Source organism: Pseudomonas sp. MYb13 (assembly GCF_002980075.1).
Taxonomy (GTDB): Bacteria; Pseudomonadota; Gammaproteobacteria; order Pseudomonadales; family Pseudomonadaceae; genus Aquipseudomonas; species Aquipseudomonas lurida.
In genome coordinates, this window is sequence record NZ_PCQI01000002.1 from 1 (window position 1) to 113,654 (window position 113,654).

Genomic DNA, 113,654 nt, shown 5'->3' on the forward strand with positions numbered 1-113,654 from the left:
GCCCCCTTACCGCCCCGCAACATGGCCGCCACCTGCATAAACCCAATAACAACAGGTCTAACACCATGAGCATTTTTCACCCGCGCCGGCTGCTGCTGGCAACCGCTGTCGCCAGTCTTGCCTTGCCCGCCGTCGCCGAAGAACACGGCTTTCTGGAAGACGCCAGCGCCAACCTCAACCTGCGCAATTTCTTCTTCAACCGCAATTACACCAACCCTACCAAGACCCAGGGTGGTGCGCAGGAGTGGACGCAGAGTTTCATCCTCGATGCCAAGTCCGGCTTCACCCAGGGAACCGTGGGGTTCGGCATGGATGTGCTGGGGATGTACGCGTTGAAGCTGGATGGCGGGCGCGGCACCGGCGGCACCCAACTGTTGCCGTTGGACCGTGATGGCCGCCCTGCGGATGAGTTCGGACGTTTGGGAGTGGCGTTCAAGGCGCGCATGTCCAAGACCGAAGTGAAGGTCGGCGAATGGATGCCCGTGCTGCCGATCCTGCGCTCGGACGATGGCCGCTCCCTGCCACAAACCCTGCGCGGCGGGCAGGTCACCTCGAAGGAAATCGACGGGCTGACCCTCTATGCCGGACAATTTCGCGCCAACAGCCCGCGTGACGACAGCAGCATGACTGACATGTCGATGTTCGGTAAAACCGCGTTCACCTCCGACCGCTTTAACTTTCAGGGCGGCGAGTACGCGTTCAACGACAAACGCACCCAGATCGGCCTGTGGAACGCCCAGCTCAAGGACATCTACAGCCAGCAGTTCGTCAACCTGATCCACAGCCAGCCCATCGGCGATTGGACCCTGGGCGCCAACCTCGGCTTCTTCTACGGCAAGGACGACGGCAGCGCCCGCGCCGGTGACCTGGACAACAAGACCTGGTCCGGCCTCTTCTCCGCCCGCTATGGCGGCAACACTTTCTACGTGGGGCTGCAAAAGCTCACCGGCAACAGCGCCTGGATGCGCGTCAACGGTACCAGCGGCGGTACCCTGGCCAACGACAGCTACAACAGCAGCTACGACAACGCCGAGGAAAAGTCCTGGCAAGTGCGCCACGACTATAACTTCGCCGCCCTCGGCGTGCCCGGCCTGACCCTGATGAACCGCTATATCAGCGGCAGCAACGTGCATACCGGCACCATTACCGACGGCAAGGAATGGGGCCGCGAAAGCGAACTGGGCTATACCGTGCAGAGCGGCAGCCTGAAAAACCTCACGGTAAGGCTGCGTAATTCCAGCATGCGCCGCGACTACAGCAACAACGAGTTCGACGAGAACCGGTTGATCGTCAGTTACCCGATAAGCCTGCTGTAAACCAACGGCAGACTTGCTGTATGGTGCGCGCCTGCCGCTGCTGATCCACCCAGCAGCGGCCTCCTATTCGAGCTCGCGCACACCATGAAATCCTTCGCCATCGCATCCGCCGTGCTTGCCCTGGCCTTGAGCCTCGGCGGCTGCATCGGTGCCCCCATCGCCCTGACCCCGCAGACCGAACAACGCCTGCAAACCCAGGCACCCATTCGCTTCCTGCTGACCTTCGACGATGGCCCCAGTGCGTCGGGCTACAACAACCCAAGCCGTTCAGTGATGGCTGACCTGGCGAGCAACCCCGTGCTGCCGGGGATCAAGGCGGTGTTCTTCCTGCAAACCGAAGCCGCGCGTTCCGGCGGCAGTTCACGGGGTCGCAAGACCATGCAGCGCGAGTACGCGGCCGGTCATATCCTGGCCTTCCACACCGCCACCGGCTTTCATACCAACCACCGCTGGCTCAATGACGCCGAACTGGAACGTACCCTCACCTTGGGCGCCGCCGACCTGGCCGCGATCACCGGTAGCCCGCCCGTGCTGGTTCGCCCGCCGTTCTGGAACTACGATCGCCGTACCTTCGCCGCTTACCAGCGCCACGGCATGCACGTGTTGCTGACGGATCTGAGTGCCAATGACGGCAAGATCTGGGGCTTCAACGGCAGCCCACGCCGGCGCGCCAATCTGTATCGACAGCTGTCGGTGGTGCGCGAGCACATCGCTTTGGGGGAGTTGCCGACGGTGGACGGCGTCATACCCGTGGTGGTGACTTTCCACGACATCAACCGCTACACCGCGCGGCATATGCAAGAGTATTTGCAGATCCTGTTGGACAGCGCCCGGATCAACGGCGTGAAGACTGCCGCCGAACCGTTCTACACCGACACGGCCCAGCTTCAGCGCGCGGCGCTGGCACGTACGGTCAAGGATGTGAGTGAGCCGGTGCACCTGCCGGGCGTGTGGAACTGGGTGTGGGACGCCGACTCCCACTGACGCCTGTGCACCTGTGAAGATCTATTGTGGGAGCGGGCTTGCCCGCCCCACATTTTTAGCTGCACTTCAATTCAGTCGTGCTGGCGCGACTCGACGCCCAGTTCATCCCACACCGATTCGGCCAGGTGAAACGTCGCATTCGCGGCTGGAATCCCACAGTAAATCGCGCTCTGCATCAGCACCTCCTTGATCTCCGCGCGGGTCACGCCATTGCTGGCAGCAGCGCGCAGATGCAGCTTGAGTTCTTCGCTGCGGTTCATGCCGATCAACATGGCGATGGTGATCAGGCTGCGCGTGTGCCGAGGCAGGCCTGGGCGGGTCCAGATGTCACCCCAGGCGTGGCGGGTGATCATCTCCTGGAACTCGCTGTTGAACTCGGTCAGGGCATTGAGGCTGCGGTCGACATGGGCGTCGCCCAGCACTTCGCGACGCACTTGCAGGCCTTCGGCGTAACGTTGTTTCTCATCCACAAAAAACTCCTTGATTTACCTGGCCAGCAGAAATGCCAGTACACGCTCACTGAACGCCGCGCCAGCCTGCACATTGGACAGGTGGGCCGCATAGAACTCGGCGTATTCGGCGCCCTGCACGTGGTTCTGGATAAAGTGGCTGCCGGCGGGCGGGGTGACCGCATCTTCGGTGCCGGCAATCACCAGGGTCGGTAATTTGATCGAGGCCAACTGGTCCCGGAAATCCGCGTCACGCACCGCCGCGCAGTTGGCGGCGTAGCCCTCGGGCGAAGTCGCCGCGAGCATGTCGGTAATCTGCTTGGCCTGGTGCGGGTTGGCAGCGGCGAAATCGGCGGTGAACCAGCGCGCAATCGATGCATCGCGCAGGGCGACCATCGCATCGGCCCCGTCGCGCAGCACCATCTCGATGCGCGGGTTCCACACCTCGGGCGTGCCGATTTTGGCGGCGGTGTTGCACACCACCAGGCGCTGCAGACGCTCGCCGGCGTTGATGCCCAGCCATTGGCCGATCAGGCCGCCCATGGACAAGCCGCAAAAATGCGCGCGTTGAATATCCAGCGCATCCAGCAACGCGATCACATCGCGACCCAGTTGCTCAATGCTGTAGGGCCCTGCGGTAACCAGGGACTTGCCATGGCCACGGGTGTCAAAGCGCAGCACGCGAAAATGCTTGGTGAAGGCCGGGATCTGGATGTCCCACATATGCAGGTCGGTGCCCAGGGAATTGGACAGCACCAGCACTGGCGCATCCACAGGTCCGTCCAATTGGTAATGCAGTTCGCCCTCGGCGAGTTGTACAAATGCCACGGTGGTCTCCTCAAGCAAAGTGTTCGGCGACAGCGCGGGTCACCCAGGTGTGCGCCTGGCCCAGGTAATGGGCCGGGTCGAGCAGGCGGTCCAATTCGGCCGCTGACAGCTCAGCGGTGATGTGCGGTTCATCTGCCAGTACCGCACGTAAATGCCTCCCCTCGGCGACAGCGCGTTTGCAGCATTGCTCCAGCAGGTGGTGCGCAGTTTCGCGCCCCAGCCGTTGGGCAAGCACAATGCTCACGGCTTCGGCCAGCACCAGGCCTTGGGTCAGGTCGAGGTTTTGCGTCATCCGCAGCGGGTCGACTTCCAGGCCTTCACTCACCAGCAAGGCCTGCTGCAACGCGCCGGACACCAAGCGGCAAATCTCAGGCAGGGTTTCCCATTCGGCATGCCACAGGCCCAGGCTGCGCTCGTGCTCCTGGGGCATGGCGCTGAACATTGTCGCCACCAGGCCCGGCACACGGGTGGCCGTGCTGATCAGCACCGCCGCGCCCACCGGGTTGCGTTTGTGCGGCATGGTGGAAGAACCGCCCTTGCCGGGTGCCGAAGGCTCGAAGACTTCCGCCGCTTCGGTCTGCATCAACAGGCTGATATCGCGACCCAGCTTGCCCAGGCTGCCGGCGATCAATCCGAGCACGCTGGCAAACTCCACCAAACGATCACGTTGGGTGTGCCAGGGTTGCTCAGGCAGGTTCAGTTGCAACTGCGCTGCCAACGCCTCGGCCACGGGCATGGCCTGCTCGCCAAGCGCTGCCAGGGTGCCGGAGGCGCCGCCAAATTGCAGCACCAGCAGGCGCGGTTTCAGTTCGACCAGACGCTGGCGACTGCGGGTTACCGCCCCCAGCCAACCGGCAATTTTCATCCCCAGGGTGACTGGCGTTGCGTGCTGCAACCAGGTCCGCCCGGCCAGGGGCACACCGGCGTAGCGTTGAGCCTGGGCGGCCAGAATGTCGCCCAGGCGCGCCAGGTCCGCTTCGATCAACCCCACTGCGCGCCGCAGTTGCAGCACCAGGCCGGTGTCCATTACATCCTGGCTGGTCGCCCCCAGGTGTACATAGCGTTCGGCCCCGGCGTCCTCACTGGCAATCAACTTGCCCAGCGCTTTCACCAACGGAATCGCCGAATTCCCCGCCGTGGCGATCGCCACGCCCAGGGCATCCACGTCGTACAGCGACGCCAGGCACGCCTGGGCGATCGGTGCGACCGCCGCCTGGGGAATCAGCCCCACTTGAGCCTGGGCCCGGGCCAAGCCCGCTTCAAAATCCAGCATGCCCTGCAAGCGCCCCTTGTCGCAAAACACTTCGGCCATGCTGTCCGCCGTGAAGTAAGCGTCGAACAATTGATTGCTCGTGCGCAGTGTCATAACGCGTCCCTTACAAATCGTGGTGCAAGTACGCCGCCTGTTTCGGCAGGCGCAAGCTGAACAGGAAGGCCACCGCCATCATGGCGGTGACATACCAATAGAAGGTGTTTTCCATGCCCATGGACTTCAGGCCCAGGGCCACGTATTCCGCCGAACCACCGAAGATCGCGTTGGCCACCGCATAGGCCAGGCCCACGCCCAGGGCGCGCACTTGTGGCGGGAACATTTCGGCCTTCACCAGGCCGCTGATCGAGGTGTAGAAACTGACGATGGCCAGCGCCAGGGTGATCAACACGAAGGCCACGAACGGGCTGCTGACGGTTTTCAGGCTCAGCAGGATCGGCACCGTGCACAGAGTGCCCAATGCGCCGAACCACAGCATCGAGTTACGGCGGCCGATCTTGTCGGCCAGCATGCCGAACAGCGGCTGCATGCACATGTAGAGGAACAGCGCGCCGGTCATGATGTAGCTGGCGGTCTTGGCGTGCATACCGGCAGTGTTCACCAGGTACTTCTGCATGTAGGTGGTAAAGGTGTAGAAGATCAACGAGCCGCCGGCGGTGTAGCCGAGCACGGTGATAAACGCGGCCTTGTGGTCACGGAACAGCGCGGCGATGCTGCCGGCGTCCTTGTCCTGGCGGGTTTCCTTGCTGGTGGTTTCTTTCAGGGTGCGACGCAGCAGCAGGGAGATCACCGCCGCGACGGCGCCGATCACGAACGGAATCCGCCAGCCCCAGGCACGCAGTTCCTCTTCGGTGAGCAGCTGTTGCAGGATCACCACCACCAGTACCGCCAGCAGTTGCCCGCCGATCAGGGTCACGTACTGGAACGACGCGAAGAAGCCGCGCTGCCCCTTGAGTGCGACTTCACTCATGTAGGTCGCGGTGGTGCCGTATTCGCCACCCACCGACAAGCCCTGGAACAACCGCGCGACCAGCAGCAACGCCGGGGCCCAGGCGCCGATGTCCTTGTAGGTCGGAAGGAAGGCAATGACCAGGGAGCCGGCGCACATCATCAGCACCGAGATCATCATCGAATTCTTGCGCCCGTGCTTATCGGCCACCCGGCCAAACAGCCAGCCGCCGATGGGACGCATCAGGAAACCGGCAGCGAACACGCCGGCGGTGTTGAGCAGTTGGACCGTGGGGTCATCCGACGGAAAAAACGCGGGTGCAAAGTAGATGGCGCAGAAGGCATAGACATAGAAGTCGAACCATTCGACCAGGTTGCCGGAGGATGCCCCGACGATCGCAAAAATCCGTTTGCTGCGTTCTTCTCCGGTGTAGTGACTTGTCGTAGTTGTTGTCATGTTTTTGCACTCAGTGGGAACGGTTATAGCCTAGACATACTTTGCAACAACCATGTTCCGCAAGCAGACTTTTGGATGTGTGTTGCTTTAGAGGGCCCTATCGCAGGCCAGCCGGCGCCCACATTTTGCGGGTACACACCTTCAAATGTGAGCGCCGGCTGGCCTGCGATGGGCCCTACAGCCATCTCAGTAGTCGAAGAACACCGTCTCCTCATCCGTGCCCTGCAAAATCACATTCCACTGATACACCCCCGCCGCATCCTGCTTCGCAATCAGGGTGCGACGACGCTCCGTGGGCACACATGCCAGCAACGGGTCATCCCCATTCAGTACCTCGCCGTCGAAATAAATCCGCGTCAGCAAGTGCTTCACCAACCCACGGGCAAAGACCAGCACCACCAGGTGCGGCGCCTGGGTCGTGCCCTTCAGGCCCGGAACGGCGCCCGGCTTGATGGTGGTAAAGCGAAAACGCCCTTCGGCATCCACCGGCACCCGGCCGAAACCTTCGAAGTTCGGGTCTAGCGCTTTGTCCTGTTCATCTTCCGGATGGTCGTACTTGCCGGCCGCGTTGGCTTGCCAGACTTCAAGCATGGCGTCGTTGACGACATCGCCGTTGCCATCCACCACTTGCCCACTGATCGCCACGCGCTCGCCAAGAGTGGCGGCCACGGTCAGGTCTTCGCGGTTCAGCCAGGTCAGGCCGATGTGGTAATACGGCCCGACGGTGTGGGACGTGGTCGCGTTGAGTGTCATCTCATTTCTCCATCGGCGTGGCGTCGCGGCCGCGCAGGACGATGTCCCAGCGGTAGCCGAGGGCATAGGAAGGAATGGTCTTTTCCAGGTCGAAGCTGGCGATCAGGCGTTCCTTGGCGTGGGTATCCGGTACGCAGTTGTAGATCGGGTCGTATTCCAGCAGCGGGTCGCCTGGGAAATACATTTGCGTAACAAGGCGCGTCAGCACGCTCGGGCCGAACAGCGAAAAATGGATATGCGCCGGGCGCCACGCGTTGTGGTGGTTGCCCCACGGGTAGGCACCGGGCTTGATGGTCTGGAATTGGTACCAGCCATCGGCGTCGGTGACGGTGCGCCCGGTGCCGGTGAAGTTCGGGTCCAGTGGTGCGTCGTGCAGGTCGCGCTTGTGGTTGTAGCGGCCAGCGGCGTTGGCCTGCCAGATTTCCACAAGAATGCCCGGCACCGGCAAGCCGTTTTCGTCCAGCACACGCCCATGAATAATGATGCGCTCGCCCTGAGGCTCGCCTTCATGCTGGGCGGTGAGGTCGTTGTCCTTCTCATTGACCCGCTCGGCGCCGATGGTCGGGCCGGTGATTTCCGACAAGGAATGGGGCAGGAACACCAAGGGCTGCGACGGCGAACGCAGGTTCGTCGACTGGTAGGCCGGGTGCAGGTAATCAGGTTGAGTGCCCGCTTGCGGGCGCCGGTATCCGGGCTTGTCACTCATGGAGCAATCCTCTCTTATTAGACACGTTCAATCGCCAGGGCCAAGCCTTGGCCGACGCCCACGCACATGGTCGCCAGGCCTTTGCTGCCACCGGTTTTCTCTAACTGGTGCAGGGCCGTCAATACCAGCCGCGCACCGCTCATCCCCAGTGGATGGCCAAGGGCGATGGCGCCTCCGTTCGGGTTGACCTGGGGCGCGTCGTCGGCGATGCCGAGTTCACGCAGTACGGCCAGGCCTTGGCTGGCGAAGGCTTCGTTAAGCTCGATGACGTCAAAGTCAGTGACCGCCAAGCCAAGACGTTCCACCAGTTTGCGCACTGCCGGCACCGGGCCGATGCCCATCACACGCGGTGCGACACCGGCGCTGGCCATACCCAATACGCGGGCGCGGGCGGTGAGGCCGTGTTTCTTGACGGCATCGGCGCAAGCCAGGATCAGCGCCGCCGCACCGTCATTCACACCCGAAGCGTTGCCGGCGGTGACGGTCTTGTCGGCACCGTTGACTGGCTTGAGCTTGGCCAGGGCTTCCAGGGTGGTGTCGGCCCGTGGGTGTTCATCGTGTTCGACGACGGTCTCGCCTTTTTTATGCGCGACCCGTACCGGCACGATTTCTTCCGCGAAAAAACCGGCGGCCTGGGCAGCGGCGGCGCGTTGCTGGCTGCGCAGGGCAAAGGCGTCCTGATCGGCGCGGGACACCTTGTAGTCGTCGGCGACGTTGTCAGCGGTCTGCGGCATGGCATCCACGCCGTACTGCGCCTGCATCAACGGGTTGATAAAACGCCAGCCGATGGTGGTGTCTTCCAGCTTCAGGTTGCGTGAGAAGGCCGCATCGGCCTTGCCCATCACGAACGGCGCACGGGACATTGACTCGACACCACCGGCAATCGCCAGCTCCATTTCGCCGCTGGCAATGGCGCGAAAAGCGGTGCCGACCGCGTCCATGCCCGAGGCGCACAAGCGGTTGAGGGTCACCCCCGGAATGCTGTCCGGCAGGCCCGCCAGCAACAACGCCATGCGCGCGACGTTGCGGTTGTCTTCGCCGGCCTGGTTGGCGCAGCCGAGGAACACTTCATCGATTGCACTCCAGTCCACCGACGGGTTGCGTTCGATCAGCGCCTTGATCGGCAGCGCTGCCAGATCATCGGCGCGCACGGTAGACAGGCCACCACCGAAACGGCCGATGGGGGTACGAATGGCATCGCAGATAAATACTTCGCGCATCAGGCTTCTCCCGGCGCTTGGCCATGGGCGGCCGCGGTGCGCGCTTCAAGGTCGCGCAGGGCGGTCAGCTCGAGCTCAGTCGGCTCGGCGGTGGTGTCGACCTGGTCGGCAAAACGAATCGCCCAACCGGTGGCTGCCACCACTTGCTCACGAGTGACGCCAGGGTGCAGCGCGGTGACCACGAACTCATGGGTGCCCTCTTCCGGCTCCATGATGCACAGGTCGGTAATAATCCCTACAGGCCCCGCGCCCGGCAGGCCCAGGCGTTTACGCGAGTCGCCGCCTTCGCCGTGGCCGACCGAGGTGATGAAGTCCAGTTTGTCGACAAACGAACGCGCCGATTGCTTGAGGATGATCAGCACGCTCTTGGCTGAACCGGCGATCTCCGGCGCGCCGCCGGCACCCGGCAGGCGCACTTTGGGCTGGTGATAGTCACCCACTACCGTGGTGTTGATGTTGCCGAATCGGTCGACCTGGGCGGCGCCGAGAAAGCCGACGTCAATGCGTCCGCCCTGCAGCCAATAGCGAAAGATCTCACCGGTTGGCACCACGGTGTCAGCGGTTTCCGCCAGCTCACCGTCACCGATGGACAACGGCAATACGGAAGGCTTGGCGCCAATCGGGCCAGACTCGTAGATCAACACCACGTCCGGCGAAGAGGTCAGGCGCGCCAGGTTGGCCGCCTTGGACGGCAGGCCGATGCCGACGAAGCAGACGGAGCCGTTCTTGAGGCGGCGCGCAGCGGCGACGGTCATCATTTCATTGGTCGAGTAAGCCATTACTTGGCCTCCTGCGCGGTGGCCAGCTTGGCCTGGAATTCAGTGAAATCGGCAGTGCCGTGGATGTATTCGTTGATCCAGGCGGTAAAGGTCGCACGGTCACGGGCGATCGGGTCCCACGCCTGGTAGAAGCGGTTGTCGCGTTCGTTATAGCCGTGGGCGTAGGACGGGTGCGCACCACCGGGCACATGGCACACCGCAGTCAGCGCCCAGGTCGGCAGCACGCAGCTGTTCATGGGCGCATTGAGGTCGTCGACGATCTCTTCGACCGTGACGATGCAGCGCTTGGCCGCCAGGGCCGCTTCCTTCTGCACGCCGAGGATGCCCCAGAGCAACACGTTGCCTTTGCGGTCAGCCTTTTGCGCATGGATCACGGTGACATCCGGTCGCACCGACGGCACCGCCGCCAGCACCTCACCAGTGAACGGGCAAGTCACGGTCTTGATCAGCGGGTTGACCTTGGGCAAGTCGGAACCGGCGTAGGCACGCAGCACCGCGAACGGCAATCCGGATGCACCGGCAACGTAGGCATTAGCCAGGTCAGCGTGGCTGTGCTCTTCAATGTCGAGCGGTTGCGGCCATTGCTTCTCGACCGCGTCGCGCAGGCGATGCAGGGAGCCCACACCCGGGTTGCCGCCCCAGGAGAAAATCAGCTTGCGGGCGCAGCCGGCACCGATCAACTGGTCGTAGATCAGGTCAGGCGTCATACGCACCAGCGTCAGGTCTTTCTTGCCCTGACGAATGATTTCATGACCTGCTGCCGTAGGGATCAGATGGGTGAAGCCTTCCAGAGCGACGGTGTCACCGTCGTTCACAAATTGCTTCACCGCGTCACGCAGCGCGAGGATTTCAGCCATGGGGTTCGGGCTCCCGGAGTGGATCGAAAAAGGCGCTGAGGTGGCGCCGAAGTGCTTGAAGATTAAGCCGGGGAAAGGGGCCAAACAATCCGATAATCGACTCAGTGTTCGATTATCGAACGAATTGTTGCCTAGCTAATCGTTTGGACAAACGGGGTTCAATGTGGGCGCTGGCGTGCCTGCGACGGCATCGCACAGGCTCATCGGCAGACCGATTCGCCTGCCTCGCAGGCTGGCCTGCTCCCACAGGAGAAGTGGCCATCCTCAGGTGGCGTCGGCGTGGCTGACCATGCCTTTGATGACAACCGCAGCCGTTGCCAACGCCGCTGGGATCACCAAGGCGGTGAGCACCTGCTCGAAGTTCCACCCCAACCCCAGCAAGGTCGCGCCCATCCACGCACCGAGGATCGCGCCGAAACGACCAATACCCAGCATCCACGACACGCCGGTGGCGCGACCCTGGGTCGGGTAGAAGCGTGCAGCCAGGGAGGGCATCGCCGATTGCGCACCGTTGACGCACATCCCGGCGATCAGCACCAAGGTCGCCAGCAGGGTGATGTTGCCCAGGCTCTGCCCCACCGCGTAGGCAAACACCCCGGCGAGCAGGTAGAACGTGCCGATGACCTTATGGGGATTGAAGCGATCCATTGCCCAACCCACGCCCACCGCGCTCAACACGCCACCAAACTGGAACAGCGCGCCGATAAACGCAGCCTGTTCCATGCTGGCGCCGCTGTCGCGCATCAGGGTTGGCAACCAACTGGTAAGCAGGTACACGATCACCAGGCCCATGAAGTAGGTGAGCCAGAGCAGCAAGGTGCCGGCGCTGTAGGTGCCGGAGAAGATCACCGCAAACACGTTGCGAGCCTTGACGGTTTTTTGCTCGGGCACGCTGAAACTGCTGGCCTGTGCAACGATAGAGGGCTCGATGGGTGACAGGGTCTTGCGCACCTTGTCGGTCCCCCGGTTGCGCACCACCAGGTAGCGCGCCGACTCCGGCAGCCAGACCAGCAATACCACCGCCAGGATCAACGGCAGGATGCCGCCGATCAGCAGCAGGCTATGCCACCCGAACGCCGGGATGAGTTTGGCCGAGATAAACCCGCCACCGGCCATGCCCAGGTTGAAGCCGCAGAACATGCTGGTCACTAGCAGCGACTTGTGGCGTTCCGGGGTGTACTCGGACAGCAGCGTAGTGGCATTGGGCATGCCGGCACCCAGCCCCAGCCCGGTGAGAAAGCGCAGCACCAGCAACTGATCGACATTGCTGCTGTAGGCCGAAGCCAGGCTGAATGCGCCAAACACCAGCACCGCCCCCACCAGCACCACTTTGCGACCGAAACGATCCGCCAGCGGGCCGGAGCCCAGTGCGCCAAACACCATGCCGATCAACGCGGCGCTCATCACCGGGCCGAGGCTGGCGCGGTCGATGCCCCAATCCTGGGACAGCGCAGGCGCGATGAAGCCCATGGCCGCAGTGTCGAGCCCATCAAGGAAAACAATCAGGAAACACAGGATCACCACGCGCCACTGATAACGTGACAGTGGCTGGGTGTTGATGAAGGACTGGACGTCCAACGCAGTACCGACAGAGGGCTGATTCATTGTTTTTATTTCCACACCGATGGCGGGCTGACGACCTGGGGTCGTCGTTATTATTGGGCGGCGCTAACAGCGCTGCCGCACATTAATAAGCCAGGGGAAACACCGTCAATTGATCAAGCCGGGATCTGTGCGGTCACCGAACAGCTTAGGCAAACAGCTGTGCACTCAACTCGCGGCTGGCACTGAGCATGCTTGGCAGGAAACGTTGCTCCAGCTCGCTGCGACTGACCCGGCCCGCGTGGGTGCTGACGTTCAGGGCGGCCAATACCTGGCCCGAGGCGTCATAGACCGGCACGGCAATGGAGCGCAGCCCCTGCTCCAGCTCCTGGTCGACGATGCACCAGCCCTGCTGACGCACCTGTTGCAGGCATTCGAACAGCGCTTCGGGCGTCGTGAGGGTGCGGCTGGTCTTGGTTTGCAGCTCGGCGTGGTCGAGATAATCCTGCAACGAGGCGTCATCCAGCGCTGCGAGCAAAATGCGGCCCATGGAGGTGCAATAAGCCGGCAGTCTGCCGCCCACCGACAGGTCCACGGAGATCAGGCGCTGCGTGGTGGCCGAACGGGCGATGTAGAGAATGTCGTCGCCTTCAAGGGTGGCCATGTTGCAGGCTTCGTGGAGCTGCTCGCTCATGCGATCCAGATAAGGCTGGGCCGACACCGCCAGCGGCGTGGACGACAGATAGGCGTGGCCCAGGGTCAGGACTTTGGGCAATAGCGAATAGGTTCGCCCGTCGGTGGTGGCATAGCCGAGCTTGATCAGGGTGTGCAAGCAACGGCGCACGGCGGCACGGGGGATTTCCGTACGGTGGCTGATCTGGGCGATGGTGAGGTGGCGCTTGCGTTCCTGGAACGCCTGCACCACGGCCAGGCCACGGGCCAGGGAGGTCATGAAGTCTGGATCACCGGTAAACGCCTGGATACGCTTGGCCGGAGAGGCAACGATCGGCGGCGCCACTGACGCGAAAGAGTTGCGCAATTGATCGTTCATGTCGTGATCCTTTCTCTTATTGTCGACCGCAAGGGAGGTTTTGGCTGCTATTACAAGCTGCGTCAGCCGAGATGCACAAGGCAGGGCCAACAACATTGTGCGATTATCGGACGATCATTCGATTATCGCAATTTCCCGTCACCCTGCCATGAGCGGCCCGCCGGCGGTAGGAAAATGAAGGGCGGTTAATAACGTTTGAAGTTGGATTAAATGTAGGGCGCCAGTCATTTGCGCATTTACCGATACGCACGTGTAACAAAACGCTCACACAAGTTGACGGTTTTTAACTTTATGCTGATAGTGTTATTCAAATGCGCCGCTATAATGCACGCTGTGCACAGGTCTGCCCGGTTTCATTATCGGGAGCGGAGCTCGCCAGCTGCTGCACACGCGGTGCATGGTTGATTGCAACTACCGGCCTCGAATGACTGCACTCACTAAGTGACGCCCCTTCCCTATTCTGAAGTTGAACGTTTACACGCATCAACTTGGAATCCCGCGAGGGCGCATTCCGGCATCACGCTGCAACGTATTGACTCTCAACTCAATTAGGTAACGATGTGACGAAAGATGAACTGCGCGCGGAACTTGAGCGCCAGGAGCAACGTTACAAGGACGTTTACGGCGGGGAAGTCACCACCTACGCCGCCCAGCCCGAACCTGAACGCAAACCATGGCGCAAAAGAGCCAGCCTGCTCGACCAGGCGTTTGCCCAGGAAATCCAAAAGATTGAGCAGGAACTCAAAACCGAAGAGCCATAAGCGATTCGGTTTGAACCTCAAGGTTGGCCTCGGCTGCTGGCACATAGCTAGCAGCCGACTAGCCTGCATCCCACCACGTTACGTAAAATTTCATACAAATGTTTCAGGGATGACGTTTTTGTGACAATCCTCCCTCATGGCCCCCCTGCGCCATATAAATCAAAGACTTGCCAAAGCCCCGAAAACCCTGGGATGCACGCCTTTTGCCCTGTTTTTTTCAGGGAAGATTGTTACCGATGAGCAGCTAGTGCATCGATTACCGAGGTTTTCTGGCATAATCGCGCCCCCTTACGACCGGGTCAGAAAACCTTCATGATCGATTTATTCAGCGGACTGGATGCTTGGGTTCTCGTGAGCCTATTGCTCGCCCTGGCCTTTGTCCTCGCCTTCGAGTTCATCAATGGCTTTCATGACACCGCTAACGCGGTGGCCACAGTCATCTATACCAAAGCCATGCCGCCGCACCTGGCCGTGTTCTTCTCCGGGGTGTTCAACTTCCTCGGCGTGTTGCTCGGTGGTGTCGGTGTCGCCTACGCCATCGTGCACTTGCTGCCGGTGGAGTTGCTGATCAATGTGAATACCGGCCATGGCTTGGCGATGGTTTTCTCGTTATTGGCGGCGGCAATCACCTGGAACCTGGGCACCTGGTACTTCGGTATCCCCGCGTCCAGCTCCCACACCCTGATCGGTTCGATCCTCGGTGTCGGCCTGGCCAATGCCCTGATCAATGACATCCCCCTGGCTGACGGTGTGAACTGGCAGAAAGCGGTGGATATCGGTGCCTCCCTGGTGTTTTCGCCGATGGCCGGTTTCCTGGTCGCAGCCCTGGTGCTGATCGGCCTGAAATGGTGGCGACCGCTGTCCAAGATGCACAAGACCCCGGACCAGCGCCGCAAGCTCGATGACAAGAAGCACCCGCCGTTCTGGAACCGCCTGGTCCTGGTGATCTCCGCCATGGCCGTGAGTTTCGTGCACGGTTCCAATGACGGCCAGAAAGGCATTGGCCTGATTATGCTGGTGTTGATCGGTATCGTGCCGGCGCAGTTCGTACTCGACCTGGGCAGCACCACTTACCAGATCGAACGTACCCGCGACGCTACCGTGCACTTGAGCCAGTTCTACCAGCGTAATAACGCCACGCTCGGCGAGTTCCTGGCCTTGGGCAAAAGCGTGAAGAACGACCTGCCGGGCAAGTTCCAGTGCAACCCACAGCAGACCGAGCCGACCATCAACGCGCTGGTCGACACCTTGAAGGGCGTGTCCGACTATCACTCGCTGAGCGCTGACCAGCGCATTGAAGTGCGTCGCTATTTGCTCTGCCTGGATGACACCGCGAAGAAAGTCGGCAAGCTGCCCGGCCTGGATGCCCGTGAGAAGTCCGACCTCGACAAGCTGCGCAAAGACCTGACCGCCACCACTGAATACGCACCGTTCTGGGTCATCCTCGCCGTTGCTCTGGCCTTGGGCCTGGGCACCATGGTGGGCTGGAAGCGCGTGGTACTGACCATCGGCGAGAAGATCGGCAAGCAGGGCATGACCTATGCCCAGGGCATGTCGGCGCAGATCACCACCGCGACCATGATTGGTTTTGCCAATATCTTCGCGCTGCCGGTGTCCACCACCCACGTACTGTCGTCGGGCGTGGCCGGCACCATGGTCGCGAACAAAAGCGGCCTGCAAGGTGGCACCGTGAAAACCATCCTGATGGCCTGGGTACTGACCCTGCCAGCCACCGTCGCCCTGTCGGCCGGTTTGTTCTGGTTGGCCTCCAAGGCGCTGGGCAGCTGATAACCCAGCTGCAATAAAAAAGGTGCGATCCGCAAGGGTCGCACCTTTTTTTATTGCCAGATGCCAAACCCATCGTGCCCACAGCGGCCCCTCATTGACCAAATTACAGGCAAAAAAAAGGGCGACCGAAGTCGCCCAAAATGCCTTGCGTGCTCATGTACCTGGAAAACCCTATGGTTTTTTTCGCTTGTTCGCGTCTTTCCAGATAAAAATTCCAAACCCTACAAAAAACATCACCATGAGGCTTACAGTCAGCACTCCGGCAAACACCACATTATCGATGAACATGACCGGCCTCCTGCACTTGCCCTGTTGCGATAGGGCTAAGTTAATGGAGAAGGCGGAATGGAAAATTGACGGGGATCAATGTCGCCCGCAACGGGGCGTAAAGAAAGGCAATAACTGACCTGCATCAATGGATGCAGGCTGTTTCAACGCTTTTTCGGTTTGTTCTTCGGTTTTTTCTTAACTTTACCCAATGGCATTGCCTGTTCAAAGGCCTGGCGCACTTCATTCAGGCGCTTGTCATTGAGGTCATGCACGCGCTTGGCACGTTCGGCATTCAGGTCAATCAGCTTGTCGTCTTCACTCATGGCTTGGCTTACGTCGTGGAGGGAATGGCTCAATAATGCGGCCTCCCCCGCCCAACGGCAAATCAGCCGGCGACAAAAGGCAGGTCATCGCACAAAATCGGTACTTTATCGAACCGGAGATGCACCCAGGTGGCACTGCACAAGGACCTTCCGCCGTTGCTGGCCCTGCGCGCCTTCGAAGCCGTGGCGCGGCACTTGAGTTTTATCAAGGCGGCGACCGAGTTGTCGGTAACCCAGAGTGCCCTCAGCCATCAGGTGCAGAAACTTGAGCAGCATCTGGGGAAACCGCTGTTTATCCGACGCACCCGCGCCATCGATCTGACCACCGACGGCCAGCAGTACTACGACGAGATCCGCCCGGCTCTCGACGCCATCGCCGCCGCCACCCGCGCCCAGAAAACATCGCCCAGCACCACCGTGCTACGCGTCGGCCTGCTGGCATCCTTCGCCACGCTGTGGCTGGCACCGCGTCTGGCCGGGTTTCTCAACCGCTATCCGCATATTCAAGTGGAGTTGCTGCCGTCGATTCAATTAGCCAACGTCGCTGGCGCGGAGGTAGACCTGGCCATTCGCTATGGCAAGGGCGACTGGCCCGATGTGCAGGCCACACGATTGATGCCGGAAGTCATCTCGCCGGTGTGCAGCCCAACATTCAAGGCAATGCATGACAGCCCCCTGCTGATGGCCACTTCGCACCGCCCCTTTGAGTGGACCGATTGGTCCGAGCACTTCCAGGTCGACCTCGCCCATCATCCCCGCGTGCTGCTGCACGACTACAACATCGTGGTCGAAGCGGCCGTGGCCGGCCAAGGCATCGCCATGGGCCGTCATCGCCTGATCGAGCGCCGGCTTCAGGACGGCAGCCTGGTGGAAGCCTTCGACTGTCCACCCTATCGCAGTGACATCGGCTACTGGCTCATCGCCCCCCAAGGCGCAACCAGCGACGCCGCCGCGTGTTTCAGCCAGTGGTTGAAGGAAGCCTGCGCCGACGCGTGAGTTTTTTCGATACGTTGCGTGAGATCTATCCGTTTGTCGCTCATCGACGCAACCCACATGCTCAAGCCTCCCGAACACAGAGGATTGATCATGAGCGACTCCATCCGCCAACGCGTGCAAGCCCTGGGCCTCACACTGCCCACGCCCAGCCAGCCGATCGCCAACTACATCAACCACGTCGCGAGCCAGCACCACCTGTTCGTTTCCGGGCAGATTCCCCTGTTGGACGGCAAACCGGCCTACGTAGGTCGGTTGGGTGAGTCCGTCAGCGATGACGAAGGCGCACACGCGGCAGAGCTCGCGGCCCTCGGCCTGCTGGGGCAGTTGAGCGATGCCTTGGGTGACGACCTGTCGCGCCTGGAGCGCACCGTGCGCCTGGGGGTTTTTATCGCCAGCAGCGGTGATTTCAAACAACAGAGCGTGGTTGCCAACGGCGCCTCCAACCTGCTGGTCAACGCCCTCGGCGAAAAAGGCCGGCACGTGCGGACTGCCATAGGCGTTTCCAGCCTGCCCGCCGGCGTGGCAGTGGAGGTGGACGCGATTTTCGAGCTGCGCCCGTGAGCCCGCTCGACGTGCAGCACCTGCGGGATGAAACGCCTGGTTGTCAGTCCGGCATCGTGCACTTCAACCATGCCGGCGCCTCCCTGCCCAGCCAGGCGACCCTCGACGCGATCATCGAGCAACTGCAACGGGAAGCCCGTGACGGCCCGATGGAAGCCGGCGAGCATGGCGCGGTGCTGGCGGAAAAAGCCCGCCGTGCTGCCGCGCAACTGCTCAACGCCCCCGCCTCATCAATCGCATTTGCCAGCAGTGGCTCGACCGCCTGGAGCATGGCATTCCAGGCCTTGGGGCCTTGGCAGCCGGGCGATCGCATTCTGGTCGGCCGCCATGAATGGGGCGGCAACCTGGCCAGCATGGAACTGGCGGTGCAAGCGGGGGCGCGGGTGGAAGTCATCCCTTGCGACGACAGCGGTGCAGCCTGCCCGCTCGCGCTGCAGGCGATGATCGATGCCAGGGTGAAGTTGATCGACCTGACCTGGCTGCCGGCCAACGGCGGCCTGATCAACCCCGCCCAGGCTATCGGTGAAGTCGCCAGGCGTCATGCCATCCCCTACTTCATCGACGCCGGCCAAGCCGTCGGCCAGGTGCCGGTGGATGTGCAAGCACTGCACTGCGATGTGCTCAAGTCGGCCGGACGCAAGCACCTGCGCGGGCCACGTGGCACAGCACTATTGTATGTGCGGGGGGATTTCCTCGAGCGGTTGAGCCCCGCTCAGCGTGATGTGTTTTCAGCGCCCTGGACCGACCAGGGTTTCGACCTGCGCAACGACGCACGGCGTTTTGAAACCAGCGAGACATCCTTTGCCTTGCTGGCGGGGCTGGGCAATGCGTTGCAGGAAATGAATCGGCTGGGCATCGAGCGCGTCTGGGAGAGGGTTTCGCGCACCAGTGAGCGAATCCGCGAGGCATTGCGGGGGATGGCGGGCGTTACCCTGCATGACCTCGGCACTCGCCAATCCGGCTTGATCGCCTTCAACCTGGCCGGCTGGGATGCATTCGAACTCAAGCGACGACTGGGGTTGAAGCGCATCAACATCGGTGCCAATGGCGTCGCCTACACACCGCTGGACATGCAGGCGCGGGGCCTTGAAAGCGTGGCGCGGGTCTCTGTCAGCCCACTCAATAACGACCATGATATCGAGTTGCTGCTAGCGGCCCTGCGGGAACTGCGCGACTAGACTTCGACGTCCACCCACAGGCCCTGGCGCGGCGCGTCTTCAATCAGTGGCACGACTGGCACGGTGTTGTCGGCGTTGAGCAGGTCCCCCGGAATGGCCAGGTGCTGCTCCGGGTCTTCATCGGCTTCACGCCGACGTTTCTGTTGCTCCTGCTGCCGGCGCTGTTCTTCGCGCAACAAAAAGGTCGACTGCTCGGCATCGCCCTTTTTCAAGTCGATGGTGCTTTCGTTGGACCCCGGCTGAACGGGTACCACGGGCGGGATATCCGGCTTCTGGCGCACCGGATCGAGTTGTGACGTGACCGGCACAACGCTGACGGGCAGCATGGGTGGCAGCATAATGATTACTCTCCTGATCAACAGGCTTTCGGCGGGTTGCAGGGCGACTTGAGCACAGGCTCGCCAAGCTGTGACCCAGTCGACACTCGCAAGTGCCCGCCACCCGTCGATTCAACGTCCGATGCGCCTGCCAAGGGCGTAGTTTTTCTCAGAGTCCTTGGGCGTGGGGGCTTGTTCCGTTAAGATAGTCGGCTTTTTCACGGCGGGAGTCAGGCAGCATGGCGCAGCAGTATCAACCGGGGCAACGCTGGATTAGTGACAGCGAAGCAGAGCTGGGGTTAGGCACCGTTCTGGCACAGGACGGCCGCTTGTTGACCGTGCTCTATCCGGCCACTGGCGACACCCGCCAGTATGCGCTACGGAATGCGCCCCTCACTCGCGTGAGGTTTTCGCCGGGCGACTCCATCACCCATTTCGAAGGCTGGAAAATGACCGTGCAGGAAGTCGACGACGTCGACGGCCTGCTGGTGTACCACGGCCTCAATGGGCAAAACGAGCAGGTCACCCTGCCGGAAACCCAACTGTCCAATTTCATCCAGTTCCGCCTGGCCAGCGACCGCCTGTTTGCCGGGCAGATCGACCCGCTGGCCTGGTTCTCGTTGCGCTACCACACCCTGGAACACACCAGCCGCCAGTTGCAGTCGGCGCTGTGGGGCCTGGGTGGCGTGCGTGCGCAACCGATCGCGCACCAATTGCACATCGCCCGTGAAGTCGCTGACCGTATTGCGCCACGGGTACTGCTGGCCGACGAAGTGGGCCTGGGCAAGACCATCGAAGCGGGCTTGGTGATCCATCGCCAACTGCTGTCGGGCCGCGCCAACCGTGTGTTGATCCTGGTCCCGGAAAACCTGCAGCACCAATGGCTGGTGGAGATGCGCCGCCGTTTCAACCTCCAGGTTGCGCTGTTCGACGAAGAACGCTTTATCGAAAGCGATGCCACCAACCCGTTCGAAGACACCCAATTGGCCCTGGTGGCCCTGGAGTGGCTGGTGGACGACGAGAAGGCCCAGGACGCGCTGTTCGCTGCCGGCTGGGACCTGTTGGTGGTCGACGAAGCCCACCACCTGGTGTGGCACGAAGACAAAGTCAGCCCGGAGTACGCGCTGGTCGAACAGCTCGCCGAGGTCATTCCTGGCGTGCTGCTGCTCACCGCCACCCCGGAACAGCTGGGCCAGGACAGCCACTTCGCGCGCCTGCGCCTGCTCGACCCGAACCGTTTCCACGACCTGAAGGCCTTCCGCGCCGAAAGCGAAAACTACCGCCCGGTCGCCGAAGCGGTGCAGGAGCTGCTGGACAAGGGTCGCCTGTCACCTGCGGCGCACAAGACCATCCAGGGTTTCCTCGGTAACGAAGGTGAAGCGTTGCTCACCGCCGTCAACGATGGCGACACCGAAGCCAGCGCACGCCTGGTGCGCGAGTTGCTCGACCGCCACGGCACCGGCCGCGTGCTGTTTCGCAACACCCGCGCCGCCGTGCAAGGCTTCCCCGAGCGCAAGCTGCACGCCTACCCCCTGCCGAACCCGGACGAATACCTGGAGTTGCCGCTGGGCGAACACGCCGAGCTGTACCCGGAAGTCAGTTTCCAGTCGCAGCCGGACGTCGAGGACGACAACCGCTGGTGGCGCTTCGACCCACGGGTCGAGTGGCTGATCGACCAACTCAAAATGCTCAAGCGCACCAAGGTCCTGGTGATCTGCGCCCACGCCGAAACCGCCATGGACCTGGAAGACGCCCTGCGCGTGCGCTCCGGCATCCCGGCCACGGTGTTCCACGAGGGCATGAACATCCTCGAGCGTGACCGTGCCGCCGCCTACTTCGCCGATGAAGAGTTTGGCGCCCAGGTGCTGATCTGCTCGGAAATCGGCAGTGAAGGCCGCAACTTCCAGTTCTCCCACCACCTGGTGCTGTTCGACCTGCCGTCCCACCCGGACTTGCTGGAACAGCGGATCGGCCGTCTGGACCGGATCGGCCAGAAGCACGTGATCGAACTGCACGTGCCGTACCTGGAAACCAGCCCGCAAGAGCGCCTCTTCCAGTGGTACCACGAAGCGCTGAACGCCTTCCTCAATACCTGCCCAACCGGCAACGCCTTGCAGCACCAGTTCGGCCCACGCCTGCTGCCGCTGCTGGAAAACGCCGACGACGGCGAATGGCAAGCCCTGATCGACGAGGCCCGTGCCGAGCGCGAGCGCCTGGAAGAAGAGCTGCATACCGGGCGCGACCGCTTGCTCGAACTCAACTCCGGCGGCGCGGGTGAAGGCGATGCGCTGGTGGAAGACATCCTTGAGCAAGACGACCAGTTCGCCCTGCCGATCTATATGGAAACCCTGTTCGACGCGTTCGGCATCGACAGCGAAGACCATTCGGAAAACGCGCTGATCCTCAAGCCCAGCGAAAAAATGCTCGACGCCAGCTTCCCCCTGGGTGACGACGAAGGTGTGACCATCACCTACGACCGTAACCAGGCGCTGTCGCGTGAAGACATGCAGTTCATCACCTGGGAACACCCGATGGTGCAAGGCGGCATGGACCTGGTGTTGTCGGGTTCGATGGGCAACACCGCCGTGGCGCTGATCAAGAACAAGGCACTCAAGCCGGGCACCGTGTTGCTGGAACTGCTCTACGTCAGTGAAGTGGTTGCGCCGCGCTCGCTGCAGCTGGGCCGTTACCTGCCGCCGGCCGCACTGCGCTGCCTGCTGGATGCCAATGGCAACGACCTGTCCAGCCGCGTGTCGTTCGAAACCCTCAACGACCAGCTGGAAAGCGTGCCACGCGCCAGCGCCAACAAGTTCATCCAGGCCCAGCGCGACCAGCTGACGCCGCGGATCAACGCGGGGGAAGAGAAGATCACCCCGCGCCACGCCGAACGCGTGGCCGAGGCCAAGCGCCGCCTGGCAGCGGACACCGACGAAGAGCTGGCGCGCCTGACTGCATTGCAAGCGGTCAACCCGACCGTGCGTGACAGCGAGCTGGTTGCCCTGCGCACCCAACGCGAGCAGGGCCTGGCCATGCTGGATAAGGCGGCGCTGCGACTGGAAGCGATTCGGGTGTTGGTCGCGGGTTGATCACCTCCCTGCCCGGTTAAAAAAGGCCCGCGCAATGCGGGCCTTTTTTATTTGCCTTGAGGGCCTCATCGCGGGCAAGCCCGGCGCCCACAGTTGAAATGCATGCCCCTGTGGGAGCTGGCTTGCCTGCAATAGGTTCGCCTCGGTTTCAAGCCGTAGCCGCAGCAGCCGGCACCTCAACCACCCCCAACCCATCCTTCATCCGCTTGGCATCGCGCACAAAACTGCGCGACGCCTGGAACAGGAACAGCATGGTCAGGAACAACGCCACCGGAATCAGGTACATGGCGTCATGCAACCCAACCGCCTTGTAGGCCTCGGTCATCTGCTCGGCCCCCGCCGCATACATCGCCGAGTGGGCGAAATGATCGGACAAGCCGCCCACCACGATCGGCCCCATGCCACCGCCCAGCAAGTACAAGCCGGCGAAGAACAGTGCCATGGCCGTGGCCCGCAGACGTGGCTCGACCACATCCTGGATCGCCGTGTACACGCAGGTGTAGAAGTTATAGGCGAACAACCAGCCCACACTGAACAGCGCCACGAACACACCGATCTCGATGCGCCCGGCGTGCAATGCCCAGGCAGTGGTCACGGTGGAAATGATCAGGCTGAACGCCGCGAACAACAGCCGGCCATTGGCGACGCGTTGATGGATCTTGTCGGCGATCCAGCCACCGAGGGTCAGGCCGACCAGGCCAGTGATGCCGACGATGACACCGGTGGCGACGGCCGCCTCTTGCAGCGGCATCAGGAAGTAACGCTGCAACATCGGCACCAGGAACGAGTTACAGGCATAGGTGGCGAAGTTGAAACACAGCCCGGCCAGCACCAGCCACAAGAAAGTCGGCACTGCCAGCACGCGCCGGATCGGGCGGTCGACGCGCTCCTGGGAGACTTGCACGGATTCCGCTGCGCCGCGCTTGGGTTCCTTGATAGCGAACATGAACACCGCCAGGATCAGCCCCGGCACCGCCGCGATAAAGAACGGTGCGCGCCAACTGTCGAACGCCTTGACCATCCAGCCGATGGTGAAGAACGCCAGCAACAACCCCAACGGCAGGCCCAGCATGAAAATCCCCATGGCGCGCGCGCGACGGTGCGCCGGGAACAGGTCGCCAATCAGCGAGTTGGCGGCCGGCGCATAGCTGGCTTCGCCAATGCCGATGCCCATGCGCACCAGCAAAAACGTCCAGAAACTGCCGACCATGCCGTTTACCGCCGTCAGACCGCTCCAGGCGAACAAGCCCCAGCCCATCAGTTTGCTGCGCGAGCCGGTATCGGCCAGGCGCCCCAGGGGCAGGCCGGCAATGGCGTAGACGATGGTAAAGGCAGTGCCGATGATGCCGAGCTGAAAGTCGCTCAGGTGCCATTCCATGCGGATTGGCTCGATGATAATCGCCGGGATGGTGCGATCGAAGAAGTTGAACAGATTGGCGAGGAACAGCAGGAACAGAATGCGCCAGGCATTCGCCGCTTGGGTCGAGTTCTGCATGGGTCCGTCTCTTTTATTGTTATGAGAGCTGCGATGCCCGATGCATCCTGCCCGGTACCTGCAACATAGTCAGGCAGGCGACGCTTGTCTGTAATGATTCGTAAAGCTGATAGGGCATGATTTCACCCGGCAGCACGGGACTTTGCCGACAAAAATATAAGTGCGCGCCCCCCTTCCCAACGGCCATGGCACGGATAGAATGGCGAGCCTTCCGTAGCATCCCCCCTTACTTTTTCTTATCGATGACGCCCATGTCCGAAGCCAGTCCGTGTCTGAATTGCGGTGCCTGCTGTTCACACTTTCGTGTGTCTTTCTTCTGGGGTGAGTGCGCCTCGTCGGGGGGCACGGTGCCCGATGACCTGGTGGTGCAGATCAACCCTACCCGCGTGGCAATGATCGGCACCGACCAGAAACCCGCGCGCTGCTGCAGCCTTGAGGGTGAGGTGGGCAAAGGCACGCGCTGCACAATCTACGAGCAGCGCTCGAGCGTGTGCCGTGAATTCGAGTCTTCGTGGTACCAGGGCGTACAGAATGTCGATTGCGATGCAGCACGTGCAGCATTTGGCCTGGCGCCGCTGGAACCACCGTTCGAGCTGGACCTGCCCATCAGCGCTTAGCATCAAACGCTATGGGCGGCATGCCAAAATCATAGAGAAGCAAAGTGCCATTACCGCTTGCGAATTCTCCCGCGCTTCTATACTGGACATCATAGGTCATCGCCTAGGGCTGTGACGTGACGCTATGACGGGACATGCTATGGAATGGCTAGGTCTGCACTTTTTTACCGAGCTTCCAGAGAGCGGGCACTTATTACTCAACTGCAGTCATAACCCCTTTCTGGTGCTGCTGGCCTACCTGGTCGCGTGCGCGGCAGGTTTCGGCACGCTGGACATGGCCGAACGTGTCGGCCATGTCGAGGACCCTACCGCGCGTCGCCACTGGCGCTGGCTCGGCGCCGGGTGCCTGGCGGGCGGGATCTGGTCCACTCACTTCATCAGCATGCTGGCGTTCCAGGCGCCTATTGCGATTCACTACGACCTGTTGATGACGTTCGCATCACTGCTCATTGCCTTGGTCGCTTCGCTGTTCGCAATGCAAACCTTGAGTCATTCGAACCTGCGGTTTCACCAATATTTGCTTGCGTCCATTTGGATGGGGATCGGCATCGCCCTGATGCACTACGTGGGCATGTCGGCCATGCGTTCCCAGGCGCAGATGTATTTCGAATCAGGATTGTTCCTGGCGTCGGTGGGCATCGCCATGGGTGCCAGCCTGGCCGCGTTACTGCTGTCGAGTTATTTGCGCGCCGGCACCGGCGTGTTCCACCAGTTGCTCAAATACGCCGCCAGCCTGGTCCTGGGCGCGGGGATCCTGACCATGCACTTTACCGGCATGGCCGCCATGCAATTAATTGTCCCCACCGGCGCTGACCTCTCGTTACCGTTGAATAACAACCCCATTCAACTCGGCTTGTCAGTGGCGGCGATCACGCTCCTGGTCATCGGCAGCAGCATCAGCGCCGCCCTGGCCGACAAGAAACTCCAGCACAAGGAACGCGACCTGCGCCGTGTCAACGCCTTGCTCAGCGAACTCGACCAGGCGCGTGCTTCCCTGCAACAGGTGGCCCATTACGACGCCCTCACCAGCCTGCTTAATCGCCGTGGCTTCAACCAGATATTCGCTGAAAAACTCGCCGAAAAAACCGCCTCTAATAGGATGATGGCGGTTATCTTCCTCGATATCGACCATTTCAAACGTATCAACGACAGCCTCGGGCATGACGCTGGCGACCAGTTGCTCACCGCCTTGGCCGGGCATATAAAAGGTTCGGTACGCAGCCATGCGGATGTGGTTGCACGGTTTGGCGGCGACGAGTTCTGCATCCTGATCAGCATCCATCACCGCGACGAAGCCCGTCACTTGGCCCAACGCATCATGCAGCAAATGAAAGAACCGATCGAACTGGCCGGCCGGCGCATGGTGATGACCACCAGTATCGGTATCAGCCTGTTTCCCGATGACGGCGTGACCTGCGAAGAGCTGCTGAAAACCGCCGACCTGGCGCTGTACCAGTCCAAGGACACGGGGCGTAACAGCCTGAATTTCTTCAGCTCCAACCTGAAAACCCGCGCCTTCCTCGAACTGCAACTGGAAGAAGAACTGCGCGGCGCCCTGCGCGCGCGCAACCAACTGGTGCTGTTCTACCAACCGATCTTTGACATGAAACAGGGCAAGGTCACACGGCTGGAGGCTCTGGTGCGCTGGCAACACCCTCAGCATGGGTTGCTGGCACCCGACCGGTTTATCGGCATCGCCGAGAGCAACGGGCTGATTGCCGAACTGGACCACTGGGTGCTACGCCAAGCCTGCCATGACCTGAGCCTGCTGTCTGACCGTGGCTACACCGGGCTGACCATGTCGGTGAACTGCTCGGCCCTGAACCTGGCCCGTGACGAGTTGGCGGATGAAATTGAAGACGCCCTGCGCTTCAGCGGAATCGGCGCCAACCGCCTGGAACTGGAAGTCACCGAAAATGCGCTGATGGGCAATATCAGCAGCACCCTGGCCCTGTTGCGCCAAATCCGCGCGCTGGGTGTATCACTGGCCATCGACGACTTTGGCACCGGCTATTCGTCCCTGGCCTACCTGAAACGCCTGCCCCTGAATACCTTGAAGATCGACCGCTCGTTTATCCAGGACATCCCCAAGTCCACCGCCGATATCGAGATTGTCCAGGCGGTTATCGGCATGGCCCATACCCTGCACCTCGAAGTCGTCACCGAAGGCGTGGAAACCCAGGCCCAGTTCGAGCTGCTGCTCAAGCATGGCTGTGATTTCGTCCAGGGTTACCTGTTGAGCCCGGCGGTGCCGTTCAGCGACATCATCGGTGTGATCCAGGGTATCGGCATGCGCAACCCACTCGACTCGCATAGCCCGACGGGCAACAAGGACAGCAGCTCGCCGAAAAAGCCGTCCCCAAGCCTAGGGGGCTCCACGTCGATCGTCAGGCCAATTCGCTGACGCCGAATCTTTGGCATTTCGCCATCATTTGCCTAAAGAACGCCGACGAACGGCCGATTCATCAGAGTCCGGCCAGGTTTTGCCCCGAAAACACTGGGGTTCAACCCACTCGTCCAGGACAAGGACGCACTGTAAAGTCGCGAACTCCCATTCCGTGATGGCCACTTGATACCCTTCAGCCATCCGCCCAGGCACATGGCGCACAATGACTTCTAAAAATAATTCTGCCACCGTGGTATCCGACGTGTTGCTCCCAACTCCTGCGGACAAGCCCTCAGGTTCAAAGTCATTGAGCACGCCTCGCCCGCTGGCCACCCAGCAATACCTTTACTTCACCGAAACCAATACCGACCGCATCCTCGACAACCTCGACGGCCTGCGCGACATGGTGTTCCCGCGCCCGCCTCACCTGGAAGGTGACAGCGATCCGCGCAACGAGCAGGAATTTCCCTCGGTGTGCTTGATCGGCCTGGGCCGCTGCGGTTCGAACATCGCGCTGGACGTAGCAGAGTTGGTGTACAACGCCCGCAAGTTCTACTTGAACGAATTCAGCAACGAAGACAAGTCTCAGGACAAAGGCTACAGCCCCGCCCAGTGGCTCCGTAACAACCTGCGCCTGGGCAGCGGCAAGGCCAGCAAACCGGTGTTCCTGGTAGAGCCGCTGGTAATGCTCGGTGACTTGGACAAGGACATTGCCGGGCGCATCCGTTTCTCGCGCAAAGGCGAGAAAAGTGGCTTCCTGCGCGACTACAGCAAGATGAAAATCATGGACCTGTCGGAAGTCCATGCCGGTGGCGCCGGTAACGCGCCAATCCTCGGCCAGTACCTGGCCAAGATCATCCTCAACAAAGACACCCAGCGCTTTTCCAGCCCCGACTGGAAGATGATCCATTCGTACCTGATCGACTCGTGTGGCATCAAGGCCAACCAGTCGCGCCTCTACTTCTCGATCTTCAGCGCTGGCGGCGGCACCGGTTCGGGCATGGCCTCGGAATTCGGCCTGGCCCAGCAGCATTCGTACATGAACAAGACGTTCGATACCAAGCCAGCCGACGAGCACGACAGCAAGAGCGGACACGCCTTTGTGTTCGAGCCGATCTTCACCAGCGGCATTTGCGTGTTGCCGAATATCTCCGACCACCGCAGCGAAATGTCCGAGGCACTGCACATCAATGCCGGACGACTGCTGTGCAAATACCTCTCGGAAGAATGGGATTTCTCGTACAACTTCGCCAATGAAGACAGCAGCGAAGCCAGTGTGAAGGGCCGCATCCGGCCGTGGAACGCGATGATGCTGATCTCCAACGACATCATGCGTTATGCCGAAGAAAGCGATGACGGCAACATCCAGAACATTGACGTCAATGCCATGGAAAAACACGCCAACCAGTACATCTCGCAGCAGATCTTCAACATCCTCACCGCCCAGGCCGTGACCACCGACTACGACCAGAACTACTTCCGTCGCGCCGGTATCGACATCGGCGAAACCATCCGCCTGGACGCCAACGACCTGTTCATGAGCCTGGCCGGCCCGGTGGCGATTGCCTACGCAGAATCGGTGGTCCCGGAAACGCCGGCACCGTCGAACGACAAATTCAAGGTGTTCGAGAAAGAACCACAGCGCCTGAACATCGATGACCTGTTCTTCCGCTCCATCGACCTGCCGCACTTCAACAAGGTCACCCAGGCCATCGAAGGCATCAGCCTGTTGCCGATCGAATCCAAGCGCTACAAGGCCTCCCTGGAGCAGTACAAGAACTCCGGCTACGACGCGGCCGCACTGCATGACCTGCACTTCTTCAAGAACTGCTCGTCGGTGGTGTCCATCGTGTCGTTGCCCAAGGACTACAAACTGTCCTACATGGACCTGAACCGACTCAAGACCCACCTCAACAGCCTGTTTCCCAACACCACCCTCAAGCGCTACGCGCTGGTGATCGGCGCCTCGGCCAACCTGTCGTTGACCACCCTGATCGCGAAGAGCCCGTGCCTGTCGGATGACTTCCTCACATTGATCGTGGCGTTTATCAAACGTTGCTTTGCACGCAACCCTTACCGCTTTGACGACACCCTGGACAACTCGATCCTGGACTTCATCATCCACGAGGACTTCGACGAAGACCGTATCGACGAACTGCTCAACGAGTTCGAGAACCCGGCAAAGATCCTCGATACCAACTGGTACGCGATCAAGCCGATGTATGAAAAGAAGTACCGCGAATTGATCAACGACAAAGAGAAGTTCGTGTCGATCAATGACATTCGCCTGTCACGGGACTGCGTGAAGAAGGCGATCAAGTACCTGCGCGAGATTTACCGTCACCGGATCGGCAAGACCAAGGTCATCTCGTTGAATAACCATACTGGCAAGACAGCCTGACCGAGTTGCGCCCTTCGCAGGCACGCGAGCGCCCACAGGTGGAATGCATTTCAACTGTGGGCACGGGCTTGCCTGCGATGACGGCCTGGATTGCCCCGAAAACGGATAGCCTTGCCACATCCCGAAACAATCCCACAAGCATTTGACCGCCCGCCAAACTGTTCCCATGACGTGCGCGTCACCCTCGTCTGTGACCTTTCTCTACGGCAAGATGCCATCACCGCTTCCGCAGTTACCCCGCTACACACTTGCGACGGCAAAAAATGCGCACCTTTTTCGTGCAGCGCTTTCCTACGCCGCCCTTTCCTGGATCAGAATCCACGGCGATACCACCACCGCCCACAGGCTCGGATCACGCGCCACCAGGTCCAATGCCCGCGTCGCAGACACCTCGCCCAGGGTCCCCGCGGCCAGCCAGGCAGCGACTTTGTCGCGGTTGTCCTCGGCCATTCCCTCGGCGGCCTCGATCAAATCCAGACCGGCGTCGACCCACAATAGGGCACCCTTGGCAAAGAACGGCTCAAGCTCCTTCCAGGAAATTTCGGCGGTTTCACCGAGCAGCTTGGCATAGAGGGTGCTAGGTTCTTGCGTCATGGGAGTTCACCTTGGGAAAAAATCGGCGCAATCATAGCGTCACGCCTCAAGCAGAAAAACCCAGTTGCAAATGAGTTACCGATAGAAAGTGTCAGGAAAGCCAAGGATTGCCCGAAACTCTGGCATCACCCCGCCGCAATTCTGTCTTTTTCTTTCATTTAAGCGACATACCCGGGTTTTGCCCCCAGCAGCCAGCTTTTCAAGCGATCAACCGGCGCTCTACACTGTACCGGTACAGTTGCCAGGGCACTGCCGGGGGGATATCCGAGATATCTGATCCGGTTCTGCAGCTCACAAGGCCGCTAGAACTATAAAAAATACAACAGTAAGAGTGGAGCACTATGAATAAGGCTACTAAGCAGATTTCCAAACTGTTTGCCGCTATGGTCCTGGCTGGGGTTGCCGGCCATTCGTTCGCAGCCGACACCATCAAGATCGGCATCGCCGGGCCCAAGACCGGTCCAGTGACGCAATACGGTGACATGCAATTCATGGGTGCCAAGCAAGCCATCGCCGATATCAACGCCAAGGGCGGTGTTGATGTTGATGGCAAGAAATTGCTGCTTGAAGCCAAGGAATACGACGACGCTTGCGATCCTAAACAAGCCGTTGCCGTCGCCAACAAAGTGGTCAACGACGGCGTCAAGTTCGTGGTCGGCCACCTGTGCTCCAGCTCCACTCAGCCAGCCTCCGACATTTATGAAGACGAAGGCGTGATCATGATTACCCCGGCTGCCACCAGCCCGGAAATCACCGCACGTGGCTACAAGCTGATCTTCCGTACCATCGGCCTGGACAGCGCCCAAGGCCCAGCAGCCGGCAACTACATCGCCGACCACGTGAAGCCTAAAATCGTTGCCGTCCTGCACGACAAACAGCAATACGGTGAAGGCATCGCCACCGCCGTCAAACAGACCCTCGAGAAAAAAGGCACCAAGGTTGCCGTATTCGAAGGCCTGAACGCCGGCGACAAAGACTTCTCCTCGATCATCCAGAAACTCAAGCAAGCCAACGTCGACTTCGTCTACTACGGCGGCTACCACCCTGAGCTGGGCCTGATCCTGCGCCAAGCCAAGGAAAAAGGCCTGAACGCCAAGTTCATGGGTCCAGAGGGCGTCGGCAACGACTCCATCTCGCAAATCGCCCAGGGCGCTTCCGAAGGCCTGCTGGTGACCCTGCCTAAATCCTTCGACACTGACCCGGCCAACAAAGCCATCGTTGAAGAGTTCGCCAAGAACAAGCAGGACCCAACCGGTCCGTTCGTGTTCCCAGCCTACTCGGCCATCGAAGTGATCGCTGGCGGTATTACCGCTGCGAAGACCGAAGACACCGCGAAAGTGGCAGCCGCCATCCACGCGGGTACCTTCAAGACCCCTACCGGCGAACTGAGCTTCGACGCCAAGGGCGACCTGAAGGACTTCAAATTCGTGGTCTACGAATGGCACTTCGGTAAACCAAAAACCGAAGTTTCCCCTCAGTAAGCCAGGCGTTACTGGTCAACAAGCCCACTGTGAGAGCAGTGGGCTTTGTTTTACGAGGTTTATGGGCCTGACACCCGCGATCCGGGCGCTGGCTCACCTGAAAATCTTAAAACCGTCACCAGCGGTTCGCTGGCAAACGCTTTGTGCAAATGTGCTCACAGAACACAGCACGGGGCCGGAACATGACTCCACCAGTGAAATGCGTATCGGGTTTTTAGGAGCGCTGTAATGCCTGAGATCTATCATTTTTTCCAACAGCTGGTTAATGGCCTGACCATTGGCAGCACCTATGCCTTGATAGCCATTGGCTACACAATGGTTTACGGCATCATTGGAATGATCAACTTCGCCCATGGCGAGGTGTACATGATTGGTTCCTACGTGGCCTTTATCGCCCTTGCCGGGCTGGCCATGATGGGTATCCACTCTCTGCCGCTGTTGATGACCGCTGCGTTCCTCGCATCGATCGTCGTGACCAGTGCCTATGGCTACAGTATCGAGCGGGTTGCCTACCGTCCCTTGCGTGGCAGCAACCGTCTGATCCCGCTGATTTCCGCTATCGGCATGTCGATTTTCCTGCAGAACACCGTATTGCTGTCCCAGGATTCCAAGGATAAATCCATCCCTAACCTGATCCCGGGGAGCTTCTCCTTCGGCCCGGGTGGCGCGGAAGAAGTCCTGATTTCCTACATGCAGATTCTGGTTTTCGTCGTCACCCTGGTGGCGATGCTCGGCCTGACCCTGTTCATCTCCCGATCCCGCCTGGGGCGCGCCTGCCGCGCCTGCGCCGAAGACATCAAGATGGCCAACCTGTTGGGCATCAACACCAACAACATCATCGCCCTGACCTTCGTGATCGGCGCCGCACTGGCGGCCGTCGCCGCGGTGCTGCTGAGCATGCAGTACGGCGTGATCAACCCCAACGCCGGTTTCCTGGTAGGCCTCAAGGCCTTTACCGCGGCGGTATTGGGCGGCATCGGCAGTATCCCGGGCGCCATGCTCGGCGGCCTGGTGCTGGGTGTGGCCGAGGCCTTTGGTGCCGATATCTTCGGTGACCAATACAAGGACGTCGTGGCGTTCGGCCTGTTGGTTCTGGTGCTGTTGTTCCGTCCGACCGGCATCCTGGGCCGTCCGGAGGTTGAGAAAGTATGAGCAGATATCTTAAATCGGCGTTTTTCAGCGCCCTGCTGGTCTGGGCCGTGGCCTTTCCGGTACTCGGCCTCAAGCTGAGCATTGTCGGCATTAACCTTGAAGTGCATGGCACCGGTCCCGTGACCCTGACCATCATCGCGCTGTGCTCGGTGCTGATGTTCCTGCGCGTGCTGTTCACCCAGCAGGTCGGTGCCCTGTTCAAGAGCAACCGTGGCCCGTTGGTGTCGCCCAAGGTCAGCCAATTCCTGACCCTGCCACGTACACAGCGCTACATCATCATTGCCCTGATCATCGCCGCACTGATCTGGCCGTTCTTCGGCTCGCGCGGCGCGGTCGACATCGCCACCCTGATCCTGATCTACGTGTTGCTGGGCCTGGGCCTGAACATCGTGGTGGGCCTGGCCGGCCTGCTCGACCTGGGTTATGTGGGCTTCTACGCCGTGGGTGCCTACACCTACGCGCTGCTCTCGCATTACCTGGGCTGGAGCTTCTGGATCTGCCTGCCGCTGGCGGGTATGGCGGCGGCCACGTTCGGCTTCCTGCTGGGCTTCCCGGTGCTGCGCTTGCGCGGTGACTACCTGGCGATCGTGACCCTGGGCTTCGGTGAAATCATCCGGTTGTTCCTGCGTAACCTCACCGACATCACCGGTGGCCCCAACGGTATCAGTAGCATCCCCAAGCCAACGTTCTTCGGACTGTCGTTCGACCGCACCGCCGCTGAAGGCATGCAGACTTTCCACGAGTACTTCGGGATCGACTACAACCCGGTGAGCAAAGTGGTGTTCCTGTACCTGGTGGCGCTGTTGCTGGCACTGGCGGCACTGTTCGTGATCAATCGTCTGCTACGCATGCCGATCGGTCGCGCGTGGGAAGCGCTGCGCGAAGATGAAATCGCCTGCCGCGCGCTGGGCCTGAACCCGACCATCATCAAGCTCTCCGCCTTTACCCTGGGTGCTGCGTTCGCCGGTTTCGCCGGCAGCTTCTTCGCTGCCCGCCAAGGCCTGGTGACCCCCGAGTCGTTCACCTTCATCGAGTCGGCAATCATCCTCGCCATCGTGGTACTGGGTGGCATGGGCTCGCAACTGGGCGTAATCCTGGCCGCGATCGTGATGATCCTGCTGCCGGAAATGATGCGTGAGTTCAGCGAATACCGCATGTTGATGTTCGGCGCCATGATGGTGCTGATGATGATCTGGCGCCCGCAAGGCCTGCTGCCCATGCAACGTCCACACATGGAGCTGCGCAAATGAGCCGCGAGATCCTGAAAGTCGAAAACCTGAGCATGCGCTTCGGCGGCCTGCTGGCGGTCAATGGCGTGGCCCTGACCGTGAAAGAGAAACAAGTCGTGGCACTGATCGGCCCCAACGGCGCCGGCAAAACCACGGTGTTCAACTGCCTCACCGGTTTCTACAAGCCGAGCGGTGGCAGCATCCTGCTGGACGGCCAGCCGATCCAGGGCCTGGCCGGTCACGAAATCGCCCGCAAGGGCGTAGTACGGACCTTCCAGAACGTGCGGTTGTTCAAGGACATGACGGCGGTCGAGAACCTGTTGATCGCCCAGCACCGTCACTTGAACACCAACTTCTTCGCCGGCCTGTTCAAGACCCCCGCGTTCCGCAAGAGCGAGCGCGAGGCGATGGAATATGCGGAGTACTGGCTGGACAAGGTCAACCTCACCGAGTTTGCCAACCGCCCTGCCGGCACCCTGGCCTATGGTCAGCAACGTCGCCTGGAAATCGCCCGCTGCATGATGACTCGCCCGCGCATCCTCATGCTCGACGAACCGGCCGCTGGCCTGAACCCCAAGGAAACCGAAGACCTCAAGGCGCTGATCAGCGTGTTGCGTGAGGAAAACAACGCCACGGTGCTGTTGATCGAACACGACATGAAACTGGTCATGAGCATTTCCGACCACATCGTGGTGATCAACCAGGGCACGCCCTTGGCCGACGGGACACCGGAGCAGATCCGCGATAATCCTGAAGTGATCAAAGCCTATTTGGGGGAAGCGTAAAATGCTGCAATTCGAAAACGTTTCCACTTTCTACGGCAAGATCCAGGCCCTGCACAGCGTCAACGTGGAAGTGCGCCAAGGCGAGATCGTCACGCTGATCGGCGCCAACGGTGCCGGCAAGTCGACCTTGCTGATGACCCTGTGCGGGTCGCCGCAAGCCCACAGCGGCAGCATCCGCTACATGGGTGAAGAACTGGTGGGCCAGCAGTCGTCGCAGATCATGCGCAAGAGCATTGCAGTGGTGCCGGAAGGTCGTCGCGTGTTCTCGCGCCTGACCGTGGAAGAGAACCTGGCCATGGGCGGTTTCTTCACCGACAAGGGCGACTACCAAGAGCAGATGGACAAGGTGCTGCACCTGTTCCCGAGGCTCAAGGAACGCTTCAGCCAACGCGGCGGCACCATGTCCGGCGGTGAGCAGCAAATGCTCGCCATCGGCCGTGCGCTGATGAGCAAGCCCAAGCTGTTGCTGCTGGACGAACCTTCACTGGGCCTGGCGCCGATCATCATCCAGCAGATCTTCGACATCATCGAACAACTGCGCAAGGACGGTGTGACGGTGTTCCTGGTGGAACAGAATGCCAACCAGGCCTTGAAGATCGCTGACCGCGCCTATGTGCTGGAAAACGGCCGGGTGGTGATGCAAGGGACTGGCGAGCAGTTGCTGACCGATCCTAAGGTGCGCGAGGCGTACCTGGGCGGTTAAGAGAAGGTTGCTGTAGGAACCGGATCAAACAGGTGGGAGCGGCTTGTGTGGAAGCTGGCTTGCCCGCGATAGCATCACCTCGGTGCAACTGAAAAACCGAGGTGCCGCTATCGCGGGCAAGCCACGCTCCCACACCAGCCCGCTCCCACGTTTGCTTTGTGTGACGCTTGAATCGTAAAAAACCTGAAATTATTTTCGACGGGCTTGTAACGGATTCCGTCGTGCTGTCTCTAGTGGTACAAGCAGGCACTCAAGCCCGCCAACTCAACCCACTGCTGGAGATACACCATGACCACCAAACTGTCCGCCGCTAGCCTCGTCCTGGCCCTCGGTTCCGCCTTGAGCCTGTCCGCCCTGACCACCACCGCCCACGCTGCCGACGATATGCAGAAATGCTTTGGCGTCGCCGAAGCCGGCAAGAACGATTGTGCCGCAGGCGCCGGCACGTCCTGCGCCGGCACCTCGAAAACCAAGGACCAGGCCAACGCCTGGAAACTGGTCCCTGCCGGCACTTGCCTCAAGACCCCAAGCTCCACCTCGCCGACCGGTTTCGGCCAGGAAGCTGCCTTCACCGCCAAATCCTGATCCCTCGCAAAACCTGAGTACTGATGATGACTCCTTCATCCCTGCACGCCGTCTCCCAGGCTCAGGTGCCCGGCCTCCCACGCCGGGCCGGGCTGGGGCTCAAGCATGAGCACTTCGTTGAAGTGCTCGAGACCTCACCCGATATCGGTTTTTTCGAAGTGCACGCCGAAAACTACATGGTGGCCGGCGGCCCGTTTCATCATTACCTGGGGTTGATCCGCGCGCAGTACCCGCTGTCATTGCACGGTGTGGGCCTGTCCATCGGCGGCGAAGGCCCGCTGAACCCGGAGCACCTGGCGCGGCTGGCCACGCTGATCGAACGTTATCAACCCCACTCTTTTTCCGAACACCTCGCCTGGTCGAGCCACGGCCCGGTGTTCCTCAATGACCTGCTGCCGCTGGCCTACGACAACGCCACCCTGCAACGGGTGTGCGAACACGTTGACCAGGTACAGAGCAGCCTCAAGCGGACGATGCTGCTGGAGAACCCGTCAACCTACCTGCAATTCCAACGCTCGACCCTGGACGAAACGGACTTCATCAGTGAAGTCATCCGACGTACCGGCTGTGGCTTGCTGCTGGACGTCAACAACGTCTACGTTTCCTGCATCAATCACCAGCGCAATCCGCTTTCTTACCTTGAGGCCTTGCCGTTGCACGCCGTCGGTGAGATTCACCTGGCCGGTTTTGCTGAAGACACTGACAGCCTCGGCGATCGCTTGCTGATCGACGACCACGGCGCGCCGATCGATAACGCCGTGTGGCAGTTGTACGAAAAAGTACTGGCTCAAGTCGGCCCGATGCCAACGCTGATCGAGCGGGACAACCAGGTGCCGGCCTTCAGCGTGCTGCTGGCCGAGGCTCAACAGGCCCAATGGCATCTGGCGCAGGTGAGTCCATGAGCCTTCATGATGATTTTTCCGCGGCCTTGCTGGCACCGCACCAGCCCTGCCCCGATGGCCTGTTCAGTAGCAATGGCGCCGACCCGGCCAGCCGTTTCTCGGTGCATCGCAACACGGTGCACAGCTCATTGATCAACGCGTTGGCAACGGCTTATCCGGTTACGCTGCAATTGGTGGGCGAAGCGTTTTTTCGCGCCATGGCCAGCCTCTATGTCCAGGCGCACCCGCCCACCAGCCCGTTGATGAGTGAGTACGGCGACACGCTCGCCGAGTTCATCCACGGCTTCGAACCCGCGCAAAGCGTGCCGTACCTGGCCGATGTTGCCCGGTTGGAGCGCTTGCGAGTCCGCGCCTATCACGCGGCCGACTGCCAGGCATTGGATCAGCAGACCGTGCTCCAGACGCTACAGGGTCAGGCAAACCTGGGAACCCTGCGCCTGCAACTGCACCCGTCGCTGGCCACGCTGAATTCGCCTTATGCGGTGGTGGCGGTATGGGCAGCGCACCAGACCGAGGGCGGCCTTGCCACGCTGAATCCCTGGCATGCCCAGGGCGCGCTGGTGGTGCGCCAAGGGCTTGAGGTCAAGGTGTTTGCCATCGACCCCGGCTCAGTGGCCTTCATCAACAGCCTGGGCCGCGGCAATGCATTGGAAAAAGCCGTGGAGCATGCGCTGGACGCGTCAGCCGAGTTTGACCTGCACCAATGCCTGACGCTGCTGATCGCCCACAACGCCCTCACTCATTTGCACCTAGAACAAAAGGTATCGCCATGAACACCCGCCCCTCGTGCCTGATCAAGCGGCTCATCGCACTTTTCGAGCAAATCCCCTACAGCCTGATTGCCTGTCTCGCGCGCTTCTCCATTGCCGCGGTGTTCTGGAAGTCCGGGCAAACCAAAGTCGAAGGCTTTGCCATCGACTTCATCAACGGCACCTTCCAACTCGGTGAACCGAAGCTGGCCGCCTCGACATTGCCGCTGTTTCGCAGCGAATACCACGTGCCGTTGTTATCGCCGGAAGTGGCAGCGCCGATGGCCGCGTTTGCCGAACACTTTTTCCCGGTGCTGATCCTTGTAGGCTTCGCTACGCGTTTTTCGGCCTTGGCCCTGATCGGGATGACGCTGGTGATCCAGTTGTTCGTCTACCCGGATGCCTACCCGACCCATGGCACCTGGATCGCGCTGCTGTTGTTGCTGGTGGCCAAAGGGCCGGGACGCCTGTCGATCGATCACCTGATCGCCCGCCGCTACGCCTAAAGCCGGTCCAGCGCCTCGCCGCTGAGCTTGAACCAATCCACCAGGTAATCGGCCAATACCTGGGTGCGACGCGGCAAACCGCCCTGATACGGGTGCACCAAGTACATCGGCATGCTCCGCGTCTGATAATCGCGAAGGAGCCAGCGCAATCGACCGTCAGCCAATTCCGTCGGCAATACGTAGGACGGCAGGCGCGCGATACCGGCGCCGACCAACGCGGCCTTTTTCAACAGGTTGTAGTGGTTGGAGGCAAAGGTGCCGCTGACCCGCACCCGCAGGAGTTCGTGCTGCTGGTGGTACAGCCATTCCTCACGGCCACTGTAGTGGCTGTTGAGCAAACAGGTATGGCCGGCCAACTCCGCAGGTGTCTGTGGTTCGCCATGTTGCTCAAGGTAGGCCGGGCTCGCGCAGGTCATCTCATGCCAGGCCAGCAGGGGCTTGGCGACCAGGCGCTCGTTTTCGGTCGCGCCCGAGCGTACTCCCAGGTCAAAGCCATCCCGCGCCAGGTCGCGGTAGTTGTTGTTGAGCTCGAGTTCGATCTGCACCTGCGGGTATTGCTTGGAGAACTCCAGCAGCAAGCCGTCGAAGAAGGTTTCGCCCAACGACACCGGAACCGTCATGCGTACCGGCCCCGCCAGATCATCCTTGAGCCGGGCCAGTGCCTGGCGGGCACGGTCCACTTGCAGTACCAAGGCCTGGGCCTGGGGCAATAGCGCCGCGCCGGCGGCGGTGAGGCTGAGCTTGCGGGTAGTGCGGTGCAGCAATACCACTGAAAACTGCGCTTCCAACTGGCTGATGCGCTTGGACAACTGCCCTTTGCTGCAGCCCAACTGCTCGGCCGCCAGGGTAAAGCTGCCGGCCTCAATGAGCACGGCGAAGGCTGCCAGATCATCCATCTCACTCATGGATTGTTTCCATTTGAAAACCAAAGGTTGCCTATTAGCGCGTTTATCCACCCAAAAAGCCACTCTAGACTGAACCCTCACTTACCCCCTGGAGGAACAGCACCATGAAAATCCTATTGATTGGCGCCAGCGGTACCATCGGCTCGGCAGTCAAGGCGCAACTCGCTCAGCGTCACGAAGTGATCAGCATCGGCCGCAGCGGCGGCGACTTCCAGGTGGATATCAGCGACAGCGCTTCGATCCGCACGCTGTTCGAACAAACCGGCAACTTCGACGCGCTGATCTGCGCAGCGGGCAGCGTCAACTTCGTGGCCCTGCCGGAAATGAGCGAAGCCGACTTCGAACTCGGCCTGCGTAACAAGCTGATGGGCCAGGTCAACCTGCTGCTGATCGGCCGCGACTACGCCAACGATGGCGCTTCGTTCACCTTCACCAGCGGCATTCTTAACCGCGACCCGATCCGCACCGGCGCCTCGGCTGCGCTGGTCAACGGCGCCATTGACGCCTTTGTCAAAGCGGCGGCAATCGAATTGCCGCGCGGTTTGCGCGTCAACGCTGTCAGCCCGACCGTCCTGGTGGAAGCCATGGACAGCTATGCGCCTTACTTCCGTGGCTACAAACCGGCTCCAGGCGCCGACGTAGCGCTGGCCTACGCGAAGAGCGTGGAAGGCTTGCAAACCGGTCAGACCTTTATCGTTGGCTGAACAGGTTCGGCTGTCAGAATTGCCTGAAGCTGGCGAGCGGGGTTGTGATGCAGCGCAGGCCTGCGTAACGTGGCGGCACTTGTCTGGAGACCGATAATGCGCGCCGCCCATACCCTTGCTCTGTTTGCCTTGTTCCCCCTGTTCGCCGCCTGCCAGATGTTCGACCGCGAGCCGGCCAAGCCCTCTCTCGCCGGGCTGACCCGCATGCAGGGCGAACTCACGGCGGTCGGCGGCAAACTGCTGTTCCAGCCGTGCAACGACAAGCGCAACTACGTGGTCAACGACACCGGTGGCACCAGCATCCTGCAGGAGGCGGCCTCCCTGGCCGGCCAGCAGGGTGCACTGTTTGCCGACCTGCGCGGCCAGTTCTCCGGCGTGGCTAAAGGCACCCAGGGCAGCGTGGACCTGCAACAACTCTATCGCGTCGAGCGCTCGACCTCGGCCTGCAACGACCCGGACTTCAAGCGCATGATCCTGCGCGCCAACGGCCACAAGCCGGCCTGGGCGATGAACGTCACGGCCAAGGGCATGGTGCTGGAACGCGAAGGCCAGCCCCCCCTGGCGGTGCCGTATGTGGAAGAGCAAATCGGTGACGGGCGCTTCAACCTGATGACCGAAGCCAACAACCAGCACGTCGAACTGTGGGTCGCCCCGCAGCGTTGCGTCGACCCGGTCAGCGGCAGCCTGCAGCACATGACCGCCGAGTTGCGCGTCAATGGCCAGGTGCAACGGGGTTGCGCAGCATTTGGCGGTTCGCGCGACGACTGACGCCATCCTGCGTTGTTTTAACATGACGGGAAACGGCCATTGGGGCTTATAATCGCCGGTTTGCAAAACAGCCGGCCTCTCTGCCCGCCGCCTACCGGATCCCGTCATGTTACGAATCACCGAACTCAAGCTGCCCATCGACCATCCCGAAGAAGACCTGCGGCCTGCCATCGTGCAGCGCCTGGGCATCGCCAGTGATGACCTGCTCGATTTCACCCTGTTCAAACGCAGCTACGATGCGCGCAAGAAATCCTCGGAGCTGTGCTTCATCTACACCATCGACTTGAACGTCAAGGGTGAAGCCGCCCTGCTGCTCAAGTTCGCCGATGACCGCAACGTCAACCCGGCGCCGGATGTCAGCTATAAAGTCGTAGGCCAGGCGCCGCAAGACCTGACAGAACGCCCGATCGTGGTCGGCTTTGGCCCGTGCGGGATCTTCGCAGGGCTGCTGCTCGCGCAAATGGGCTTCAAGCCGATCATCCTCGAGCGCGGCAAGGAAGTGCGCCAGCGCACCAAGGACACGTGGGGCCTGTGGCGAAAAAACGTGCTCAACCCCGAGTCCAACGTGCAGTTCGGTGAAGGCGGTGCCGGGACCTTTTCCGACGGCAAGCTGTACAGCCAGATCAAGGATCCGAAATTCCACGGCCGCAAAGTCCTGCACGAGTTCGTCAAGGCCGGCGCGCCGGAAGAAATCCTCTACGTCAGCAAACCGCACATCGGCACCTTCCGCCTGACCGGCGTGGTGGAAAACATGCGCGAACAGATCATCGCCCTGGGCGGTGAAGTGCGCTTCGAGCAACGGGTAACCGACGTGCTGATCGAAGACGGCCAGTTGAACGGTGTGGTCGTCAACGATGGCGAGCAGATCCTCTCTAAACACGTGATCCTGGCCCTGGGCCACAGCGCCCGCGACACCTTCCGCATGCTCCACGGGCGCGGCGTATACATGGAGGCCAAGCCATTCTCCGTGGGTTTCCGTATCGAGCACCCGCAATCGCTGATCGACGCCGCGCGCCTGGGCAAATACGCAGGGCACCCGAAACTCGGCGCCGCCGACTACAAGCTGGTGCACCACGCCAAGAACGGCCGCTCGGTCTACAGCTTCTGCATGTGCCCAGGCGGCACCGTGGTCGCGGCGACGTCCGAGCCAAACCGCGTGGTCACCAACGGCATGAGCCAATACTCACGCAACGAGCGCAACGCCAACTCCGGCATCGTGGTCGGCATCACGCCTGAGGTGGACTACCCAGGCGGCCCGCTGGCGGGTATCGAGTTGCAGGAACGCCTGGAGTCCCACGCCTACATCCTAGGCGGCAGCAATTACGAGGCGCCTGCGCAGTTGGTGGGTGATTTCATCGCTGGCAAGCCGTCCACGGCGATCGGCAGTGTAGAACCGTCCTACAAGCCCGGCGTATCCCTGGGTGACTTGGCCCTGGCCTTGCCGGACTTCGCCATTGAAGCGATCCGTGAAGCACTGCCGGCCTTCGAGAAGCAGATCAAGGGCTATTCGCTGCACGACGCGGTACTGACCGGTATCGAGACACGCACCTCATCGCCGCTGCGGATTACCCGCAACGAGTCGATGCAGAGCTTGAATGTGAAAGGCTTGTTCCCCGCCGGTGAAGGCGCAGGTTACGCGGGCGGGATTCTGTCCGCGGGTGTGGATGGGATTCGGATTGCCGAGGCGTTGGCGCGGGATATGTTGGGCCTGCCAACCTGACACAGCGCAGTCTGGAATGGGGGAGCGGGCTTGCTCGCGAAAGCGCTGGCTCAGTCGATGAATCTGTTGACTGACACTCAGCGTTCGCGAGCAAGCCCGCTCCCACATTGGGTACTACGTGTTGTAGTCAGATGTTTGCGCGCAAGACGGTGTCCGGCAACGGCTCACCCCCTTCGACACTGGCGGCAACGGCCGCGATCAGCCCGTCCAATTCATAGCCCTGGGCCTTGAGCCACGCCTGATCGTAATAGGTTGTGACGTAGCGCTCGCCTCCATCACACAAGATCGCCACGATCGAGCCCGACTCCCCCGCCGCTTTCATCTGCTGCGCCGCCACCAGGGCGCCAATCAGGTTGGTCCCGCTGGAGCCACCGACCCGTCGCCCCAGCCGCTGGGCCAGATAATGCATGGCCGCCAGCGAGAGCGCATCCGGCACCTTGACCATCGCATCAATCACCCTCGGCAAAAACGACGCCTCGACCCGTGGCCGGCCAATGCCTTCGATGCGCGAACCGCAGTCCAGGCGCAAGCTCGCATCGCCACTCTGATAGAAGTCAAAGAACACCGAACGCTCGGCATCGGCACACAACACGCGGGTGCAATGCTGACGGTAACGCACGTAACGACCAAGGGTCGCGGTGGTGCCGCCAGTGCCGGGGCTGGAGATCAACCAGCTCGGTTCGGGATGCTGCTCGAAGCGCATCTGCTGGAAGATCGATTCGGCAATGTTGTTGTTCGCCCGCCAATCGGTGGCGCGCTCGGCGTAAGTGAACTGGTCCATGAAGTGACCGCCGCTTTCTCGCGCCAGGCGTTCGGATTCGGCGTAGATCTGCGTCGGGTCCTGTACCAGGTGGCTCTTGCCCCCGTAGAAGGCGATCTGCGCGATTTTTTCCTGCGAAGTGGTGGCCGGCATCACCGCAACAAATGGCAGGCCAAGCAGACGTGCAAAGTAGGCTTCGGAAATCGCCGTCGAACCGCTGGACGCTTCGATCACCGGCGCGCCCGGCTTAAGCCAGCCGTTGCACAGTGCGTACAGGAACAGCGAACGGGCGAGCCGGTGCTTGAGGCTGCCGGTGGGGTGGCTGGACTCATCCTTGAAGTACAACTCGATACCCGGCAAACCCGGCAGCGGCAAGGGGATCAGATGCGTGTCGGCGCTGCGCTGGAAGTCTGCTTCAATGATACGAATGGCTTCGCGGGCCCAGGGACGGTGGTCGCTCATGGAGGGTTTCTCTGCAAGGTCTAAGCCCTGATTTTAGGGGGTTTCCTACACGCTACACAGATACAGTACCGACTCAATCGGACACACAATTGCTAGGCTTGGGTGCAACGCGATACCTAACGGTTGCTTATAACAAATAAGAATATAACTTTTGTTTTAACAACTAACGGTACGGGTTAGGGTACGCACCTATTGAACCTGGATTGGAGAGCATCCCTTGCCTCTGCGTAGCACTTTCACCCGTTTCTTCCAGCTGGAAGCCGCCAGCGGTCTGTTGTTGATCGCGGCTGCCGCACTGGCGTTGATCATCAACAATTCACCGCTGTCGCACCTGTACAGCGCGTTTCTCGATGTACCGGTCGTGGCGCAGATAGGCGCGTTGAAAATCGCCAAGCCTGCCCTGCTGTGGATCAATGATGGCCTGATGGCCCTGTTCTTCCTGCTGATCGGCCTTGAGGTCAAGCGCGAGTTGCTCGACGGTCATCTGTCCAAGCCCTCGCAAGTGGTACTGCCGGGTGCGGCAGCCATTGGCGGCATGGTGGTGCCGGCGCTGATCTACTGGGCGATCAACAAGGACTACCCCGCCGCGCTTTCTGGCTGGGCGATCCCGATGGCCACCGACATTGCCTTCGCCCTGGGCGTGCTGGCCTTGCTGGGCAAGCGCGTGCCGGTGTCGCTGAAACTGTTCCTGATGACCCTGGCAATCATTGACGACCTGGGGGCGATCATCGTGATCGCCGTGTTCTATTCCTCCGACCTGTCCGGTGCTGCCCTCGCAGGCGCGGGTGCCTGCCTGGTTGCCTTGATCGCGATGAACCGCCTGGGCGTGATCAAGCTCGGGCCCTACCTGATCGTCGGGCTGATCCTGTGGGTGTGCGTACTCAAGAGCGGCGTCCATGCCACCCTCGCCGGTGTGACATTGGCATTCTGCATCCCGCTGCGCACCAAGAACGCCGAGCCATCACCGTTGCTTACGCTGGAACATGCCCTGCACCCATGGGTGGCCTACGGCATCCTGCCGCTGTTCGCCTTCGCCAACGCCGGTGTGTCCCTGACCGGCGTCAGCCTGGAAAGCTTCACTCACCACGTGCCTATGGGCATCGCCGCCGGCTTGTTGATAGGCAAGACCGTCGGCGTGTTCGGCCTTACCTGGCTGGCCATCAAGACCGGCCTTGCGGCCCTGCCTGGTGGCGCGAACTGGGGCCAGGTGTTTGGCGTGGCGATCCTGTGCGGCATCGGCTTCACCATGAGCCTGTTTGTCGGTTCCCTGGCGTTCGTACCGGGTGCCAGTGAGTTTGCGGGTGAGGACCGGATGGGAATCCTGACGGGGTCGATACTCGCGGCGTGCATCGGTTATGCGGTGACGGCGATGGCGAGTCGTAAGAAAATCTGACCTTATTTGCAGGCGCCGGCCATTTCAAGCCGGCGTCTGATTTCCCCGTTCACCCAGCATATCTCCCCTTCTCAGACGCCCCCTACATCCCCCTTCCTGGCTTGGCCTAACGTCGTCTTCCGGCTTTTATACCGGACGCCGTTATGCAACATGCCAGGAGGGCACAATGGCAAATAAAAAGGACGTATACCCAGTTTGGCGATGTTAAGGGAATGGCACCGGTGGATACCGACGTCTGGCGCCTGTGAATCACTGGAACACGATGAAGCAGTACGCTATCTAGCAACATCAGATGTCAGCGGAGGCTTGATCTCAATTGGGCTTGATGACACGAATGGCGAGTGGGCAGAACATACCTGTCTCCAATTGATCGAACGCCCTGAAGCTCAACCCCTTCGGATTCTGTCACCGCGTCCTATGAGTATGCGAGCCGAGCGTAAAATCAGGTCCGCAATAAAAACCGCCCGACTAAGGCGTTTTTTATGGCCTGCGTTTTTGTATGTAACCGCCCGCAACCGGCTAGACGCCCGCCCCTGAAACCAAAAACCCCAACCGGTCACCCGGTTGGGGTTTTGTGTTTACAACGCTGGCGTTTAGCGAGTAACGCGGCTGGTACCATCCACGGTCATGATGCGTACGCGGTCGCCGATGCGGAAGATCTCATTCTCCTGCACGGCCTGCACGTAGGCACGCATGCTGCCGTCGTCTTCGCGCACGGTGATTTCAACACCCTGTGTACGGGTCAGGCCTTCTTCGGTGGCCGAACCCAGCAGGCCGCCAGCGACGGCGCCGATCACAGCGGTCACGATGCTGCCACGGCCGCCGCCAATGGCGCTGCCACCAACGCCACCGATGACTGCACCAGCAGCGCCGCCAATAGGGGTCTTGGTACCTTCGATTTTCACCGGACGCAGGGATTCGATGGTACCCATGCGCACGGTCTGCACACGACGCGCTTCGTCACGGGAGTACGAGTCGCCGGTCAGACTCGAGGCGCAGCCACCCAACAGCAACGACAGGGTGGTAAAGCAGGCAACCAGTAAAACGGACTTACGCATAGCATCAACTCCAAAGGACAGGTGTTCATTAAACGCTGCGGCTTGACGCCTGTCACGGCAAGCCCGGCAGAAAATTGCTTTCATTCAGCCTTAGTACAGACTGCCCGCACCAGAAAACTCGACGAACGGTAGCACTTCTCTTGTAGCCAGGACCTTCATGGATTACTTCATCATTGTAGTCACAACCCTTGCCGGCCTGTATTTCCACGCCTGGTTATACGTGCGCATCAGGCGCTGGATGGATCGTGACTTGGCGTTGTCCCTGGCAGGCGATGATCAACACAAGCGCGCCTTCATGCTCAACGCGTTGGAGCGGGCTGGCACGTTGAAAATCAAACGATCCGATTTGCCGCATTGGTTGACGCGTGCGGCGCAGCAGTACACGCCCGAAGTCTCTTCAATAGAGACTTCGGGGTGACGGACAACATTCAGGCGAAGTGACGAAAGGTGCAGCTCAAGGTGCCAGACGCTCGCGCGTCCACTGGGCGTCTTGCAGGCGATAGTTCAGGCGGTCATGCAGGCGGCTGGCGCGGCCTTGCCAGAACTCGATACGCTCGGGCAGCAGGCGGTAGCCCCCCCAATGCTCCGGGCAGTCGGGTTGGGTATCGCTGAAGCGTTGCTCGGTGGCCTTGAGCAGTTCCTGCAACTCTTCGCGGTCACGAATGACTTGGCTTTGCGCAGAGGCCCAGGCACCGAGGCGGCTGCCGAGCGGGCGGACCTGGAAGTAAGCGTCCGATTCCTCAGGCGTGACCTTGACCACCCGTCCCTCGATGCGCACCTGGCGCTCCAGGGTCGGCCAGAAGAACGTCATGGCCGCGAAGGGTCGCGCCGCAAGCTGTTGGCCCTTGGCACTCTGATAATTGGTGAAGAAGGTAAAGCCCTGCGCGTCCAGGCCCTTGAGCAACAGGATGCGGCAATGTGGCCGCCCCTCCTGGTCGACCGTGGCCAAAGTCATGGCATTGGCCTCCACCGGTGGCTGCTCGGTTTTCACCGCGTCAGCAAACCACTGGTGGAACAAGGCAAACGGTTCGCCCGGGGCCTGGGCCTCGCTCAAACCATCCCGTGTGTAGTCACGGCGCATATCGGCCAGTGCCTGGGTCATGCGGCTTTATCCTTCTGGTTCAGCGGATCAGTTTTTTGCCTGGTCGTTGGCTGGTGCAGCAGCCTTGGCTTTGGCTGGCGCCGGCTTTTTCGCAGCGGGCTTGGCCGGGGCTTTTTTAGCCGCTGGCTTGGCAGCAGCTTTTTTCGCGGCTGGCGCCTTTTTAGCCGGCGCCTTGGCGGCCGGGGCCGGGGCCGGAACGTTCTGCACCGCTACCATTTCAGCGGCGGGCGGGGTCTTGCCCGATTGATACTTGCTCAGCAGTGCCAACATGGTGGTGCGCTGGGTGAACATGATTTCCATACGACGGTTCAGGGCACGGCCCTGGTTGCTGTCGTTGGCCGCACGAGGCATCAGGTCGCCCATGCCGCGCAGCATCAGGCGGTCCTGCTTCAAACCGCTGAGACTGAAGATCGAGGCGATGGATTGCGCGCGCTCCTTGGTCAACGCCTGGCTGGCTGGGGCGGTGCCAGTGGCATCGACGTGGCCCAGTACCAGTACGGCGGTCTTAGGGTCGGCTTCAACGGCCTTGGCCACACGGGTGAATGGACCGAGGGTGACCGGCAGCAACATCGCCGGGCGTTTCGGGTTGTAGGAGCCGTCGACCGGAGCAATCACAACAAGCACGTTGTCACGACGCTCAAGTTGCAGGTTGCTGTCCTTGATGGCGGCGCGCAGGCGTGGCTCGTAGTCGTCGAGCCAAGCCTGGGTGATTTTCGGATCAGGCATCGGCACGTTGGTCACGTCGACCTTGGCCAATGGCTTGGGTTTGCTTTCGAACGGCCACCACCAGTGGGTTTCGGTGTCGCTTTTCGCAACCGCTGGCGCTGGCGCTGGCTCCGCAGCCTTGAGGTCGGCTTTCAGGTCGGCCTTGGCATCGGCAGCCTTCTCGTCGGCGGTCTTGGAGGAGAATGGCCACCAGCTGGAGCCGGTGTCAGCCTTGGCGGCTGGAGCCGGAGCAGCAGCTGCAGCTACCGGCGCGGCAGGCTTGGCGCCGGCAGCCGGTTTGGCAGCCGGTTTGGCATCCGGCTTGGCATCGGTTTGGGTCACTGCGTCCTTGGTCGCGGCCTTATCAGATCCAAATGACCACCAATGCCCGCCCTCGGCATCATTTTGTGGAGTTTGTGCGCAGCCAGTAATAGTGAGGCATAGCGCCAGTGCCAAGGACTTGTTCGATAACATGAGATATCCACAAAATGAGAAAAGAAACGGGGGTCTGGGTGACCCGTTAAACAGACGCTTACAGAACATTAAAGTTACATCATTTCGTTCAGCGCCTTCTTATAGTTGCCTTTGTAACAAAAAAACGTGAAACAGCAAGGGGTTTACAGACAACCGGCCAATATTCCGACCAACTTCTGTGCCCGTGGGTCCATAAGTACATAAGGCCCCAATGTATTAGTCACGAAACCAAATGCTACATCATGCTCAGGGTCGGCAAACCCCACCGAGCCGCCGGCACCGGGATGCCCGAAAGCACGCGGGCCAAGGCCAAAGGTAGCGTTGGGCACCTGCGGCTGGTCCAACATGCAGCCCAGGCCAAAACGGGTTTGCGTCAATAATGTTTTATCCGGCCCGATACTGTGTTCGCGGGTCAATTGTTCAAGCATGTCGGCTTCGAGCAAACTACCGTCCAACAACCCGCTATAAAAACCCGCCAGGCTGCGCGCATTACCGTGACCATTTGCCGCTGGCTGCTGCATACGGCGCCATTCAGGTTTATTAGTGCTGGTCAGAATTGACGGTGGGTTGGCAAATGCACGCGTCGTCATGGCCGCCGGTTCACGCATCATTACTTGCAGTAAACGTTGTGCGGCTTCGTCGCCCATAGTGCCTTTGCTGCGCGCTATATGCGCGACGCGATAAAACTCTTCATCCGCCAGGCCGACATGAAAGTCCAGCCCCAATGGCCGTGCGACCCGCGCCACGATGGACTCTCCCGGCCCGCGCCCATCGGCGCGACGCAGCAATTCACCGACCAGCCAACCATAAGTGATCGCCTCGTAGCCATGGCCTTGGCCCGGCGTCCACCACGGGGCTTCGGCCGCCAGGGTATCGACCATCAGTTGCCAGTCGTAGAGGGCCTCGGTGGGCAGCATCTCGCGGATCGCCGGCAACCCGGCCTGGTGGCAGAGCAACTGGCGCAGCGTGATGGTTTCTTTCCCGGCTGCGGCAAATTCCGGCCAGTAGCGGGCGACCGGTGCATCGAGTTCTAATTTGCCTTCGGCCACCAGTTGCAGGGCCGCGACGGCGGTGAAGGTCTTGGTGCAGGAGAACAGATTGACGATGGTGTCGCTGTGCCAAGCCTCGGCACCGTCCTTGTCGGCGGTACCGGCCCACACGTCGACGACGGTTTCACCGCCGATCTGGATGCAGAGCCCGGCACCACGCTCCTGAGGGTCATCGAACAATGCGGCGAAGGCTTCACGTACCGCTTCGAACTGGAGTTCGTAATGACCCTGAATCTGCACCTGAGCGCCCTCGAAAACATCAAAAAAGTGGCCGACATTGTTCCAGCCCTGATGGGTTTTGTGAACCCGTCAGCACTCAATCAATGACCATTCCCAGAGTGGCCACCCGCATGCCCGGCGCCCTGCCCCGGGCCTTTACCCTCATGCCCGTCCCTGCCCCCTTCGCTTTCACGCACGCTGCCTGCCGCCTTGGCCTTTTCAGCTTCCTTGCCCAGTTGCTCGACCGCCGCCAGGTTGCTTTTGCGCACGCTTTCGACAAACCCCTGGAACGGTACGTCGGTGACGCCCACCAGCCCAAAGTGACCATTCTCACCGTCCAGCAAACGCCCGGTCACCGGCTGGTCCAGGTACTGGAACCAGTGCACGCCGACAATCGACGGCTCGGTCATGGCCTGCTTGAGGAAATTACCGTAGGCCGCGCCGCGGTCTTCTTCCTTGGCCAACTGCGTCACGCCCCCCCAGAACGGCCCGCGGTCAGCCGAGCCGAAGTTGAATTCGGTGATCAGCACCGGTTTGTCCAGCGCACGCAAAGCGGCGAAGTCGTAACCGTCCTGGGGTTTGAGGGTGTACATGTTAAAGCTCAACACATCGCAGTACTGGGCGCAGGAGGCCACGGCTTCCGGCGTGCTGACCGCATAGCGCCCGCCCAGCAGCAGTTGGTTGGGCGCGTGCCATTTAAGCGAGTCGGAGAGGGTCTTGAAATAGGCATCCGCGAAGGTCTTCTGGAAGTATTTGAAATCAGCTTCGATTTCAGGGTGCTCGGGGCTCGGCATCGGCGGTTCGAAACCCGGGTCTTCCATCAGCTCCCAGCCCTTCAATTCGATGCCCCAAGCTTTCGACAGGCCTTCCTCGTTGCGGTACTTGTCGCGCAGCTGCTTGAGGAAGGCGCGCTTGGCCGGCACATCGGTGGTCATCCTCAACGTGCCGTATGCCAACGCGTAGCGGGATTTAGGCTCATCGCCGGGGCCGGCCCAAGCCAGTTCGTTGTCGGCAAAGAAGCCGATCAACCACGGGTCATCCCGATGATCGCGGGCAGCAATGGCCACGGCACGCTCGGTGGCCATGGCGAAGCGCGGGTCAAACGGGTCGGGCATGCCGCCCCACCAGTCGGTGCCGGTGCTGATGCTGGCGTAGTCGCCGACAATCGACAATGGCAGGGTGTATGGCACTCGGTCGGCGTTGGCCAGGGCTTCGTCACTCCAGTTGCCGACGGTATTGAAACCCCAGGCTTGCAGGCGGTCCAGAGTGTGGGTGACCCAGCGTTTCTGGTCGAAGCCCTCACCACCGTACGTGCGTTGCAGGTTGGCGCCGTAAAAGTCATACCAGCGTCCGGCAGCAAAGCTGCGCCCTTCGCCGGCACCGTTGCCGGTGCGGTTGTCGCTGCTGCCGTAGTACTTGTCGAAGGGTTCGCCGCCCTTGGGCAGCGCTGCGAACATCCACTCGCGGCCGGCCACATAAGTCTGGGTGTTGTCCGGGGCCACGGTATTGACGCCCAGGGAGTAGAACGGGTGCCCCTCCGGCGTCACCAGGTACCAGCGCCCGTCGCGCTTCTCGGTGCGGAAAAACCCGCTGGCGTGGAAGGCAGGGCCTTTGTTCCAGCCACCGTACTGGTCCAGCGCGGATTTATCCCGCGTGGCCAGCCAGCCCTGGAGTTGCTGTTGTTCCTTGGCAGCGGCGGCCTTGAGCTGCTCGTCGCTGCTGACTTTTTCCGGCCAGCGCGCTCGGGTGGATTGACCGTAGGCATCCACCAGTTCGCTGTAGGCGGCCTTCAGCACCGGTTCGCTGTCCTGCACGCCAAAGCGCTCCAGCAGGATGCTTTGCGCAGCGTTGGGCTTGATCATCGACAGGGTCACCGAGACCACCTGGCTGCGGTCGACCTCACCCGCGCTGCTGGCGAGCAATACGCGCTGGCCGTCCACGGTGATCGGCATCGGCGGGCCGGCCTTCATGCCCTGGCTCAGCGGCGAGTTGGCCTGCAGCGGCACCAGCAGGGTCTGGGCCGGACCGGCGGGTAGATCGACGCGGCTGACCAAGGTACGCCCATCACTGCTCTGCACCTTGACGTAAAGCGTGAGCGCCCAGTCCATTGCACTCTGGATGCGCAAGCTCATGGCCCCCGATTGAGACCAGTCCCAGGCACCGGTTTGCGGGCTGAGTACCAGGCTCGGTTCGGCAGCCGGGTTGAAGGTAATGCGGCGCAACACCTCGCCTTCGGGCGTTTGTTCGGCGTTGTATTGCGGCAGGCTGGCGTCCTGGGTCGCCACCTTGACCACATCGGCAGGCCGAACGAAGTTGAACAAGGTCTGTTGCCCGGCGGGCGCGGCCATCAACGGCGCGGCGAACAGCAAGGCAAAAAGGGCGGGCAGCGTGCGAATCATACGAACAAGGTTCTCCCAGACGGCCGATGAATGGCCTGATGACATAATTGAGATAGACCACGAAGTGGGCGCATTCGCCCACGGTGGCTTAAGAAATTTCGCGCCTGAACGGCGGTAAGGCATTGAGGATAGCCTTGCCGTAGCGCTGGGTGACCAAACGGCGGTCGAGCAAGGTGATGGTGCCCCGGTCCTCTTCGGTACGCAGCAAGCGACCGCAGGCCTGGACCAGCTTCAGGGAAGCATCCGGCACCGAGATCTCCATGAACGGGTTACCGCCGCGCGCCTCGATCCACTCGGCCAAGGCCGCCTCGACCGGATCGTCCGGCACCGAGAACGGAATCTTGGCGATCACCACGTGCTCGCAATAGGCGCCGGGCAAGTCCACACCTTCGGCAAAGCTCGCCAGGCCGAACAGTACGCTGGAATCGCCGCCATCCACGCGCGCCTTGTGTTTGTTCAAGGTTTCCTGCTTGGACAGGTTGCCCTGGATAAACACCTGCTTGCGCCAGTCACGGTCGAGGCCGTCGAACACGTCCTGCATCTGCTTGCGTGACGAGAACAGCACCAACGTGCCGCGCGAGCCTTCTACCAGGTCCGGCAGGTCACGGATGATCGCGGCCGTGTGGGCGGCTGCATCCCGAGGGTCAGCCTTGAGGTCAGGCACCCGCAGCACACCCGCGTCGGCGTGATGGAACGGGCTCGGCACCACTGCCGTGACGGCCTTTTTCGGCAGGCCGGCGCGCATGCGGAACCGATCGAAGGTGCCCAGGGCGGTCAATGTCGCCGAGGTCACCAGGCAGCCGTAGGCGACGTTCCACAGGTTGCGGCGCAGCATTTCTGCGGCAAGGATCGGGCTGGCGTTGACCTCGATATCGAACAGCGCACCGCTTTCCGACAGGGTCAGCCAGCGTGCCATCGGCGGGTTGTCTTCCGGGTCTTCGACGGTGAAGGCGGTCCACAACTCCCAGTTGCCCTGGGAACGCGACAACAGGCTGCCAAACAGCGGGTACCATTCCTCGGCCTGGTTGCTGGCGATACCAATGTTGACCTCGCCATCCATGCCCTCCTTGAGCAGATCGGTGAGGCGGGTGAACAGGTCGGTCAGGCGCGAAAAGCCTTTCTTCAGTTCGATGCCCATTTCACGCATATGTTCTGGGATCAACCCGCCGACGAAACGGTGACGTGGCCGCTCGCGGCCCTCGACATCTTCGCCGGGCTTGAAGTCGGCCACCTGCTCGCAGGCGCTGAACATGAATTGCTGCTGGGTCTTGATCTCCCGTGCCAGCTCCGGCACTTGTTCGATCAGCTTGCCCAGGTCACCGGGCAGCGGATGCTGGGCCAACAACTTGGTGAGGTTCTTCGCGGTGGTTTCCAGCCAGTCGGCGGTGGAGCGCAGGCGCGTGTAGTGGGCAAAGTGGCCGATGGCCTTGTCCGGCAGGTGATGACCTTCGTCGAACACGTAGAGGGTGTCGCGGGGGTCAGGCAATACCGCACCGCCGCCCAGGGCCAGGTCGGCCAGGACCATGTCGTGGTTGGTGACGATCACATCGACCTTGCCCATGCCTTCGCGGGCCTTGTAGAAGGCGCACTGGCCGAAGTTGGGGCAATGGCGGTTGGTGCACTGGCTGTGATCGGTGGTCAAGCGCGCCCAGTCGGCGTCTTCCAGGGCGGTAGGCCAGCTGTCGCGGTCACCGTCCCATTTATTGCCGGCCAGCTTCTCGATCATGCTGGTGAACAGCTTCTGGCTGGCCTCATCGACCTCGATCTTGAAGCCTTCTTCTTCGAACAGTTGGGCAGTCGCGGTTTGCGCGTGACCTTCCTGAAGCAGTACATCGAGCTTGGACAGGCACATGTAGCGCCCACGGCCCTTGGCCAGGGCGAAGGTGAAGTTCAGGCCGCTGTTGCGCATCAGGTCAGGCAAGTCTTTGTAGACAATCTGCTCCTGCAGGGCGACCGTGGCGGTGGCGATCACCAGGCGCTTGCCGGCGGCCTTGGCGGTGGGGATCGCGGCCAGGCTGTAGGCCACGGTCTTGCCGGTACCGGTGCCGGCCTCGACGGCCACGACCGCGGGCTCACCCTCGCGGCGGCCTTCGTCGTCGGTGTCGATATCCCCGAGGACCTTGGCCACTTCGGCGATCATCAGGCGTTGGCCGTAGCGCGGTTTCAAGCTCTTGGCTTCGAGAAAACGCGAATAGGCGCCCTGGATCGTGGTTTTGAGTTCAGTGCTGATCATGGATAGTCGGGCGCAAAAAACGCTGGATAAATTTTCAGTGGTTCGGATCGGCCGCTATCATACCCCGCTAATTAATCCCGCGCAGAACGGAGTACCACAATGACCGCGTTTAGCCTCGCTTACACCCTGCATGTAGTGGCCGCCCTGATTTGGGTCGGCGGTATGTTTTTCGCCTGGATGATCCTGCGCCCCGCCGCTGTGGCGGCACTTGAAGGCCCCGCCCGGCTCACGCTATGGACGAATGTGTTTCAACGTTTTTTCGTATGGGTGTGGGTGGCGGTGGCCGTTTTGCCGATAAGCGGCATTGGCCTGCTGCAATTGCGCTTCAACGGGTTTGAGACGGCGCCGCGTTATGTGCAGGTGATGATGGGTTTGTATCTGGTGATGACGGCGCTGTTTATCCGCATCCAGGCGTTGAAGTTCCCGGAGCTGCGCAAGGCGGTGGCGGCGCAGGATTGGCCAGCAGGGGCTGCGGTTCTGGGGCAGATTCGCAGGTTGGTGGGGATCAATCTGATCGTGGGGCTGGTGGTGGTGTCGATTGCTTCGGCGCGGCCGATGTTTTGATTACAGTCGCACGTTTCGAGCTTCAAGCTACAAGCCTTTGACTTGCAGCGTGAAGCTCGCGGCTCGAAACCGCGGCTTTTTAGAGCCGCTGGATAGTTACGGTACCCGCAGGACCAGCCGGCCCCGGCTGCCCTTCCAACCCTGGGCGGCCTTTTTCGCCACCGTCGGCGCGGTACACCAGGCAACCCTTCGATTGTCCGCCTTTACCAGGCTTGCCCGCCGTGCCCGCCAAACCGCCGGCACCACCCTCCACCCAGACTTTGATCTGCTGAGCCGGGAAGTCCTGCGGCAACTCGATCCGCACCTGTGCACCTGACGCGCCGGGCAAGCCATCGCCGCCGTTATCGCCATTGGCGCCGCGACCGGCCGCGCCCCAGGTGCAACCCGGATCCTCGCCGTTGGCGCCATCCAGCCCGGCATAGCCTTGGGCGCCGGCGCCGCCACGGGCGTCCACCGACAGTTCTTCCGCTGCCAGCGAGTTGATGCGCAAGGTCAGGTCGCGTCCGGCCTTGGCCGGTTTTTCGTGGGTGCCGGGAGCGCCGCGCGAGGTGATTTGACTGCCGTGGTCCAACTGCGCGTGACGCACCTGCAATTGCAACGCGGTGCTGCCGGGCACGATGGCGATACGGGCGTCACGGCCCAGATGCAGCTCATCCACGGTGACCTGGCTGATGGTTGCCGGAATCAGCAAGGTGCCGTAGTCCGCCACGTCCAGGCGCTCCAGTTGCAACACGCTGGTGCTGCTGGGCAGGCGCATCAGCGAATTGGTTTCAACACTGACGCTCTGGGCCAGGGCAACGGGGCTGACCAACAGGGCCAACAGTAAAACCTTACGCATCATGGAGCTCCCCTGAATGCCTTCAAAAAGTAGGTCTAGTTTTTCTTTGGACGCACAGTAACGACTTCCACAGGCGCTTTGCCAGTGAAGGATCAAAAAAGTTAATAAAGGGGGAGGATTGGCAGCAATGCCCCTGTGGTTCTCCCACAGGGGCAAGGGCCCTCAGCGGTTGATCTGGATTTCTGTACGGCGGTTCAAGGCACGGCCATCAGCGGTTTTGTTGTCGGCCACGGGATGGCTTTCGCCCGCACCGGTCACAGACACAAAGCTGCTGCGCGGCACGCCGGCGCCGATCAGGTAATCGGTGACCGAATGGGCGCGTTTTTCCGAGAGCCTCTGATTGTAGGCGTCTTTGCCAACGCTGTCGGTGTGGCCACTGACCCGCAGCTGGGCGGTCGGTGCTTCCTGTTTCAAGCGAGTGGCGATGGTATCGAGCTTGGTTTTATCTGCGGCCGTCAACTGGGCCGAATCGAACTGGAAGTGCACATCGCGGATCACGATGGTCTCCTCCTTGACCACCACGACCTCCTCTACCACGGCCGCAGGCGGTGCGGGTGGGCAGCCATTGGCATCGACCTGCACACCTTTGGGCGTGCCAGGGCACTTGTCGCGGCTGTCCGGCACGCCATCGCCATCCTCGTCGCCATCGCCGTTCACCCAGCAATAGGCACCGGCCATGCCGCCGACCAGCAACGCGCCATAGCCTGCATAGGCCGAGCTTTCAGTGGCACCGATCGCCGCACCCGTCACACCGCCAAGCGCGGCGCAGGTGGGCCAATCGGTTTTTTGCAAGCCTGCGCAACCTGTCAATACTCCGGTTAGCAGAACCAAGGGTAGAGCTGTCCGCATGATGCTCATCTGATTTCTCCTGAGGGGATCGGCGGGGGCCGACGGGTGGAGTAAAGACGGCTCTTTTCATCTGCGCCACTTCGCCGCGCCCCTGTATTCATTGAGGATCGCCGCGCTTACCGGACATTTCACGGCCACCCGCTCTAGGCCCGCACGCTCAGCCGCGCTAGTCTCTACGGTCCTGATGTGAGGATCTCTGATGACTGCCGGTATTTCTGCCCGTACACCCCAGCAAGCCCTGGCCGCCTTGCTCGACTTGCACCAGCCCAAACGCCTGTTGCTGTTGGGCGCCAGCCAGTTCCCGGCGCTGGAGGCTTTTCAAGCGGCGCACCCCGACACCCAGGTCGCCCTCGCGCCACCTGGCCCGCTGCCGGCGGAGTTGGCGGCGCAGCGTTTCGACCTGGCACTGGCAGTCGACTGCCTGGAGCATCTGTCAAAACCGCAAGGACTGACCCTGCTTGGCGGCATCCGCAACCTCAACGCCAGCCGTATCGCGGTGCTGGTGGACCTGGGCGCCTGCGGCTGGAAGGACACCGATTTCTTCTCCCTGGCCCTGCAGGCCGGCGAGCGTTTCCAGCGTGACGAGCAGGTTCTGACGCTGTTTACCTACGATCTGCTTGACTATAAACAGGTGCCGGACTGGCTCAACGCCCGCTTCTGGGCCAATCCGGAAAACTTCGGAAAGTATTGGTGGTAACCCGATGAGTACATCCATTTGCCCCTGCGGCAGTGGCAACCTGCTGGATGCCTGCTGCGGTCATTATCACGCCGGGCATCCGGCTCCCTGCGCCACCGCATTAATGCGCTCGCGCTACAGCGCCTACGTACTGGGGCTGGTGGACTACCTGGTCGCCACCACCCTGCCCGCCCAACAGGCCGGCCTGGACCGTAACGCCATTGCCGCCTGGAGTGCGCAGAGCACCTGGCTGGGTCTTGAGGTGGAAGCCTCCGAGGTGTTCGGCGGCCAGCCGGAACACGCGTTCGTGACCTTCACCGCGCGCTGGCATGACAGCACGGGTGAACATAGCCACCGTGAGCAGTCCTCTTTCGTACAGAATGACGGACGCTGGTACTTCATCGACCCGACGGTGGAAGTGAAGGCCGGGCGCAATGATGCGTGCCTGTGCGGCAGTGGGCAGAAATTCAAGAAGTGTTGTTCCAGCTACCTCTAACCACCACAGGACTCACGCCATGCTCCGGATGTACAGCTTGATGCTGGCGTTAACCCTTGGCCTCACCGGTTGCGCGTCGTGGTTCGAAGACGATTCGCCGCCGCCTCACGTCTCACTGGTGAAAGTCGAAGTGGTGCGCGCCAAGCTGCTGGAGCAGAAGTTCAAGCTGTACTTTCGCGTTGACAACCGCGACGACGCCGACCTGACCGTGCGCGGCCTGATCTACAAGGTCACCCTGGGCACCTTCGTGCTGACCGAGGGCGAGTCCGACGAATGGCTGACCGTACCGCCACGCAGCCATAAGTTTTTCCGGGTCTCGGTGCGCACCAACCTTTGGCCGCAGATCCGTGATGTGGTGCAGATGTTGAAAAAACCCGACCGGCCCGTGCCTTATCGCCTGGAAGGTGAGCTGAAAACCGGATTATTCATCGGTTATGACGTGCAGGTGAATCACAATGGCGAGATAATCCCCGGCGATTTTATTCCGGAGCGACATCGATGACTCAGCAACCCCATGTCCATGGTCCTGACTGCAACCACGATCACGATCATCACGATCACGACCACGGCCATGTCCACGGCCCGAACTGCGGCCACGCCCACCAGGAGCCGGTGCGCAACGCCTTGAAGGATGTTGGCCGCAACGACCCTTGCCCATGCGGCAGCGAGAAGAAATTCAAGAAGTGCCACGGGGCTTGATGCCCTGAGCCCCTAGGCGCCGGCTTGCCGGCGCCTACCGGTGGTTTGCCCAGGTGCAGGTGTGCATCGAGCGATGCTCGCAGCGGTTGGTGCAGGTGTGGGTGGACAACGCAGTTCAAGCGCAGTGGCAAGCTTCCAGCCGCAAGGTAGAGCGCTTGTAACTTACCGCTTGATACTTGTAGCGTGTACCTTCCCAATCCACAGCGTTGGAGCACTCGATGATTGACCTGTATTACTGGACGACCCCCAACGGTCACAAAGTATCGCTGTTCCTGGAAGAAGCCGGCCTGCCCTATAAGGTGCACCCGATCAATATCGGCCAGGGCGAACAGTTCAAGCCTGACTTCCTGAAGATCGCTCCCAACAACCGCATTCCGGCCATCGTCGATCAACACCCGGCCGACGGCGGCGCGCCGATTTCGCTGTTTGAATCCGGCGCCATCCTGTTGTACCTCGCGGAAAAAACTGGCCAGTTCATTCCAAAAGACCTGCGCGGTCGCCAGGAAGCGCTGCAATGGCTGTTCTGGCAAATGGGCGGCCTTGGCCCCATGGCCGGCCAGAATCACCACTTCAGCCAGTTCGCGCCGGAGAAAATCCCTTACGCGATCAAGCGCTACGTGGATGAAACCGCTCGCCTTTACGGGGTGCTCGACCGACGCCTGGCGGACCGTGCGTTCGTGGCGGGTGAGGACTACAGCATTGCCGACATGGCGATCTACCCATGGATTGTTTCCCACAAGTGGCAGAGCCAGCGCCTGGAAGACTTCCCACATGTGCATCGTTGGTTCAACAGCATCAAGGAGCGGCCGGCAACCGTCCGGGCGTATGAACTGGTGCAGAAAGTGAACCCGCCAAAGCCCTGAGTTGCAGTCGTACTCGCTCAACATGTGGGCGCGGGCTTGCTCGCCCCCACTTTGATTTGCGCAAGACTCAAGATCTGACGCTTGACCCAAACTCCTGCTTGCGTCGTTTCGCCGCGCTCACTAACGTAGCGCCTTTACTGACGCTACCCCCCGCAGGAGCTTTGCCATGGCCTCGCCAGCCCTCTCACATTTTATTCCCCGGTTCGGCGTTGCCGCGGCAGTGGCCAGTGCATTAAGCCTGGCCGGTTGCCAGCTCCAGAGCACCCAGGACACCCTGCCCCCTGTCGCCGGCGTACAGCCGATCAAAGGCTTGGCGCAGAACGTATCGGTACGCCGCAATGCCCAGGGCATGCCGCTGATCGAAAGCAACACCTTCCATGACGCGCTGTTCAGCCTTGGTTACGTGCACGCCAGCGACCGCATTACCCAAATGGTCACCCTGCGCCTGCTGGCCCAGGGTCGCCTGGCGGAGATGTCCGGCCCCGAGGTGCTGGACGTCGACCGGTTCATGCGTGCGGTCAACCTGAAGAAAAGCGCCGGCGAGCTCTACAACGCGTCGTCACCGCGCCTCAAGCGCTTCTTTGAAGTGTATGCCCGCGGCGTCAACGCCTACCTGTTCCGCTACCGCGACAAGCTGCCGCCAGACCTGGCCCAGGCCGGCTACAAGCCCGAATACTGGAAGCCGGAGGATTCGGCGCTGCTGTTCTGCCTGCTCAACTTCAGCGAGTCGGCAAACCTGCAGGAAGAAATTTCGTCGCTGGTGCTGGCGCAGAAAATCGGTGTCGACAAACTCGCCTGGCTGACCCCAAGCGCTCCGGATGAGGCGATCCCGCTGGCCGAGGCCGAGAAACTCAAGGGCGTGAACCTGGGCCAGGTGACCGGTCTCGCCGGGTTGGACGCGGTCGGCCAGCAACTGAGCAGCCTCAACTCGCTGGCAGTGACGACATCCAGTAACTGGGCGATCGGTCCGCAACGCAGCCGCAGCGGCAAAAGCTTGCTGGCAAGCGACCTCGCCGCCCAGCCGCAAGCGCCATCCCCCTGGAGCTACGTGCAGATCCGCGCGCCGAAGTACCAGGCCGTGGGCGCATCGATTGCCGGTTTGCCGACCCTGTTGTCCGGCTTCAACGGCAAAGTCGCGTGGAGCATGAGCACGGTCAAGGGCGACACCCAGGACCTGTTCCTGGAAAAGGTCAAACGCCAGGGCAGCGCGTTGTACTACGAGAACAACGGCAAATGGCTACCGGCGGGCGTGCGCAATGAAACCTTCTTCGTCAAAGGCCAGCGCTCGATTCGCGAGGTGGTGTACGAGACCCGCCACGGCGCCCTGCTCAACAGCAGCCAGGCGCTGACCACGGGCCTCGGCCTGGCCTTGCAAACCGCCGACTTCAAGGACGACAAGAGCCTTGATGCGTTCTTCGACCTGTCCCGCGCGCAAAACGCCGGCAAGGCCTCGGACGCGACGCGGGAAATCCGCGCCATCGCACTGAACATGGTCTTCGCCGACGCCAGCAACATTGGCTGGCAGGTCACCGGCCGCTTCCCCAACCGCCGCGAAGGCGAAGGCCTGCTGCCGTCGCCCGGCTGGGACACGCGCTTCGACTGGGATGGTTACGCCGACGCCATGCTGCACCCCTACGACCAGGACCCGGCCCAAGGTTGGATCGGCACCGCCAACCAGCGCACCGCGCCCCGTGGTTACGGCATGCAGTTGTCCAACTCATGGGATGCCCCGGAGCGCAGCGAGCGCCTGGCGCAATTGGCCAATGCCGGCAAGCATGACAGCCGTAGCATGATCGCCATGCAGTACGACCAGACCACCCTGTTCGCCGCCAAGCTCAAGACCCTGTTCCAGGCACCGGGCATGGCCCAGCCGCTGAAACAGGCCATTGATGCACTGCCTGCTGGCGAACAGGCCAAGGCACGTGAAGCGCTGGGTCGCCTGATGGCCTTCGATGGTCGGCTGGTGTCCACGTCCGCCGACGCCGCGCTCTACGAACTGTTCCTGCAGGAAAGCACCAAACAGATCTTCCTCGACGAGCTCGGCCCGGAAAACAGCGCCAGTTGGAAGGCGTTTGTGAGCAACGCCGGCCTGTCCTACGCCGCCCAGGCCGACCATTTGCTGGGCCGTGAAGACAGCCCGTTCTGGGATGACGTGCGCACCCCGCAGAAGGAAGACAAACCCGCGATCCTGGCCCGCAGCCTGGCCGCCGCGATCAGCGCGGGCGACAGCCAGTTGGGTGCCGATCACAAGGCTTGGCAGTGGGGCAAACTGCACACCACCACCTGGAAAAACACCAATGGCCAAGTGATTCGCGGCCCACTGGCTTCCGGTGGTGACCACAACACCTTGAACCCGGCGCCCTACCGCTGGGGCCAGGACTTCACCACCACCCAGGTGCCGGCGCTGCGCATGATCGTTGACTTCGGCCAGGTGGAACCGATGATGGGCCAGGGTGGCATCGGCCAGTCCGGCAACCCGGCCAGCCCGAACTATGCGAATGGCATCGACCCATCGCTCAAGGCGCAATACCTGAGCTTCCCGATGCAGCCGCAGAACTTCGAGAAGGTGTATGGGAAGGCCCGGCTGACCCTGACGCCCGGCAAATAACCCGGTTCCACCTGAAGGAACCGGATCAAACTGTGGGAGCTGGCTTGCCAGCTCCCACATTTGTTCTGCATGCATTCAGATAGAACTTCTGCACTCGACCCCGCCTCCTACCTGATAAGCCCATCGCCCCCGGCACGCCCATGGACCTTGTCATCGCCCGCCCCGAAGGCCTCTACTGCCCCGCCGGAGATTTCTACATCGACCCCTGGCGGCCGGTGGCGCGTTCGGTCATCACCCATGCCCACGGCGACCACGCCCGCACGGGCAACCAGCACTACCTGGCGGCCGCCCCCGGTGAAGGCATCCTGCGTTCACGCCTGGGCCAGGACATCAACCTGCAGACCCTGGCCTACGGCGAGCGACTGGTCCACCACGGCGTCACCTTGAGTTTTCACCCGGCCGGGCATGTGCTCGGCTCGGCCCAAGTGCGCCTGGAATACCAGGGCGAAGTCTGGGTCGCGTCCGGTGACTACAAGGTCGAGCCCGACGGCACCTGCGCCCCCTTCGAGCCGGTGCGTTGCCACACTTTTATCACCGAATCCACCTTCGGCCTGCCGATCTACCGCTGGCAGCCCCAGGCGCAGATCTTCGCCGGGATCAACGATTGGTGGCAGGCGAATATCGCCGCCGGCAAGGCCAGCGTGTTGTTCTGTTACTCATTCGGCAAGGCCCAGCGCATCTTGCATGGCATCGACGCCAGCATCGGCCCGATCCTCAGCCACGGCGCGGTCGAGCCGTTGAACCGGGTGTACCGCGAGGCCGGCATCTATATCCCTGAGACGCTCTACGCCGGTGACTTCAAGAAGACCGACCCGCTGTTGCGCCAGGCACTGATCATCGCCCCACCTTCTGCCGGCGGCAGCACTTGGATCAAGCGCTTCGGCGACTACAGCGACGCCTTCGCCAGCGGCTGGATGCGCCTGCGCGGCACCCGCCGTCGACGCGGCGTCGACCGTGGCTTCGTGCTGTCGGACCACGCCGATTGGCCCGGCCTGTTGTGGGCCATCGAGCAAACCGGCGCTGAACGGGTGATGGTCACCCACGGTTCTGTCGGCGTGCTGGTGCGCCATCTGCGGGAAAAAGGCCTGGATGCCCAGGGTTTCACCACTGAATACGGTGACGACGAAGAGGAGGCCGGCGCATGAAAGCCTTCGCCGAGTTGTACGCTAACCTCGACGCCACCACCTCGAGCAACGCCAAGCTTGCCGCGTTGCAAGCCTACTTCCGTCAAGCAGCACCCGAGGATGCCGCCTGGGCTGTGTATTTCCTCTCCGGAGGACGCCCCCGGCAATTGGTGCCCACGCGCCTGTTAAGGGACATGGCCACCGAAGCGTCCGGCATCGAGCCGTGGCTGTTTGAAGAAAGCTACCAGTCGGTAGGCGACCTGGCAGAGACCATCTCCCTGCTACTACCGGAATCCCCCTACACCTCGGAGGACGGTCTCGCGGTGTGGCTGGAGGAAAAACTCCTGCCTTTGCGTGGCTTGCCTCCGCTGGAACTGGCCGAGCGGCTCCCGGCGTTATGGGCGCAATTGGATCAACCAAGCCTGATGGTGTGCATCAAGCTGATCACCGGCAGTTTTCGGGTCGGGGTGTCCAAGTTGCTGGTCACCCGCGCCCTCGCCGCGATGGCCGACCTCGACAGCAAGCGGGTAGCGCAGCGATTGGTGGGCTACACCGACCTGTCCAATCGCCCTACGCCTGAGGGCTACCTCAAGCTGATCGCCGCCGAATCGTCCGACGAGCATGCGCAACGGGGCGGGCAGCCTTATCCGTTTTTTCTCGCCCATGGCCTGGCACAACCGGTGGAGCAATTCGACGCGTTGCTCGGTGCCCCCTCCGACTGGCAGGTGGAATGGAAGTGGGATGGCATCCGTGCGCAACTGGTCAAGCGTGAAGGCCGCCTGTGGATCTGGTCCCGTGGCGAAGAATTGGTCACCGAGCGTTTCCCCGAGCTTCACAGCCTGGTGAGCGGCCTGCCCGATGGCACGGTGATCGACGGCGAAATCGTGGTGTGGAAGGATGCGGTGCAACCCTTCGCCCTGCTGCAGCAGCGGATCGGCCGCAAGACCCTGAGCAAAAAGGTGCTGGAGGATGCCCCGGTCGCGGTGCTCGCGTACGACCTGTTGGAACACGAGGGCGACGACTGGCGCAACCACACCCAAGCCGAGCGCCGCACCCAACTTGAGCGCGTCGTCGCCCAGTGCAACCAACCGGTTTTGCTCGCCTCCCCGTTGCTGACCGGAACATGTTGGCAAGCGCTGGCCGAACAGCGCGAAGCGTCCCGCCGCCTGGGCGTGGAAGGCATGATGCTCAAGGCACGTGATGGCCTGTACGGCGTAGGCCGTACCAAAGACATGGGCGTGTGGTGGAAATGGAAGGTCGACCCATTCAGCGTCGACGCGGTGTTGATCTATGCCCAGCGCGGCCACGGCCGTCGTGCCAGCCTCTACAGCGACTATACCTTCGCAGTGTGGGACGGCCCGCCCGGCAGCGATCGCACGCTGGTGCCCTTCGCCAAGGCCTACTCCGGGCTGACCGACGAAGAAATGCGCAAGGTCGATGCGATCGTGCGCAAGACCACGGTGGAAAAATTCGGCCCGGTGAGCAGTGTGACGCCCAGCATGGTGTTTGAACTGGGGTTCGAGGGCATTGCCCTGTCCAAACGGCACAAGAGCGGGATTGCGGTGCGATTTCCGCGGATGTTGCGCTGGCGCCAGGATAAGAAGGTCGAGGACGCCGACAACCTCGCCACCCTGCAGGACCTGCTGGCCTGACTCGTTGGCAAATAACCGTCACGAACCGCCTGTGGGAGCGGGCTTGCCTGCGATAACGGTGGACCGGTTCGTTCATCTGTCACCGAAACGCCGCCATCGCAGGCACGCCCGCTCCCATAATGTTGACCCATGACGGACCCAACTTGGTGCACTGTTTTTTGTGCGCCCAATTTCGGGCATCTCCTACACTCAGAACGCCCTCGCCCCACCTTTTAAAACGCTCATTCGGAACTATGGTGCAGAAATTGCTACTTGTGATCCGTCTGACACCGTTCAGTAACAGTCCTAAAAACGCGCCACAAGCGCTTATCTTGGTTTCCAGGGATTACATAATGAAAAAAGCATTGCTGACCCTTTCTGCACTGGCTCTGTGCATGGCCGCAGGTACCGCGCTGGCCAAGGAATACAAGGAACTGCGTTTTGGTGTCGATCCGTCCTACGCGCCGTTCGAATCCAAGGCCGCCGATGGCAGCCTGGTAGGCTTCGATATCGACCTGGGCAATGCGATCTGCGCCGAGCTGAAAGTGAAGTGCAAGTGGGTTGAAAGTGATTTCGACGGCATGATTCCAGGCCTGAAAGCCAACAAATTCGACGGCGTGATTTCGTCCATGACCGTCACCCCGGTGCGTGAAAAGGCCATCGACTTCTCTAATGAGCTGTTCTCCGGCCCGACCTCGCTGGTGTTCAAGAAAGGTGCTGGCTACTCGACGCCTGAGTCCCTCAAGGGCAAATCCGTGGGCTACGAACAAGGCACCATCCAGGAAGCCTATGCCAAGGCCGTGCTGGACAAAGCCGGTGTGACCACCAAGGCCTACGCCAACCAGGACCAAGTGTATGCCGACCTGACTTCCGGGCGTCTCGACGCTTCCGTGCAAGACATGCTGCAGGCCGAACTGGGCTTCCTGAAGTCGCCAGCCGGTGCTGGCTACGAAGTGAGCGCGGCGATCGACGACCCGTTGCTGCCGTCGAAAACCGCCATCGGTATCAAAAAAGGTAACACTGAACTGAAGGCGCTTTTGGATAAAGGTATCAAAGCGTTACACGATGATGGCACCTACGCCACCATCCAGAAGAAACACTTTGGCGATCTGAACCTGTACAGCGGCAAATAATGCCTGGAGCGCCCCTCCCCTGGAGGGGCGCTTTTTTATCGCCATAGGTCCCGATTTATGTTCGAAGAACTGTTGCAAACCCTCGGCCTGAGCGCGCTCAGCTTGAAGGGTTTCGGCCCGCTGTTGCTGCAAGGCACCTGGATGACGATCAAGTTGTCGGTGCTGTCCCTGGCCGTCAGCGTATTGCTGGGGCTGATCGGCGCCAGCGCCAAATTGTCCAGCCTGCCGTTCCTGCGCATCCCCGCCCAGCTCTACACCACGCTGATCCGTGGGGTGCCCGACTTGGTGCTGATGCTGCTGATTTTCTACAGCCTGCAAACCTGGCTCACCGGCCTGACCGACTTCATGGAATGGGAATACATCGAGATCGACCCATTCAGCGCCGGGGTGATTACCCTGGGGTTTATCTACGGTGCCTACTTCACCGAGACTTTTCGCGGCGCGATCCTTGCGGTGCCCCGTGGCCAACTGGAAGCCGCCACGGCCTATGGCCTCAAGCGCGGCCAGCGGTTTCGCTACGTGACCTTCCCGCAAATGATGCGCTTTGCCCTGCCGGGTATCGGCAATAACTGGATGGTGATGCTCAAGGCCACGGCCCTGGTGTCGATCATCGGCCTGGCCGACCTGGTCAAGGCCGCCCAGGACGCCGGCAAGAGCACGTATCAGCTGTTTTACTTCCTGGTACTCGCGGCGTTGATCTACTTGTTGATCACCAGCGCGTCCAACTTCGTCTTGCGCCGCCTTGAACGTCGCTACTCTGCAGGCGCCCGGGAGGCCGTACGATGATCGAACTCTTGCAGGAATACTGGCGCCCCTTCCTTTATAGCGACGGCCAGCACATCACCGGCCTGGCCATGACGATGTGGTTGCTGACGGCCGCCCTGGTCATCGGGTTCCTGGTGTCGATCCCGTTGTCCATCGCCCGTGTGTCGCGCAAGCGCCTGGTGCGCTGGCCGGTGCAGTTCTACACCTACCTGTTCCGGGGCACGCCGCTCTATATCCAGTTGCTGATCTGCTACACCGGCATCTACAGCATCGCCGCCGTGCGCGAGCAGCCACTGCTGGACGCATTCTTTCGCGACGCGATGAACTGCACCATCCTGGCGTTTGCCCTGAACACATGTGCCTACACCACGGAGATTTTCGCCGGGTCGATCCGCAGCATGGCCCATGGCGAAGTCGAAGCGGCCAAGGCCTACGGCTTGAGCGGCTGGAAACTCTACGCGTACGTGATCATGCCGTCGGCGTTGCGCCGTTCGCTGCCCTACTACAGCAATGAAGTGATCCTGATGCTGCACTCGACCACGGTGGCCTTCACCGCGACGATTCCAGACATCCTCAAGGTGGCGCGGGATGCCAACTCGGCTACCTTTATGACCTTCCAATCATTCGGTATCGCTGCGCTGATCTACCTGACCGTGACCTTTGCCCTGGTCGGTCTGTTTCGTCTGGCGGAGCGCCGCTGGCTGGCCTTCCTCGGGCCGAGCCACTAAGGAGCCTTCATGCGTCATCAGGTCCACGAGCTGATTGCGCCGGTGCCCGGCACGGCGCGGCAGATTCACAGCTTTCACTTCGGCCCGGAACAGGCCGAAGGCAAGATTTACATTCAGTCATCGCTGCATGCCGATGAGCTGCCGGGCATGCTCGTTGCCTGGCACCTCAAGGTCCAGCTGGCGAAGTTGGCCGCGGCCGGTCGCCTGCGCAGTGAGATCGTGCTGGTGCCCATTGCCAATCCGGTGGGCCTGGAACAGGTGTTGATGGATATCCCGCTGGGCCGCTACGAGCTGGAGAGCGGGCAGAACTTCAATCGCCTGTTTGTCGACCTCAGTGAAACGGTGGGTGACCAGATCGAGAACGTGCTTGGGGACGATCCCCGGCAGAACGTCAAGTTGGTCCGCGCCGCGTTGTCCACCGCCCTCGCTGCACAACGCGCCGACACCCAACTGCAATCCCAGCGGCTGGTGCTGCAACGCCTGGCCTGCGACGCCGATATGGTGCTGGACCTGCATTGCGACTTCGAAGCCGTGGCGCATCTGTACACCACCCCCGAAGCCTGGCCGCAGGTGGAACCATTGGCACGCTATATCGGTTCGGAGGCCAACCTGCTGGCCACCGATTCCGGCGGGCAGTCCTTCGATGAGTGTTTCACCCTGGTGTGGTGGCGATTGCAGCAACGCTTCGGCGAGCGCTTTGCGATCCCCATGGGCAGCTTCTCGGTGACCGTAGAACTGCGCGGCCAGGGCGACGTCAACCATGGCCTGGCCAGCCTCGACTGCCAGGCGATCATCAATTACCTGATTCACTTCGGCGCCATTGCAGGCGATGCAGCACCACTGCCCGAACTGCCCTACCCGGCCACGCCGCTGGCCGGCGTTGAACCGGTGGCAACTCCAGTCGGCGGCCTGCTGGTGTTCAGCACACTGCCGGGTGAATACCTGGAAGCCGGGCAGTTGATCGCTGAAATCATCGACCCCATTTCCGACCGCGTAACGCCGGTGCGCTGCCAGAAGGCCGGCCTGCTTTACGCCCGTTCGCTGCGCCGCATGGCCACTGCCGGGATGGTCATCGGCCATGTCGCAGGCACCGAGGCCTACCGCAGCGGCTATCTACTTTCGCCTTGAGGATGCACGCCCCATGTACAAATTGACCGTTGAAGGCCTGCATAAAAGCTATGGCGACAATGAGGTGCTCAAAGGTGTTTCGCTCAAGGCCAGGACCGGTGACGTGATCAGCCTGATCGGCGCCAGCGGCTCGGGCAAGAGCACCTTTTTGCGCTGCATCAACTTCCTGGAAACCCCCAACGACGGCGCCATGACCCTCGACGGCCAACCGATCCGCATGGTCAGCGACCGCCACGGCATGCGCGTGGCCGATGATGCCGAACTGCAGCGCCTGCGCACGCGCCTGGCAATGGTGTTCCAGCACTTCAACCTGTGGAGCCACATGAGCGTGCTGGAAAACATCACCATGGCACCGCGCCGGGTGCTGGGTTGCAGCAAGAAGGACGCCGAAGATCGTGCCCGTCGTTACCTGGACAAGGTGGGTTTGCCGGCGCGCGTAGCCGATCAGTACCCGGCGTTCCTGTCCGGCGGCCAGCAGCAACGCGTGGCCATCGCCCGCGCCCTGGCGATGGAACCGGAGGTGATGCTGTTCGACGAACCCACCTCGGCCCTCGACCCGGAGCTGGTAGGCGAAGTGTTGAAGGTGATCCAGGGCCTCGCCGAGGAAGGTCGCACCATGATCATGGTGACCCACGAGATGAGCTTTGCACGCAAGGTATCGAGCCAGGTGCTGTTCCTGCACAAGGGCCTGGTGGAAGAACAAGGCGCACCTGAGGACGTGCTGGGTAACCCGAAGAGTGAGCGTTTGCAGCAGTTCCTGAGCGGCAACCTGAAATAACCAAGGAGCCGCCTTACCGGCGATCAGCACAGGTATCTACACAGTTTTTGCTGCAACCTACCCTAACCACGATGCGAAGCGAGTCGCTCTTGATCTTGATCTCGCTTTTGATCTCAGGCGCCCCATCAAACACGCTGGCTGGAATTCGACAGGGATTTGGGGGGTAAACCGGCAGGGATGCCGGTTTAGCCGCCCCGCGCCATGGAGGGCGCGTGGCGGCGGCCCCCCAAATCACTGTCGGATTACGGGCACACCGAGCGTGAGCGAGGTGCCGAGTGTTGGGGCAAGAGCCTTTTGGTTACTTTGGGGCTTTTCCAAAGTGACCCGCTGTAAGAGCGGAACCCCTAGCAGCCGTTACCTAGATAACGGATATGTACCCGGTCTGATCCAATCTCCTGGTCGGCTGTCAGGGCGCCTTCGCGAGCAAGCCCGCTCCCACATTTTTGGATCGCGGGGCAACCGTTAGATAGCGGTTGGCTGTCGGGCCGCCATCGCCAGCAAACCGGCGCCTACAAGGATTGCGTTAAACCTTTGATACTCGGTGAAGGTCTGTGGAATAGGCCTTCCAGAGTTCAGCCACCGCATGGCAAAACCCATCGACTTCGCCAAACAATGGTTTGCCGCCAAAGGCTGGAAGCCGTTCGCCTTTCAGAAAGACGTATGGGCGGCGGTCAAGGGGGGCCAGTCGGGGTTGCTGCATGCCAACACCGGCGCGGGTAAGACCTATGCGCTGTGGTTTGCCGCCCTCAATCGCTTCGCCATCACTCGCCCGCCCGTGACGGGTAAACGCAAACCTCCCGCTGAACCCCTGACGGTGCTGTGGATCACGCCCATGCGTGCCCTGGCGGCCGACACCGCGCGCGCCCTCGAAGCGCCGCTTGAAACGTTGGAGATTCCCTGGAGTGTCGGCCTGCGCACCGGCGATACCAGCAGCAGTGAGCGCGCCCGGCAGACACGGCGCCAACCCACTGCACTGATCACGACGCCGGAAAGCCTGACCCTGATGCTGGCGCGCGCCGACAGCGAAGTGGGCCTGGCGCACCTGCGCATGGTGGTCGTGGATGAATGGCATGAATTGATTGGCAACAAGCGCGGCGTACAGTTGCAACTGGCGCTGGCACGGCTGCGGCGTTGGCATCCGGAGCTGATGGTGTGGGGTATCTCGGCGACCTTGGGCAACCAGTCCCACGCCTTGGAAGTACTGGTCCCACAAGGGGGCGGGATCAACGTGCAAGGCAAAACGGCTAAACAGCTGCAGGTCGACACCTTGCTGCCACCCGTCGCCGAGCGCTTTCCCTGGGCCGGGCACATCGGCTTGAAGATGTTGCCCCAGGTGGTGGCCGAGGTGGACGCCAGCAGTAGCTGCCTGGTGTTTACCAATACGCGGGCACAATCGGAAATCTGGTATCAGGCCTTACTGGACGCCCGGCCGGACTGGGCCGGGGTGATTGCCCTGCACCACGGTTCGTTGTCCCGGGAAACCCGCGATTGGGTGGAACGGGCGCTGAAAGACGGCCAGCTCAAGGCGGTGGTGTGCACATCGAGCCTCGACCTAGGGGTGGACTTCCTGCCCGTGGAGCGCGTACTGCAGATCGGCTCGGCCAAAGGTGTGGCGCGCTTGATGCAGCGCGCCGGGCGTTCGGGGCATGCGCCAGGGCGGCCATCGCGGGTGACGTTGGTGCCGACCCACAGCCTGGAGCTGGTGGAAGCCGCGGCGGCCCAGGATGCGATTGCCCAGCGGCGCATTGAAGCGCGGGAATCACCGCACAAGCCATTGGATGTGCTCGTACAACATTTGGTCAGCATGGCGCTGGGCGGCGGGTTTACACCCGATGCCTTACTGGCCGAGGTGCGCGGTGCCTGGGCTTATCGCGACCTCACGGACGCAGACTGGGCGTGGGCGCTGGGTTTTGTGCGCCATGGCGGCCTCTCGCTGACCGCCTACCCGGATTACCGCCGCGTAGAACCAGACGAGCATGGGGTATGGCGCGTCCCCGATGCCCGGCTGGCGCGTCGTCATCGGATGAGCGTGGGCACGATCGTCAGCGATGCCAGTATCCAGCTGAAATTCTGGAGCAAGGGCGGTGGCGGCAAGAATCTGGGGAGTGTCGAGGAAGGCTTTATTGCGCGGCTCAAGCCTGGCGACGGCTTTCTATTTGCCGGTCGCTTGCTGGAGCTGGTACGGGTGGAAAACATGACCGCCTATGTACGCCGCAGCACCGCGAAAAAAGCCGCCGTGCCGCGCTGGAATGGCGGGCGCATGCCCCTTTCCAATGAGCTGGCCCAGGCCGTGGTGGAGCGCTTTGATGCGGCGGCGCACGGTCACTATGAAGGCCCGGAGATGCAGGCAGTGCAGTCCCTGTTGCAGACGCAGTTGCGCTGGTCGGGCCTGCCGACGCGCAAGCATTTGCTGGCCGAGGCGCTGAAGTCCAGGGAGGGGTGGCACCTGTTTCTCTATCCGTTCGCCGGGCGCCAGGTGCACTTGGGCCTGGCGAGCCTGCTGGCGTGGCGGGTGAGCCAGCGGCAGGCGGTGACTTTTTCGATTGCCGTCAATGATTACGGGCTGGAGTTGTTGAGCGCCACCGAAGTGGACTGGCCGGCGCTGCTGAATGAATCGTTACTGAGCCCTGAGCATTTGCTGGAGCACGTGGCGGCCAGCCTGAATGCCGGTGAACTGGCCCTGCGCCGCTTTCGCGAGATCGCACGTATTGCCGGGCTGGTGTTTGCCGGATATCCGGGTGCGCCGAAAAGTACGCGGCAGGTGCAGGCCTCCAGCGGCTTGTTCTTTGAGGTGTTCAAGCAATATGACCCGCAGAACCTGCTGCTGACCCAGGCCGGGGAAGAAGTCCTGCGCGATGAGTTGGATATTCATCGGTTGGATGAGACATTGCGTCATCTTTCAGCGCTCAAACGAGACCTGCACCTGATCGAACGGCCTACGCCCCTGGCCTTTCCATTGCTGGTGGAGCGAATGCGCGAAAGCCTCAGTTCGGAAAAACTCTCGGAGCGCATTGCGCGGATGGTCAAGGACCTGGAAAAAGTCGCGGATAACGGGAAGCGCTGATGCATTGCTCATTGATGCTGGAGGGGGAAGCGTTGTGGCTGCTGGCCGAAAAGGCGGTGTACTGGCCCGCTCAACAGTGCTTGCTGATAGCCGACGCGCATTTCGGCAAGGCATCCGCCTATCGCAGCCTGGGCCAGCCGGTGCCACAGGGGACCACCACCGAGAACCTGCAGCGCCTGGATCGGCTGCTATCCGCGCTACCGTGCACGCAGGTGATCTTTCTCGGCGATTTCCTGCACGGCCCCGGCTCACATGCCAGCGGCACCCTGAGCGCGCTGAGAGCCTGGCGCGCACGTCATGACAAATTGGCGATGACCCTGATTCGCGGCAATCACGACAAGCGCGCCGGTGACCCGCCTGTCGACTTGAACATCGAGGTCGTCCCGGAGCCGCTGCTGATGGGCCCTTTCGCCCTGCAGCACGAACCGGATGCGCATCCCAGCCATCATGTGCTGGCGGGGCATGTACATCCGGTATATCGCTTGCGTGGCAGAGGCCGGCAGAGCCTACGGTTACCGTGCTTTCAGATCGGGACGCGGGTCAGCTTGCTGCCGGCGTTCGGGGCATTTACCGGTGGCTTTGCGGTGGAACAGGAGAATGACCGCCGAATCTTCGTGATCGGCGACCACGAGGTATGGCCAGTGCGATGACCGGCCTTCCAGGTATCAGGCGACAGGCGCGGGTGGTGGCTCGTCCGGCAAGGTCGGTTCACCCGGTTCGGTGGGTTGTGGGTAATCCGGCTCGGGTTGGCCGGGAATGCCGCCCGCATAAGCAGGATCGGCCATCAGGGACCAGGCCAGAACGCCAATCTGGTTGGGTTCAAGCCGGGCAAGTTCTGCGCTGATTCTCGGGTCGATCTTCATAAGGTACTCCTCAAGCGTGGCTCGGCGCGTTTTACACGCGCCGAGGCAGTACACCTAGATAGAGTCACTTTCCGCAGACTAATTCCCTTTACGCGTAAGACCTTTCGATCAAGCGCGTGGGAGGGTGACGCCGCGCTGGCCTTGGTACTTGCCTGCGCGGTCTTTGTAGGACACTTCACAGTCCTCGTCTGACTGCAGGAACAGCATCTGCGCCACACCCTCGTTGGCGTAGATTTTCGCCGGCAAGGTGGTGGTGTTGGAGAACTCCAGGGTCACGTGGCCTTCCCACTCGGGCTCAAGCGGCGTCACGTTGACGATGATGCCGCAACGCGCGTAGGTGCTCTTGCCCAGGCAGATGGTCAGCACATCGCGGGGAATACGGAAGAACTCCACGGTGCGCGCCAGGGCGAAGGAGTTTGGCGGAATGATGCACACGTCGCTCTTGACGTCGACGAAGCTCTTTTCGTCGAAGTTCTTCGGATCGACGATCGCCGAATTGATGTTGGTGAACACCTTGAACTCATCGGCGCAACGTACGTCGTAGCCGTAGCTGGAAACGCCGTAGGAAATCACAGGGGCATCGCCTTGACCACGGATCTGGCGCTCGACGAACGGTTCGATCATGCCGTGCTCTTGCGCCATGCGGCGAATCCACTTGTCCGATTTGATGCTCATGGCGGGTGTCCTGAATAGCGAGGTGGAAAAATTCTGTTGGGCATCTTACCGGGGCCGGCGTTGGGGTTCAAAGGCCACGGGGCTTTTGTTGAAGAATGTCGCGACAAATGCGCCTGCCTTTAAAGCCTCAACCAGCGTGGCCGGGACCCGTAGTGCCATTCAGGGTGACTGGAAATACCACCGCCAGTCACGAATTTGGAGAAACCTTCGGAAATACCATTGGCACGTTCCGGAAAAAGGGTTAAGGTGGCGCCACTGTGCTGCTTGTGTCACTGAGAATCTCTACACGATATGTTGAATTTCGATCCAACCATCTCCAAGAATTTTTCCTGCTCTTTGCACTCAGTCTCGGCCAGGGCTTTTCCTGAGTCGCAGTTAACTTTGTCCAAGGAGATACACCATGTCTAATCGCCAAACTGGTACCGTTAAGTGGTTCAACGATGAAAAAGGCTTCGGCTTCATCACTCCACAATCCGGTGACGACCTGTTCGTTCACTTCAAAGCTATCCAATCCGACGGCTTCAAAAGCCTGAAAGAAGGCCAACAGGTTTCTTTCATCGCTACCCGCGGTCAGAAAGGCATGCAAGCTGAAGAAGTTCAAGTTATCTAACTTGTACTGACTTAGTCGAAAAGACCCCGCCCTCAAAAGCGGGGTTTTTTTATGCCTGCTATTTGGCGCTGCGGTTGATCCAGGCATAAAAAATGTGGGAGCGGGCTTGCTCGCGAAGGCGGTGGATCAGTCGGCACATCTGTCGACTGATACTCCGCACTCGCGAGCAAGCCCGCTCCCACACTTAGTCCTGCGTCACTTACTGGAACAGCGACTCACTCGACAAGCCATTCTTCTCCAGGATCTCACGCAAGCGCTTGAGCCCTTCCACCTGGATCTGCCGCACCCGCTCACGGGTCAGGCCGATTTCCAGGCCTACGTCCTCCAGGGTGCTGCTCTCATGGCCGCGCAGGCCGAAGCGGCGAATCACCACCTCGCGCTGCTTGTCCGTGAGCTCCGACAGCCACTGGTCAATGCTTTGGGAAAGATCATCGTCCTGCAACAGCTCGCAAGGATCTGTAGGGCGATCATCCGTCAGGGTGTCCAGCAGGGTTTTATCCGAATCCGGACCCAGCGAGACATCGACCGAAGACACGCGCTCGTTCAAGCCGAGCATGCGCTTGACCTCCCCTACCGGCTTTTCCAGCAGGTTGGCGATCTCTTCAGGCGAAGGTTCATGATCGAGTTTTTGGGTAAGCTCACGCGCTGCCCGCAGGTAGACGTTGAGCTCCTTGACCACATGGATCGGCAACCGGATCGTGCGGGTCTGATTCATGATCGCCCGTTCGATGGTCTGGCGAATCCACCAGGTGGCATAGGTTGAAAAACGAAAGCCCCGCTCTGGGTCGAACTTCTCCACCGCCCGGATCAAGCCCAGGTTGCCTTCCTCGATCAAGTCCAACAGGGACAGCCCACGATTGACGTAGCGTCGGGCGATTTTCACCACCAGGCGCAGGTTGCTTTCGATCATGCGCTTGCGCCCAGCCGGATCGCCCTTTTGCGACAAGCGCGCAAAATGGACTTCTTCTTCGGGGGTCAGCAGAGGGGAAAAGCCGATTTCATTGAGGTACAGCTGGGTCGCGTCGAGCGCCCGTGTGTAGTCAATGTACTTGTGTTGTTTTAATGCGGTGGAGTTCTTGGATTTGGTGCGAACTGAAGGTACAGCAGGTCCCTCATTCGACATCGATTCCGTAGCGATGCCGGTCTCCATAAGGAGAACCTCATCGTCGATGTCAAACTCCGGCGCTTCTTTACTGAGAGCCATTGTTATAGTCCTTTGGTGAGTTCGACCTCAAGCTCAAGCGACGCCTCTATCCTTGGCAACGCTGGAGCCTGTTCCTTCTACGCGAGGAACAGGCTGTGCAACACATCAACGACGGGGTAGGAATTGCAGTGGATCTACAGGCTTCCCTTGACGGCGAATCTCAAAGTGCAGTTTCACCCGGTCTGTACCAGTTGACCCCATTTCGGCAATTGTCTGTCCGACTTTGACCTGCTGCCCCTCCCGAACCAACAGCCTACGGTTGTGGCCGTAAGCACTTACGTAGGTATCGCTGTGTTTGATGATGACCAGCTCGCCGTAGCCCCGTAAACCACTCCCGGCGTACACCACTGTCCCATCAGACGCAGCTAAAACAGGCTGTCCCAAATCCCCGGCGATATCAATGCCTTTATTCAAACTACCGTTTGAAGAGAATTTTCCAATCAGGATACCGTTTGAAGGCCACCCCCAACCGGTTGGGGCAGGCCCGGCAGGCGGCAGCGGCGCGGGTGCCGGCTTGGCTGCAGGGGCTGGCGTGGCACTGCCTGCAGGCCGGGTAATGATGGTGGTTTTGCTGGAGGACGATGGCGAAGATCCAGTGTTTGTCACAACTGCCGTTGGCGTTGAGCCGGTGCGACCGTCGAAGCGAATCGTCTGACCTGGATGTATCGTGTAGGGCACGGGAATATTGTTACGAGCTGCGAGCGCCTTGTAGTCCCAGCCATAACGGAAGGCAATCGAGAAAAGCGTATCGCCCTTGCGCACCACATATTGCCCGGTGGTGACCGTAGGCTTCTGCGGAGCGGCATTATTACGATCAACCACCCGCGCGCCGCTGCTTGGCGAGCTGGAACACCCTACCAGTACGGAACTGAAGACGAGGCCAAGCACCAGTCGATGAAAGCTTGTTTTACTCATACGCTGCGCAAGACCTGTGAGACTCACCCGCCGCTCCCTTTGTGGTGGCTGAACATGAACGCCTGTATCAGGCTTGAAATATGACGCAAGTATAACTGGGCAATAGAGTTTTACCGGCACATGTCTGAAACCAATCGTTCAGCGTGTTGATTCGTCGCCCCAGTCATGTTGACTCAATAGGCCCCGCTGTAAGACACATCCCCGCCAGCAGAATTCACCGCTGGCAAAAATTGATCAGGCCAGCGGGCCATTGAGCAACGGCACAAAACGAACGGCCCCGAGCACATGCCGGGAAAAGGCTTCGTCCTCACGGATAATGAGCATCAATTGTTGCACTTCACCGGAGCCCACCGGGATCACCAGACGCCCGCCGGGAGCGAGCTGATCGAGCAACGCTTGCGGCACATCGGTGGCCACGGCGGTCACGATGATGCCGTTGTATGGCGCCAGCGCCGGCCAGCCTTCCCAGCCATCACCCCAGCGGAACACCACGTTGCGCAGGTTCAGCTCCACCAGGCGCTCCTTGGCACGGTCTTGCAATACCTTGATGCGCTCCACCGAGAACACGCGCTCCACCAGTTGCGCGAGCACGGCGGTCTGGTAACCGGAACCGGTGCCGATTTCCAACACTTTGTCCAACGGCCCCGCCGCCAGCAGCAGCTCGCTCATGCGCGCCACCATGTAAGGCTGGGAGATGGTCTGGTTGTGGCCGATGGGCAGCGCCGTGTCTTCATACGCACGGTGGGCCAGGGCTTCATCGACAAACAGGTGCCGAGGCGTGCGCCGGATCACTTCCAGCACCTGGGCGTTGGACAAGCCCTCTTCGTACAGGCGCTGGATCAGGCGTTCGCGGGTACGCTGGGACGTCATCCCGATACCCCGGCGCAGCAAGTCGTCTTGTTCACGGCCCATCAGCGCAGTTCCTCCAGCCAGCCATCAAGACCACTGAAGGCGTCACTGAAGGTACGATCAAATTGCAATGGGGTAATCGATACATAACCTTGCATCACCGCATGAAAGTCCGTGCCCTCACCGCCATCTTCGGCATCGCCCGCTGCCGCGATCCAATAGCCTTCCTTGCCACGCGGGTCGACCACCTTCAGCGGCGCTGCCGCACGGGCACGATGGCCCAGGCGCGTCAGCTGGATGCCGCGAATATGGTCAAGGGGCAGGTTGGGGATATTGACGTTGAGCACGGTACGCGGCGGCAGGTTGAGGGAGCCGTGCGCTTGCACCAGCTTGCGCGCAAAATACGCGGCGGTGGGCAGGTTATCCAGTTGGCGCGAGGCAAACGAAAAGGCGAACGCGGTGCGCCCCAAGAAACGCCCTTCAAGCGCAGCCGCCACAGTACCGGAATACAGCACGTCATCACCCAGGTTCGCACCCAGGTTGATGCCCGACACCACCAGGTCCGGCTCGTGATCCAGCAGGCTGTTGATCGCCAGGTGGACGCAGTCGGTAGGGGTGCCGTTCACGCTGATAAAGCCATTGGCCAGGACTTGCGGGTGCAACGGACGGTCGAGCGTCAGCGAACTGCTGGCGCCGCTCTTGTCCTGGTCGGGGGCCACCACCACGCACTCGGCATAATCTTCCAGCGCAGCATAGAGCGCAGCAAGGCCGGGGGCGGTGGCACCGTCATCGTTTGATATCAGAATACGCATGGGTTGTCCGTCTGCCCCACCGGGACCAGATCAACAAGCTCGCGCACCAAGACAGTGGCGAAGCATCCGGCCGGCAGGACGAATTCCAATTGCAGAATGTCCAGCGAGGGATAATGCCACGTCAAACCGCCAATGGGCAGTCGCAGAATGCGACGTTCCTGGCTCATGCCGGCATTCACCAGCCAATCGCGCAAGTCGGCTTCCCCGGCGGCCACCGCCTGCTCAAGCTCAAAGGTCGCACCACTGGCAGGTGAATCACCTTCGCCCCACTGCGGCCCCGTGGGGTGCAGGTCCAGAATCGCCAGGCGCGGGTCGTTGCATTCCGCTTCGCCTGCCGGGAAAAAACTGCGGCTGTCGGTAAAGGCCAGCAGGTCGCCGACCTGGGCGCGCTGCCATGAACCGTCGGCCACACGTGCCGCCAGCACCTTGTTGAACAGAAAACTGCGCGCCGTGGACAGCAGCCGCGAACGCACATTGCGCTGCTCGGGCAAGGCTTTGCGTGCGGCCCACTCACGAGCGTCGACGACGTTGCCACCGTTGTGACCAAAGCGCTGGGCACCGAAGTAGTTCGGAATGCCGTGTTGGGCGATCAGTTGCAACCGCGCGTCGATGGCGGCGGTATCACCGGCCAACTGCGTCAGGCGCAAGGTGAAACCATTGGCCGAATGCGCGCCGCGCTGCAGCTTGCGCTTGTGGCGACCGGTCTTGAGGATCTTGAGGGTGTCGTTTTCTGCGGCACTCATGTCCGGGTCGGCCTTGCCCGGCAGCTGCACGCTGAACCACTGGCGGGTCAACGCCTGGCGATCCTTGAGCCCGGCATAACTGACGGTGCGCAACGGCACGCCGGCCGCCTTGGCGATGCGCCGCGCGGCTTCCTCGGTGTTGAGGCCTCGCTTCTCGACCCACAACCACAGGTGTTCACCCTCGCCGGTCAGCGGGATATCCAGCACTTCGTCGACCTGGAAGTCTTCGGCGGTCGCCTTCAGTACCGCGCTGCCCAGGGCCTCGCCATAGGCCCGCGGCCCCAACAATTGCAGTTCGTTCATGCGCGCAGCAACAAGGCAACGGAGTGCACGGCGATGCCCTCTTCACGACCGGTGAACCCGAGCTTTTCGGTGGTGGTGGCTTTCACGTTCACTTGGTCCAGTTCAATTTGCAGGTCGGCCGCAATCAGCGCGCGCATCGACTCGACATGGGGGGCCATCTTCGGCGCCTGGGCCACGATGGTGTTGTCGACGTTGCCGACCTTCCAGCCCTTGGCATGGATCAGGCCGACGACATGACGCAGCAATACACGACTGTCCGCCCCCTTGAAGGTCGGATCGGTGTCCGGAAAGTGCTTGCCGATATCGCCCAACGCCGCCGCGCCGAGCAAGGCATCGCTCAAGGCATGCAACACAACGTCGCCATCGGAATGAGCCAGCAAACCATGGTGATGTGCAATGTGCACGCCGCCCAAGGTAATGAAATCGCCTTCAGCGAAACGGTGCACATCGTAGCCGTGGCCAATACGCATAAAAAAACGCCCCGATTTAATTCAGGGCGTGATTCTACCTACTTTTGCCTCACATTAACCGAGCAAAGCACGGCCGTGGTGTCGCAAATGATCTTCGATGAAGCTGGCAATAAAGAAGTAGCTGTGGTCATAGCCGGGTTGCAGGCGCAGTTCCAGCGGATGGTTCGCCGCCTTGGCCGCTTGCTGCAGGGCTTCAGGCTTGAGTTGCACGGCGAGGAAATCGTCGCGGTCGCCCTGGTCCACCAGCAGTGGCAGTTTTTCCGAGGCTTCGCTGATCAGCACGCAGGCGTCCCATTCGCGCCACTTGGAGCGCTCTTCGCCCAAGTAGCGCGAAAAGGCTTTCTGGCCCCACGGGCAATCCATCGGGTTATTGATGGGCGAAAACGCTGACACCGATTGGTAGCGCCCAGGGTTGCGCAGGGCACACACCAACGCACCGTGCCCCCCCATCGAATGGCCGCTGATGCCACGTTTGTCCGATGCAGGGAAATGCGCTTCCACCAACGCCGGCAATTCCTGCACCACGTAGTCATGCATCCGATAGTGCTTGGCCCAAGGTTCCTGGGTGGCATTGAGGTAGAAGCCGGCGCCAAGGCCGAAATCCCATGCATTATCCGGATCACCGGGTACACCCGGCCCACGCGGGCTGGTATCTGGCGCGACGATGATCAACCCCAGTTCGGCGGCCATGCGCTGTGCACCGGCCTTCTGCATGAAGTTCTCATCGGTACAGGTGAGACCGGACAACCAGTACAGCACCGGCAACTTGCCGCCCTGCTCCGCTTGCGGCGGCAGGTAGACGGCGAAGGTCATGTCGCAGCCGAGCACATGGGAGCTGTGTTTGTAACGTTTGTGCCAGCCACCAAAACTCTTCTGGCAGGAGATGTTTTCCAGGGTCATGAGAATGCTCCCAGCTGCAAGCGGCAAGCAACCAGCTGCAAGTAAGGCGTGCTCACTTTCAGCTTGTCGCTTGTCGCTTGCCGCTGCTTCAGAAATGGATGACGGTGCGAATGCTCTTGCCTTCATGCATCAGGTCAAACGCTTTGTTGATGTCTTCCAGGCCCATGGTGTGGGTGATGAAGGTGTCCAGCGGGATCTCGCCGGTCTGGGCCATTTCCACGTAGCTCGGCAGTTCGGAACGGCCGCGCACGCCACCGAATGCCGAACCGCGCCAGACGCGACCGGTCACCAACTGAAATGGACGCGTCGCGATTTCCTGGCCGGCACCGGCGACACCAATGATCACCGACTCGCCCCAGCCTTTGTGGCAGCACTCGAGGGCCGCGCGCATCAGTTGCACGTTGCCGATACATTCGAACGAGAAGTCCACGCCGCCGTCGGTGAGGTCGACGATCACGTCCTGGATCGGGCGATCGTAGTCTTTCGGGTTAATGCAGTCGGTGGCACCCAGTTGCTTGGCGATCTCGAACTTGGCCGGGTTGATGTCGATGGCGATGATGCGGCCTGCCTTGGCCTTGACTGCGCCGATCACCGCAGACAGGCCGATACCGCCGAGGCCGAAGATCGCCACGGTATCGCCCGGCTTGACCTTGGCGGTGTTGATCACCGCGCCGATGCCGGTAGTGACGCCACACCCCAATAGGCAGACTTTTTCCAGCGGCGCCTCTTTAGGAATCTTGGCCACGGAAATTTCCGGCAGCACGGTGTACTCGGAGAAGGTCGAGGTCCCCATGTAGTGGAAAATCGGCTGGCCCTTGTAGGAAAAACGCGTGGTGCCGTCTGGCATCAGGCCTTTGCCCTGGGTGGAGCGGATGGCCTGGCACAGGTTGGTCTTGCCCGACAGGCAGAATTTGCACTTGCCGCACTCCGGGGTGTACAGCGGGATCACATGATCACCGACGGCCACGGACGTCACGCCCTCGCCAATCGCCTCGACCACCGCCCCGCCTTCGTGACCGAGGATCGACGGGAAGATACCTTCCGGGTCGGCACCCGAGAGGGTGTAGGCATCGGTGTGGCAAACGCCGGACGCGACCACGCGCAACAGCACTTCACCCGCCTTGGGCATAGCCACATCCACTTCGACGATTTCAAGGGGCTTCTTGGCTTCGAACGCTACGGCGGCACGGGACTTGATCATCCGGGTTTCTCCAGGGAGTTAAAAACTGAGACGTTGAGTGTAAAACATGGCTGGCTGATTAATAATCCAGGCCAAAGCAAAACTTTATTGCTGTACAGGGATAATCCGACATGCTGGAAAACCGCTGGGAAGGCATCGATGAATTCGTCGCGGTGGCCGAGTGCAGTCAATTCACTGCCGCCGCGGACAGGCTGGGAGTGTCGTCCTCGCACATCAGCCGTCAGGTGGCACGGCTGGAGGAGCGCCTGCAAACGCGGTTGTTGTATCGCAGTACGCGCAAGGTGACCCTGACCGAAGCGGGCCAGACCTTCCTGCAACATTGCCAGCGACTCCAGGACGGTCGTGAGGAGGCGCTACGCGCCGTCGGCGATCTCACCAGTGAACCCAAGGGCATGCTGCGCATGACCTGCGCCGTGGCTTACGGCGAGCGCTTTATCGTGCCACTGGTCACGCGGTTCATGGGGCTCTATCCGCAGTTGCGGGTAGACATCGAGCTGAGCAACCGCCAACTGGACTTGGTGCACGAAGGCCTCGACCTGGCGATTCGCCTGGGGCGCCTGCAGGATTCGCGCATGGTTGCCAGCCGGCTGGCACCGAGGCGCATGTACCTGTGCGCATCGCCGTCCTACCTGGCACGGTACGGTCGGCCACATAGCCTGTCGGAATTGAGTCGGCATAACTGTCTGATCGGCAGTTCGGATATCTGGCAACTGGCCCAGGACGGGCGGGAATTTTCCCAGCGCGTGCAGGGCAACTGGCGCTGCAACAGTGGCCAAGCGGTATTGGACGCGGCGTTGCAAGGGGTGGGGTTGTGCCAACTGCCGGATTATTACGTACTCGAGCACCTGCACAGTGGTGCACTGGTGTCATTGCTGGAGGCGCATCAACCGCCGAACACCGCCGTATGGGCGCTGTATCCGCAGCAGCGGCATTTGTCGCCCAAAGTCAGGAAACTGGTGGATTTCCTCAAGGAAGGGTTGGCTGGGCGGCCGGAGTACAGTCGGTAATTGGTAGTTGTTTGTGCCGGGCGCTTCGCAGGCAAGCCAGCTCCCACATTTGACCACGTTTACTCTCTAGGAATGCGGTCGATATGGAAGCTGGCTACCCGCGGTTCGCCCACCGCAACCGCAACCACTCCAGATCTTCCGGCCGGGTCACCTTGATATTGTCCGAGCGCCCTTCGATCAAGCGCGGCGCCTGGCCGGACCATTCCATGGCCGATGCTTCATCGGTTATCACGGCATCGGCCACCAGGCTGTCGGCCAACGCACGGTGTAACGCACCCAGGCGGAACATTTGAGGCGTGTAGGCCTGCCAGATCAGGCTGCGGTCGACGGTTTCCACAACACGACCGTGCTTGTCGACGCGCTTGAGAGTGTCGCGGGCCGGAACGGCCAGCAAGCCGCCCACCGGGTCATCCGCCAGTTCAAACAGGAGCTTGTCGAGATCATCACGGCTCAGGTTGGGGCGCGCGGCATCGTGCACCAATACCCAGTCGTCATCACTGGCGCCCAGGGCATTGAGTTGCAGCAAGGCATTGAGCACCGAGCCCGAGCGCTCAGAGCCGCCGTCCGCACGCTGGATACGCGGGTCCGCAGCACACGCCAAGGTAGGCCAATATGGATCATCAGAAGCAAGACTGACCACCAACCCCTTGAGGTTCGGATGGTCGAGAAAACAGCCAAGGCTGTGTTCGAGAATTGTGCGCCCGCCCAGTTGCAAGTATTGCTTGGGACGGTCCGCAGCCATACGGGCGCCGACGCCCGCGGCAGGAATCACGGCCCAGAAGGCCGGTAAATGGTGACTCATTGGGCCAACTGGTAGAGGGTTTCACCCTCCTTGACCATGCCCAGTTCATGACGGGCTCGTTCTTCAACGGTCTCCGTACCTTTTTTCAGCTCAAGCACCTCGGCATCGAGGACGCGGTTGCGCTCCAGCAGGCGTTCGTTTTCGGCGTGCTGGTCGGCAATTTGCTGGGTCAGGTCTTTTACCTGCGCAAAGCTGCCATTACCCACCCACAGGCGGTACTGCAGGCCAGCCAGCAACAAGAGCAAGACGAGGAACAACCAATTGGGACTGCGCATCGAATATCGGGTATCCAGTGAAAAAAGACCGCCATGCAAAACTTTTGCAGCAACTGATAGCACGAAGCCTGGAAAAACCAGGCTTGTGCTTGATAGCCATCAGATTAGCGTCGAATTACACACTGCCGTGAGCTTTCCGACGCAATCCGCCGACTTTTTAGCATTTACTGATCAGCCGCGAAACTCGCCACGACCGTTGTACTTGGCCTTGCCGGCCAGTTGCTCTTCGATACGCAGCAACTGGTTGTACTTGGAAACGCGGTCGGAACGGCACAGGGAACCGGTCTTGATCTGGCCCGCCGAGGTGCCCACGGCTAGGTCGGCAATGGTCGAATCTTCGGTTTCGCCGGAGCGGTGGGAGATCACGGCGGTGTAGCCCGCCGCCTTGGCCATCTGGATGGCTTCCAGTGTTTCGGTCAGGGTGCCGATCTGGTTGAACTTGATCAGGATCGAGTTGGCGATCTTTTTATCGATGCCTTCTTTCAGGATCTTGGTGTTGGTCACGAACAGGTCGTCGCCCACCAGTTGGATCTTCTCGCCGATCTTGTCGGTCAGGATTTTCCAGCCGTCCCAGTCGGACTCGTCCAGGCCGTCTTCGATCGAGATGATCGGGTAGCGCTGGGTCAGGCCCTTCAGGTATTCAGCGAAACCTTCGGAGTTGAATACCTGGCCTTCGCCGGACAGGTTGTATTTACCGTCCTCGTAGAACTCGCTGGCCGCGCAGTCCAGGGCCAGGGTCACGTCGGTGCCCAGCTTGTAGCCAGCGTTGGCCACGGCTTCGGAGATCACTTTCAGTGCGTCTTCGTTGGACGCCAGGTTCGGCGCGAAACCACCTTCATCACCCACGGCAGTGCTCAGGCCACGGGCCTTCAGCACAGCCTTGAGGTGATGGAAAATCTCGGTGCCCATGCGCAGGCCTTCGGAGAAGGACTTGGCGCCAACCGGCTGCACCATGAATTCCTGGATGTCGACGTTGTTGTCGGCGTGCTCGCCACCGTTGATGATGTTCATCATCGGCACCGGCATCGAGTAGACACCCGGGGTACCGTTCAGGTTGGCAATGTGAGCGTACAGGGGCAGGTCCTGGTCCTGTGCAGCGGCCTTGGCAGCAGCCAGGGACACGGCGAGGATGGCATTGGCGCCCAGGCTGCCTTTGTTTTCAGTGCCGTCGAGCTTGATCATCGCGTGGTCCAGGGCTTTCTGGTCCAGCGGGTCCTTGCCCAGCAACAGGTCACGAATCGGGCCGTTGATATTGGCTACAGCCTTGAGTACACCCTTGCCCAGGTAACGGCTCTTGTCGCCATCACGCAGTTCCAGCGCTTCGCGCGAACCGGTGGAAGCACCGGACGGCGCGCAGGCGCTGCCGATGATGCCGTTATCGAGAAGCACGTCGGCTTCGACGGTGGGGTTGCCACGGGAGTCGAGAACTTCACGACCTTTGATGTCGACGATTTTTGCCATTGTTGTAAACACTCCAAAGTTGACGAAAACGACGCAGCTGAAGGAAATCTTTTGACCGACCGCAAGGGTGGAACAACGGGGCAGGCTTGCAGGCGACAAGGCTCAGGCCCGGGGGCCTGAGCTTTTAGCGTGGGATACTTTACCGGAGAAATGGCGCTTACGCGGTCTCTACCGTCGGAAAACTCTTGACCAGTTCGTCCAACTGCTTGAGCTGGGCCAGGAATGGCTCCAGTTTGTCCAGGCGCAGGGCGCAAGGACCGTCGCATTTAGCGTTGTCCGGGTCCGGGTGGGCTTCCAGGAACAGGCCCGCCAGGGACTGGCTGATGCCTGCCTTGGCCAGGTCCAGCACCTGGGCACGGCGCCCGCCAGCGGAATCGGCACGACCACCGGGCATTTGCAGCGCGTGGGTCACGTCGAAGAACACCGGGTATTCGAACTGTTTCATGATGCCGAAACCGAGCATGTCCACCACGAGGTTGTTGTAGCCGAAGCTCGAACCGCGCTCGCAAAGGATCAACTGGTCGTTACCGGCTTCCACGCACTTGTTCAGGATGTGCTTCATCTCCTGGGGCGCGAGGAACTGGGCTTTCTTGATATTGATCACAGCGCCGGTCTTGGCCATCGCGACGACCAGGTCGGTCTGGCGCGACAGGAAGGCCGGCAACTGGATGATGTCGCACACCTCGGCGACCACGGCAGCCTGTTCAGGCTCGTGGACGTCGGTGATGATCGGCACGCCGAAGGCTTGCTTGATGTCCTGGAAGATCCGCATGCCTTCTTCAAGGCCCGGGCCGCGGTAGGAGGTCACGGACGAACGGTTGGCCTTGTCGAAGCTGGCCTTGAACACGTACGGGATACCGAGTTTCTCGGTGACCTTTACGTACTCTTCACAGACCTGCATCGCCATGTCGCGGCTTTCCAGTACGTTCATGCCGCCGAACAGCACCATGGGCTTGTCGTTGGCAATCTCGATGTCGCCTACGCGAATGATCTTCTGGGCCATCAGGGTTACGCCTTCTTCTGATGTTGCGTCAGTGCTGCTTTGACAAAACCGCTGAACAACGGGTGACCGTCGCGCGGCGTCGAGGTGAATTCAGGGTGGAACTGGCAAGCCACGAACCACGGATGATCCGGCGCCTCGACCACTTCAACCAGCGCGCCATCACCGGAGCGACCGGAGATTTTCAGGCCAGCCTCTTTGATCTGCGGCAGCAGGTTGTTGTTCACTTCGTAGCGGTGACGGTGACGCTCGACGATCACGTCCTTGCCGTAGCAATCGTGAACCAGCGAGCCCGGCTCCAGCAGGCAGTCCTGCGCGCCGAGGCGCATGGTGCCGCCCAGGTCGGAGGCTTCGGTACGGGTCTCGACGGCACCGGTGGCATCTTCCCACTCGGTGATCAGGCCCACGACCGGGTGACCGCTTTTGCTGTCGAACTCGGTGGAGTTGGCGTCTTTCCAACCCAGCACGTTACGAGCGAACTCGATAACGGCCACCTGCATGCCCAGGCAGATACCCAGGTAAGGAACCTTGTTCTCACGGGCATACTGCACGGCCGTGATCTTGCCTTCCACGCCACGCAGGCCGAAACCGCCTGGCACGAGGATCGCGTCGACACCTTCGAGCAGCGCAGTGCCCTGGTTCTCGATGTCTTCGGAGTCGATGTAGCGCAGGTTGACCTTGGTACGGTTGCTGATACCGGCGTGGCTCATCGCTTCGATCAGCGATTTGTACGCGTCCAGCAGCTCCATGTACTTGCCGACCATGGCGATGGTGACTTCGTGCTCAGGGTTGAGCTTGGCGTCGACCACAGCCTCCCACTCGGACAGGTCCGCGCCGTTGCATTGCAGGCCGAAACGCTCGACCACAAAATCGTCCAGGCCTTGCGAGTGCAGGATGCCCGGGATCTTGTAGATGGTGTCGGCATCTTCCAGCGCGATCACCGCACGTTCTTCAACGTTGGTGAATTGCGCGATCTTGCGACGCGAGGAAATGTCGATCGGGTGATCGGAGCGGCACACCAGTACATCCGGCTGCAGGCCGATGGAACGCAGTTCCTTGACCGAGTGCTGGGTTGGCTTGGTTTTGGTCTCGCCGGCCGTGGCGATGTACGGCACCAGGGTCAGGTGCATCAGCATCGCGCGCTTGGCACCGACTTCGAAACGCAGTTGGCGGATGGCTTCGAGGAACGGTTGGGACTCGATGTCACCCACGGTGCCACCAATCTCGACCATCGCCACGTCGGCATCGCCGGCACCCTTGATGATGCGGCGCTTGATTTCGTCAGTGATGTGCGGGATCACCTGGATGGTTGCACCCAGGTAGTCACCACGACGCTCTTTGCGCAACACGTGCTCGTAGACACGGCCGGTGGTGAAGTTGTTGTTCTGGGTCATGGTCGTGCGGATGAACCGCTCGTAGTGGCCCAGGTCCAGGTCAGTCTCGGCGCCGTCGTGGGTGACGAACACTTCACCGTGCTGGAACGGGCTCATGGTGCCCGGGTCGACGTTGATGTACGGGTCCAGCTTGAGCATGGTGACCTTAAGTCCCCGCGCCTCCAGGATGGCCGCCAATGAAGCGGAGGCAATGCCTTTCCCCAATGAAGAAACAACACCGCCCGTGACGAATATGTAGCGCGTCATGAAAAACCCTAGAAGTCTGCGTTAAAGCGGTCCGAGCCGCCGGGGAAAGCGAAGGAAGGCCGAAGCCCCCGATCACCTGCATTAATCACAGTGCACCTTTCAAAAAAACCGCCGCGTGGTGACAGACCAGCAATGAAACACCGGTACGTTGATCGCTACACATTTTTTGGAATCGCCCAGCAAAGACTGCTTGGTAATCGGCAACTGCTGCGATTCAGTCGAATCCACAGAAGTTGTATCAAGAAGGGAGCGTAGTCTACCGGAAAGGCTCTATCAGCTCAAACCTTGATCGCAGGTCTGTGGCATCCAATGTAATTGCCAGTCATCACTGGGTGCTGGCCAGAGTCCCGCAAGGCTGGGCACCCCCAGCAATTGCTCGCCCTGATACAGCAGCGGCAATCTGCCACGGACAAAGCCCGGCAGGCCACTTTCGTTAAGCAGGCGCTTCAAGTCACGCCGACCGCGACCTGGCACTTCGAGGATTTCACCGCCCTGGCGGTAACGGACCTCGAGCGGACCTTCAGGCGCCTCGCCAGTCAGTGTCAACTGACCGTTGCCGGGTAACTCTAGTGGGTTTTGCGGATCGGGCCAGCTCACCGTGGCGTCGGAAAATTCCGACCTCGTGGAGGGCAGCCACCAGATGCGTTGCCCGCAACGATGTAACTCGCCATCGGCAAGCCGCCATAGCGGCTGTGCATCGCCCTTGGCATCGCGCAAGGAATGCCAACCGGCCCAGTGGTCGCTGTCAGGCAAACGGGTCAGTGGAGCCAGCCAATGGCGTAGGGCATTGCGCTGGCGGGCGTCGGAAAGCTCGCACAGCGGCGCAAGCGCCAAGGACGGCAGCCCCAACCAGGGAAACGCCGAAGCTTTACTTGCAGCCTGCAGGTCCAACAGTGCCAACTCATCCAGCAACCCCTGGGCCTCGCCCAGATGCTCGGCGGTACGGGCCAAGCCGGTGACGGCCTGGGGCCAGCGCTCGGTCAGCGCAGGCAACACGCGGTGACGCAAATAATTACGGGAAAACCGCGGATCTGCATTGGAAGGATCTTCAATCCACTTGAGCTGATGTTCGTGGGCGTAGACCTCCAACGCTTCGCGGGAAACATCCAGCAACGGGCGTACCAGATAGCCACCGGCCAAAGGGCGCTGTGCCGGCATCGCCGCCAGCCCGCGCACCCCGGCACCCCGCAGCAGGCGGAATAACAGGGTTTCAGCCTGATCATCGCGATGCTGGCCCGTGAGCACCACCTCCCCTGCCCCGGTCACCTCGGCAAAGGCCCGGTAACGCGCCTCACGGGCGGCACGCTCCAGGCTGGCACCCGGTTGTACCCGCACGCGCTTCACACTCAGCGGCACGCCCAGGTTGTCGCAGATGGACTGGCAATGAGCAGGCCACGCGTCGGCCGCCGCTTGCAGGCCATGGTGGACATGGACGGCGCTAAGGGGGGGCAGGGTTTCGATGTTGGCCAGGGAGGCCAGGAGATGCAGCAGGACGGTGGAATCGAGACCACCCGAGAATGCGATGTGCCAGGCCGGGGCGTTGCGCCAGGGAGCCAGCTTTTTCAGGAGGTTGGCCGGCAGGATTGGTTTCATCACATGTCACCGCCGCAAATCTGAAATACGTTCGTCAAGCATACACAAAGCAAATGTGGGAGCGGGCTTGTGCAGGAGCCGGGCTTGCCCGCGATGGCATCGACTCGGTGCATCTATTGCACCGAGTCGATGCTATCGCAGGCAAGCCAGCTCCCACTCAAACCGGCTCCCACACTAAGGGATTGCGTCGCGCTTAGAGACCGTAGCTCATCAGGCGCTCGTAGCGACGGGCCAGCAGTGCTTCGTTATCCAGCTTCTTGAGCATTGCCAGTTGCGAGCCCAGCTCAGCACGAATGGTCGCAGCAGCGGCAGCCGGGTCACGATGGGCACCGCCCAATGGCTCGGCGATCACTTTATCGACGATACCCAGACCTTTGAGGCGATCGGCGGTGATGCCCATGGCTTCGGCAGCGTCCGGCGCCTTTTCGGCGGTTTTCCACAGGATCGAGGCGCAACCTTCTGGCGAGATCACCGCGTAGGTCGAGTATTGCAGCATGTTCAGCTGGTCGCAGACGCCGATGGCCAGTGCGCCGCCGGAACCACCTTCACCAATCACAGTGGCGATGATCGGGGTTTTCAGGCGGGCCATGACACGCAGGTTCCAGGCAATGGCTTCGCTTTGGTTGCGCTCTTCAGCGTCGATACCCGGATAAGCGCCCGGGGTGTCGATGAAGGTCAGGATCGGCATCTTGAAGCGCTCGGCCATTTCCATCAGGCGGCAAGCCTTGCGGTAGCCTTCAGGGCGCGGCATGCCGAAGTTGCGACGGACTTTCTCGCGTACTTCACGGCCCTTCTGGTGACCGATCACCATCACCGGCTGGTCGTCCAGGCGAGCGATACCGCCCACGATGGCCGCGTCGTCGGAGAAGTGGCGATCGCCGTGCAACTCGTCGAACTCGGTGAAGATGTGCTGAATGTAGTCCAGGGTGTACGGACGGCGCGGATGGCGAGCCAGTCGCGCGATCTGCCAGCTGGTCAGCTTGCCGAAGATGTCTTCGGTGAGCGTACTGCTCTTGTCTTGCAGGCGAGCGATCTCATCGCCGATATTCAGCGAATTGTCATTGCCGACCAGGCGCAGTTCTTCAATCTTGGCTTGCAGGTCAGCGATCGGCTGTTCGAAATCAAGAAAATTCGGGTTCATAAGCGTCCGTCTTGGGTCGACGGCCAGGGAGGCCTGGCCAGCCGGTTGTCTATTCGCGCCCTACCTTAAGGGAGAGGCGCGTTTAGGTCGAGATTAAATGTTGAGTCGAGGTCAGACGTATCTGACCGTCAACGGTATTGGAGGAAGACGTTGTCTCGCCCGAACTGGTCACGCAAAGCTTGAATCAAGCCATCAGCGGGATCAATTCGCCAGGTCTCGCCAAACTGCAACATGGCCTTGGCGTCATTGCCGGTGTACTCCATGGTCACCGGGCACGCGCCACGGTGGCGTTTAAGCAAGTCGCCCAGCCAGCGTAGCTGGTCGCCCTTGAGCGCTTCGGTTTTTACCTTCAAACGCAGGCTTTCGGCCAAATTGGTGCGCGCATCTTCCATGCTCATCACCCGCTTGATCCGCAGGCGCAGGCCACCGGAGAAGTCGTCATTACTGACCTCACCTTCCACCACCACCATTGCGTCAGTCTGCAGCAGCGACTGTGCGGAGTGGAATGCATCGGCAAACAGCGACGCTTCGATGCGGCCCGAACGGTCGTCGAGGGTGATGAAACCCATCTTGTCGCCCTTTTTATTCTTCATCACGCGCAGGGCGATGATCATGCCAGCGACGGTCTGTGTATCCCGTGAAGGCTTTAGATCGATGATGCGCTGACGGGCGAAACGGCGGATTTCGCCCTCGTATTCGTCAATCGGGTGCCCTGTGAGGTACAGGCCCAGGGTGTCCTTCTCGCCCTTGAGACGCTCCTTGAGCGTCAGTTCCTTGGCCTTGCGATGGTTAGCGTAGACATCCGCATCTTCCTCGACGAACAACCCGCCAAACAGGTCGGCATGGCCGCTGTCATGGGTACGGGCGGTCTGTTCGGCGGCCTTGATCGCTTCTTCCATAGCCGTGAGCAATACCGCGCGGTTGCGGTCGATATTGGCCTGGTAGGCCTTGGGCTCATCATGGAAATACGGGCCGAGACGGTCGAGCGCACCGCTGCGGATCAAGCCGTCGAGGGTACGCTTGTTGATGCGCTTGAGGTCAACCCGTGCGCAGAAGTCGAACAGATCCTTGAACGGACCGTCCTGGCGCGCTTCGGTGATGGCTTCCACCGGACCTTCGCCCACGCCCTTGATCGCGCCAAGGCCATAGATGATGCGGCCTTCGTCGTTCACCGTGAACTTGAACTCCGAAGCGTTCACATCCGGCGCATCGAGGCGCAGCTTCATGGTGCGCACTTCCTCGATCAAGGTCACGACCTTGTCGGTGTTGTGCATATCCGCCGAGAGGACCGCGGCCATGAAAGGCGCCGGGTAGTGGGCTTTCAGCCAGGCGGTCTGGTACGACACCAGGCCGTAGGCGGCGGAGTGGGATTTGTTAAAGCCGTAGCCCGCGAATTTCTCTACCAGGTCGAAGATGTTACCCGCGAGGTCGGCGTCAATATTGTTGGTCGCGCAACCTTCAATGAAACCGCCGCGCTGCTTGGCCATTTCCTCGGGTTTTTTCTTACCCATGGCTCGACGCAGCATGTCCGCACCGCCAAGGGTGTAGCCGGCCATCACCTGGGCAATCTGCATCACCTGTTCCTGATACAGGATGATGCCGTAGGTGGGCGCCAATACGGGCTTGAGGCCTTCGTACTGATAATCGGAGTGCGGGTAGGCCAGTTCGGCACGGCCGTGCTTACGGTTGATGAAGTCGTCCACCATGCCCGATTGCAGCGGGCCCGGACGGAACAAGGCCACCAGTGCGATCAAGTCTTCCAGGCAGTCGGGCTTGAGCTTTTTGATCAGCTCTTTCATGCCGCGCGATTCAAGCTGGAACACCGCTGTGGTTTCGGCTTTTTGCAGCAGGGTGTAAGTCGGCTTGTCGTCCAGCGGGATAAACGCGATATCCAGCGGTTCCTCGCCCACCTTGGCGCGGTCGCGGTTGATGGTCTTGAGTGCCCAGTCGATGATCGTCAGGGTTCGCAGGCCGAGGAAGTCGAACTTCACCAGACCGGCCGCCTCCACGTCGTCCTTGTCGAACTGGGTAACGAGGCCGTCGCCCTCTTCGTCGCAATAGATCGGCGAAAAGTCGGTGAGCTTGGTGGGGGCGATAACCACACCACCGGCGTGTTTACCGACGTTACGTACCACGCCTTCGAGTTTGCGCGCCATGTCCCAGATTTCGGCGGCTTCTTCATCGACCTTGATGAAGTCGCGCAGGATTTCTTCCTGTTCGTAGGCTTTTTCCAGGGTCATGCCGACTTCGAACGGGATCATCTTGGACAAACGATCCGCCAGGCCGTAGGACTTGCCCTGCACTCGCGCCACGTCGCGGATTACCGCTTTTGCCGCCATCGAACCGAAGGTGATGATCTGGCTTACCGCGTTGCGGCCGTATTTCTCGGCCACGTATTCGATCACGCGGTCACGGCCGTCCATGCAGAAGTCGACGTCGAAGTCGGGCATGGAGACCCGCTCCGGGTTCAGGAACCGTTCGAACAGCAGGTCATATTCCAGCGGGTCGAGGTCGGTAATCTTCTGCACGTACGCGACCAGCGAGCCAGCACCTGACCCCCGGCCCGGACCTACCGGTACGCCGTTGTTCTTGGCCCACTGGATAAAGTCCATCACGATCAGGAAGTAACCGGGGAAACCCATCTGGATGATGATATCCAGCTCGAAATTCAGCCGGTCGACATAGACCTGGCGCTTGGCGTCGTAATCCTCGGTGGTGTCCTTGGGCAACAGGACAGACAACCGCTCCTCCAGGCCGTCGAACGAGACTTTGCGGAAGTACTCGTCGATGGTCATGCCATCCGGAATCGGGAAGTTGGGCAGGAAGTGCTTGCCCAGCTTGACTTCGATATTGCAACGCTTGGCGATCTCGACGGAGTTTTCCAGGGCCTCGGGCAGGTCGCTGAACAGCTCCGCCATCTCTTCGGCGCTCTTGAGGTACTGCTCTTCGCTGTAGTTCTTCGAACGGCGCGGGTCATCCAGGGCCCGGCCTTCGCCGATGCACACGCGGGTTTCGTGGGCCTCGAAGTCTTCCTTCTTGATGAAGCGCACATCGTTGGTCGCCACCAGCGGCGCGCCCAGCTTATCGGCCAGGGCTACGGCGGCGTGCAGATGTTCTTCGTCATTGGGCCGGTTGGTACGCTGGACTTCCAGGTAGAAACGGTCGGGGAAGACCTGCATCCACTCCTTGGCCAGAACTTCGGCTTCCTGAGGGTTGCCACCCAGCAGCGCGATACCGATCTCGCCTTCTTTGGCGGCCGACAGCATGATCAGGCCTTCGCTGGCCTCGGCGACCCATTCGCGCTCGATGATGATCGAGCCATTGCGCTGGCCATCGATAAAGCCACGGGAAATCAGTTCGGTGAGGTTGCGATAACCCACGCCGTTCATCGCCAACAGGCTGATGCGGCTCAGGGGGTTATCCGGGTCCTTGTTGGACAGCCAGAGATCGGCGCCGCAGATCGGCTTGATACCAGCACCCATGGCGTTCTTGTAGAACTTGACCAGGGAACACATGTTGTTCTGATCGGTAACCGCCACCGCAGGCATGTTCATGCCCACCAGGGTTTTGACCAGCGGTTTGATCCGTACCAGGCCGTCGACCAGGGAGTATTCAGTGTGCAGGCGTAGGTGAACGAATGAAGCCGGCATAGTGATCCTGTCTAGAAACGTGGAGACAACAAGGCCCGGATTGTACCGGGCCTTGAGCAAAACATCAGCCTCGCGACTACACCTCGCTGAGGCTCTCGCGCAGCTCATAAGCCTGGCGCACCGGGGCGAACGAGCGGCGATGGATCGGCGTCGGGCCAAGACGAGCCAAGGCTTCCAGATGAACGGGCGTCGGGTAGCCTTTATGCCCGCCGATGCCATAGCCGGGGTAGATCAATTCGAATGCGGCCATTTCCCGATCACGGCTGACTTTGGCCAAGATCGAGGCGGCTGCAATGGCAGGCACCTTGCTATCACCCTTGACCACGGCCTCGGAAGGCATGGCCAGCTTGGGGCAGCGGTTACCGTCGATCATCGCCATTTTCGGGGTAATGTGCAGGCCTTCTACCGCACGCTGCATGGCCAGCATGGTGGCGTGCAGAATGTTCAGCTCGTCGATTTCTTCGACTTCGGCGCGGGCGATATGCCAGCTCAGGGCTTTCTCGCAGATCTCGTCATAGAGCTTTTCGCGGCGCGCTTCGGTGAGTTTTTTCGAGTCGTTGAGGCCGAGGATCGGACGGTTCGGATCGAGGATCACCGCCGCCGTGACCACGGCGCCGCACAAAGGTCCGCGCCCCACTTCGTCCACACCGGCCACCAGTTCGTGGGCTTCGGCAACCAGGCTGAAATCCAGGCCCATCTGCGTCGTCATAAGGCTTCCTGTTTCTTGCCGATCAAGTTCAACACGGCGTCGGCCGCCTGGTTTGACGCATCACGACGCAAGGTGCGGTGGATGTCGTCGAAACCACGGGTCTGTTCTTCGCCGCCGTCGATCAAGGGTAGTAGAGTTTGCGCGAGGGCCTCCGGCGTTGCATCGTCCTGCAACAACTCCGGCACCAACAGGCGTTGGGCCAGCAGGTTGGGCAGGGAGATGTAAGGGCTTTTGACCATGCGCTTGAGGATCCAGAAGGTCAGCGGCGCCAGGCGGTAGGCGACCACCATTGGACGCTTGTACAGCAAGGCCTCAAGGGTGGCCGTACCGGAGGCGATCAACACCGCATCACAGGCCGCCAGGGCCAGGTGCGACTGACCATCGAGCAAGGTCAACGGCAGGTTGCGTCCTTCCAGCAGTGTTTCGATCTGCGCACGACGTTGCGGGCTGGCGCAAGGCAGCACGAAACGTACGCCCGGCTTCAAGGCCTGCAGTCGCTCGGCGGCGTCGAAAAACACCGAGGCCAGGCGACCGACTTCGCCACCACGGCTGCCTGGCATCAACGCTACCAGCGGGCCGTCGGGCAAGCCCAGCTCAGCACGCGCTGCCGCGCGGTCCGCCTGCAAGGGAATGGCGTCGGCCAGGGTATGCCCGACAAACCGCACCGGTACGCCCTTTTCTTCGTAGAACCTGGCCTCGAACGGCAGCAGGGTCAGCATCAGGTCGCAACCTTCGCGGATCTTGAGCACGCGCTTCTGCCGCCACGCCCAGACAGACGGGCTGACGTAGTGCACGGTCTTGATGCCGGCCTGACGCAATTTGAGTTCGATATTGAGGGTGAAGTCCGGCGCGTCGATGCCGATGAACACATCGGGCCTTTCTTCGATAAGGGTCTGGATCAGCAGCTTGCGGCGGGCCAACAGCTCGCGCAGGCGACCCAGCACCTCGACCAGCCCCATGACCGACAGACGCTCCATGGGGAAATAGGACGTGAGCCCTTCGGCCTGCATCAGCGGGCCGCCGACACCGATGAACTCCACCGCCGGATGCTGGGCCTTGAGAGCCCGCATAAGACCTGCGCCCAGAATGTCGCCGGAAGCTTCACCGGCCACCAGCGCGATACGCAGATTAGCCATGATTAGCGGGTGATGCCGCGAGTCGACGCCTGGATCGAGTCGCGGAACACCGCGACTTCCGGGAACAACGCTGACGGCTCGGCCAGTTGGGTCAACGCCTGGTCCACCGTGAGGCCCTGGCGGTAAACCACCTTGTAGGCCCGGCGCAAGGCGTGGATGGCGTCTTCGCTGAAACCGCGACGGCGCATGCCTTCAAAGTTCATGCTGCGGGCTTCAGCCGGGTTGCCGAATACCGTGACGAACGCCGGAACGTCCTTGCCAATCGCGGTGCCCATGCCGGAAAAGCTGTGGGCGCCGATATGGCAGTACTGATGCACCAGGGTGAACCCGGACAGGATCGCCCAATCGTCAACGTGCACATGACCCGCCAGCGCGGTGTTGTTGACCAGGATGCAGTGGTTGCCGATCACGCTGTCGTGGCCGATATGCGCATAGGCCATGATCAGGTTGTGATCACCCAGTGTGGTTTCGGCCCTATCTTGCACGGTGCCACGGTGAATGGTCACACCTTCACGGATGATGTTGTGATCACCGATTACCAGGCGTGTTTCTTCACCCTTGTACTTCATGTCCGGGGTGTCTTCGCCTACCGAGGAGAACTGGTAGATGCGATTGTGTTTGCCAATGCGGGTCGGACCTTTGAGGATCACGTGTGGCCCGATGACAGTCCCCTCGCCGATTTCCACACCTGCGCCGATGATCGACCAGGGGCCGACCTCAACGTCGGCGGCCAGAACGGCCGACGGATCGATGATTGCGCGAGGGTCAATCAAACTCATAGTTTGCGTTCCGCACAGATGATCTCGGCGGAGCAGACCGGCTTGCCGTCCACCGAGGCCTGGCATTCGAACTTCCAGATCTGACGCTTGCAGCTGATGAACTTGGCTTCCAGGATCAGCTGGTCACCCGGGGTAACCGGGTTGCGGAAACGCAACTTGTCGGAGCCCACGAAATAGTAGAGCGTGCCGTCGGCAGGCTTGAGGTCGAGCATTTTGAAACCAAGGATACCGGCAGCCTGGGCCATCGCCTCGATGATCAACACGCCCGGCATGATTGGATGCGCGGGAAAGTGACCATTGAAGAACGGTTCGTTGATGCTGACATTCTTGTAGGCACGAATGCGCTTTTCCTCGACATTGAGGTCCACTACGCGGTCCACCAGCAGGAACGGGTAACGGTGAGGCAGGTATTCGCGAATCTCGTTGATGTCCATCATTTCGGGGGGAAGCCTGTAATAAAGATTGGGGGCGGGCGAACTAAAAGCACGCCCCGCTAGCAAATCAAGGAGGCAGTCTAGCGGCTGTGCACACTTGATATGGAAATGGTATCAGCCTTCTGATGAAGCATTACCGCCAGGGGTCACGTCCCCAACACGCTTTTCCAGCTGTTTGAGACGTCGAGCCATGTCGTCGAGCTGCCTCAACCGTGCTGCACTCTTGCGCCACTCAGCTGCTGGCTGCATGGCGGTACCGGAAGAATAGGCCCCAGGCTCGGTAATCGAGTGGGTGACCATGGTCATGCCGGTGATGAAGACGTTGTCGCACACTTCGATATGCCCCACCAGCCCAACACCACCGGCGAGCATGCAATGCTTGCCGATCTTGGTACTGCCGGAAATCCCCACGCACGCCGCCATGGCGGTGTGATCGCCAATCTGTACGTTGTGGGCGATCTGGATCTGGTTGTCGAGCTTCACGCCGTTGCCGATCACGGTATCGGCCAGGGCCCCGCGATCGACAGCCGTGTTGACGCCAATTTCCACGTCGTCGCCGATCAACACGCCGCCGACCTGGGCAATCTTGTTCCAGATGCCCTTGGCGTTGGCAAAGCCAAAGCCCTCACCACCGATCACAGCACCTGACTGGATGACCACACGCTCACCGATACGCACATCGTGGTACAGGGTCACGCGCGGTGCCAGCCAACCGTCCGCGCCAATTTCGCAGCGCGCACCGATAAAGCAATGGGCACCGACAGTGACACCTGCCGCAATGCGTGCGCCACTCTCGATCACCGCAAAGGCGCCGATGCTGGCCGCAGGGTCGACCTGGGCATCATCAGCGATCACCGCAGACGGATGAATACCGGCAGCGGCCTTGGGCTTGGGATCGAACAGGTGCGACACCCGCGCGTAAGCCAGGTACGGGTCAGCCACCACCAACGCTTCCCCGGCAAACCCTTCGGCGTCAGCGGCTTTCAACAACACGGCTGCGGCTTGGCTATCGACCAGGTATTTACGGTATTGGGGGTTTGCGAGGAAGCTCAACTGAGCTGGGCCAGCCTCCTGCAAGGTGGCTAGCCCAGTAATTTCTTTCTCCGGGGAGCCACGCAAGGTGGCTCCCAGGAACTCGGCCAACTCGCCGAGCTTGATAGTCGCGGTCATGGCTTACTTCAGCTGGTTCATGCGCTCGATCACCTGGCGGGTGATGTCGTATTGAGGCTTGACGTCGATCACAGCGCCACGCTCGAACACCAGGTCAAAGGCACCTTTCTTGATGACTTCTTCCACAGCGCTGTCGAGTTTCGGCTTCAGCTGTTTCAGCATTTCACGGTCAGCAACAGCCTTGGCTTCGTTCAGCTCTTTGGACTGGAACTGGTAGTCACGGGCCTTTTGCTTGAACTCAAGCTCCAGACGCTCGCGCTCGCCTTGCTGCATCTTGTCGCCACCGGCTACCAGGCGATCCTGGATGCCCTTGGCGCTGCTTTCGAGCGTCTTGAGCTTGGTCAGTTGCGGACCGAATTTTTTCTCGGCATCCACGGCGTACTTCTTGGCCGCGTCGGATTCCAGCAGGGCCATCTGATAGTTCAGGACGGCGATTTTCATTTCGGCGAAGGCCGGGGTCGCTACCAGCACGGTTGCCAGCAGAACCAATTGAGTCAACTTACGCACGATGTACTCCTACAGAATCCGTTGTCGTTATCTTGGGTCAGACGCTTAGAACGTCTGGCCGAGGGAGAATTGGAAAATCTGGGTTTCAGCGTTATCCGGTTTCTTGATCGGCATGGCCAGAGCAAAGCTCAATGGGCCAAGCGCAGTCACCCAGGTCACACCCACACCCACGGAGCTCGCCAAGTTGCTAAGGCTCACGTCGTTGCACTGGGTGTTGGACTTCACGCCACTCGGGTTGGTGATCTGCTCGCACTTGGAGTCGAACACGTTACCCACGTCCCAGAAGACCGAAGTACGCAGCGAACGCTGATCCTTGACGAATGGCAGCGGGAACAGAATTTCCGCACCACCCTGGATCAACACGTTACCACCGAACGGCAGCGGATCGTTGTCGGAGTCAGCGACAGTGCCCTGGTTACCCGTGAATGCCTGGCCACGGCTCGGCGTACCACGAGGACCCAAGGTGCTGTCCTTGAAGCCACGCACCGAGTTGAAACCACCAGCATAGTAGTTTTCATAGAACGGCAAGCCATTGGTAGAACCATAACCATCGCCATAGCCCAGCTCAGTGTGCAGGCGCATGGTGTAGTTGTCGCTCAATGGCTGGAACAGTTGACCACGGTAGTCAAGCTTGAAGAACGACAGGTCGCTGCCCGGCGTAGTGGTTTCCAGGGTCAGGCTCTGGGAATGACCACGAGTCGCCAGTACGCCTTTGTTCAGGGTCGACTCGGACCAGCCGGCGGACGCCTTGAAGTTCAGGAACTTGTCACCTTCGCGACGGGTAAAGTCGAAGATCTCGTCCACGGTGTAGACACCGGTCTTGATTTCATCCTGTTGCGCGGTCAGGCCGAATGTCAGGCGCGAAGTCTCGCTGATCGGGTAACCGATGTTGACACCGGCACCGAGGCTGTCGATCGCATAGCTTGCAACGTCAACGTCGAGGTCTTTGTAGTCGGTGGTGCGGTAGAAGGCGTTGTAGCCCAGGCTCACACCGTCAGCAGTCCAGTAGGGGTCGGTATAACCGAAGTTATAGCGGCTCTGGTATTCGCTTCGGGTCAGGCCGATGGACACGCGGTTACCGGTACCCAGGAAGTTGTTCTGGGTGATCGAACCACCCAGGATCAGGCCGGCACTCTGTGCGAAGCCGACGCTGGCGGTGATGGAACCCGATGCCTGCTCTTCCACGGCATAGTTCACGTCAACCTGGTCATCCACGCCCGGTACGGCCGGGGTCTCGACGTTGACTTCCTTGAAGAAGCCCAGGCGCTCAAGACGAGTCTTGGACTGGTCGATCAGGTAAGTCGACGCCCAGCCGCCTTCCATCTGGCGCATTTCACGACGCAGCACTTCGTCCGCAGACTTGGTGTTGCCACGGAAGTTGATACGGTTCACGTAGGCACGCTTGCCTGGATCGACGACGAACGTGATGTCCACGGTGTGGTCGTCATCGTGCGGGGTCGGTACGCCGTTGACGTTGGCAAAGGTATAGCCTTCGTTACCCAGGCGGCGAGTGATCAGCTCGGACGTCGTGGTCATCAGCTTGCGCGAGAACACTTGGTCTTTCTGCACCAGCAGCAGCGCCTTGACCTGGTCTTCAGGCACTTTCAGGTCGCCGCTCAGCTTCACGTCACGAACCTTGTACTTCTCGCCTTCGTTGACGTTCACGGTGATGTAGACGTGCTTCTTGTCCGGTGTGATGGACACCTGGGTCGAAGCGATATCCATGTTGATATAGCCACGGTCCAGGTAGTAGGAACGCAGGCGCTCCAGGTCACCGGACAATTTTTCGCGGGCATACTTGTCATCGTTCTTGAAGAACGACAGCCAGTTGGTGGTCTTGAGCTCGAACAGGTCGATCAGGTCTTCATCAGCAAACTTGGTATTGCCCACCACGTTGATGTGCTGAATCGCCGCCACGGTGCCTTCGTTGATGTTGACCTTGAGGCCGACACGGTTGCGCGGCTGCGGCACCACTTCGGTTTCCACCGTCGCGGAGTAGCGGCCCTGGGCCACGTACTGGCGTTGCAGTTCGTTACGCACACCTTCAAGCGTGGCACGCTGGAAGATCTCGCCCTCGGCCAGGCCGGACTGCTTGAGCCCCTTCATCAGGTCTTCAGTGGAGATCGCCTTGTTGCCCTCGATCTCGATACTGGCGACGGAAGGTCGCTCGACGACGGTGATGACCAGGACGTTGCCTTCGCGACCCAGTTGGATATCTTGAAAGAAACCGGTTTTGAACAGCGCACGAGTGGATTCCACCAGGCGACGGTCATCAGCCTGTTCCCCAACGTTCAACGGCAAGGCACCAAAGACGCTACCCGCGGAAACCCGCTGGAGGCCGTTGACGCGAATATCGGAGATGGTGAAGGACTCGGCGTGAACTTCGGCGATCATCAATACGGTGAGAACCGCAGTTAGCAGCAGACGTTTCATGAAGTCCTTTCTTATTCCAACTGGCAATAAACAAACTGCCGCAAAATGCGGCAGATTCGCAATTCAGCGAAGCGTTACAGTCGACCCAGATCGTTGACCAAGGCTAATAACATCACCCCGACCACCAAACTGATACCGATCTGTATCCCCCAACCCTGCACCCGATCCGACAAGGGGCGACCACGCACCCACTCGACCAGATAAAACAACAGATGCCCCCCATCCAGTACTGGAATGGGCAACAAATTCAGAACACCCAGGCTAATACTCAGATAAGCCAGGAAATTCAGGAAATCCGCGACACCCGACTGGGCAGAAGCGCCCGCCACTTTAGCAATGGTTATCGGTCCACTCAAGTTTTTTACCGAGAGCTCGCCGAACAACATTTTCTTGAGCGATTCGAGGGTCAGCACACTCATGGTCCAGGTGCGCTTTGCACCCTCGCCAATCGCTGCCAGCGGCCCGTAGCTCACCTCCCGCACCATCGATGGCGGCCAGTCGACACCTTTGACCCCTGCACCCAGGTAACCCCCGGCCGCCTTGGCTTCCCCACGAACCGACAGGGTCACGGGGACGTCGATTTGAGCACCATCGCGCTCGACTTTCAGCACAATTTTGGTATCAGGCCGTACACGAACCAGATCGACCACCTGCTGCCATTCACCCAATGGCTGACCATCGAGGGCGAGCAGGCGATCACCGGTTTTCAGGCCGGCAGCCTGTGCGGGACCTTTCGGATCCAGCTCGGCCAACACCGGCGGCAAGGCTGGACGCCATGGACGTATGCCCAGGGACTTGATCGGATCAGGCTCGTCGGCGCCCTTGAGCCAATGGTCGAGGGCCAGCTCACGCGGGGTCTCGGTCGTGGAATCCTGCTCGCGCACCACCACATTGACGGTGCCGCTTTCGCCCAGGCGACGCACCAACTGCAAATTGACCGCGCCCCAACCCGTGGTGGGTTCGCCATCAATGGAAACAATTTCTTGCCCAGCGACCAGCCCAGCCTTGGCGGCGATACTGTCCGACTCGACCGCGCCGATGACCGGACGCACCTGCTGGCTACCCAGCATGGCCAAGACCCAGAAAAACACCATGGCCAGCAGGAAGTTGGCGATCGGGCCCGCGGCAACAATGGCGATACGCTGACGAACGGTCTTGCGATTGAAGGATTGGTCCAGCTGGTCGACCGGCACTTCGCCTTCGCGCTCGTCGAGCATTTTCACGTAGCCACCCAACGGGATGGCCGCGATCACGAACTCGGTGCCACGGCGGTCGTGCCAGCGCACCAGCGGCATGCCGAAACCGACGGAAAAGCGCAGTACCTTGACGCCGCAACGACGCGCCACCCAGAAGTGGCCGAATTCGTGGAAGGTAACCAGCACACCCAGAGCAACCAGGGTGCCGACAATCATGTAAAGCGCACTCATCTAATTTCTCCGCATTCCAATCCAGTGCCTGAAGACTCAAAACCGCCCACAGACTAACGCGCGTTGCGGCCCAGCCATTGCTCTGCCAGGGCTCGGGCCTTGGTATCGGCCTCGAATACTGCCCCCAGATCACTCACCGCCACGACAGGCTCAAGAGCCAGGACGTCCTCGATGATACTCGCGATCTGCGGAAAGCGGATGCGCCGTTCGAGAAACGCCGCCACCGCCACTTCATTGGCCGCATTGAGCATCGCCGGCGCGCTGTTACCCGCTTCGGCAGCCTGCCGCGCCAAGCGCAGGCACGGGAAGCGCTGCTCGTCCGGCGCCTCGAAGTCCAGGCGAGCCACGGCAAACAAATCCAGGGGCGCGACGCCGGAATCAATCCGCTCCGGCCAGGCCAGGGCATTGGCGATCGGCGTGCGCATGTCGGGGTTACCCAACTGCGCCAGGACCGATCCGTCGACGTAATCGACCAGGGAATGAATCACACTTTGCGGGTGAATCACCACCTCGACCTGATCCGGGCGCGCATCAAACAGCCAGCACGCCTCGATCAACTCAAGCCCTTTGTTCATCATGCTGGCCGAATCCACGGAGATCTTGCGCCCCATGGACCAGTTCGGATGAGCACACGCCTGGTCAGGCGATACATGCTCCAGCTCGGCCAACGGCGTTTGCCGGAACGGACCACCGGAGGCGGTCAACAGGATCCGACGCACGCCGACCTGGTTCAAGCCGCGGGCATAGTCGCCAGGCATGCATTGGAAGATTGCGTTGTGTTCGCTGTCGAGTGGCAGCAGCACCGCACCGCTTTTGCGTACCGCCTGCATAAAGAGCGCGCCGGACATAACCAGCGCCTCTTTATTCGCCAGCAGAATCTTCTTGCCAGCGTCGACGGCAGCCAGGGTCGGACGCAGGCCTGCAGCACCCACGATCGCCGCGACCACGGTGTCCACGTCAGCGTCGGCCGACACCTGGCACAACCCCTCCTCCCCCACCAGCACTTGAGTCGCCAGCCCGGCAGCCCGCAGGTCATCCTGCAGCCCCCGCGCGGCATCGGCCTCAGGCACCACGGCGAAGCGCGGCGCGTGACGCACGCACAAGGCCAGCAGTTCGCTCAGGCGGGTAAACCCAGTGAGGGCGAAGACCTGGTAGCGGTCAGGATGACGCGCAATCACGTCAAGGCTGCTCAGCCCCACCGAGCCAGTGGCACCCAACACCGTCACTTGTTGCAGGCGGCTCACGAAGCAGTCATCCATAGCAGCACAGCGAAGATCGGGATAGCAGCAGTCAAGCTGTCGATGCGATCCAGCACACCACCGTGACCCGGCAGCAGGTTACTGCTGTCCTTGATCCCGGCCTGGCGCTTGAACATGCTTTCGGTGAGGTCACCCACCACCGAGATAAACACGACAATGGCGGTGGCCAGCAGCGCCAGGAAGATCTCCTTCACCGCCCATCCACGCACAACAGCGACGACCAGCGCGATCACCAGCGTCAACGCCAAACCACCATAGACACCTTCCCAGCTCTTGCCCGGACTGACCGCCGGCGCCAACTTGCGCTTGCCGAACGCCCGACCGGAGAAGTAGGCACCGATATCAGCCCCCCAGACCAGTACCATGACGGCCAGGATCAGCCAGTTACCCATCGGGTAACGCTTGATCTCAACCAGCCCTTGCCATGCCGGCAGCAGGATCAGCAAACCGATCACCAGCTTGCAGGCAACACTGGACCATTGGCTGCTGGTACGTGGGTAGGTCAACACCAGGAACGTCGCCAGCGCCCACCACAGTACTGCTGCACCCAACACCCACGGCGCGATGTCCGGCAGGATGTACAGGAGAAAGGCCAGGGCTGCCACGACGGCGGCATACACCACACGCGGCAACTGTGCGCTGAAGCCCGCCAGGCGCGCCCACTCCCAAGCACCCAGGGTGACGACCAGGCCGATAAACAGCGCAAAGCCGGACCCCTCGAGCAGGAAAAACCCACACAAGGCGATCGGCAACAGGATCAGTGCTGTGATGATTCGTTGTTTAAGCATTTAAACCCGGGCTCCAGCTTCGATCTGCTCGCTCGTTTTACCAAAGCGACGCTGACGGGAAGCGAAATCGGCCAGCGCATTACGCATGGCATCGTGTTTGAAGTCCGGCCAGAACAGGTCGGAGAAGTACAGCTCGGTGTAGGCCAGTTGCCACAACAGGAAATTGCTGATGCGGTGCTCGCCACCCGTACGGATGCACAAGTCCGGCAAGGGAAGGTCGCCGGTAACCAGGCAGGTTTGCAACAGTTCAGGCGTGATGTCGTCAGGTCGCAGATGACCGGCCTGCACTTCGCGGGCCAGACGTTGCGCAGCCTGGGCGATATCCCACTGGCCACCGTAGTTGGCTGCGATCTGCAGTACAAAACGGTTGGCGCCGGCGGTAATGGCTTCGGCTTCGCGCATGGCGGCTTGCAGCTCCGGATGGAAGCGCGAGCGATCGCCAATGATGCGCAGGCTGATGTTGTTGTCGTTGAGGCGCTTGGCCTCACGACGCAGGGCCTTGAAGAACAGATCCATCAAGGCACTGACTTCTTCGGCAGGCCGCTGCCAGTTCTCACTGGAGAAGGCGAACAGGGTCAATACTTCGACCTTGGCCTCGGCACACACCTCGATCACAGCCCGTACCGCGTCGACACCCGCTTTATGCCCGGCAACGCCCGGCATAAAGCGCTTCTTCGCCCAGCGATTATTCCCATCCATGATGATCGCGACATGGCGCGGCACCACAGAGGGTACAGTCTGCTTGGTCTTTTCCATGAAGGCGTCCTGACCCCTTATACGGCCATCAGGTCCTTTTCTTTTTCTTCCGTGGCCTTGGTGATCTGGGCCTCGGCATCCTTGGTCAACTTGTCGATATCGGCGGTGGCACGACGCTCTTCGTCTTCGCTGATTTCCTTGTCCTTGACCAGCTTCTTCAGGTCACCCAGGGCATCGCGACGGATGTTGCGCACGGCAACACGGGCGTCTTCGGCAGCGCTGCGCGCCTGCTTGGTGAAGCCCTTGCGGGTTTCTTCGGTAAGGGCTGGCATGGAGATCAGCAGCAACTCACCCAGGTTGGTCGGGTTGAGGTTCAGGCCGGCACTCTGGATAGCCTTGTCGACGGCAGCCAGCATGTTGCGCTCGAAAGCCACGACCTGCAGGGTGCGCGAGTCCTTGACGGTAACGTTGGCCACGCTGCTCAGCGGGGTGTCGGAACCGTAGTAAGGCACCATTACGCTGCCCAGGATGCTTGGGTGCGCCTTGCCGGTACGAATCTGGCCGAATGCGTGGCTCAGAGACTCCAGGGATTTTTGCATACGCGCTTGGGCGTCTTTCTTGATTTCGTTGATCATTGTTGGCCTTCCTCGATCAGAGTCCCTTCTGCGCCGCCGTGTACGATGTTCAGCAGGGCGCCGGGCTTGTTCATGTTAAATACGCGCAGCGGCATCTTGTGGTCGCGGCACAAGCAGATAGCCGTCAGGTCCATCACGCCCAGCTTGCGATCCAGCACTTCATCGTAAGTCAGATGATCGAACTTCTCGGCATGCGGGTCTTTGAATGGGTCTGCGGTGTATACGCCGTCAACCTTGGTAGCCTTGAGCACCACGTCCGCATCGATCTCGATGGCGCGCAGGCACGCTGCCGAGTCGGTGGTGAAGAACGGGTTACCGGTGCCAGCGGCGAAGATCACCACTTCCTTGGCGTTCAGGTGGCGCATGGCTTTGCGACGATCATAGTGATCGGTCACGCCGACCATGGAAATAGCCGACATCACGATAGCCGAGATATTGGCACGCTCCAGGGCGTCGCGCATGGCCAAGGCGTTCATCACAGTGGCCAGCATGCCCATGTGGTCGCCGGTGACCCGATCCATGCCGGCCGCACTCAGTGCTGCGCCGCGGAACAGGTTGCCGCCGCCGATCACCAGGCCGACCTGCACGCCGATACCGACCAGCTGGCCGACTTCAAGCGCCATGCGGTCGAGTACCTTGGGATCGATCCCGAACTCTTCCGAGCCCATCAGGGCCTCGCCGCTGAGCTTGAGTAGAATGCGTTTATAGCGAGCCTGATAACCACTGCCCTGCTGAGCCATTGCGAATCTCTCCTGCGGCGTATTTTTTAAAAATTCTTGGCGAGCCGTTTACGGCTTGCGTTCACTCTAGCTGGACGCTGTCACAGCGCCATCGGAACACGGCTTTGTAAGCCAGTTCCGAGGGTAAGCCAAATAAAATCGGCCTTCCCATTTGAAAAGAGGCTGCGCGCGTGAGCGGGCAGCCTCTTTCGGGCGACAGTTGAAAACTGTCTTATTGCTTGGCGGCAGCCAGCTGGGCAGCAACTTCTTCAGCGAAGTTGTCGACCGGCTTCTCGATGCCTTCGCCTACTTTGAAGTAGGTGAAGGAAACGATTTCAGCACCGGCTTTCTTGGCCAACTCGCCAACCTTGATTTCAGGGTTCTTGACGAACGCCTGCTCAACCAGGCTTGCTTCGGCCAGGAACTTGCTGATACGGCCTTTGACCATGTTCTCAACAATGTTTTCTGGCTTGCCTTTGATTTTCTCTTCGTTCAGCTGCAGGAACACAGCTTTTTCACGCTCGATCGCTTCGGCAGAAACTTCCGAAGGCAGCAGGAACTCAGGGTTGCTAGCAGCAACGTGCATTGCGATGTCTTTGGCCAGCTCAACGTCGCCGCCCTTCAGAACAACCGCTACACCGATCTTGTTGCCGTGCAGGTAACCACCAACGACGTCACCTTCAACGCGCGCTAGGCGACGGATGTTGACGTTTTCGCCAACCTTGCCGACCAGTACCAGGCGAGCAGCTTCTTGAGCTTCGATCAGAGGCTCAACGGTGGTCAGCTTGTCAGCGAACGCTTTTTCAACGCTGGCAGCAACGAATGCCTTGAAGTCGTCCTGCAGAGCCAGGAAGTCAGTCTGCGAGTTCACTTCCAGCAGCACTGCGGATTTACCGTCTTCTTTCAGGGCGATTGCGCCTTCAGCAGCTACGTTGCCTGCTTTCTTGGCAGCCTTGATGGCGCCGGAGGCACGCATGTCGTCGATGGCTTTTTCGATGTCGCCGCCGGCCTTGGTCAAGGCCTTTTTGCAATCCATCATGCCTTCGCCGGTACGCTCACGCAGTTCTTTAACCAACGCTGCAGTAATCTCTGCCATTTCAAAATCCTCTTGGATAGGTTTTCAACCATTCCACCCGATCAAACGGGCGATCAATTCTTCCCGAATCTCCCTTGTAGGCCGCTGCACGTTACAGATGATGTAGCTGCGCTGCCGACAAATGGTTTTCGAGGTGGCAAAAAGGGGGCCAAGCCCCCTTTTTGCTTACTGAGTCAACGCCAGGGCGTCAATTACTCAGCTGCGGCTACCGGAGCTTCTTCAACGAACTGCTCGGTACCACCAGCAACGTGGTTGCGACCGCGGATCACAGCGTCAGCCATCGAACCCATGTACAGCTGGATAGCGCGGATTGCGTCATCGTTGCCTGGGATGATGTAGTCAACGCCTTCCGGGCTGCTGTTGGTATCGACTACGCCGATAACCGGGATGCCCAGCTTGTTGGCTTCGGTGATCGCGATGCGCTCGTGATCAACGTCGATAACGAACAGTGCGTCAGGCAGACCGCCCATGTCCTTGATACCACCCAGGGAACGATCGAGCTTTTCCAGGTCACGGGAGCGCATCAGCGCTTCTTTCTTGGTCAGCTTGGCGAAAGTACCGTCTTCGGCTTGCACTTCAAGGTCACGCAGACGCTTGATGGAAGCACGGATGGTTTTGAAGTTGGTCAGCATGCCGCCCAACCAGCGGTGATCCACGTACGGCGAACCGCAACGTGCTGCTTCTTCAGCAACGATCTTGCCAGCGGAACGCTTGGTGCCGACGAACAGAATCTTGTTTTTGCCCTGGGCCAGGCGCTCTACGAAAGTCAGCGCTTCGTTGAACATTGGCAGGGTTTTTTCAAGGTTGATAATGTGGATCTTGTTACGCGCGCCGAAAATGTATTTACCCATTTTCGGGTTCCAGTAACGGGTCTGGTGACCGAAGTGCACACCGGCCTTCAGCATATCGCGCATGTTGACTTGGGACATGATAGTTCCTTAATAAGTCGGGTTTGGCCTCCACGTATCCCAATGACCAACCAGCGGCTTCAAGGCCTCCGGCACCCAGGTCATCGTGTCGACACGTGTGTGGATTTAAGCTTTGCGGGGTATCCCCGGAAAGCGGCGCATTTTATACCACACGAAGGGCGAAAACGAAACCCGTAATCACATTTGCCGTGAGCCGTTTCTGCGTAACCCTTTGAATAGAGCCTGAATACCCCCACCTTATAGAGAGAAGCGATCATCAGAGGCTCATGATTTGACGCCATCGTCTGGTAGAATCGTGTTTTTTGTGGCTTGTGCGAATTCTGTAACCTTTTGTCGCGCGCCCGTAAACCGTATTGATTTCAGCGCGTCGCGCTAGAGAGAGCCTGTATGACCGTTAGTTTGAAAACCGCCGAAGACATCGCTGGCATGCGCATCGCCGGCAAACTGGCTGCCGACGTGCTGGAAATGATCGCCGAGCACGTCAAGCCCGGCGTCACCACCGAAACCCTCAACCAGATCTGCCACGACTATATAGTCAACGTGCAGGGCGCCATCCCTGCGCCGCTGAACTACAAGGGCTTCCCCAAGTCGATCTGCACGTCGGTCAACCACGTGGTCTGCCACGGGATTCCGGGTGACAAGCCGTTGAAGGATGGCGACACCCTGAACATCGACGTCACCGTGATCAAGGACCGCTACTTCGGCGACACCAGCCGTATGTTCCACGTCGGCAACGTACCGGTCTGGGCCGAGCGCCTGTCCCAGGTGACCCAGGAATGCATGTACAAGGCCATTGAAATCGTCAAGCCCGGCTGCCGCCTTGGCGACATCGGCGAAGTGATCCAGAAGCACGCCGAAAAGAACGGCTTTTCGGTGGTGCGCGAATTCTGCGGCCACGGTATCGGCACCGTATTCCACGAAGAGCCGCAGATCCTGCATTACGGCCGTGCCGGCACCGGCATGGAACTGAAGGCCGGCATGACCTTCACCATCGAGCCGATGATCAACCAGGGCAAGGCTGACACCAAAGTGCTGGGCGACGGCTGGACCGCCATTACCAAGGACCGCAAGCTGTCGGCCCAGTGGGAACACACCCTGCTGGTCACCGAAACCGGCTACGAGATCTTCACCTTGCGCGCCGACGACACCATCCCGCGCACTTCGGGTGCGGTTTCGGCGTAAAGATTGCTCAGGTTTTCCCCCACTGTGTTGTGACTGACTGATAGATAGAAAGGAAAGCCGATCGATGCCCCAGGTGGATCCCGAACTCTTCGACCGTGGCCAGTTCCAGGCCGAACTGGCCCTGAAGGCGAGCCCTATCGCCGCGTTCAAGAAAGCTATCCGCCAGGCCCGTGAGGTGCTCGACGCGCGCTTTCGCAGCGGCCGGGACATCCGTCGCTTGATCGAGGACCGCGCCTGGTTCGTCGATAACATCCTGCAAAAGGCCTGGGAACAGTTCAGTTGGAGCGAGGACGCCGACATCGCCCTGGTGGCCGTCGGTGGCTACGGTCGTGGGGAGTTGCACCCCTACTCCGACATCGACCTGCTGATCCTGCTGGACAGCGCCGACCATGAGATCTTTCGCGATTCCATCGAGCGCTTTCTCACCCTGTTGTGGGACATCGGCCTGGAAGTCGGCCAGAGCGTGCGGTCGGTGGACGAATGCGCCGAAGAAGCCCGCGCCGACCTCACGGTGATCACCAACCTGATGGAAAGCCGCACCATTGCCGGCCCTGAACGCTTGCGCCAGCGCATGCTCGAAGTCACCAGCACCGCACACATGTGGCCGAGCAAGGATTTCTTCCTGGCCAAGCGCGCCGAGCAAAAGGCCCGGCACCACAAGTACAACGACACCGAATACAACCTGGAACCCAACGTCAAGGGCTCGCCGGGCGGGCTGCGGGATATCCAGACGATTTTGTGGGTCGCGCGTCGCCAGTATGGCACCCTGAACCTGCGCGCCCTGGCTGGCGAAGGTTTCCTGGTGGAGAGCGAAAACGCCCTGCTGGCCTCGTCCCAGGAATTCCTCTGGAAGGTACGCTACGCCCTGCACATGCTCGCCGGACGCTCCGAAGACCGCTTGCTGTTCGATCACCAGCGCTCCATCGCGACCCTGCTGGGCTTTGAAGGCGAAGACGCGAAGACCAGCATCGAAAGCTTCATGCAGCAGTACTACCGGGTGGTCATGAGCATTGCGCAGCTCAGTGACCTGATCATCCAGCACTTCGAAGAAGTGATCCTGGCGCCCGAAGACGAAGCGCCGCCGCAACCGATCAACTCGCGCTTCCAACTGCACGACGGCTATATCGAGGCGCGCAACGACAATGTGTTCCGCCGCACACCGTTCGCGATGCTGGAAATCTTCGTGCTGATGGCCCAACAGCCCGAAATCAAGGGCGTGCGCGCCGATACCATCCGTCTGCTGCGGGAAAACCGTCACCTGATCGACGACGATTTCCGGCATGACATCCGCAACACCAGCCTGTTCATCGAACTGTTCAAGTGCAAGATCGGTATCCACCGTAACCTGCGGCGCATGAACCGTTACGGCATTCTCGGGCGCTACCTGCCGGAGTTCGGCTTTATCGTCGGGCAGATGCAGCACGACCTGTTCCACATCTATACCGTGGACGCCCACACCCTGAACCTGATCAAACACCTGCGTAAGCTGCAGTACACCCAGGTGTCAGAGAAATTCCCGCTGGCCAGCAAGCTGATGGCGAAATTGCCCAAGCCTGAGCTGATCTACCTGGCCGGCCTGTACCACGACATCGGCAAGGGCCGGCATGGCGACCATTCCGAGATCGGCGCAGTGGATGCCGAGGCGTTCTGCCAGCGCCACCAGTTGCCCCTCTGGGACAGCCGCCTGATCGTCTGGCTGGTGCAGAACCATCTGGTAATGTCCACCACCGCCCAGCGCAAGGACTTGTCCGACCCGCAGGTGATCCACGACTTCGCGCAGATCGTCGGCGATGAAACCCGCCTCGACTACCTGTACGTCCTGACCGTCTCCGACATCAACGCCACCAACCCAACGCTATGGAACTCGTGGCGCGCCAGCCTGCTGCGCCAGCTGTACACCGAGACCAAGCGTGCCCTGCGCCGCGGCCTGGAAAACCCGGTGGACCGCGAAGAGCAGATCCGTCGCACCCAGAGCGCAGCCCTGGATATCCTGGTGCGTGGCGGTAACGACCCGGACGATGTCGAACAACTGTGGTCGCAACTGGGCGACGATTATTTCCTGCGCCACACCGCCGGCGACGTGGCCTGGCACAGCGACGCGATCCTGCAACAGCCCGCGGATGGCGGCCCACTGGTGCTGATCAAGGAAACGACCCAGCGCGAATTCGAAGGCGGCACGCAGATCTTCATCTACGCTCCCGACCAGCATGACTTCTTCGCCGTGACCGTGGCCGCCATGGACCAGCTCAACCTGAACATCCATGACGCCCGCGTCATCACCTCCAGCAGCCAGTTCACCCTCGACACCTACATCGTGCTCGACACCGACGGCGACTCGATTGGCGACAACCCGGTACGGGTGAAGAAAATCCGCGAGGGCCTGACCGAAGCCCTGCGCAACCCTGACGACTACCCGACCATCATCCAGCGCCGGGTACCGCGCCAGCTCAAACACTTTGCGTTTGCGCCCCAGGTGACCATTTCCAACGACGCGCAGCGCCCGGTCACGGTATTGGAACTCAGCGCACCGGATCGCCCGGGCCTGCTGGCCCGCATCGGCGGGATCTTCCTGGAGTTCGACCTGTCGTTGCAGAACGCCAAGATTGCGACCCTAGGCGAACGCGTGGAAGACGTGTTCTTCATTACCGATGCCGACAACCATCCGCTGTCCGACCCGGAACTGTGCCGCCGCCTGCAGGACGCGATCGTCCAGCAATTGAGCGTGACCCAGGAGCCCGGCGTCGAACTGACCAGACTGACCCTTTGAATTAATCTAACGTCCCAGTGGGCACGGTCCCTGTGGGAGCTGGCTTGCCTGCGATGGCATCGACTCGGTGTCGCCGATACACCGAGTGCCCGCATCGCAGGCAACCTGGCGACTACAAAAAGCCGTCCTCATTCTGATCGAGGCCCTGATGAACAACGCCCTGAACCAGTTGCAGCCCTACCCGTTCGAGAAATTGCGCGCCCTGTTGGGCAGCGTCACGCCGAACCCTGACAAGCGCCCGATCGCACTGTCCATTGGCGAGCCGAAGCACAAATCGCCGACATTCGTCGCCGAAGCGCTGAGCAACAACCTCGACCAAATGGCGGTGTATCCGACCACACTGGGCATCCCGGCCCTGCGCGAGGCCATCGGCGCCTGGTGTGAGCGGCGCTTCAACGTACCCAAGGGCTGGCTTGACCCGGCACGCAACATCCTGCCGGTCAACGGCACCCGTGAAGCGCTGTTCGCCTTCACCCAGACGGTGGTCAACCGCGGTGACGACGCGCTGGTAGTGAGCCCTAACCCGTTCTACCAGATCTACGAAGGCGCAGCGTTCCTGGCCGGAGCCAAGCCGCACTACCTGCCGTGCCTGGACACCAATGGCTTCAACCCGGACTTTGACGCCGTGACGCCAGACATCTGGAAACGCTGCCAGATCCTGTTCCTGTGCTCCCCCGGCAACCCGACCGGCGCGCTGATCCCGGTCGACACCCTGAAAAAACTCATCGCCCTGGCCGACGAATACGACTTCGTGATCGCCGCCGACGAGTGCTACAGCGAACTGTACTTCGACGAGCAAACCCCGCCGCCAGGCCTGCTGAGCGCCTGCGTCGAACTGGGCCGGCAGGACTTCAAGCGCTGCGTGGTGTTCCACAGCCTGTCCAAGCGCTCCAACCTGCCGGGCCTGCGCTCCGGGTTCGTGGCCGGCGACGCCGACATCCTCAAGGCCTTCCT

At 60.8% G+C, this 113,654-nt stretch carries 105 protein-coding genes (1 of these 105 running past the window's edge); 46 read left to right on the top strand and 59 right to left on the bottom strand.

The features are described 5' to 3' along the window. The first annotated feature begins 65 nt into the window (after nt 1-65). Both CQ002_RS03495 and CQ002_RS03500 read left to right on the top strand, forming a co-directional pair. Nucleotides 66-1,316 carry an OprD family porin gene (locus tag CQ002_RS03495; RefSeq protein ID WP_105161773.1) on the top strand — a complete coding sequence of 417 codons (1,251 nt, stop codon included), beginning with the start codon at nt 66-68 and terminating at the stop codon, nt 1,314-1,316. 84 nt (nt 1,317-1,400) lie between these two features. Then, nucleotides 1,401-2,300: a polysaccharide deacetylase family protein gene (locus CQ002_RS03500; RefSeq protein ID WP_034103991.1), complete on the top strand. Its 900-nt coding sequence runs from the start codon at nt 1,401-1,403 to the stop codon at nt 2,298-2,300. Between the two features lie 71 nt (nt 2,301-2,371). Here CQ002_RS03500 and pcaC read toward each other — a convergent pair whose 3' ends face one another. From pcaC to pcaR, 11 genes are all read right to left on the bottom strand, one after another. After that, nucleotides 2,372-2,770, bottom strand: a complete 399-nt coding sequence (gene pcaC / locus CQ002_RS03505; protein ID WP_105161772.1) for a 4-carboxymuconolactone decarboxylase — start codon at nt 2,768-2,770, stop codon at nt 2,372-2,374. A 15-nt stretch (nt 2,771-2,785) separates the two neighbouring features. Next, a complete protein-coding gene (gene pcaD, locus CQ002_RS03510; RefSeq protein ID WP_105161771.1) occupies nt 2,786-3,577 on the bottom strand; it encodes a 3-oxoadipate enol-lactonase in 792 nt (263 codons plus the stop codon). Nucleotides 3,578-3,587: 10 nt separating this feature from the next. Next, on the bottom strand, nt 3,588-4,943 hold the full coding sequence (locus tag CQ002_RS03515; RefSeq protein WP_105161770.1) for a 3-carboxy-cis,cis-muconate cycloisomerase: 1,356 nt from the start codon (nt 4,941-4,943) through the stop codon (nt 3,588-3,590). A 10-nt stretch (nt 4,944-4,953) separates the two neighbouring features. After that, nucleotides 4,954-6,252, bottom strand: coding sequence for an MFS family transporter (locus CQ002_RS03520; protein WP_034103984.1), 1,299 nt, complete (start codon nt 6,250-6,252; stop codon nt 4,954-4,956). Nucleotides 6,253-6,438: 186 nt separating this feature from the next. Then, the gene (gene pcaG, locus CQ002_RS03525; protein WP_105161769.1) at nt 6,439-7,005 is read right to left on the bottom strand and encodes a protocatechuate 3,4-dioxygenase subunit alpha; all 567 of its coding nucleotides are present in this window, start codon (nt 7,003-7,005) and stop codon (nt 6,439-6,441) included. 1 nt (nt 7,006) lies between these two features. After that, nucleotides 7,007-7,711 carry a protocatechuate 3,4-dioxygenase subunit beta gene (pcaH, locus tag CQ002_RS03530; protein ID WP_105161768.1) on the bottom strand — a complete coding sequence of 235 codons (705 nt, stop codon included), beginning with the start codon at nt 7,709-7,711 and terminating at the stop codon, nt 7,007-7,009. Nucleotides 7,712-7,728: 17 nt separating this feature from the next. Then, a complete protein-coding gene (pcaF, locus tag CQ002_RS03535) occupies nt 7,729-8,934 on the bottom strand; it encodes a 3-oxoadipyl-CoA thiolase (protein WP_174555877.1) in 1,206 nt (401 codons plus the stop codon). Continuing rightward, on the bottom strand, nt 8,931-9,710 hold the full coding sequence (locus CQ002_RS03540; protein WP_034103976.1) for a CoA-transferase subunit beta: 780 nt from the start codon (nt 9,708-9,710) through the stop codon (nt 8,931-8,933). The genes pcaF and CQ002_RS03540 overlap by 4 nt, the downstream gene beginning before the upstream one ends. After that, entirely contained in the window at nt 9,710-10,567 is an 858-nt protein-coding gene (locus CQ002_RS03545; RefSeq protein WP_034103974.1) for a CoA transferase subunit A, read from the bottom strand. Before CQ002_RS03545 ends, CQ002_RS03540 begins: the two co-directional genes overlap by 1 nt. Before the next feature lie 264 nt (nt 10,568-10,831). Beyond that, nucleotides 10,832-12,172, bottom strand: coding sequence for an MFS transporter (locus tag CQ002_RS03550; protein WP_069022204.1), 1,341 nt, complete (start codon nt 12,170-12,172; stop codon nt 10,832-10,834). A 145-nt stretch (nt 12,173-12,317) separates the two neighbouring features. Further along, complete coding sequence (pcaR, locus tag CQ002_RS03555) at nt 12,318-13,160, bottom strand: pca regulon transcriptional regulator PcaR (protein WP_034103970.1); 843 nt, start codon at nt 13,158-13,160, stop codon at nt 12,318-12,320. A 560-nt stretch (nt 13,161-13,720) separates the two neighbouring features. Between pcaR and CQ002_RS03560 the strand changes: the two genes are divergently transcribed. Both CQ002_RS03560 and CQ002_RS03565 read left to right on the top strand, forming a co-directional pair. Beyond that, the gene (locus tag CQ002_RS03560) at nt 13,721-13,921 is read left to right on the top strand and encodes a hypothetical protein (RefSeq protein WP_003189295.1); all 201 of its coding nucleotides are present in this window, start codon (nt 13,721-13,723) and stop codon (nt 13,919-13,921) included. A 312-nt stretch (nt 13,922-14,233) separates the two neighbouring features. Next, nucleotides 14,234-15,709 (top strand): inorganic phosphate transporter, encoded by a 1,476-nt coding sequence (locus CQ002_RS03565; protein WP_034103966.1) that lies wholly within the window; start codon nt 14,234-14,236, stop codon nt 15,707-15,709. Between the two features lie 171 nt (nt 15,710-15,880). Here CQ002_RS03565 and ccoM read toward each other — a convergent pair whose 3' ends face one another. Continuing rightward, complete coding sequence (gene ccoM, locus CQ002_RS28695; RefSeq protein ID WP_010212341.1) at nt 15,881-15,997, bottom strand: cytochrome c oxidase subunit CcoM; 117 nt, start codon at nt 15,995-15,997, stop codon at nt 15,881-15,883. A gap of 143 nt (nt 15,998-16,140) precedes the next feature. Further along, a complete protein-coding gene (locus CQ002_RS28095) occupies nt 16,141-16,335 on the bottom strand; it encodes a hypothetical protein (RefSeq protein WP_141537463.1) in 195 nt (64 codons plus the stop codon). 96 nt (nt 16,336-16,431) lie between these two features. Between CQ002_RS28095 and CQ002_RS03570 the strand changes: the two genes are divergently transcribed. The 3 genes from CQ002_RS03570 to CQ002_RS03580 all read left to right on the top strand — a co-directional run bounded on the left by CQ002_RS03570 (nt 16,432) and on the right by CQ002_RS03580 (nt 19,037). Beyond that, nucleotides 16,432-17,298, top strand: a complete 867-nt coding sequence (locus CQ002_RS03570; protein WP_034103962.1) for a LysR substrate-binding domain-containing protein — start codon at nt 16,432-16,434, stop codon at nt 17,296-17,298. Nucleotides 17,299-17,388: 90 nt separating this feature from the next. Beyond that, nucleotides 17,389-17,859: a RidA family protein gene (locus CQ002_RS03575; protein WP_105161767.1), complete on the top strand. Its 471-nt coding sequence runs from the start codon at nt 17,389-17,391 to the stop codon at nt 17,857-17,859. Then, nucleotides 17,856-19,037: an aminotransferase class V-fold PLP-dependent enzyme gene (locus CQ002_RS03580; RefSeq protein ID WP_034103959.1), complete on the top strand. Its 1,182-nt coding sequence runs from the start codon at nt 17,856-17,858 to the stop codon at nt 19,035-19,037. The genes CQ002_RS03575 and CQ002_RS03580 overlap by 4 nt, the downstream gene beginning before the upstream one ends. On the opposite strand, the gene CQ002_RS03585 is transcribed toward CQ002_RS03580, so the two are convergent. Continuing rightward, a complete protein-coding gene (locus tag CQ002_RS03585) occupies nt 19,034-19,375 on the bottom strand; it encodes a hypothetical protein (RefSeq protein ID WP_034103958.1) in 342 nt (113 codons plus the stop codon). The two genes, CQ002_RS03580 and CQ002_RS03585, sit on opposite strands and share 4 nt — an antisense overlap. Nucleotides 19,376-19,593: 218 nt before the next feature. Here CQ002_RS03585 and rapA point away from each other — a divergent pair, with 218 nt between their 5' ends. Then, nucleotides 19,594-22,440 carry an RNA polymerase-associated protein RapA gene (rapA, locus tag CQ002_RS03590; RefSeq protein ID WP_034103956.1) on the top strand — a complete coding sequence of 949 codons (2,847 nt, stop codon included), beginning with the start codon at nt 19,594-19,596 and terminating at the stop codon, nt 22,438-22,440. Nucleotides 22,441-22,588: 148 nt separating this feature from the next. Here rapA and CQ002_RS03595 read toward each other — a convergent pair whose 3' ends face one another. Beyond that, nucleotides 22,589-23,935 (bottom strand): MFS transporter, encoded by a 1,347-nt coding sequence (locus tag CQ002_RS03595; RefSeq protein ID WP_034103954.1) that lies wholly within the window; start codon nt 23,933-23,935, stop codon nt 22,589-22,591. A 251-nt stretch (nt 23,936-24,186) separates the two neighbouring features. Between CQ002_RS03595 and CQ002_RS03605 the strand changes: the two genes are divergently transcribed. The 3 genes from CQ002_RS03605 (at nt 24,187) to CQ002_RS03615 (ending at nt 29,339) form a co-directional block, all read left to right on the top strand. Further along, on the top strand, nt 24,187-24,552 hold the full coding sequence (locus tag CQ002_RS03605; RefSeq protein ID WP_069022195.1) for a YkgJ family cysteine cluster protein: 366 nt from the start codon (nt 24,187-24,189) through the stop codon (nt 24,550-24,552). Nucleotides 24,553-24,691: 139 nt separating this feature from the next. Continuing rightward, entirely contained in the window at nt 24,692-26,956 is a 2,265-nt protein-coding gene (locus CQ002_RS03610; protein WP_105161766.1) for a bifunctional diguanylate cyclase/phosphodiesterase, read from the top strand. Between the two features lie 205 nt (nt 26,957-27,161). Next, nucleotides 27,162-29,339 carry a hypothetical protein gene (locus tag CQ002_RS03615; protein WP_105161765.1) on the top strand — a complete coding sequence of 726 codons (2,178 nt, stop codon included), beginning with the start codon at nt 27,162-27,164 and terminating at the stop codon, nt 29,337-29,339. 291 nt (nt 29,340-29,630) lie between these two features. Here CQ002_RS03615 and CQ002_RS03620 read toward each other — a convergent pair whose 3' ends face one another. Further along, the gene (locus tag CQ002_RS03620; protein WP_034103946.1) at nt 29,631-29,933 is read right to left on the bottom strand and encodes a DUF2288 domain-containing protein; all 303 of its coding nucleotides are present in this window, start codon (nt 29,931-29,933) and stop codon (nt 29,631-29,633) included. Between the two features lie 341 nt (nt 29,934-30,274). Here CQ002_RS03620 and CQ002_RS03625 point away from each other — a divergent pair, with 341 nt between their 5' ends. The 9 genes from CQ002_RS03625 to CQ002_RS03665 all read left to right on the top strand — a co-directional run bounded on the left by CQ002_RS03625 (nt 30,275) and on the right by CQ002_RS03665 (nt 38,025). Further along, nucleotides 30,275-31,414: a branched-chain amino acid ABC transporter substrate-binding protein gene (locus tag CQ002_RS03625; RefSeq protein ID WP_034103944.1), complete on the top strand. Its 1,140-nt coding sequence runs from the start codon at nt 30,275-30,277 to the stop codon at nt 31,412-31,414. 228 nt (nt 31,415-31,642) lie between these two features. Next, nucleotides 31,643-32,566, top strand: coding sequence for a high-affinity branched-chain amino acid ABC transporter permease LivH (gene livH, locus CQ002_RS03630; protein ID WP_003172375.1), 924 nt, complete (start codon nt 31,643-31,645; stop codon nt 32,564-32,566). After that, nucleotides 32,563-33,816 (top strand): high-affinity branched-chain amino acid ABC transporter permease LivM, encoded by a 1,254-nt coding sequence (locus tag CQ002_RS03635; RefSeq protein WP_010212364.1) that lies wholly within the window; start codon nt 32,563-32,565, stop codon nt 33,814-33,816. Before livH ends, CQ002_RS03635 begins: the two co-directional genes overlap by 4 nt. After that, nucleotides 33,813-34,580 carry a high-affinity branched-chain amino acid ABC transporter ATP-binding protein LivG gene (gene livG / locus CQ002_RS03640; RefSeq protein WP_016975067.1) on the top strand — a complete coding sequence of 256 codons (768 nt, stop codon included), beginning with the start codon at nt 33,813-33,815 and terminating at the stop codon, nt 34,578-34,580. The genes CQ002_RS03635 and livG overlap by 4 nt, the downstream gene beginning before the upstream one ends. A gap of 1 nt (nt 34,581) precedes the next feature. Continuing rightward, a complete protein-coding gene (locus CQ002_RS03645; RefSeq protein ID WP_010212366.1) occupies nt 34,582-35,283 on the top strand; it encodes an ABC transporter ATP-binding protein in 702 nt (233 codons plus the stop codon). Between the two features lie 288 nt (nt 35,284-35,571). Next, nucleotides 35,572-35,868: a DUF2282 domain-containing protein gene (locus CQ002_RS03650; RefSeq protein WP_034103941.1), complete on the top strand. Its 297-nt coding sequence runs from the start codon at nt 35,572-35,574 to the stop codon at nt 35,866-35,868. A 23-nt stretch (nt 35,869-35,891) separates the two neighbouring features. Next, the gene (locus CQ002_RS03655; RefSeq protein ID WP_105161764.1) at nt 35,892-36,770 is read left to right on the top strand and encodes a DUF692 domain-containing protein; all 879 of its coding nucleotides are present in this window, start codon (nt 35,892-35,894) and stop codon (nt 36,768-36,770) included. Further along, the gene (locus tag CQ002_RS03660; RefSeq protein WP_105161763.1) at nt 36,767-37,543 is read left to right on the top strand and encodes a DUF2063 domain-containing protein; all 777 of its coding nucleotides are present in this window, start codon (nt 36,767-36,769) and stop codon (nt 37,541-37,543) included. The genes CQ002_RS03655 and CQ002_RS03660 overlap by 4 nt, the downstream gene beginning before the upstream one ends. Further along, a complete protein-coding gene (locus CQ002_RS03665) occupies nt 37,540-38,025 on the top strand; it encodes a DoxX family protein (protein ID WP_034103935.1) in 486 nt (161 codons plus the stop codon). Before CQ002_RS03660 ends, CQ002_RS03665 begins: the two co-directional genes overlap by 4 nt. Here the strand turns inward: CQ002_RS03665 and CQ002_RS03670 are convergent. Continuing rightward, on the bottom strand, nt 38,022-38,930 hold the full coding sequence (locus tag CQ002_RS03670) for a LysR family transcriptional regulator (RefSeq protein WP_105161762.1): 909 nt from the start codon (nt 38,928-38,930) through the stop codon (nt 38,022-38,024). The two genes, CQ002_RS03665 and CQ002_RS03670, sit on opposite strands and share 4 nt — an antisense overlap. Nucleotides 38,931-39,034: 104 nt before the next feature. On the opposite strand from CQ002_RS03670, the gene CQ002_RS03675 reads away from it, so the two are divergent. From CQ002_RS03675 to CQ002_RS03685, 3 genes are all read left to right on the top strand, one after another. Beyond that, complete coding sequence (locus tag CQ002_RS03675; protein WP_105161761.1) at nt 39,035-39,634, top strand: short chain dehydrogenase; 600 nt, start codon at nt 39,035-39,037, stop codon at nt 39,632-39,634. A gap of 96 nt (nt 39,635-39,730) precedes the next feature. Then, nucleotides 39,731-40,402: a COG3650 family protein gene (locus CQ002_RS03680; RefSeq protein WP_105161760.1), complete on the top strand. Its 672-nt coding sequence runs from the start codon at nt 39,731-39,733 to the stop codon at nt 40,400-40,402. Between the two features lie 106 nt (nt 40,403-40,508). After that, entirely contained in the window at nt 40,509-42,122 is a 1,614-nt protein-coding gene (locus CQ002_RS03685) for an NAD(P)/FAD-dependent oxidoreductase (protein ID WP_034103928.1), read from the top strand. A gap of 127 nt (nt 42,123-42,249) precedes the next feature. On the opposite strand, the gene CQ002_RS03690 is transcribed toward CQ002_RS03685, so the two are convergent. Next, the gene (locus CQ002_RS03690; RefSeq protein WP_034103927.1) at nt 42,250-43,344 is read right to left on the bottom strand and encodes a PLP-dependent cysteine synthase family protein; all 1,095 of its coding nucleotides are present in this window, start codon (nt 43,342-43,344) and stop codon (nt 42,250-42,252) included. 217 nt (nt 43,345-43,561) lie between these two features. On the opposite strand from CQ002_RS03690, the gene nhaA reads away from it, so the two are divergent. Then, nucleotides 43,562-44,737 (top strand): Na+/H+ antiporter NhaA, encoded by a 1,176-nt coding sequence (gene nhaA, locus CQ002_RS03695; RefSeq protein ID WP_069022181.1) that lies wholly within the window; start codon nt 43,562-43,564, stop codon nt 44,735-44,737. 593 nt (nt 44,738-45,330) lie between these two features. Here the strand turns inward: nhaA and CQ002_RS03700 are convergent. Beyond that, nucleotides 45,331-45,795: a glycine zipper 2TM domain-containing protein gene (locus CQ002_RS03700; protein WP_003189251.1), complete on the bottom strand. Its 465-nt coding sequence runs from the start codon at nt 45,793-45,795 to the stop codon at nt 45,331-45,333. Between the two features lie 157 nt (nt 45,796-45,952). Between CQ002_RS03700 and CQ002_RS03705 the strand changes: the two genes are divergently transcribed. Next, nucleotides 45,953-46,213, top strand: a complete 261-nt coding sequence (locus CQ002_RS03705) for a hypothetical protein (RefSeq protein ID WP_105161759.1) — start codon at nt 45,953-45,955, stop codon at nt 46,211-46,213. Nucleotides 46,214-46,249: 36 nt separating this feature from the next. Here CQ002_RS03705 and pdxH read toward each other — a convergent pair whose 3' ends face one another. From pdxH to dinG, 5 genes are all read right to left on the bottom strand, one after another. Next, nucleotides 46,250-46,897 (bottom strand): pyridoxamine 5'-phosphate oxidase, encoded by a 648-nt coding sequence (gene pdxH / locus CQ002_RS03710; protein WP_034103922.1) that lies wholly within the window; start codon nt 46,895-46,897, stop codon nt 46,250-46,252. Between the two features lie 27 nt (nt 46,898-46,924). Beyond that, nucleotides 46,925-48,076 carry an OmpA family protein gene (locus CQ002_RS03715; RefSeq protein WP_105161758.1) on the bottom strand — a complete coding sequence of 384 codons (1,152 nt, stop codon included), beginning with the start codon at nt 48,074-48,076 and terminating at the stop codon, nt 46,925-46,927. Between the two features lie 143 nt (nt 48,077-48,219). Then, entirely contained in the window at nt 48,220-49,365 is a 1,146-nt protein-coding gene (locus CQ002_RS03720) for a serine hydrolase domain-containing protein (RefSeq protein WP_098465917.1), read from the bottom strand. A gap of 80 nt (nt 49,366-49,445) precedes the next feature. Then, nucleotides 49,446-51,743 carry a beta-galactosidase gene (locus CQ002_RS03725; protein WP_105161757.1) on the bottom strand — a complete coding sequence of 766 codons (2,298 nt, stop codon included), beginning with the start codon at nt 51,741-51,743 and terminating at the stop codon, nt 49,446-49,448. Nucleotides 51,744-51,831: 88 nt separating this feature from the next. Then, nucleotides 51,832-53,976, bottom strand: a complete 2,145-nt coding sequence (gene dinG / locus CQ002_RS03730; RefSeq protein WP_034103915.1) for an ATP-dependent DNA helicase DinG — start codon at nt 53,974-53,976, stop codon at nt 51,832-51,834. 99 nt (nt 53,977-54,075) lie between these two features. Between dinG and CQ002_RS03735 the strand changes: the two genes are divergently transcribed. After that, on the top strand, nt 54,076-54,540 hold the full coding sequence (locus CQ002_RS03735; protein WP_069022171.1) for a CopD family protein: 465 nt from the start codon (nt 54,076-54,078) through the stop codon (nt 54,538-54,540). Between the two features lie 79 nt (nt 54,541-54,619). Here the strand turns inward: CQ002_RS03735 and CQ002_RS03740 are convergent, their stop codons facing one another. Both CQ002_RS03740 and CQ002_RS03745 read right to left on the bottom strand, forming a co-directional pair. Then, nucleotides 54,620-55,378: a hypothetical protein gene (locus tag CQ002_RS03740; RefSeq protein WP_034103911.1), complete on the bottom strand. Its 759-nt coding sequence runs from the start codon at nt 55,376-55,378 to the stop codon at nt 54,620-54,622. A gap of 162 nt (nt 55,379-55,540) precedes the next feature. After that, nucleotides 55,541-56,236, bottom strand: coding sequence for an OmpA family protein (locus CQ002_RS03745; RefSeq protein WP_034103909.1), 696 nt, complete (start codon nt 56,234-56,236; stop codon nt 55,541-55,543). Nucleotides 56,237-56,426: 190 nt separating this feature from the next. Here CQ002_RS03745 and CQ002_RS03750 point away from each other — a divergent pair, with 190 nt between their 5' ends. The 15 genes from CQ002_RS03750 to pdeM all read left to right on the top strand — a co-directional run bounded on the left by CQ002_RS03750 (nt 56,427) and on the right by pdeM (nt 72,570). Further along, complete coding sequence (locus tag CQ002_RS03750) at nt 56,427-56,924, top strand: DUF6231 family protein (RefSeq protein ID WP_034103906.1); 498 nt, start codon at nt 56,427-56,429, stop codon at nt 56,922-56,924. A 4-nt stretch (nt 56,925-56,928) separates the two neighbouring features. Next, nucleotides 56,929-57,399, top strand: a complete 471-nt coding sequence (locus tag CQ002_RS03755; RefSeq protein WP_034103904.1) for a YchJ family protein — start codon at nt 56,929-56,931, stop codon at nt 57,397-57,399. 19 nt (nt 57,400-57,418) lie between these two features. Beyond that, nucleotides 57,419-57,901 carry an LEA type 2 family protein gene (locus CQ002_RS03760; RefSeq protein ID WP_069022169.1) on the top strand — a complete coding sequence of 161 codons (483 nt, stop codon included), beginning with the start codon at nt 57,419-57,421 and terminating at the stop codon, nt 57,899-57,901. Further along, complete coding sequence (locus tag CQ002_RS03765; RefSeq protein ID WP_003189235.1) at nt 57,898-58,098, top strand: SEC-C metal-binding domain-containing protein; 201 nt, start codon at nt 57,898-57,900, stop codon at nt 58,096-58,098. Before CQ002_RS03760 ends, CQ002_RS03765 begins: the two co-directional genes overlap by 4 nt. A gap of 218 nt (nt 58,099-58,316) precedes the next feature. Continuing rightward, entirely contained in the window at nt 58,317-58,961 is a 645-nt protein-coding gene (locus CQ002_RS03770; protein ID WP_105161756.1) for a glutathione S-transferase N-terminal domain-containing protein, read from the top strand. Nucleotides 58,962-59,127: 166 nt separating this feature from the next. Continuing rightward, nucleotides 59,128-61,569, top strand: a complete 2,442-nt coding sequence (locus CQ002_RS03775; protein WP_105161755.1) for a penicillin acylase family protein — start codon at nt 59,128-59,130, stop codon at nt 61,567-61,569. Nucleotides 61,570-61,709: 140 nt separating this feature from the next. Then, complete coding sequence (locus tag CQ002_RS03780; protein ID WP_105161754.1) at nt 61,710-62,714, top strand: ligase-associated DNA damage response exonuclease; 1,005 nt, start codon at nt 61,710-61,712, stop codon at nt 62,712-62,714. Further along, nucleotides 62,711-64,345, top strand: a complete 1,635-nt coding sequence (locus tag CQ002_RS03785; RefSeq protein WP_105161753.1) for an ATP-dependent DNA ligase — start codon at nt 62,711-62,713, stop codon at nt 64,343-64,345. The genes CQ002_RS03780 and CQ002_RS03785 overlap by 4 nt, the downstream gene beginning before the upstream one ends. A gap of 332 nt (nt 64,346-64,677) precedes the next feature. Further along, a complete protein-coding gene (locus CQ002_RS03790; protein ID WP_025855157.1) occupies nt 64,678-65,457 on the top strand; it encodes a transporter substrate-binding domain-containing protein in 780 nt (259 codons plus the stop codon). Nucleotides 65,458-65,514: 57 nt separating this feature from the next. Next, complete coding sequence (locus tag CQ002_RS03795) at nt 65,515-66,243, top strand: ABC transporter permease (protein ID WP_025855156.1); 729 nt, start codon at nt 65,515-65,517, stop codon at nt 66,241-66,243. Further along, nucleotides 66,240-66,950 carry an ABC transporter permease gene (locus tag CQ002_RS03800; protein ID WP_034103893.1) on the top strand — a complete coding sequence of 237 codons (711 nt, stop codon included), beginning with the start codon at nt 66,240-66,242 and terminating at the stop codon, nt 66,948-66,950. The genes CQ002_RS03795 and CQ002_RS03800 overlap by 4 nt, the downstream gene beginning before the upstream one ends. Before the next feature lie 9 nt (nt 66,951-66,959). Beyond that, nucleotides 66,960-68,078 (top strand): succinylglutamate desuccinylase/aspartoacylase family protein, encoded by a 1,119-nt coding sequence (locus CQ002_RS03805; protein ID WP_105161752.1) that lies wholly within the window; start codon nt 66,960-66,962, stop codon nt 68,076-68,078. 13 nt (nt 68,079-68,091) lie between these two features. Beyond that, nucleotides 68,092-68,856: an ABC transporter ATP-binding protein gene (locus tag CQ002_RS03810; RefSeq protein WP_016973168.1), complete on the top strand. Its 765-nt coding sequence runs from the start codon at nt 68,092-68,094 to the stop codon at nt 68,854-68,856. A gap of 583 nt (nt 68,857-69,439) precedes the next feature. Further along, nucleotides 69,440-71,920 carry a ligase-associated DNA damage response DEXH box helicase gene (locus CQ002_RS03815; RefSeq protein ID WP_105161751.1) on the top strand — a complete coding sequence of 827 codons (2,481 nt, stop codon included), beginning with the start codon at nt 69,440-69,442 and terminating at the stop codon, nt 71,918-71,920. Next, entirely contained in the window at nt 71,920-72,570 is a 651-nt protein-coding gene (gene pdeM, locus CQ002_RS03820) for a ligase-associated DNA damage response endonuclease PdeM (RefSeq protein WP_034109065.1), read from the top strand. The genes CQ002_RS03815 and pdeM overlap by 1 nt, the downstream gene beginning before the upstream one ends. 15 nt (nt 72,571-72,585) lie before the next feature. On the opposite strand, the gene CQ002_RS03825 is transcribed toward pdeM, so the two are convergent. Next, the gene (locus tag CQ002_RS03825) at nt 72,586-72,783 is read right to left on the bottom strand and encodes a hypothetical protein (protein ID WP_010212420.1); all 198 of its coding nucleotides are present in this window, start codon (nt 72,781-72,783) and stop codon (nt 72,586-72,588) included. Between the two features lie 108 nt (nt 72,784-72,891). After that, the gene (dcd, locus tag CQ002_RS03830) at nt 72,892-73,458 is read right to left on the bottom strand and encodes a dCTP deaminase (RefSeq protein WP_034109068.1); all 567 of its coding nucleotides are present in this window, start codon (nt 73,456-73,458) and stop codon (nt 72,892-72,894) included. A 400-nt stretch (nt 73,459-73,858) separates the two neighbouring features. On the opposite strand from dcd, the gene CQ002_RS03835 reads away from it, so the two are divergent. Next, nucleotides 73,859-74,068, top strand: a complete 210-nt coding sequence (locus tag CQ002_RS03835) for a cold-shock protein (protein WP_002554837.1) — start codon at nt 73,859-73,861, stop codon at nt 74,066-74,068. A gap of 199 nt (nt 74,069-74,267) precedes the next feature. On the opposite strand, the gene rpoS is transcribed toward CQ002_RS03835, so the two are convergent. From rpoS to CQ002_RS03880, 8 genes are all read right to left on the bottom strand, one after another. Beyond that, nucleotides 74,268-75,272: an RNA polymerase sigma factor RpoS gene (gene rpoS, locus CQ002_RS03845; RefSeq protein ID WP_025855149.1), complete on the bottom strand. Its 1,005-nt coding sequence runs from the start codon at nt 75,270-75,272 to the stop codon at nt 74,268-74,270. A gap of 105 nt (nt 75,273-75,377) precedes the next feature. Beyond that, on the bottom strand, nt 75,378-76,214 hold the full coding sequence (locus CQ002_RS03850) for a peptidoglycan DD-metalloendopeptidase family protein (RefSeq protein ID WP_034109070.1): 837 nt from the start codon (nt 76,212-76,214) through the stop codon (nt 75,378-75,380). 207 nt (nt 76,215-76,421) lie between these two features. Then, nucleotides 76,422-77,057, bottom strand: a complete 636-nt coding sequence (locus CQ002_RS03855; RefSeq protein ID WP_177431153.1) for a protein-L-isoaspartate(D-aspartate) O-methyltransferase — start codon at nt 77,055-77,057, stop codon at nt 76,422-76,424. Between the two features lie 41 nt (nt 77,058-77,098). Next, complete coding sequence (surE, locus tag CQ002_RS03860) at nt 77,099-77,848, bottom strand: 5'/3'-nucleotidase SurE (RefSeq protein ID WP_034109072.1); 750 nt, start codon at nt 77,846-77,848, stop codon at nt 77,099-77,101. After that, a complete protein-coding gene (gene truD / locus CQ002_RS03865; RefSeq protein WP_069022148.1) occupies nt 77,836-78,894 on the bottom strand; it encodes a tRNA pseudouridine(13) synthase TruD in 1,059 nt (352 codons plus the stop codon). The genes surE and truD overlap by 13 nt, the downstream gene beginning before the upstream one ends. Beyond that, a complete protein-coding gene (ispF, locus tag CQ002_RS03870) occupies nt 78,891-79,364 on the bottom strand; it encodes a 2-C-methyl-D-erythritol 2,4-cyclodiphosphate synthase (RefSeq protein WP_105161749.1) in 474 nt (157 codons plus the stop codon). The genes truD and ispF overlap by 4 nt, the downstream gene beginning before the upstream one ends. Nucleotides 79,365-79,418: 54 nt before the next feature. Next, complete coding sequence (fghA, locus tag CQ002_RS03875; RefSeq protein ID WP_034109074.1) at nt 79,419-80,264, bottom strand: S-formylglutathione hydrolase; 846 nt, start codon at nt 80,262-80,264, stop codon at nt 79,419-79,421. Nucleotides 80,265-80,352: 88 nt separating this feature from the next. Beyond that, complete coding sequence (locus CQ002_RS03880) at nt 80,353-81,465, bottom strand: S-(hydroxymethyl)glutathione dehydrogenase/class III alcohol dehydrogenase (protein ID WP_010212435.1); 1,113 nt, start codon at nt 81,463-81,465, stop codon at nt 80,353-80,355. A gap of 110 nt (nt 81,466-81,575) precedes the next feature. Here CQ002_RS03880 and CQ002_RS03885 point away from each other — a divergent pair, with 110 nt between their 5' ends. Continuing rightward, entirely contained in the window at nt 81,576-82,472 is an 897-nt protein-coding gene (locus CQ002_RS03885) for a LysR substrate-binding domain-containing protein (RefSeq protein ID WP_069022147.1), read from the top strand. A gap of 94 nt (nt 82,473-82,566) precedes the next feature. Here CQ002_RS03885 and ispD read toward each other — a convergent pair whose 3' ends face one another. The 23 genes from ispD to rpsB all read right to left on the bottom strand — a co-directional run bounded on the left by ispD (nt 82,567) and on the right by rpsB (nt 108,751). After that, the gene (gene ispD, locus CQ002_RS03890) at nt 82,567-83,274 is read right to left on the bottom strand and encodes a 2-C-methyl-D-erythritol 4-phosphate cytidylyltransferase (RefSeq protein WP_034109077.1); all 708 of its coding nucleotides are present in this window, start codon (nt 83,272-83,274) and stop codon (nt 82,567-82,569) included. Next, entirely contained in the window at nt 83,271-83,549 is a 279-nt protein-coding gene (ftsB, locus tag CQ002_RS03895) for a cell division protein FtsB (RefSeq protein ID WP_003172294.1), read from the bottom strand. The genes ispD and ftsB overlap by 4 nt, the downstream gene beginning before the upstream one ends. 171 nt (nt 83,550-83,720) lie before the next feature. Further along, nucleotides 83,721-85,010 (bottom strand): phosphopyruvate hydratase, encoded by a 1,290-nt coding sequence (eno, locus tag CQ002_RS03900; protein WP_003189193.1) that lies wholly within the window; start codon nt 85,008-85,010, stop codon nt 83,721-83,723. 157 nt (nt 85,011-85,167) lie between these two features. Then, on the bottom strand, nt 85,168-86,013 hold the full coding sequence (gene kdsA / locus CQ002_RS03905; protein WP_010212442.1) for a 3-deoxy-8-phosphooctulonate synthase: 846 nt from the start codon (nt 86,011-86,013) through the stop codon (nt 85,168-85,170). A 5-nt stretch (nt 86,014-86,018) separates the two neighbouring features. Next, complete coding sequence (locus CQ002_RS03910; protein WP_010212443.1) at nt 86,019-87,650, bottom strand: CTP synthase; 1,632 nt, start codon at nt 87,648-87,650, stop codon at nt 86,019-86,021. 273 nt (nt 87,651-87,923) lie between these two features. Beyond that, on the bottom strand, nt 87,924-89,243 hold the full coding sequence (gene tilS, locus CQ002_RS03915) for a tRNA lysidine(34) synthetase TilS (RefSeq protein WP_105161748.1): 1,320 nt from the start codon (nt 89,241-89,243) through the stop codon (nt 87,924-87,926). 193 nt (nt 89,244-89,436) lie between these two features. Continuing rightward, entirely contained in the window at nt 89,437-90,384 is a 948-nt protein-coding gene (locus CQ002_RS03920; protein ID WP_016976871.1) for an acetyl-CoA carboxylase carboxyltransferase subunit alpha, read from the bottom strand. Between the two features lie 128 nt (nt 90,385-90,512). Further along, entirely contained in the window at nt 90,513-94,034 is a 3,522-nt protein-coding gene (gene dnaE, locus CQ002_RS03925) for a DNA polymerase III subunit alpha (protein WP_034109083.1), read from the bottom strand. Between the two features lie 76 nt (nt 94,035-94,110). Continuing rightward, nucleotides 94,111-94,743 (bottom strand): ribonuclease HII, encoded by a 633-nt coding sequence (gene rnhB, locus CQ002_RS03930; protein WP_034109085.1) that lies wholly within the window; start codon nt 94,741-94,743, stop codon nt 94,111-94,113. After that, on the bottom strand, nt 94,740-95,879 hold the full coding sequence (lpxB, locus tag CQ002_RS03935; RefSeq protein WP_105161747.1) for a lipid-A-disaccharide synthase: 1,140 nt from the start codon (nt 95,877-95,879) through the stop codon (nt 94,740-94,742). The genes rnhB and lpxB overlap by 4 nt, the downstream gene beginning before the upstream one ends. A 2-nt stretch (nt 95,880-95,881) precedes the next feature. Next, nucleotides 95,882-96,658, bottom strand: a complete 777-nt coding sequence (lpxA, locus tag CQ002_RS03940) for an acyl-ACP--UDP-N-acetylglucosamine O-acyltransferase (protein WP_034109089.1) — start codon at nt 96,656-96,658, stop codon at nt 95,882-95,884. After that, a complete protein-coding gene (gene fabZ / locus CQ002_RS03945) occupies nt 96,655-97,095 on the bottom strand; it encodes a 3-hydroxyacyl-ACP dehydratase FabZ (RefSeq protein ID WP_003172281.1) in 441 nt (146 codons plus the stop codon). The genes lpxA and fabZ overlap by 4 nt, the downstream gene beginning before the upstream one ends. Before the next feature lie 111 nt (nt 97,096-97,206). Further along, on the bottom strand, nt 97,207-98,262 hold the full coding sequence (gene lpxD, locus CQ002_RS03950; RefSeq protein ID WP_034109090.1) for a UDP-3-O-(3-hydroxymyristoyl)glucosamine N-acyltransferase: 1,056 nt from the start codon (nt 98,260-98,262) through the stop codon (nt 97,207-97,209). Between the two features lie 3 nt (nt 98,263-98,265). Further along, nucleotides 98,266-98,769, bottom strand: coding sequence for an OmpH family outer membrane protein (locus CQ002_RS03955; protein WP_003219314.1), 504 nt, complete (start codon nt 98,767-98,769; stop codon nt 98,266-98,268). Between the two features lie 45 nt (nt 98,770-98,814). Then, on the bottom strand, nt 98,815-101,202 hold the full coding sequence (gene bamA, locus CQ002_RS03960) for an outer membrane protein assembly factor BamA (RefSeq protein WP_034109092.1): 2,388 nt from the start codon (nt 101,200-101,202) through the stop codon (nt 98,815-98,817). Nucleotides 101,203-101,276: 74 nt separating this feature from the next. Beyond that, complete coding sequence (gene rseP, locus CQ002_RS03965) at nt 101,277-102,629, bottom strand: sigma E protease regulator RseP (protein ID WP_034109094.1); 1,353 nt, start codon at nt 102,627-102,629, stop codon at nt 101,277-101,279. A 53-nt stretch (nt 102,630-102,682) separates the two neighbouring features. Further along, entirely contained in the window at nt 102,683-103,873 is a 1,191-nt protein-coding gene (gene ispC, locus CQ002_RS03970) for a 1-deoxy-D-xylulose-5-phosphate reductoisomerase (RefSeq protein WP_105161746.1), read from the bottom strand. Beyond that, on the bottom strand, nt 103,870-104,676 hold the full coding sequence (locus tag CQ002_RS03975) for a phosphatidate cytidylyltransferase (protein ID WP_105161745.1): 807 nt from the start codon (nt 104,674-104,676) through the stop codon (nt 103,870-103,872). Before CQ002_RS03975 ends, ispC begins: the two co-directional genes overlap by 4 nt. Then, complete coding sequence (gene uppS, locus CQ002_RS03980; RefSeq protein WP_016974405.1) at nt 104,677-105,432, bottom strand: polyprenyl diphosphate synthase; 756 nt, start codon at nt 105,430-105,432, stop codon at nt 104,677-104,679. 17 nt (nt 105,433-105,449) lie between these two features. Further along, the gene (gene frr, locus CQ002_RS03985; RefSeq protein ID WP_034109101.1) at nt 105,450-106,007 is read right to left on the bottom strand and encodes a ribosome recycling factor; all 558 of its coding nucleotides are present in this window, start codon (nt 106,005-106,007) and stop codon (nt 105,450-105,452) included. Continuing rightward, on the bottom strand, nt 106,004-106,747 hold the full coding sequence (pyrH, locus tag CQ002_RS03990) for a UMP kinase (protein WP_003172271.1): 744 nt from the start codon (nt 106,745-106,747) through the stop codon (nt 106,004-106,006). The genes frr and pyrH overlap by 4 nt, the downstream gene beginning before the upstream one ends. A gap of 211 nt (nt 106,748-106,958) precedes the next feature. Then, nucleotides 106,959-107,822, bottom strand: coding sequence for a translation elongation factor Ts (gene tsf / locus CQ002_RS03995; RefSeq protein ID WP_025855127.1), 864 nt, complete (start codon nt 107,820-107,822; stop codon nt 106,959-106,961). Nucleotides 107,823-108,013: 191 nt separating this feature from the next. After that, nucleotides 108,014-108,751, bottom strand: coding sequence for a 30S ribosomal protein S2 (gene rpsB / locus CQ002_RS04000; protein ID WP_003189158.1), 738 nt, complete (start codon nt 108,749-108,751; stop codon nt 108,014-108,016). A gap of 387 nt (nt 108,752-109,138) precedes the next feature. Here rpsB and map point away from each other — a divergent pair, with 387 nt between their 5' ends. From map to dapC, 3 genes are all read left to right on the top strand, one after another. Next, entirely contained in the window at nt 109,139-109,933 is a 795-nt protein-coding gene (map, locus tag CQ002_RS04005; RefSeq protein WP_025855126.1) for a type I methionyl aminopeptidase, read from the top strand. A 64-nt stretch (nt 109,934-109,997) separates the two neighbouring features. Then, on the top strand, nt 109,998-112,700 hold the full coding sequence (locus CQ002_RS04010; protein WP_069022118.1) for a [protein-PII] uridylyltransferase: 2,703 nt from the start codon (nt 109,998-110,000) through the stop codon (nt 112,698-112,700). A gap of 148 nt (nt 112,701-112,848) precedes the next feature. Then, nucleotides 112,849-113,654, top strand: partial view of a succinyldiaminopimelate transaminase gene (gene dapC / locus CQ002_RS04015; RefSeq protein WP_034109106.1) — the 5' portion only. 394 nt of this gene lie beyond the right edge of the window; 806 of the gene's 1,200 nt are visible here — the first part of the coding sequence; the start codon lies at nt 112,849-112,851; its stop codon lies off the right edge, out of view.

What these genes read in the sequence shown, in the direction of transcription:
- CQ002_RS03725 (WP_105161757.1), bottom strand. Translation starts at nt 51,743, where the DNA reads ATGATTCGCACGCTGCCCGCCCTTTTTGCCTTGCTGTTCGCCGCGCCG.
- rapA (WP_034103956.1), top strand. Translation starts at nt 19,594, where the DNA reads ATGGCGCAGCAGTATCAACCGGGGCAACGCTGGATTAGTGACAGCGAA.
- CQ002_RS03755 (WP_034103904.1), top strand. Translation starts at nt 56,929, where the DNA reads ATGAGTACATCCATTTGCCCCTGCGGCAGTGGCAACCTGCTGGATGCC.
- CQ002_RS03520 (WP_034103984.1), bottom strand. Translation starts at nt 6,252, where the DNA reads ATGACAACAACTACGACAAGTCACTACACCGGAGAAGAACGCAGCAAA.
- rseP (WP_034109094.1), bottom strand. Translation starts at nt 102,629, where the DNA reads ATGAGTGCGCTTTACATGATTGTCGGCACCCTGGTTGCTCTGGGTGTG.
- map (WP_025855126.1), top strand. Translation starts at nt 109,139, where the DNA reads ATGACCGTTAGTTTGAAAACCGCCGAAGACATCGCTGGCATGCGCATC.
- CQ002_RS03595 (WP_034103954.1), bottom strand. Translation starts at nt 23,935, where the DNA reads ATGCAGAACTCGACCCAAGCGGCGAATGCCTGGCGCATTCTGTTCCTG.
- rpoS (WP_025855149.1), bottom strand. Translation starts at nt 75,272, where the DNA reads ATGGCTCTCAGTAAAGAAGCGCCGGAGTTTGACATCGACGATGAGGTT.
- pdxH (WP_034103922.1), bottom strand. Translation starts at nt 46,897, where the DNA reads ATGACCCAGGCACTGGCCGATATGCGCCGTGACTACACACGGGATGGT.
- eno (WP_003189193.1), bottom strand. Translation starts at nt 85,010, where the DNA reads ATGGCAAAAATCGTCGACATCAAAGGTCGTGAAGTTCTCGACTCCCGT.
- CQ002_RS03770 (WP_105161756.1), top strand. Translation starts at nt 58,317, where the DNA reads ATGATTGACCTGTATTACTGGACGACCCCCAACGGTCACAAAGTATCG.
- CQ002_RS03675 (WP_105161761.1), top strand. Translation starts at nt 39,035, where the DNA reads ATGAAAATCCTATTGATTGGCGCCAGCGGTACCATCGGCTCGGCAGTC.
- lpxD (WP_034109090.1), bottom strand. Translation starts at nt 98,262, where the DNA reads ATGACCGCGACTATCAAGCTCGGCGAGTTGGCCGAGTTCCTGGGAGCC.
- CQ002_RS03690 (WP_034103927.1), bottom strand. Translation starts at nt 43,344, where the DNA reads ATGAGCGACCACCGTCCCTGGGCCCGCGAAGCCATTCGTATCATTGAA.
- uppS (WP_016974405.1), bottom strand. Translation starts at nt 105,432, where the DNA reads ATGGAAAAGACCAAGCAGACTGTACCCTCTGTGGTGCCGCGCCATGTC.
- lpxB (WP_105161747.1), bottom strand. Translation starts at nt 95,879, where the DNA reads ATGGCTAATCTGCGTATCGCGCTGGTGGCCGGTGAAGCTTCCGGCGAC.
- CQ002_RS03680 (WP_105161760.1), top strand. Translation starts at nt 39,731, where the DNA reads ATGCGCGCCGCCCATACCCTTGCTCTGTTTGCCTTGTTCCCCCTGTTC.
- CQ002_RS03810 (WP_016973168.1), top strand. Translation starts at nt 68,092, where the DNA reads ATGTACAAATTGACCGTTGAAGGCCTGCATAAAAGCTATGGCGACAAT.
- CQ002_RS04010 (WP_069022118.1), top strand. Translation starts at nt 109,998, where the DNA reads ATGCCCCAGGTGGATCCCGAACTCTTCGACCGTGGCCAGTTCCAGGCC.
- bamA (WP_034109092.1), bottom strand. Translation starts at nt 101,202, where the DNA reads ATGAAACGTCTGCTGCTAACTGCGGTTCTCACCGTATTGATGATCGCC.
- CQ002_RS03745 (WP_034103909.1), bottom strand. Translation starts at nt 56,236, where the DNA reads ATGAGCATCATGCGGACAGCTCTACCCTTGGTTCTGCTAACCGGAGTA.
- CQ002_RS03655 (WP_105161764.1), top strand. Translation starts at nt 35,892, where the DNA reads ATGATGACTCCTTCATCCCTGCACGCCGTCTCCCAGGCTCAGGTGCCC.
- dnaE (WP_034109083.1), bottom strand. Translation starts at nt 94,034, where the DNA reads ATGCCGGCTTCATTCGTTCACCTACGCCTGCACACTGAATACTCCCTG.
- CQ002_RS03735 (WP_069022171.1), top strand. Translation starts at nt 54,076, where the DNA reads ATGACCGCGTTTAGCCTCGCTTACACCCTGCATGTAGTGGCCGCCCTG.
- truD (WP_069022148.1), bottom strand. Translation starts at nt 78,894, where the DNA reads ATGAACGAACTGCAATTGTTGGGGCCGCGGGCCTATGGCGAGGCCCTG.
- CQ002_RS03785 (WP_105161753.1), top strand. Translation starts at nt 62,711, where the DNA reads ATGAAAGCCTTCGCCGAGTTGTACGCTAACCTCGACGCCACCACCTCG.
- kdsA (WP_010212442.1), bottom strand. Translation starts at nt 86,013, where the DNA reads ATGGCCCAGAAGATCATTCGCGTAGGCGACATCGAGATTGCCAACGAC.
- CQ002_RS03625 (WP_034103944.1), top strand. Translation starts at nt 30,275, where the DNA reads ATGAATAAGGCTACTAAGCAGATTTCCAAACTGTTTGCCGCTATGGTC.
- CQ002_RS03815 (WP_105161751.1), top strand. Translation starts at nt 69,440, where the DNA reads ATGGCAAAACCCATCGACTTCGCCAAACAATGGTTTGCCGCCAAAGGC.
- CQ002_RS03805 (WP_105161752.1), top strand. Translation starts at nt 66,960, where the DNA reads ATGCGTCATCAGGTCCACGAGCTGATTGCGCCGGTGCCCGGCACGGCG.
- CQ002_RS03645 (WP_010212366.1), top strand. Translation starts at nt 34,582, where the DNA reads ATGCTGCAATTCGAAAACGTTTCCACTTTCTACGGCAAGATCCAGGCC.
- CQ002_RS03635 (WP_010212364.1), top strand. Translation starts at nt 32,563, where the DNA reads ATGAGCAGATATCTTAAATCGGCGTTTTTCAGCGCCCTGCTGGTCTGG.
- CQ002_RS03790 (WP_025855157.1), top strand. Translation starts at nt 64,678, where the DNA reads ATGAAAAAAGCATTGCTGACCCTTTCTGCACTGGCTCTGTGCATGGCC.
- CQ002_RS03760 (WP_069022169.1), top strand. Translation starts at nt 57,419, where the DNA reads ATGCTCCGGATGTACAGCTTGATGCTGGCGTTAACCCTTGGCCTCACC.
- livG (WP_016975067.1), top strand. Translation starts at nt 33,813, where the DNA reads ATGAGCCGCGAGATCCTGAAAGTCGAAAACCTGAGCATGCGCTTCGGC.
- CQ002_RS03795 (WP_025855156.1), top strand. Translation starts at nt 65,515, where the DNA reads ATGTTCGAAGAACTGTTGCAAACCCTCGGCCTGAGCGCGCTCAGCTTG.
- ccoM (WP_010212341.1), bottom strand. Translation starts at nt 15,997, where the DNA reads ATGTTCATCGATAATGTGGTGTTTGCCGGAGTGCTGACTGTAAGCCTC.
- CQ002_RS03500 (WP_034103991.1), top strand. Translation starts at nt 1,401, where the DNA reads ATGAAATCCTTCGCCATCGCATCCGCCGTGCTTGCCCTGGCCTTGAGC.
- lpxA (WP_034109089.1), bottom strand. Translation starts at nt 96,658, where the DNA reads ATGAGTTTGATTGACCCTCGCGCAATCATCGATCCGTCGGCCGTTCTG.
- CQ002_RS03975 (WP_105161745.1), bottom strand. Translation starts at nt 104,676, where the DNA reads ATGCTTAAACAACGAATCATCACAGCACTGATCCTGTTGCCGATCGCC.
- CQ002_RS03765 (WP_003189235.1), top strand. Translation starts at nt 57,898, where the DNA reads ATGACTCAGCAACCCCATGTCCATGGTCCTGACTGCAACCACGATCAC.
- CQ002_RS03605 (WP_069022195.1), top strand. Translation starts at nt 24,187, where the DNA reads ATGTCCGAAGCCAGTCCGTGTCTGAATTGCGGTGCCTGCTGTTCACAC.
- CQ002_RS03705 (WP_105161759.1), top strand. Translation starts at nt 45,953, where the DNA reads ATGGATTACTTCATCATTGTAGTCACAACCCTTGCCGGCCTGTATTTC.
- rpsB (WP_003189158.1), bottom strand. Translation starts at nt 108,751, where the DNA reads ATGTCCCAAGTCAACATGCGCGATATGCTGAAGGCCGGTGTGCACTTC.
- CQ002_RS03610 (WP_105161766.1), top strand. Translation starts at nt 24,692, where the DNA reads ATGGAATGGCTAGGTCTGCACTTTTTTACCGAGCTTCCAGAGAGCGGG.
- CQ002_RS03825 (WP_010212420.1), bottom strand. Translation starts at nt 72,783, where the DNA reads ATGAAGATCGACCCGAGAATCAGCGCAGAACTTGCCCGGCTTGAACCC.
- CQ002_RS03585 (WP_034103958.1), bottom strand. Translation starts at nt 19,375, where the DNA reads ATGCTGCCACCCATGCTGCCCGTCAGCGTTGTGCCGGTCACGTCACAA.
- tsf (WP_025855127.1), bottom strand. Translation starts at nt 107,822, where the DNA reads ATGGCAGAGATTACTGCAGCGTTGGTTAAAGAACTGCGTGAGCGTACC.
- CQ002_RS03545 (WP_034103974.1), bottom strand. Translation starts at nt 10,567, where the DNA reads ATGGCTGAAATCCTCGCGCTGCGTGACGCGGTGAAGCAATTTGTGAAC.
- CQ002_RS03855 (WP_177431153.1), bottom strand. Translation starts at nt 77,057, where the DNA reads ATGACGTCCCAGCGTACCCGCGAACGCCTGATCCAGCGCCTGTACGAA.
- CQ002_RS03800 (WP_034103893.1), top strand. Translation starts at nt 66,240, where the DNA reads ATGATCGAACTCTTGCAGGAATACTGGCGCCCCTTCCTTTATAGCGAC.
- CQ002_RS03880 (WP_010212435.1), bottom strand. Translation starts at nt 81,465, where the DNA reads ATGATCAAGTCCCGTGCCGCCGTAGCGTTCGAAGCCAAGAAGCCCCTT.
- CQ002_RS03660 (WP_105161763.1), top strand. Translation starts at nt 36,767, where the DNA reads ATGAGCCTTCATGATGATTTTTCCGCGGCCTTGCTGGCACCGCACCAG.
- CQ002_RS03920 (WP_016976871.1), bottom strand. Translation starts at nt 90,384, where the DNA reads ATGAACCCGAATTTTCTTGATTTCGAACAGCCGATCGCTGACCTGCAA.
- CQ002_RS03670 (WP_105161762.1), bottom strand. Translation starts at nt 38,930, where the DNA reads ATGAGTGAGATGGATGATCTGGCAGCCTTCGCCGTGCTCATTGAGGCC.
- tilS (WP_105161748.1), bottom strand. Translation starts at nt 89,243, where the DNA reads ATGAAACCAATCCTGCCGGCCAACCTCCTGAAAAAGCTGGCTCCCTGG.
- CQ002_RS03575 (WP_105161767.1), top strand. Translation starts at nt 17,389, where the DNA reads ATGAGCGACTCCATCCGCCAACGCGTGCAAGCCCTGGGCCTCACACTG.
- rnhB (WP_034109085.1), bottom strand. Translation starts at nt 94,743, where the DNA reads ATGACGACGCAGATGGGCCTGGATTTCAGCCTGGTTGCCGAAGCCCAC.
- frr (WP_034109101.1), bottom strand. Translation starts at nt 106,007, where the DNA reads ATGATCAACGAAATCAAGAAAGACGCCCAAGCGCGTATGCAAAAATCC.
- pdeM (WP_034109065.1), top strand. Translation starts at nt 71,920, where the DNA reads ATGCATTGCTCATTGATGCTGGAGGGGGAAGCGTTGTGGCTGCTGGCC.
- dcd (WP_034109068.1), bottom strand. Translation starts at nt 73,458, where the DNA reads ATGAGCATCAAATCGGACAAGTGGATTCGCCGCATGGCGCAAGAGCAC.
- CQ002_RS03750 (WP_034103906.1), top strand. Translation starts at nt 56,427, where the DNA reads ATGACTGCCGGTATTTCTGCCCGTACACCCCAGCAAGCCCTGGCCGCC.
- CQ002_RS03620 (WP_034103946.1), bottom strand. Translation starts at nt 29,933, where the DNA reads ATGACGCAAGAACCTAGCACCCTCTATGCCAAGCTGCTCGGTGAAACC.
- pyrH (WP_003172271.1), bottom strand. Translation starts at nt 106,747, where the DNA reads ATGGCTCAGCAGGGCAGTGGTTATCAGGCTCGCTATAAACGCATTCTA.
- CQ002_RS03550 (WP_069022204.1), bottom strand. Translation starts at nt 12,172, where the DNA reads ATGAATCAGCCCTCTGTCGGTACTGCGTTGGACGTCCAGTCCTTCATC.
- CQ002_RS03685 (WP_034103928.1), top strand. Translation starts at nt 40,509, where the DNA reads ATGTTACGAATCACCGAACTCAAGCTGCCCATCGACCATCCCGAAGAA.
- CQ002_RS03650 (WP_034103941.1), top strand. Translation starts at nt 35,572, where the DNA reads ATGACCACCAAACTGTCCGCCGCTAGCCTCGTCCTGGCCCTCGGTTCC.
- CQ002_RS03700 (WP_003189251.1), bottom strand. Translation starts at nt 45,795, where the DNA reads ATGCGTAAGTCCGTTTTACTGGTTGCCTGCTTTACCACCCTGTCGTTG.
- pcaG (WP_105161769.1), bottom strand. Translation starts at nt 7,005, where the DNA reads ATGACACTCAACGCGACCACGTCCCACACCGTCGGGCCGTATTACCAC.
- pcaH (WP_105161768.1), bottom strand. Translation starts at nt 7,711, where the DNA reads ATGAGTGACAAGCCCGGATACCGGCGCCCGCAAGCGGGCACTCAACCT.
- pcaR (WP_034103970.1), bottom strand. Translation starts at nt 13,160, where the DNA reads ATGAACGATCAATTGCGCAACTCTTTCGCGTCAGTGGCGCCGCCGATC.
- CQ002_RS03515 (WP_105161770.1), bottom strand. Translation starts at nt 4,943, where the DNA reads ATGACACTGCGCACGAGCAATCAATTGTTCGACGCTTACTTCACGGCG.
- CQ002_RS03775 (WP_105161755.1), top strand. Translation starts at nt 59,128, where the DNA reads ATGGCCTCGCCAGCCCTCTCACATTTTATTCCCCGGTTCGGCGTTGCC.
- CQ002_RS03565 (WP_034103966.1), top strand. Translation starts at nt 14,234, where the DNA reads ATGATCGATTTATTCAGCGGACTGGATGCTTGGGTTCTCGTGAGCCTA.
- CQ002_RS03835 (WP_002554837.1), top strand. Translation starts at nt 73,859, where the DNA reads ATGTCTAATCGCCAAACTGGTACCGTTAAGTGGTTCAACGATGAAAAA.
- CQ002_RS03910 (WP_010212443.1), bottom strand. Translation starts at nt 87,650, where the DNA reads ATGACGCGCTACATATTCGTCACGGGCGGTGTTGTTTCTTCATTGGGG.
- CQ002_RS03885 (WP_069022147.1), top strand. Translation starts at nt 81,576, where the DNA reads ATGCTGGAAAACCGCTGGGAAGGCATCGATGAATTCGTCGCGGTGGCC.
- CQ002_RS03665 (WP_034103935.1), top strand. Translation starts at nt 37,540, where the DNA reads ATGAACACCCGCCCCTCGTGCCTGATCAAGCGGCTCATCGCACTTTTC.
- livH (WP_003172375.1), top strand. Translation starts at nt 31,643, where the DNA reads ATGCCTGAGATCTATCATTTTTTCCAACAGCTGGTTAATGGCCTGACC.
- CQ002_RS03715 (WP_105161758.1), bottom strand. Translation starts at nt 48,076, where the DNA reads ATGTTATCGAACAAGTCCTTGGCACTGGCGCTATGCCTCACTATTACT.
- surE (WP_034109072.1), bottom strand. Translation starts at nt 77,848, where the DNA reads ATGCGTATTCTGATATCAAACGATGACGGTGCCACCGCCCCCGGCCTT.
- ftsB (WP_003172294.1), bottom strand. Translation starts at nt 83,549, where the DNA reads ATGCGCAGTCCCAATTGGTTGTTCCTCGTCTTGCTCTTGTTGCTGGCT.
- ispD (WP_034109077.1), bottom strand. Translation starts at nt 83,274, where the DNA reads ATGAGTCACCATTTACCGGCCTTCTGGGCCGTGATTCCTGCCGCGGGC.
- CQ002_RS03780 (WP_105161754.1), top strand. Translation starts at nt 61,710, where the DNA reads ATGGACCTTGTCATCGCCCGCCCCGAAGGCCTCTACTGCCCCGCCGGA.
- CQ002_RS03740 (WP_034103911.1), bottom strand. Translation starts at nt 55,378, where the DNA reads ATGCGTAAGGTTTTACTGTTGGCCCTGTTGGTCAGCCCCGTTGCCCTG.
- dinG (WP_034103915.1), bottom strand. Translation starts at nt 53,976, where the DNA reads ATGATCAGCACTGAACTCAAAACCACGATCCAGGGCGCCTATTCGCGT.
- CQ002_RS03495 (WP_105161773.1), top strand. Translation starts at nt 66, where the DNA reads ATGAGCATTTTTCACCCGCGCCGGCTGCTGCTGGCAACCGCTGTCGCC.
- CQ002_RS03540 (WP_034103976.1), bottom strand. Translation starts at nt 9,710, where the DNA reads ATGGCTTACTCGACCAATGAAATGATGACCGTCGCCGCTGCGCGCCGC.
- CQ002_RS03615 (WP_105161765.1), top strand. Translation starts at nt 27,162, where the DNA reads ATGACTTCTAAAAATAATTCTGCCACCGTGGTATCCGACGTGTTGCTC.
- ispF (WP_105161749.1), bottom strand. Translation starts at nt 79,364, where the DNA reads ATGCGTATTGGCCACGGCTACGATGTGCACCGTTTCGCTGAAGGCGAT.
- fghA (WP_034109074.1), bottom strand. Translation starts at nt 80,264, where the DNA reads ATGACCCTGGAAAACATCTCCTGCCAGAAGAGTTTTGGTGGCTGGCAC.
- fabZ (WP_003172281.1), bottom strand. Translation starts at nt 97,095, where the DNA reads ATGATGGACATCAACGAGATTCGCGAATACCTGCCTCACCGTTACCCG.